The organism is Pseudoalteromonas sp. SWN166 (assembly GCF_015864485.1).
In the GTDB taxonomy this organism is placed as follows: Bacteria; Pseudomonadota; Gammaproteobacteria; order Enterobacterales; family Alteromonadaceae; genus Pseudoalteromonas.
Genome location: NZ_JADYXB010000001.1, coordinates 57,672 through 173,014, shown reverse-complemented (window position 1 = coordinate 173,014; position 115,343 = coordinate 57,672). Strand labels below are relative to the sequence as shown.

At 39.2% G+C, this 115,343-nt stretch carries 98 protein-coding genes and 1 pseudogene (2 of these 99 cut by a window edge); 52 read left to right on the top strand and 47 right to left on the bottom strand.

The annotated features are described in order from the left end of the window. The 5 genes from I6F49_RS00785 to nadC all read right to left on the bottom strand — a co-directional run. Positions 1-390 carry the 5' portion of a prepilin peptidase gene (locus I6F49_RS00785; RefSeq protein ID WP_197178013.1) on the bottom strand. 504 nt of this gene lie to the left of the window's left edge, so the window shows 390 of its 894 coding nt (coding positions 1-390); its start codon is at positions 388-390; its stop codon lies off the left edge, out of view. Between the two features lie 680 nt (positions 391-1,070). Further along, positions 1,071-2,300: a type II secretion system F family protein gene (locus I6F49_RS00780; protein ID WP_197140895.1), complete on the bottom strand. Its 1,230-nt coding sequence runs from the start codon at positions 2,298-2,300 to the stop codon at positions 1,071-1,073. An 87-nt stretch (positions 2,301-2,387) separates the two neighbouring features. Next, entirely contained in the window at positions 2,388-3,731 is a 1,344-nt protein-coding gene (locus I6F49_RS00775; protein WP_197178012.1) for an O-antigen ligase family protein, read from the bottom strand. A 63-nt stretch (positions 3,732-3,794) separates the two neighbouring features. After that, a complete protein-coding gene (locus I6F49_RS00770) occupies positions 3,795-4,235 on the bottom strand; it encodes a pilin (protein ID WP_197178011.1) in 441 nt (146 codons plus the stop codon). 494 nt (positions 4,236-4,729) lie between these two features. Further along, positions 4,730-5,581 carry a carboxylating nicotinate-nucleotide diphosphorylase gene (gene nadC, locus I6F49_RS00765; RefSeq protein ID WP_197178010.1) on the bottom strand — a complete coding sequence of 284 codons (852 nt, stop codon included), beginning with the start codon at positions 5,579-5,581 and terminating at the stop codon, positions 4,730-4,732. 286 nt (positions 5,582-5,867) lie between these two features. On the opposite strand from nadC, the gene ampD reads away from it, so the two are divergent. The 7 genes from ampD to I6F49_RS00730 all read left to right on the top strand — a co-directional run bounded on the left by ampD (position 5,868) and on the right by I6F49_RS00730 (position 16,989). Beyond that, positions 5,868-6,422 carry a 1,6-anhydro-N-acetylmuramyl-L-alanine amidase AmpD gene (gene ampD, locus I6F49_RS00760; RefSeq protein WP_197178009.1) on the top strand — a complete coding sequence of 185 codons (555 nt, stop codon included), beginning with the start codon at positions 5,868-5,870 and terminating at the stop codon, positions 6,420-6,422. 13 nt (positions 6,423-6,435) lie between these two features. Beyond that, positions 6,436-7,287 carry a beta-lactamase regulator AmpE gene (gene ampE, locus I6F49_RS00755; RefSeq protein ID WP_197178008.1) on the top strand — a complete coding sequence of 284 codons (852 nt, stop codon included), beginning with the start codon at positions 6,436-6,438 and terminating at the stop codon, positions 7,285-7,287. 1,103 nt (positions 7,288-8,390) lie between these two features. After that, complete coding sequence (gene pdhR / locus I6F49_RS00750) at positions 8,391-9,140, top strand: pyruvate dehydrogenase complex transcriptional repressor PdhR (RefSeq protein ID WP_007586129.1); 750 nt, start codon at positions 8,391-8,393, stop codon at positions 9,138-9,140. A gap of 88 nt (positions 9,141-9,228) precedes the next feature. Next, positions 9,229-11,895: a pyruvate dehydrogenase (acetyl-transferring), homodimeric type gene (aceE, locus tag I6F49_RS00745; RefSeq protein ID WP_197178007.1), complete on the top strand. Its 2,667-nt coding sequence runs from the start codon at positions 9,229-9,231 to the stop codon at positions 11,893-11,895. A gap of 10 nt (positions 11,896-11,905) precedes the next feature. Continuing rightward, entirely contained in the window at positions 11,906-13,828 is a 1,923-nt protein-coding gene (gene aceF / locus I6F49_RS00740; RefSeq protein ID WP_197178006.1) for a pyruvate dehydrogenase complex dihydrolipoyllysine-residue acetyltransferase, read from the top strand. Positions 13,829-14,012: 184 nt separating this feature from the next. Beyond that, positions 14,013-15,437 (top strand): dihydrolipoyl dehydrogenase, encoded by a 1,425-nt coding sequence (gene lpdA, locus I6F49_RS00735; protein ID WP_166420949.1) that lies wholly within the window; start codon positions 14,013-14,015, stop codon positions 15,435-15,437. 871 nt (positions 15,438-16,308) lie between these two features. After that, positions 16,309-16,989 carry a tRNA-uridine aminocarboxypropyltransferase gene (locus I6F49_RS00730; protein ID WP_197178005.1) on the top strand — a complete coding sequence of 227 codons (681 nt, stop codon included), beginning with the start codon at positions 16,309-16,311 and terminating at the stop codon, positions 16,987-16,989. A 10-nt stretch (positions 16,990-16,999) separates the two neighbouring features. Here the strand turns inward: I6F49_RS00730 and I6F49_RS00725 are convergent, their stop codons facing one another. Continuing rightward, positions 17,000-17,515 (bottom strand): hypothetical protein, encoded by a 516-nt coding sequence (locus I6F49_RS00725; RefSeq protein WP_197178004.1) that lies wholly within the window; start codon positions 17,513-17,515, stop codon positions 17,000-17,002. A gap of 938 nt (positions 17,516-18,453) precedes the next feature. Between I6F49_RS00725 and I6F49_RS00720 the strand changes: the two genes are divergently transcribed. Genes I6F49_RS00720 through I6F49_RS00705 form a run of 4 tightly spaced genes read left to right on the top strand, consistent with a single transcriptional unit; the run spans position 18,454 to position 23,087 of the window. Further along, positions 18,454-19,458, top strand: coding sequence for a Fe(3+) ABC transporter substrate-binding protein (locus tag I6F49_RS00720; protein ID WP_197178003.1), 1,005 nt, complete (start codon positions 18,454-18,456; stop codon positions 19,456-19,458). Next, positions 19,458-21,089: an ABC transporter permease gene (locus I6F49_RS00715; protein WP_197178002.1), complete on the top strand. Its 1,632-nt coding sequence runs from the start codon at positions 19,458-19,460 to the stop codon at positions 21,087-21,089. The genes I6F49_RS00720 and I6F49_RS00715 overlap by 1 nt, the downstream gene beginning before the upstream one ends. Continuing rightward, positions 21,090-22,139, top strand: a complete 1,050-nt coding sequence (locus I6F49_RS00710) for an ABC transporter ATP-binding protein (RefSeq protein WP_197178001.1) — start codon at positions 21,090-21,092, stop codon at positions 22,137-22,139. Positions 22,140-22,187: 48 nt separating this feature from the next. After that, entirely contained in the window at positions 22,188-23,087 is a 900-nt protein-coding gene (locus I6F49_RS00705; protein WP_197178000.1) for a Dyp-type peroxidase, read from the top strand. 16 nt (positions 23,088-23,103) lie between these two features. Here the strand turns inward: I6F49_RS00705 and argR are convergent, their stop codons facing one another. Further along, positions 23,104-23,571 carry a transcriptional regulator ArgR gene (argR, locus tag I6F49_RS00700; RefSeq protein WP_002957753.1) on the bottom strand — a complete coding sequence of 156 codons (468 nt, stop codon included), beginning with the start codon at positions 23,569-23,571 and terminating at the stop codon, positions 23,104-23,106. Positions 23,572-23,796: 225 nt separating this feature from the next. On the opposite strand from argR, the gene mdh reads away from it, so the two are divergent. Beyond that, complete coding sequence (mdh, locus tag I6F49_RS00695; RefSeq protein ID WP_007586102.1) at positions 23,797-24,729, top strand: malate dehydrogenase; 933 nt, start codon at positions 23,797-23,799, stop codon at positions 24,727-24,729. 86 nt (positions 24,730-24,815) lie between these two features. Here the strand turns inward: mdh and ispB are convergent, their stop codons facing one another. Then, positions 24,816-25,787 (bottom strand): octaprenyl diphosphate synthase, encoded by a 972-nt coding sequence (gene ispB, locus I6F49_RS00690; protein WP_197177999.1) that lies wholly within the window; start codon positions 25,785-25,787, stop codon positions 24,816-24,818. 422 nt (positions 25,788-26,209) lie between these two features. Between ispB and rplU the strand changes: the two genes are divergently transcribed. The 7 genes from rplU to I6F49_RS00655 all read left to right on the top strand — a co-directional run bounded on the left by rplU (position 26,210) and on the right by I6F49_RS00655 (position 30,933). After that, entirely contained in the window at positions 26,210-26,521 is a 312-nt protein-coding gene (gene rplU / locus I6F49_RS00685; RefSeq protein WP_002957748.1) for a 50S ribosomal protein L21, read from the top strand. 16 nt (positions 26,522-26,537) lie between these two features. Then, a complete protein-coding gene (gene rpmA / locus I6F49_RS00680; RefSeq protein ID WP_002957747.1) occupies positions 26,538-26,795 on the top strand; it encodes a 50S ribosomal protein L27 in 258 nt (85 codons plus the stop codon). Positions 26,796-26,935: 140 nt separating this feature from the next. Continuing rightward, the gene (cgtA, locus tag I6F49_RS00675) at positions 26,936-28,093 is read left to right on the top strand and encodes an Obg family GTPase CgtA (RefSeq protein WP_007586086.1); all 1,158 of its coding nucleotides are present in this window, start codon (positions 26,936-26,938) and stop codon (positions 28,091-28,093) included. A 73-nt stretch (positions 28,094-28,166) separates the two neighbouring features. Beyond that, complete coding sequence (gene folA / locus I6F49_RS00670) at positions 28,167-28,658, top strand: type 3 dihydrofolate reductase (RefSeq protein ID WP_197177998.1); 492 nt, start codon at positions 28,167-28,169, stop codon at positions 28,656-28,658. Positions 28,659-28,736: 78 nt separating this feature from the next. Continuing rightward, on the top strand, positions 28,737-29,114 hold the full coding sequence (locus I6F49_RS00665; RefSeq protein WP_007586082.1) for a DUF3718 domain-containing protein: 378 nt from the start codon (positions 28,737-28,739) through the stop codon (positions 29,112-29,114). 310 nt (positions 29,115-29,424) lie between these two features. Beyond that, positions 29,425-30,309: a UTP--glucose-1-phosphate uridylyltransferase GalU gene (gene galU / locus I6F49_RS00660; RefSeq protein ID WP_166419663.1), complete on the top strand. Its 885-nt coding sequence runs from the start codon at positions 29,425-29,427 to the stop codon at positions 30,307-30,309. Positions 30,310-30,459: 150 nt separating this feature from the next. After that, complete coding sequence (locus I6F49_RS00655) at positions 30,460-30,933, top strand: peroxiredoxin (protein WP_197177997.1); 474 nt, start codon at positions 30,460-30,462, stop codon at positions 30,931-30,933. A gap of 104 nt (positions 30,934-31,037) precedes the next feature. Here the strand turns inward: I6F49_RS00655 and I6F49_RS00650 are convergent, their stop codons facing one another. After that, positions 31,038-32,816, bottom strand: coding sequence for a S8 family peptidase (locus tag I6F49_RS00650; RefSeq protein WP_197177996.1), 1,779 nt, complete (start codon positions 32,814-32,816; stop codon positions 31,038-31,040). Positions 32,817-33,144: 328 nt separating this feature from the next. On the opposite strand from I6F49_RS00650, the gene I6F49_RS00645 reads away from it, so the two are divergent. Beyond that, a complete protein-coding gene (locus I6F49_RS00645; protein ID WP_197119674.1) occupies positions 33,145-34,329 on the top strand; it encodes an NAD(P)/FAD-dependent oxidoreductase in 1,185 nt (394 codons plus the stop codon). A gap of 197 nt (positions 34,330-34,526) precedes the next feature. On the opposite strand, the gene I6F49_RS00640 is transcribed toward I6F49_RS00645, so the two are convergent. The 5 genes from I6F49_RS00640 to I6F49_RS00620 form a co-directional block, all read right to left on the bottom strand. Then, positions 34,527-35,606 (bottom strand): DUF4238 domain-containing protein, encoded by a 1,080-nt coding sequence (locus I6F49_RS00640; RefSeq protein WP_197177995.1) that lies wholly within the window; start codon positions 35,604-35,606, stop codon positions 34,527-34,529. A 45-nt stretch (positions 35,607-35,651) separates the two neighbouring features. Continuing rightward, a complete protein-coding gene (locus I6F49_RS00635) occupies positions 35,652-35,933 on the bottom strand; it encodes a hypothetical protein (RefSeq protein WP_133120271.1) in 282 nt (93 codons plus the stop codon). Positions 35,934-36,042: 109 nt separating this feature from the next. Further along, positions 36,043-37,242 carry an AGE family epimerase/isomerase gene (locus I6F49_RS00630; protein ID WP_197177994.1) on the bottom strand — a complete coding sequence of 400 codons (1,200 nt, stop codon included), beginning with the start codon at positions 37,240-37,242 and terminating at the stop codon, positions 36,043-36,045. Continuing rightward, positions 37,239-38,216, bottom strand: coding sequence for a carbohydrate kinase family protein (locus I6F49_RS00625; RefSeq protein ID WP_197177993.1), 978 nt, complete (start codon positions 38,214-38,216; stop codon positions 37,239-37,241). The genes I6F49_RS00630 and I6F49_RS00625 overlap by 4 nt, the downstream gene beginning before the upstream one ends. A gap of 16 nt (positions 38,217-38,232) precedes the next feature. Beyond that, entirely contained in the window at positions 38,233-39,534 is a 1,302-nt protein-coding gene (locus tag I6F49_RS00620) for an MGH1-like glycoside hydrolase domain-containing protein (RefSeq protein ID WP_197177992.1), read from the bottom strand. A gap of 196 nt (positions 39,535-39,730) precedes the next feature. On the opposite strand from I6F49_RS00620, the gene I6F49_RS20540 reads away from it, so the two are divergent. From I6F49_RS20540 to I6F49_RS00600, 4 genes are all read left to right on the top strand, one after another. Then, on the top strand, positions 39,731-42,172 hold the full coding sequence (locus I6F49_RS20540) for a TonB-dependent receptor (RefSeq protein ID WP_197177991.1): 2,442 nt from the start codon (positions 39,731-39,733) through the stop codon (positions 42,170-42,172). A 196-nt stretch (positions 42,173-42,368) separates the two neighbouring features. After that, positions 42,369-43,949: a sodium:solute symporter gene (locus tag I6F49_RS00610; protein ID WP_165727166.1), complete on the top strand. Its 1,581-nt coding sequence runs from the start codon at positions 42,369-42,371 to the stop codon at positions 43,947-43,949. A 10-nt stretch (positions 43,950-43,959) separates the two neighbouring features. Beyond that, the gene (locus tag I6F49_RS00605; protein ID WP_166419671.1) at positions 43,960-45,201 is read left to right on the top strand and encodes a glycerate kinase type-2 family protein; all 1,242 of its coding nucleotides are present in this window, start codon (positions 43,960-43,962) and stop codon (positions 45,199-45,201) included. 74 nt (positions 45,202-45,275) lie between these two features. Then, positions 45,276-46,433 carry an ROK family transcriptional regulator gene (locus I6F49_RS00600; protein WP_165727168.1) on the top strand — a complete coding sequence of 386 codons (1,158 nt, stop codon included), beginning with the start codon at positions 45,276-45,278 and terminating at the stop codon, positions 46,431-46,433. A 69-nt stretch (positions 46,434-46,502) separates the two neighbouring features. On the opposite strand, the gene I6F49_RS00595 is transcribed toward I6F49_RS00600, so the two are convergent. From I6F49_RS00595 to coaBC, 3 genes are all read right to left on the bottom strand, one after another. Then, entirely contained in the window at positions 46,503-49,271 is a 2,769-nt protein-coding gene (locus tag I6F49_RS00595) for a S9 family peptidase (RefSeq protein ID WP_197177990.1), read from the bottom strand. A gap of 164 nt (positions 49,272-49,435) precedes the next feature. Further along, on the bottom strand, positions 49,436-50,023 hold the full coding sequence (gene slmA, locus I6F49_RS00590) for a nucleoid occlusion factor SlmA (protein ID WP_007581932.1): 588 nt from the start codon (positions 50,021-50,023) through the stop codon (positions 49,436-49,438). 111 nt (positions 50,024-50,134) lie between these two features. Next, complete coding sequence (gene coaBC / locus I6F49_RS00585; RefSeq protein WP_197177989.1) at positions 50,135-51,328, bottom strand: bifunctional phosphopantothenoylcysteine decarboxylase/phosphopantothenate--cysteine ligase CoaBC; 1,194 nt, start codon at positions 51,326-51,328, stop codon at positions 50,135-50,137. 143 nt (positions 51,329-51,471) lie between these two features. Between coaBC and radC the strand changes: the two genes are divergently transcribed. The 3 genes from radC (at position 51,472) to rpmG (ending at position 52,824) form a co-directional block, all read left to right on the top strand. Next, complete coding sequence (gene radC / locus I6F49_RS00580) at positions 51,472-52,146, top strand: RadC family protein (protein ID WP_024598926.1); 675 nt, start codon at positions 51,472-51,474, stop codon at positions 52,144-52,146. A 274-nt stretch (positions 52,147-52,420) separates the two neighbouring features. Next, positions 52,421-52,657 (top strand): 50S ribosomal protein L28, encoded by a 237-nt coding sequence (gene rpmB / locus I6F49_RS00575; protein WP_004335549.1) that lies wholly within the window; start codon positions 52,421-52,423, stop codon positions 52,655-52,657. Positions 52,658-52,668: 11 nt separating this feature from the next. Next, the gene (gene rpmG, locus I6F49_RS00570; protein WP_004335545.1) at positions 52,669-52,824 is read left to right on the top strand and encodes a 50S ribosomal protein L33; all 156 of its coding nucleotides are present in this window, start codon (positions 52,669-52,671) and stop codon (positions 52,822-52,824) included. A 401-nt stretch (positions 52,825-53,225) separates the two neighbouring features. Here rpmG and I6F49_RS00565 read toward each other — a convergent pair whose 3' ends face one another. After that, positions 53,226-54,152, bottom strand: a complete 927-nt coding sequence (locus I6F49_RS00565) for a manganese-dependent inorganic pyrophosphatase (protein ID WP_024592811.1) — start codon at positions 54,150-54,152, stop codon at positions 53,226-53,228. A gap of 118 nt (positions 54,153-54,270) precedes the next feature. Between I6F49_RS00565 and I6F49_RS00560 the strand changes: the two genes are divergently transcribed. Beyond that, on the top strand, positions 54,271-54,771 hold the full coding sequence (locus tag I6F49_RS00560) for a hypothetical protein (protein ID WP_197177988.1): 501 nt from the start codon (positions 54,271-54,273) through the stop codon (positions 54,769-54,771). A 14-nt stretch (positions 54,772-54,785) separates the two neighbouring features. Then, positions 54,786-55,595 (top strand): bifunctional DNA-formamidopyrimidine glycosylase/DNA-(apurinic or apyrimidinic site) lyase, encoded by an 810-nt coding sequence (mutM, locus tag I6F49_RS00555; protein WP_149593869.1) that lies wholly within the window; start codon positions 54,786-54,788, stop codon positions 55,593-55,595. Between the two features lie 101 nt (positions 55,596-55,696). Here the strand turns inward: mutM and I6F49_RS00550 are convergent, their stop codons facing one another. The 4 genes from I6F49_RS00550 to I6F49_RS00535 are packed head-to-tail and all read right to left on the bottom strand — an operon-like array spanning position 55,697 to position 59,231. Then, positions 55,697-56,197, bottom strand: a complete 501-nt coding sequence (locus I6F49_RS00550; protein WP_165740325.1) for a DUF3299 domain-containing protein — start codon at positions 56,195-56,197, stop codon at positions 55,697-55,699. Between the two features lie 14 nt (positions 56,198-56,211). Continuing rightward, entirely contained in the window at positions 56,212-57,453 is a 1,242-nt protein-coding gene (locus I6F49_RS00545; protein WP_166419676.1) for an ABC transporter permease, read from the bottom strand. Continuing rightward, the gene (locus tag I6F49_RS00540; protein ID WP_197177987.1) at positions 57,450-58,148 is read right to left on the bottom strand and encodes an ABC transporter ATP-binding protein; all 699 of its coding nucleotides are present in this window, start codon (positions 58,146-58,148) and stop codon (positions 57,450-57,452) included. The genes I6F49_RS00545 and I6F49_RS00540 overlap by 4 nt, the downstream gene beginning before the upstream one ends. A 9-nt stretch (positions 58,149-58,157) precedes the next feature. Next, complete coding sequence (locus tag I6F49_RS00535; protein WP_197177986.1) at positions 58,158-59,231, bottom strand: CDP-glycerol glycerophosphotransferase family protein; 1,074 nt, start codon at positions 59,229-59,231, stop codon at positions 58,158-58,160. Between the two features lie 178 nt (positions 59,232-59,409). Here I6F49_RS00535 and I6F49_RS00530 point away from each other — a divergent pair, with 178 nt between their 5' ends. From I6F49_RS00530 to I6F49_RS00495, 8 genes and pseudogenes are all read left to right on the top strand, one after another. Next, positions 59,410-60,513: a phosphoribosylaminoimidazolesuccinocarboxamide synthase gene (locus tag I6F49_RS00530; RefSeq protein ID WP_197177985.1), complete on the top strand. Its 1,104-nt coding sequence runs from the start codon at positions 59,410-59,412 to the stop codon at positions 60,511-60,513. A gap of 122 nt (positions 60,514-60,635) precedes the next feature. After that, positions 60,636-61,298 (top strand): methylamine utilization protein, encoded by a 663-nt coding sequence (locus I6F49_RS00525; protein WP_166419679.1) that lies wholly within the window; start codon positions 60,636-60,638, stop codon positions 61,296-61,298. Beyond that, positions 61,291-63,606, top strand: a complete 2,316-nt coding sequence (locus I6F49_RS00520; RefSeq protein ID WP_197177984.1) for a bifunctional diguanylate cyclase/phosphodiesterase — start codon at positions 61,291-61,293, stop codon at positions 63,604-63,606. Before I6F49_RS00525 ends, I6F49_RS00520 begins: the two co-directional genes overlap by 8 nt. Further along, a complete protein-coding gene (locus tag I6F49_RS00515) occupies positions 63,593-64,426 on the top strand; it encodes a DUF3034 family protein (RefSeq protein WP_197177983.1) in 834 nt (277 codons plus the stop codon). Before I6F49_RS00520 ends, I6F49_RS00515 begins: the two co-directional genes overlap by 14 nt. Next, the gene (locus tag I6F49_RS00510) at positions 64,426-64,845 is read left to right on the top strand and encodes a group I truncated hemoglobin (protein WP_197177982.1); all 420 of its coding nucleotides are present in this window, start codon (positions 64,426-64,428) and stop codon (positions 64,843-64,845) included. Before I6F49_RS00515 ends, I6F49_RS00510 begins: the two co-directional genes overlap by 1 nt. Positions 64,846-64,909: 64 nt before the next feature. Further along, entirely contained in the window at positions 64,910-65,974 is a 1,065-nt protein-coding gene (locus tag I6F49_RS00505; protein WP_197177981.1) for a CDP-glycerol glycerophosphotransferase family protein, read from the top strand. Positions 65,975-66,050: 76 nt separating this feature from the next. Next, the gene (locus tag I6F49_RS00500) at positions 66,051-66,476 is read left to right on the top strand and encodes an adenylyltransferase/cytidyltransferase family protein (protein ID WP_004335499.1); all 426 of its coding nucleotides are present in this window, start codon (positions 66,051-66,053) and stop codon (positions 66,474-66,476) included. A 3-nt stretch (positions 66,477-66,479) separates the two neighbouring features. Next, a pseudogene (locus I6F49_RS00495) lies at positions 66,480-67,313 on the top strand (sulfurtransferase). Positions 67,314-67,599: 286 nt separating this feature from the next. Here I6F49_RS00495 and I6F49_RS00490 read toward each other — a convergent pair. After that, positions 67,600-67,959, bottom strand: coding sequence for a DUF5522 domain-containing protein (locus I6F49_RS00490; protein WP_197177980.1), 360 nt, complete (start codon positions 67,957-67,959; stop codon positions 67,600-67,602). Between the two features lie 43 nt (positions 67,960-68,002). Here I6F49_RS00490 and I6F49_RS00485 point away from each other — a divergent pair, with 43 nt between their 5' ends. Continuing rightward, positions 68,003-68,329 (top strand): hypothetical protein, encoded by a 327-nt coding sequence (locus I6F49_RS00485; protein ID WP_197177979.1) that lies wholly within the window; start codon positions 68,003-68,005, stop codon positions 68,327-68,329. Positions 68,330-68,426: 97 nt separating this feature from the next. Here the strand turns inward: I6F49_RS00485 and I6F49_RS00480 are convergent, their stop codons facing one another. Next, positions 68,427-69,395, bottom strand: coding sequence for a class 1 fructose-bisphosphatase (locus I6F49_RS00480; protein WP_197177978.1), 969 nt, complete (start codon positions 69,393-69,395; stop codon positions 68,427-68,429). Positions 69,396-69,548: 153 nt separating this feature from the next. On the opposite strand from I6F49_RS00480, the gene I6F49_RS00475 reads away from it, so the two are divergent. Beyond that, positions 69,549-71,978, top strand: a complete 2,430-nt coding sequence (locus I6F49_RS00475; RefSeq protein WP_197177977.1) for a zinc-dependent metalloprotease — start codon at positions 69,549-69,551, stop codon at positions 71,976-71,978. 106 nt (positions 71,979-72,084) lie between these two features. Here the strand turns inward: I6F49_RS00475 and I6F49_RS00470 are convergent, their stop codons facing one another. Then, complete coding sequence (locus I6F49_RS00470) at positions 72,085-72,858, bottom strand: YggN family protein (protein ID WP_166419688.1); 774 nt, start codon at positions 72,856-72,858, stop codon at positions 72,085-72,087. A gap of 337 nt (positions 72,859-73,195) precedes the next feature. Further along, positions 73,196-76,090, bottom strand: coding sequence for an RNA polymerase-associated protein RapA (gene rapA / locus I6F49_RS00465; protein WP_197177976.1), 2,895 nt, complete (start codon positions 76,088-76,090; stop codon positions 73,196-73,198). A gap of 305 nt (positions 76,091-76,395) precedes the next feature. Here rapA and I6F49_RS00460 point away from each other — a divergent pair, with 305 nt between their 5' ends. The 3 genes from I6F49_RS00460 to I6F49_RS00450 are packed head-to-tail and all read left to right on the top strand — an operon-like array spanning position 76,396 to position 82,537. After that, positions 76,396-77,793 carry a PhoH family protein gene (locus I6F49_RS00460; protein WP_197177975.1) on the top strand — a complete coding sequence of 466 codons (1,398 nt, stop codon included), beginning with the start codon at positions 76,396-76,398 and terminating at the stop codon, positions 77,791-77,793. 51 nt (positions 77,794-77,844) lie between these two features. Next, entirely contained in the window at positions 77,845-81,654 is a 3,810-nt protein-coding gene (locus I6F49_RS00455) for a PAS domain-containing hybrid sensor histidine kinase/response regulator (protein ID WP_197177974.1), read from the top strand. Continuing rightward, positions 81,638-82,537 carry a diguanylate cyclase gene (locus tag I6F49_RS00450; RefSeq protein ID WP_166419691.1) on the top strand — a complete coding sequence of 300 codons (900 nt, stop codon included), beginning with the start codon at positions 81,638-81,640 and terminating at the stop codon, positions 82,535-82,537. Before I6F49_RS00455 ends, I6F49_RS00450 begins: the two co-directional genes overlap by 17 nt. A gap of 68 nt (positions 82,538-82,605) precedes the next feature. On the opposite strand, the gene I6F49_RS00445 is transcribed toward I6F49_RS00450, so the two are convergent. Both I6F49_RS00445 and I6F49_RS00440 read right to left on the bottom strand, forming a co-directional pair. After that, on the bottom strand, positions 82,606-82,986 hold the full coding sequence (locus I6F49_RS00445) for a DUF3192 domain-containing protein (RefSeq protein ID WP_197177973.1): 381 nt from the start codon (positions 82,984-82,986) through the stop codon (positions 82,606-82,608). 185 nt (positions 82,987-83,171) lie between these two features. Continuing rightward, the gene (locus I6F49_RS00440; protein ID WP_197177972.1) at positions 83,172-84,116 is read right to left on the bottom strand and encodes a D-2-hydroxyacid dehydrogenase; all 945 of its coding nucleotides are present in this window, start codon (positions 84,114-84,116) and stop codon (positions 83,172-83,174) included. A 415-nt stretch (positions 84,117-84,531) separates the two neighbouring features. Here I6F49_RS00440 and I6F49_RS00435 point away from each other — a divergent pair, with 415 nt between their 5' ends. Further along, on the top strand, positions 84,532-85,665 hold the full coding sequence (locus tag I6F49_RS00435) for a 1-acyl-sn-glycerol-3-phosphate acyltransferase (RefSeq protein ID WP_197177971.1): 1,134 nt from the start codon (positions 84,532-84,534) through the stop codon (positions 85,663-85,665). Positions 85,666-85,782: 117 nt separating this feature from the next. Continuing rightward, positions 85,783-86,028, top strand: coding sequence for a DUF1289 domain-containing protein (locus tag I6F49_RS00430; protein ID WP_197177970.1), 246 nt, complete (start codon positions 85,783-85,785; stop codon positions 86,026-86,028). Here I6F49_RS00430 and I6F49_RS00425 read toward each other — a convergent pair. Further along, on the bottom strand, positions 86,025-86,723 hold the full coding sequence (locus tag I6F49_RS00425) for a transporter substrate-binding domain-containing protein (RefSeq protein ID WP_166419695.1): 699 nt from the start codon (positions 86,721-86,723) through the stop codon (positions 86,025-86,027). The genes I6F49_RS00430 and I6F49_RS00425 overlap by 4 nt on opposite strands. Positions 86,724-86,841: 118 nt before the next feature. Between I6F49_RS00425 and I6F49_RS00420 the strand changes: the two genes are divergently transcribed. The 3 genes from I6F49_RS00420 to I6F49_RS00410 are packed head-to-tail and all read left to right on the top strand — an operon-like array spanning position 86,842 to position 91,992. Further along, the gene (locus I6F49_RS00420; protein WP_002962585.1) at positions 86,842-87,045 is read left to right on the top strand and encodes a DUF3283 family protein; all 204 of its coding nucleotides are present in this window, start codon (positions 86,842-86,844) and stop codon (positions 87,043-87,045) included. A 14-nt stretch (positions 87,046-87,059) separates the two neighbouring features. Beyond that, positions 87,060-87,461, top strand: coding sequence for a GNAT family N-acetyltransferase (locus tag I6F49_RS00415; protein ID WP_166419696.1), 402 nt, complete (start codon positions 87,060-87,062; stop codon positions 87,459-87,461). 25 nt (positions 87,462-87,486) lie between these two features. Continuing rightward, positions 87,487-91,992 (top strand): EAL domain-containing protein, encoded by a 4,506-nt coding sequence (locus I6F49_RS00410; protein WP_197177969.1) that lies wholly within the window; start codon positions 87,487-87,489, stop codon positions 91,990-91,992. A gap of 13 nt (positions 91,993-92,005) precedes the next feature. Here the strand turns inward: I6F49_RS00410 and I6F49_RS00405 are convergent, their stop codons facing one another. Continuing rightward, positions 92,006-92,959, bottom strand: a complete 954-nt coding sequence (locus I6F49_RS00405) for an ion transporter (protein ID WP_197177968.1) — start codon at positions 92,957-92,959, stop codon at positions 92,006-92,008. Then, on the bottom strand, positions 92,952-95,627 hold the full coding sequence (locus tag I6F49_RS00400) for a bifunctional acetate--CoA ligase family protein/GNAT family N-acetyltransferase (protein ID WP_197177967.1): 2,676 nt from the start codon (positions 95,625-95,627) through the stop codon (positions 92,952-92,954). Before I6F49_RS00400 ends, I6F49_RS00405 begins: the two co-directional genes overlap by 8 nt. 114 nt (positions 95,628-95,741) lie before the next feature. On the opposite strand from I6F49_RS00400, the gene I6F49_RS00395 reads away from it, so the two are divergent. Both I6F49_RS00395 and I6F49_RS00390 read left to right on the top strand, forming a co-directional pair. Then, entirely contained in the window at positions 95,742-96,458 is a 717-nt protein-coding gene (locus I6F49_RS00395; RefSeq protein ID WP_166419700.1) for an SIMPL domain-containing protein, read from the top strand. A 321-nt stretch (positions 96,459-96,779) separates the two neighbouring features. After that, a complete protein-coding gene (locus tag I6F49_RS00390) occupies positions 96,780-97,223 on the top strand; it encodes a hypothetical protein (RefSeq protein WP_166419701.1) in 444 nt (147 codons plus the stop codon). Here I6F49_RS00390 and I6F49_RS00385 read toward each other — a convergent pair. The 8 genes from I6F49_RS00385 to I6F49_RS00350 all read right to left on the bottom strand — a co-directional run bounded on the left by I6F49_RS00385 (position 97,206) and on the right by I6F49_RS00350 (position 104,240). Beyond that, positions 97,206-97,874, bottom strand: coding sequence for a hypothetical protein (locus I6F49_RS00385; protein ID WP_197177966.1), 669 nt, complete (start codon positions 97,872-97,874; stop codon positions 97,206-97,208). The genes I6F49_RS00390 and I6F49_RS00385 overlap by 18 nt on opposite strands. Before the next feature lie 90 nt (positions 97,875-97,964). Next, a complete protein-coding gene (locus I6F49_RS00380) occupies positions 97,965-99,800 on the bottom strand; it encodes a DUF885 domain-containing protein (RefSeq protein WP_197177965.1) in 1,836 nt (611 codons plus the stop codon). An 81-nt stretch (positions 99,801-99,881) separates the two neighbouring features. Further along, on the bottom strand, positions 99,882-101,018 hold the full coding sequence (gene hemW / locus I6F49_RS00375; RefSeq protein ID WP_197177964.1) for a radical SAM family heme chaperone HemW: 1,137 nt from the start codon (positions 101,016-101,018) through the stop codon (positions 99,882-99,884). Next, positions 101,015-101,614: an RdgB/HAM1 family non-canonical purine NTP pyrophosphatase gene (rdgB, locus tag I6F49_RS00370; RefSeq protein ID WP_197177963.1), complete on the bottom strand. Its 600-nt coding sequence runs from the start codon at positions 101,612-101,614 to the stop codon at positions 101,015-101,017. Before rdgB ends, hemW begins: the two co-directional genes overlap by 4 nt. A gap of 4 nt (positions 101,615-101,618) precedes the next feature. Then, positions 101,619-102,062, bottom strand: a complete 444-nt coding sequence (locus I6F49_RS00365; RefSeq protein ID WP_197177962.1) for a DUF4426 domain-containing protein — start codon at positions 102,060-102,062, stop codon at positions 101,619-101,621. Positions 102,063-102,126: 64 nt separating this feature from the next. Beyond that, on the bottom strand, positions 102,127-102,660 hold the full coding sequence (locus I6F49_RS00360) for a YggT family protein (protein ID WP_197177961.1): 534 nt from the start codon (positions 102,658-102,660) through the stop codon (positions 102,127-102,129). A 27-nt stretch (positions 102,661-102,687) separates the two neighbouring features. Continuing rightward, on the bottom strand, positions 102,688-103,509 hold the full coding sequence (proC, locus tag I6F49_RS00355) for a pyrroline-5-carboxylate reductase (RefSeq protein WP_197177960.1): 822 nt from the start codon (positions 103,507-103,509) through the stop codon (positions 102,688-102,690). Between the two features lie 17 nt (positions 103,510-103,526). Next, positions 103,527-104,240 carry a YggS family pyridoxal phosphate-dependent enzyme gene (locus I6F49_RS00350; protein ID WP_197177959.1) on the bottom strand — a complete coding sequence of 238 codons (714 nt, stop codon included), beginning with the start codon at positions 104,238-104,240 and terminating at the stop codon, positions 103,527-103,529. A gap of 2 nt (positions 104,241-104,242) precedes the next feature. Here I6F49_RS00350 and I6F49_RS00345 point away from each other — a divergent pair, with 2 nt between their 5' ends. After that, positions 104,243-105,283 (top strand): type IV pilus twitching motility protein PilT, encoded by a 1,041-nt coding sequence (locus tag I6F49_RS00345; protein ID WP_197177958.1) that lies wholly within the window; start codon positions 104,243-104,245, stop codon positions 105,281-105,283. A 9-nt stretch (positions 105,284-105,292) separates the two neighbouring features. Further along, entirely contained in the window at positions 105,293-106,429 is a 1,137-nt protein-coding gene (locus tag I6F49_RS00340) for a PilT/PilU family type 4a pilus ATPase (RefSeq protein WP_197177957.1), read from the top strand. Positions 106,430-106,488: 59 nt separating this feature from the next. Here I6F49_RS00340 and ruvX read toward each other — a convergent pair whose 3' ends face one another. The 6 genes from ruvX to I6F49_RS00310 form a co-directional block, all read right to left on the bottom strand. Next, positions 106,489-106,938 (bottom strand): Holliday junction resolvase RuvX, encoded by a 450-nt coding sequence (ruvX, locus tag I6F49_RS00335; RefSeq protein WP_197177956.1) that lies wholly within the window; start codon positions 106,936-106,938, stop codon positions 106,489-106,491. Positions 106,939-106,976: 38 nt separating this feature from the next. Beyond that, a complete protein-coding gene (locus I6F49_RS00330; protein ID WP_197177955.1) occupies positions 106,977-107,534 on the bottom strand; it encodes a YqgE/AlgH family protein in 558 nt (185 codons plus the stop codon). 378 nt (positions 107,535-107,912) lie between these two features. Next, on the bottom strand, positions 107,913-108,863 hold the full coding sequence (gene gshB, locus I6F49_RS00325) for a glutathione synthase (RefSeq protein WP_166419713.1): 951 nt from the start codon (positions 108,861-108,863) through the stop codon (positions 107,913-107,915). A gap of 54 nt (positions 108,864-108,917) precedes the next feature. After that, positions 108,918-109,652 carry a 16S rRNA (uracil(1498)-N(3))-methyltransferase gene (gene rsmE / locus I6F49_RS00320; RefSeq protein ID WP_197177954.1) on the bottom strand — a complete coding sequence of 245 codons (735 nt, stop codon included), beginning with the start codon at positions 109,650-109,652 and terminating at the stop codon, positions 108,918-108,920. Positions 109,653-109,721: 69 nt separating this feature from the next. After that, positions 109,722-110,216 (bottom strand): hypothetical protein, encoded by a 495-nt coding sequence (locus tag I6F49_RS00315; protein ID WP_197177953.1) that lies wholly within the window; start codon positions 110,214-110,216, stop codon positions 109,722-109,724. A gap of 66 nt (positions 110,217-110,282) precedes the next feature. Next, positions 110,283-111,176, bottom strand: coding sequence for a DUF350 domain-containing protein (locus tag I6F49_RS00310; RefSeq protein WP_007585393.1), 894 nt, complete (start codon positions 111,174-111,176; stop codon positions 110,283-110,285). Positions 111,177-111,253: 77 nt separating this feature from the next. On the opposite strand from I6F49_RS00310, the gene glnE reads away from it, so the two are divergent. Further along, a complete protein-coding gene (gene glnE, locus I6F49_RS00305; protein WP_197177952.1) occupies positions 111,254-114,049 on the top strand; it encodes a bifunctional [glutamate--ammonia ligase]-adenylyl-L-tyrosine phosphorylase/[glutamate--ammonia-ligase] adenylyltransferase in 2,796 nt (931 codons plus the stop codon). A gap of 72 nt (positions 114,050-114,121) precedes the next feature. Here glnE and I6F49_RS00300 read toward each other — a convergent pair whose 3' ends face one another. Together I6F49_RS00300 and lpxL are read right to left on the bottom strand one after the other, a co-directional pair. Continuing rightward, entirely contained in the window at positions 114,122-114,694 is a 573-nt protein-coding gene (locus I6F49_RS00300) for a toxin co-regulated pilus biosynthesis Q family protein (protein ID WP_024592837.1), read from the bottom strand. Between the two features lie 41 nt (positions 114,695-114,735). Continuing rightward, positions 114,736-115,343 carry the 3' portion of an LpxL/LpxP family Kdo(2)-lipid IV(A) lauroyl/palmitoleoyl acyltransferase gene (gene lpxL, locus I6F49_RS00295; RefSeq protein ID WP_197177951.1) on the bottom strand. Its footprint extends 322 nt past the window's final position, so the window shows 608 of its 930 coding nt (coding positions 323-930); the start codon falls outside the window, past its right edge — the gene reads right to left on this strand; the stop codon is at positions 114,736-114,738.

The window sequence follows — 115,343 nt, the reverse complement described above, 5'->3', positions numbered from 1 at the left end:
AACAACTAAACTTAATAGGGCAGTAATTAGCTCTACAGCAGGGTAGCGAGCAGAAATAGGGTTACTGCAACTTGCGCATTTACCTTTAAGTATTAACCAACTAATAATAGGAATATTCTGCCAAGGCTTTATGGCTGTTTTACATTTAGGGCAGGTAGAATTGGGTTTTACTAAGTTAAAAGGCTCATTGATATGGGCTTGTTTAGATTTATTGGCTGTAAGTTCATCTTCTAACAGTAGTCTGCATTCGCTTTGCCACTCACGTTGCATCATCAGCGGTAAGCGATAAATAACTACATTTAAAAAGCTACCAACACATAAACTAATTAAGCCAACTGTGGTTAAATAAAACCACAGTTGGCTTTGCATTACTTCTATAATACTTTGCATTTATTTACCCAAAACTAAAATTTTTTAATAATACCAATTAACGGCTCGATGTAAAATCGTAATTAAAAACGCGATATAAAATCGCGACTACGCTGTTTAAGCCACGGCACCGTAGCAGCGGGTTTACCCCGCGACGGTTACCATTATTGCGCGATGTAAAATCGTAATTAAAAACGCGATATAAAATCGCGACTACGTGGTTAATGCCACGGCACCGTAGCAGCGGGTTTACCCCGCGACTGTTACTATTGCTGCGCGATATAAAATCGCGACTACGTGGTTAATGCCACGGCAGCGTAGCAGCGGGTTTATCCCGCGACGGTTACTATTAACTGCGCGATATAAAATCGTAATTAAAAACGCGATATAAAATCGCGCCTCCGCGGTTTATGCCACGGCACCGTAGCAGCGGGTTTATCCCGCGATTGTTACAATTATTGCGCGATGTAAAGCCGTAATTAAAAACGCGATGTAAAATCGCGACTACGTGGTTTACCCCGCGACTGTTACTATTGCTGCGCGATATAAAATCGCGACTACGCGGTTAATGCCACGGTAACGTAGCAGCGGGTTTATCCCGCGACTGTTACTATTACCCCGCGATTGTTACAATTATTGCGCGATGTAAAATCGCGACTACGTGTGTTTTTAAATCGGTGTTTATATTTTTCTCAATGGTATTAAATAACTGAGCCCAATTGGAAAATAGGTAAATACATAGCAACAATCAAGCCACCAACAAGTACACCGAGTACAGCCATAATAAGAGGCTCAAGCAAGCTTGATAGGCCATCTACTGCATCATCAACTTCTTGCTCGTAAATAGTAGCCACTTTTGCGAGCATGCCATCTAGTGAGCCAGACTCTTCACCAATCGCGACCATTTGTATTACCATATCAGGGAATATTTTTGAGTTACGCATTGCCCAGTTCATCTGATTACCAGAGCTAACCTCTGCTTTTATATCTAAAATAGCGTAACGATAAACAGCATTACCTGAAGCGCCGGCAGCAGAATCAAGTGCATCAACAAGCGGCACACCAGCGGCAAAAGTAGTTGAAAGAGTACGTGCATAGCGAGCAACAGCCGCTTTATTTAAAATCATACCAATAACAGGGAGTTTAAGTATAGTTCTGTCGGTAGCATCCCGGAGTTTTAAACTTCGTAGTTTTGCTTCTTTAAATGCGTATCCAAAAGCGAACATTCCAATAAGAATCATCCACCAATACGCTTGCATAAAGTCAGATATACCAATTACAAATAAAGTAAATGCAGGAAGTTCTGCACCAAAACCTGCAAAAATATCTTGGAATTGGGGTACTACAAATATTAATAATATGGAGGTAACAATACCTGCAATAACTAATACCGAAATAGGGTAAAACATTGCTTTTTTAATTTTTGACTTTAATGCTTCAGACTTTTCTTTATAAATAGCGACACGATCAAATATTCTATCAAGCGCACCTGATTGTTCGCCCGATGCTACTAGGTCGCAATATAAATCATCAAAATAGCGAGGGTGTTTTCTAAGCGCTGTAGATAATGGCTGACCCGCTTTTACTTCATCAGCAATAGTCTCCATTAGTTTACCGATGCTCTTATTAGTCGAACCGGTACCAATCATTTCAATTGATTGTATTAGCGGAACGCCCGCCATCAACATAGTTGCTATTTGGCGAGTAACGAGAGCGATATCTTTTGGCGTTATTTTTTGAACACTTTGAATGCCAAATAATGGTTTTGCTTTACGCTTTACTTTTGAAGGTGTTATACCTTGTTTACGAAGTTGAGCTTTTACTAATGCAATACTATTACCTGTAAGCTCGCCTTCAAGTTTTTTTCCTCGTGCACTTACACCGACCCACTGAAAAGTATCGAGGCCTTTATCTTGTTGTTTTTTTGCCATTAAGAGTACCCAGCTGAATTTGGTTTAAAACTTCATTATTACAAGCATAACTTAAACTAATGATTCTTGGTAGAAAAGTTGGGCGCTTTAAAATCGTTGCCCAACGGACCAAAACCTAGGTCCGTAAATATACCCTTTATCAGGATCAATATTATTATAAATACTTATCGCTTTTTGTAAGTAAAGGTACCATGCAAAAATAAATAAGATTGCTATTAAAGCTTTTAAGTATTTATTTATGGTAAGGCTTTGGTTGCTTTTTTTATTAATTCTTCCAAGTAGCAATCCCCACATGATAAATAAGAGTGTTTGCGAAATCGGCATTACATGCACACCAGAAAATAGTGAGTATGTAATTCCTATAGCAAAAGAATAAAAGAGACTTTCGGTAATTATGTCTTTTTTATGTCTTTTTAAATGTGCTACAGCTTTTTTAAATGTTGTAAAAACAACTGTTAAAATACACATAAGGGCGATTAAACCCCACTCATTTAAAATTTCAATTAACGAATTATGAGGATGGCTAAAAGGAGCTGAGCTGCCAAGTGACATTTCAAACACTCCAGGACCATTGCCTATAAATAAATGCTTTAAAGATAGGCTTGAAAGAGTATTAAACCATAAATCAATACGGCCCGAGGTGGATGTGCGTAGTATTTCAGCCCCCCCTTTATTTAATGAGTCCAGAGCATAAAAAGCAATGCAACTTAATATAAAACAGGCTAATCCGATAAAAACTTGTTTTTTTAATGTGGTTCTTAAAGCAAGAGCAAAAATAGAGAAAACTAAAAATGAGAGTAAAGCGCCACGAGCTTGGCCAATGAATATTAATAATAGGTTTAAAAACAAAATAATAAATACAATGCGCTGAATGCTTTTAAACTTTAGGAGTAGTACCAAAAATGGAAGAATAAACACCTGTACTTGGTTAAAAAAGCGAATGTTAATAAAACCGGAGTAGATTATGTAGGGGTTTAAGGGCTGTTGTTCTGATAGCGTAAAAATTATATTAAGTAGGCATATTAAAATGAGGCTTGTATGAGTTATCAGTAATGCATAAATAATAAATAAAATAGATTTTTTATTATTTATAGTACTTACATAACACATAGTTAAAATAAGTAAGCTTATATGAAACGTGTAAAGCAAACTAAAACTTTTCTCCGCACTCATTAATGCAGATAAATAACCACAAAAGATAAAAACTGAAAATAATATTCCACTTTTTTTGTTTAGTACCAGCCTAAACATAGGCTCTTTAATGCCTAAAAAAGAAGTAAGCGCTATAAGGCTCATACTAAGTAACAAAGCTATTTGGGTGATACGTTGGTGGTTATGGTAATCGTAGGAAATTATAGGTATTAAAGGTATTAGCGTACACAGAAAAAACAAGCTGATGAGCGATGGCTTTATTATATTTACTATATTCATGAATGCTGATTCTTACGCATTAAAAAAGCGCCAAATTAGGCGCTTTTAGTAATCAATAAATGATTAAGATTGTGGACAGCTTTTAGGGGCTAAATCTTTGTCAGCGTCAGGAATTCCTGTAGTTGCACATGACCAAACACCAGTTGTCGCGCGCGACCAAGTCACGAATGCTTCGTTTATCTGAGATGGTGCATTTACTATTTCACAAGAAACTTCAGCAGAACCATCTTCTTTTAACTCTGCTGTAATTTTGCAGTTTTTTGTACTTGCGTTTTTTATAGCTTTTAAATCACCAACAACAGTAAAAGTTTCACCATTATTCGCCTTTATTTCTATTTCTGTTTTTGCGCCTGTTATTTCAGCTAAGCCAGCAGTTAATTTAGATGTAGCTTGATAATTTGAGTAAGCAGGTAATGCAATTGCAGCAAGAATACCGATGATTGCTACTACAATCATTAATTCAATTAGGGTGAAACCCTGTTGTTTTTGAGTCATTGTTTTCATGTTTCCTCTCCTAAAGGATAGATTTTTGTAACTTAAATCACTTAAGCGGCAGAAGTGCCTAACTTAATTTAACTGATTTACTTTACAGTTTTACTTAAAATTAATTTTATTACACTTTAGCTTTAGAGTATGAAACACAAAAGCTAGACGTGAATTCATTATGTTTAGTACTAATTATAAAAGTTTACTAAGAGCACTACACATTGCAGCAACAAATAGTATAGGCATAAATTAAGTAGTTTAGTTGCTTTAATTTTTAATTTTATTTTTAAAAATAAAGAACAACTAAAGGCTCTAGTTATTTATGATTAACTTTTAAAAAAAAGCAATGCAACAGTATTAGTCTACCATTTTATTTCAGTAATTAGCACCTACATTTTTTGTAAAAAACCACTTTATTTAACAAAATGTTACAAAGTAAGCCTTTCGGGTTATTTAATGCTTTTTTGCTTAATTTGTCAACTGATTAGAGTTTTTAAAGTTTTAAAGTAGCTTTAAAATTGCTCAAAACGCATCGATAAATCGATTGATTGTAAGTTTTTTGTTAATGCTCCGCTTGATATAAAATCGACACCTGCTTGCGAATAAGTTTTAAGTGTTTCTAGTGTCATATTTCCCGAAACCTCTAATTTTGCACGCTTATTGGTTAAAACTACGGCTTGTTTAATTTGCTCTACGCTAAAGTTGTCGAGCATTATTATGTCGGCACCTGCCTCAATCGCTTGCTTAAGTTCTGGGAGTGATTCTACTTCTACTTCTACAGGTTTGTTTGGATGGTTTTGTTTAGCTTGAGCTACTGCTTTGTTTATTGTGCCGCAAGCCGCTATGTGATTTTCTTTAATTAAAAACGCATCAAACAACCCAATACGATGGTTTGCACCACCACCACATTTTACTGCGTATTTTTGTAATGCGCGCAGACCGGGGATTGTTTTACGTGTATCAAGTAGTTGCGTTGTTGTACCACTTAACTCTTTTACATAATGGGCTGTAGTAGTTGCAGTGCCTGATAAAGTTTGTACAAAGTTAAGTGCAGTACGTTCGGCGGTTAATATTGAACGAGCCGAGCCAGTAGCGGTAAATAATGTGCTGTTTGCTTTAACTGTGTCGCCATCATTTATGAGTACATTAACTTCAACACTTGGGTCTACTTGTTTAAATACTTCAAGGATGATGTCTTTTCCGCAAAAAGTGCAGTCTTCGCGGGTGATTACTTTGGCGCTCGCTTGCTCATTTTTGGGGATCAATTGCGCGGTAATATCGCCTTCTTGCGCAGTTTGATAATTTAGATCTTCGTCAAGTGCAAGAGTAACTAGCTGAGTGATAAGGGTGTGCGAAATAGACATGAAATGCTCATAAGCGTTAATAAATTAAACAAATTTTACTATGTTTATAAAAGAAAGAGAAGCGATTGGCTTTTAAGTAAAAAGTTAAACAAGCGCGAAGTAAATTCGCACCTGCAGGTTAGTTTATATATTGGGGTGGAGTGGGTTTTCATCGGTGTGTGTTTTGAGTTATTTGTAAGTGAGGTTTTATACCTCGCTTCTCACTATCACTCTTACAATCACTATCATTGTTTTAATAAATCCTTTAGCATCAACGTTATGTGTATATTGATATAGTAAACGTATCATGAAAATAGATTTAAACGGTGTTTTAAGTAGGGTAGCGCAGCGGGCTTGCTCGCATTTTGATGAGCGCCCTGATGAGGATGATATTTTTTTATTGGTTATTCATAATATATCGTTGCCAGCAGGGCAGTTTGGTACACCTTTCGTTGATGAGTTATTTATGGGTAGCGTTGATTGTAATGCTCATCCGAGTTTTAGTGACTTAAAGAATTTACGTGTATCGTCTCATTGCTTTATAAAACGCACTGGTGAGGCTATACAATACGTGCCCTTTGAGAAGCGTGCTTGGCATGCTGGGCAATCTGAGTTTGAGGGCGTGCCTGCTTGTAATAACTTTAGTATTGGCATTGAGCTTGAAGGTACCGACACCACACCATATTCTTTAGCGCAGTACAAAACATTAACTACACTTAGTAAATCTATAATGCAGCGCTATCCAAAAATTACCCCTTCGCGTATTGTGGGGCATTGCGATATTGCCCCAGGACGTAAAACTGATCCTGGCAGTAGCTTTAATTGGCCATTGTTTTTTAATATGCTTGAACAACTAAGTTAAGAGAGTTATTCCCATGATTTTAGTTTCTATAATAATTGCATTAATACTAGAGCGCTTAGGGGCTCGGTCTAATTACTGGCAGATAAGTTATTACGCAAATGGTTATTTAAATCGCTCTAATAAATTACTTGGTGATAAGGGCTTATTTAGCTCTGCACCGGGCTTTTTAATTTGGCTACTACTCCCGGTAATAGCTATGGCACTAATTTATTGTTTATCTGATTTTGTTTTGTGGCAGTTGGGCATTAATATCGCAGTGCTTTTAGTGTGCTTTGGTTGTGCTAAGCAGCGTGCTTTATATAAGTCGTATTTAAATGCGTTAACACGAGATGATGGTATTGCGGCATCATTATATGCATTGCAAATAGGACAAAAACGTACTGAAGGCGAAGAAAACGGTGAAACCTTTGGGCAAACATTGGCGTGGGTGAACTTTAGATTTTACTGTGCGGTTATTTTTTGGTTTGTTGTTTTAGGCGCGCCAGGTGCTGTTTTATATGCGTTAGTGCGTACCTTAGCCGATTTAGTACGAGAAGATCATAAAGTAATATTTGCTAAGCGGTTTAAGCTTATACACAAACTTTTATTTTGGCTCGACTGGTTACCTGCACGTATTACCAGCTTTGGTTATTTAGTAATAGGTAACTTTAATAAAGGCACTAGCTGTTGGCTACGTTACGTACTTAACTTTAAATCTCCAAATCGCGAAGTAGTTACGTGTACTGCACTGGCTGCAGAGCAAGTTGAAAAGCGTTATTACGGCTGTACCTACGAAGCCACTTGTATGATTAAGCTGGTTAAGCGTAATGTGCTCTTTTACTTAGTACTTATAGCGCTACTTACATTATTTGGCGGGCTATCGTAGTCGCGATTTTATATCGCGCATTATGTTTGATGTTTAGGTAATTGCTCGGCTAATGGTCGCGGGGTAAACCCGCTGCTACGATATTTGCGTAGTCGCGATTTTACATCGCGCATTGTGGTTTGTGGTTGGGTCATTGGTCGGTTAATATCGCTATAATGTCGCGGGGTAAACCCGCTGCTACGATATTTGCGTAGTCGCGATTTTATATCGCGCATTGTGGTTTGTGGTTGGGAGGTTAGTTGCCAAATGCCGCGGGGTAAATCCGCTGCTACGATATTTGCGTAGTCGCGATTTTACATCGCGCATTGTGTTTTTCGGTTGGGAGATTAGTTGCCAAATATCGCGGGGTAAACCCGCTGCTACGATATTGCGTAGTCGCGATTTTACATCGCGCATTGTGGTTTGTGGTTGGTTGGGTTATTGATCAGTTAATGTTGCCCAATGTCGCTGCTACGATGTCGCAGGGTAAACCCGCTGCTACGATATTTGCGTAGTCGCGATTTTATATCGCGCATGTGTTTGATGCTTGGGAGATTACTCGGTTAATGGTCGCGGGGTAAACCCGCTGCTACGATATTGCGTAGTCGCGATTTTATATCGCGCATGTGTTTTATGTTTAGTTGATTGCTCGGTTAATGGTCGCGGGGTAAACCCGCTGCTACGATATTGTGTAGTCGCGATTTTATATCGCGCATTATGTTTTATATTTAGTTGATTGCTCGCATAAGAGTCGCGGGGTAAACCCGCTGCTACGATATTGCGTAGTCGCGATTTTATATCGCGCATTGTGGTTTACTTTTATCCTGTTGTTAATTTCTTTAATAAATTCAACTAGAGTTAACATTCTATTTTTCTGGTCAGACCATTTGTTTTCATCTCATTAACTTTGTAATTATTTTTGCAAATTGTGCTTTGTTTAATCTTCGTTCAAAATGCGTTACGCTACGTTACCCGTATAAGTAGACTGTAAATTGACAGCTATTAGGGTTTTTGATACCTTATTGAAAATTTTTGGTATGACCAATTTACCTTTTGGGTAAATCATACTGCTTAAAGCCCCGTTTTGTGGGCTCTTGGTATTTATACAACGCGGACGTTGATTCATGTCTTTAAAGATTAAAGCGGCAAAGTTATCTGATGTTATTTTACAGCAACTCGAGAACATGATTCTTGAAGGCTCGTTAGCACCAGGTGAAAAGTTGCCACCAGAGCGTGAACTAGCAAAGCAATTTGAAGTGTCTCGCCCGTCACTGCGTGAGGCAATTCAAAAATTAGAAGCAAAAGGTTTAGTTACGCGTCGCCAAGGTGGCGGCACGTTTGTAAAAAATCAGCTCGAAGAAGGGCTTACTGATCCACTTTTTGATTTGATTAGTAAGCACCCTGAGTCGCAGTTTGATTTACTTGAATTTCGTCATGCATTAGAAGGGATTGCTGCTTACTACGCGGCACTGCGCGGAACCAGCAACGATTTTAGCAAAGTGAAAGAAAGCTTTGATAAAATTGCCCTAGTTAATGATGATTTACAGCAAAAAGCAAAAGCAATTAATGCATTTCACTTTAGCGTGGCAGAAGCTTCGCATAATGTGGTGTTACTGCATTTAGTAAGAGGCATGAAAGCGCTGCTTGAGCAAAATGTATTGCAAAATTTAACTGTTTTATTAAAAAAGTCAGATATTAGCAGTCAGTTAGCCCAGCATAGGCGTTTATTAATGGATGCCGTTATTGACGGTAATCCAGAACAAGCCCGTTTAGCAAGTAATGCGCACTTAGCATTTATAGAAGAAGCACTACTTGAAGCAGGCAAAGAACATTCGCGAATTGAACGTAGTTTAAGACGCACTAAACAAAATTAAGTTAGTACATAACTACTTTGAACACACATTAAGTAGCTGTGATATTAAATTAACAATATTCGTATTTTAAACATAAGGAAACCTCCATATGTCTGAAGTCAATAAAATTGACGTAGACGCGCTAGAAACACAAGAGTGGTTACAAGCTCTTGAATCAGTTGTGCGCGAAGAAGGTGTTGAACGAGCTCAGTTTTTACTTGAGCAAGTATTAGAGCAAGCCCGTTTAGACGGCGTTGATATGCCAACGGGTATTACCACGAACTACGTTAATACTATTCCTGTAGATCAAGAACCTGCTTACCCGGGTGATGTAAATCTTGAGCGTCGTATTCGTTCAATTATACGTTGGAACGCGATTATGATCGTTCTACGTGCATCTAAAAAAGATCTCGACTTAGGCGGCCATATGGCGTCTTACCAATCATCTGCTGCATTTTATGAAGTGTGTTTTAACCACTTTTTTAAAGCACCAAATGATGTAGACGGTGGTGACTTAGTTTATTACCAAGGTCATATTTCTCCTGGTATTTATGCACGTGCATTTGTTGAAGGTCGTTTATCGGCTGCACAACTAGATAACTTCCGCCAAGAAGTTGATGGCGAGGGCTTACCATCGTACCCACACCCTAAGTTAATGCCTGAATTTTGGCAGTTCCCTACGGTATCAATGGGCTTAGGTCCTATTTCGTCTATTTACCAAGCACGCTTTTTAAAATACTTAGATGGTCGTGGCTTAAAAGATACTAAAAACCAACGTGTATACGCGTTTTTAGGTGACGGTGAAATGGATGAGCCAGAATCACGCGGTGCTATTTCTTTTGCTGCACGTGAAAAACTAGATAACCTTTGTTACTTAGTTAACTGTAACTTACAGCGTTTAGACGGCCCAGTTATGGGTAACGGTAAAATTATTCAAGAGCTAGAAGGCTTGTTTAAAGGCGCTGGCTGGAACGTAATTAAACTAGTGTGGGGCAGCGGTTGGGATATTCTTCTAGCTAAAGACACAACGGGTAAATTACTACAGTTAATGAACGAAACTGTTGATGGCGATTACCAAACATATAAAGCTAAAGATGGCGCGTACGTACGCGAAAACTTCTTTGGTCGCTACCCAGAAACAGCAGCACTTGTTGCTGACATGACAGATGACGAAATTTTTGCGCTTAAGCGTGGTGGTCATGAGTCATCAAAATTATTTGCTGCATTTAAAAAAGCAGAAGACACGAAAGGCCGTCCAACTGTAATTCTTGCTAAAACTGTAAAAGGTTACGGCATGGGTGAAGCAGCTGAAGGTAAAAACATTGCGCACCAAGTGAAAAAAATGGACATGTCGCATGTTGCACATTTACGTTCACGCCTTGGTCTTGATGATTTAGTATCTGAAGAGCAGTTAAAAGAATTACCATACTTAGAGCTTGAAGAAGGTTCTCCTGAGTATAAATACCTACATGCTCGTCGTGATGCACTTAAAGGTTATACACCTAAGCGTATTCCACGTTTTAGTGAAAAACTTACGTTGCCAGAAGTAGACGCGTTTAAGCCGCTACTTGAAGAACAAAAACGTGATATTTCTACGACTATGGGTTTTGTTCGTGCACTTAATATCTTATTAAAAGATAAAGGCATTGGTAAAAACATCGTACCAATTATTGCCGATGAAGCGCGTACATTTGGTATGGAAGGTTTATTCCGTCAAATCGGTATTTATAACCCGCATGGCCAAAACTATACGCCACAGGATCGTGATATTGTTTCTTACTATAAAGAAACTGTATCTGGGCAAGTGCTTCAAGAAGGTATTAATGAGTTAGGTGCAATGTCGTCATGGGTTGCTGCTGCAACTTCATACAGCACTAACGATTTACCAATGATCCCATTCTACATTTACTACTCTATGTTTGGTTTCCAACGCGTTGGCGACATGGCATGGATGGCGGGCGATCAACAAGCACGTGGTTTCTTATTAGGTGCTACTGCGGGTCGTACCACGCTAAATGGCGAAGGCTTACAACACGAAGATGGTCACAGTCATATTCTTGCTAATACGGTTCCTAACTGTATTTCATATGACCCAACTTACGCGTTTGAAGTCGCTGTTATTGTACAAGACGGTATTCGTCGTATGTACGGTGATGACCAAGAAAATATTTACTACTACCTAACGCTTATGAACGAAAACTACCATCAGCCAGCTATGCCAGAAGGCGCTGAAGAAGGTATCCGTAAGGGTATTTACAAGCTTGAAAGTTACGAAGGTAAAAAAGCCAACGTACAGCTATTAAGCTCAGGTACTATTATGACTGAAGTGCGTAAAGCCGCTACGATTCTAAGCGAAGAGTATGGCATTGCGTCTGACGTGTTCTCTGTAACGTCTTTCAATGAATTAACGCGTGAAGGTCAAGATGTTGAACGTTTCAATATGCTTAACCCTGAAGGCGAGCAAAAAACAGCATTCATCACAAGCGTATTAAACGACTCTGTGACTGTTGCAGCAACGGATTACATGAAAAACTACGCAGAACAAGCGCGTTCATTCATTCCAAGCAGCAACTACAAAGTGTTAGGTACCGATGGTTACGGTCGTTCTGATAGCCGTGAAAACCTACGTCGTCACTTTGAAGTTAACGCGGGCTACGTTGTTGTTGCTACGTTATCTGAACTTGCTAAACGCGGTGAAGTTGAGAAGTCAGTAGTTGTTGAAGCGCTTAAAAAGTTCAACATCGACACTAACAAACTTAACCCACTGTACGCATAAGAGGTTTGCAATGAGTATTGAAATTAAAGTACCAGACATTGGTGACGATGAAGTAGAAGTAACCGAAATATTAGTAAGCGTTGGCGACAAAGTAGATGTGGACCAATCATTATTAAATGTTGAAGGCGACAAAGCATCAATGGAAATACCGGCTTCGCAAGCGGGTACAGTGAAAGAGATTAAAGTAAACGTTGGCGACACCGTTACAACGGGCTCTTTAGTATTTTTGTTTGAAGGCGAGAGTGAAAGCACTGGTGAAGAAAAAACATCAGCCGCTGCTCCAGCTAAATCTGAAGAGGCAGCACCTGCTGCTTCTACAGGTTCTTCAACTAAAGAAGTAACAGTTCCAGATATTGGCGATGATGAAGTTGAAGTAACAGAAGTTATGGTTGCTGTTGGCGACACCGTTTCAGAAGAGCAATCTATCTTAAACGTTGAAGGCGACAAAGCTGCAATGGAAGTACCTGCGCCATTTTCTGGTACAGTTAAAGAAATTAAAGTAGCCGCTGGCGATACTGTTAAAACTGGCTCATTAGTGTTTGTTTTTGAAGTAGCAGGAAGTGAATCTGCAGCACCGGCTAAAGAGTCGGCTCCTGTAGAAGCGCCAGCAGCTAGTTCAACTGAAAACGCAGCACCAAGTACTAAAGAAGTGAATGTACCTGATATTGGTGGCGATGAAGTTGAAGTAACTGAAATTATGGTTGCAGTTGGCGATACGGTTGAAGAAGATCAATCAATCTTAAACGTTGAAGGCGACAAAGCTGCAATGGAAGTACCAGCTCCATTTGCAGGTACAGTTAAAGAAATTAAAGTAGCCGCTGGCGATAAAGTATCGACAGGCTCATTAATTTTCGTATTTGAAGTTGCAGGCAGCGCGCCAGCAGCGGCATCTGCACCCGCTGAAAAATCAGCACCTGCAGCAGCGGCACCAAAAGCAGAGTCTAAACCGGCTCAAGCAGCACCAGGAAAAGCAAGTAACGAAAGCTTCACAGAAAACAGCGCGTATGCTCATGCATCGCCAGTTGTTCGCCGCTTAGCGCGTGAGTTTGGTATTAACCTAGCTAACGTTAAAGGCACTGGTCGCAAAGCCCGTATAGTTAAAGAAGACGTGCAAAACTATGTTAAAAACTTAGTTAAGCAAGTTGAGTCTGGTCAATTATCAGCAGGTAGTAGCGCTGGTGGCAGCGAGCTTGGTCTTATTCCATGGCCTAAAGTAGATTTTGCTAAGTTTGGTGAAATTGAAGAGCAAAAGCTGTCTCGTATTCAAAAACTGTCGGGTAAAAACTTACACCGTAACTGGGTACAAATTCCACATGTTACACAGTTTGACGAAGCTGATATCACAAGCCTTGAAGTATTCCGTAAAGAGCAAAATGTGCTTAGCGAGAAGAAAAAGCTGGGTGTTAAAATTACGCCACTTGTGTTTGTAATGAAAGCAGCTGCGAAAGCACTTGCTGAATTTCCAAAATTCAACTCGTCGCTTTCTGAAGATGGCGAAAGCTTAATTCTGAAAAAGTACATTAACATTGGTGTTGCAGTTGATACGCCAAACGGTTTAGTTGTACCAGTGTTTAAAGATGTTGATAAAAAAGGCATTATTGAACTATCACGCGAGTTAATGGAAGTGTCTGTTAAAGCACGTGACGGGAAGCTTACATCGTCTGATATGCAAGGTGGTTGTTTTACTATTTCAAGCCTTGGCGGTATTGGCGGTACGGCATTTACGCCGATTGTTAATGCACCAGAAGTGGCTATTTTAGGTGTCTCTAAATCTGAAATGAAACCTAAATGGAATGGCAAAGAATTTGAACCTAAGTTAATGGTTCCGCTGTCTATGTCATACGACCATAGGGTGATTGACGGCGCATTAGCTGCACGCTTTACTGTGACTCTTGCAAGTTACATGAGCGATATTCGCCAATTGGTGATGTAATCGTTAGATAATAAATAGAATCAAATCCCAGCCAGTTGTTTTTAGCTGGGATTTTTACCATTTGCAATGATACAATCTTTGTACGAATTGCATCACTTTGTGCGCTGCTTACTCTTTCTGCCTTGCAGAAACATGGCAGTTAAATTTTAGGGCAGTGTCCCGTTCAAACAATTAAGGTAAAAGCATGAGCAACGAATTAAAAACTCAAGTTGTTATACTAGGCGGTGGTCCTGGTGGTTATTCTGCGGCTTTCCGTGCTGCTGACTTGGGCTTAGAAGTTACATTGGTAGAATCTCGTGAAACATTAGGCGGCGTATGTCTTAATGTTGGTTGTATTCCTTCAAAAGCACTTTTACACGTAGCTAAAGTGATTGATGATGCAGCTGAAATGTCATCTCATGGTGTTACTTTTGGCGCACCAAAGATCGATCTTGACCAAGTTCGTACTTGGAAAGATTCTGTAGTTGGCCAGTTAACTGGTGGACTAGAGGGCATGGCTAAAATGCGTAAAGTGAAAGTTGTATCTGGTTACGGCAAATTCACTGGCAGTAATACTTTAGTAGTTGAAGGCGCAGATGGCGCAACAACTATCACGTTTGATAACGCGATTATTGCAGCAGGTTCTAAACCAGTTAACTTACCTTTTATCCCACAAGATGACCGTGTAATTGATTCAACTGGCGCGCTAGAGCTTAAAGATGTACCAGAAAAACTACTTGTACTTGGTGGTGGTATTATCGGTCTTGAAATGGGTACTGTTTACCGTGCTCTTGGTTCTGCAATTGATGTTGTAGAATTTGCTGACCAATTAGTGCCAGCAGCTGATAAAGACATTATCAAAATTTACCAAAAATACGTAAGCAAAAAATTCAACGTAATGCTTTCAACTAAAGTTGTTGGCGTTGAAGCTAAAAAAGACGGCTTATACGTAACGTTTGAAGGTAAAAACGCACCAGCAGAACCTGTACGTTACGACAAAGTGCTTGTTGCAGTTGGCCGTACTCCAAACGGTAACTTACTTGATGCTGATAAAGCAGGCGTAAACGTTGATGAGCGTGGCTTTATTAATGTTGATAAGCAATTACGTACTAACGTAAGCCATATTTTTGCAATTGGTGACTTAGTTGGCCAACCTATGCTTGCGCATAAAGCGGTTCATGAAGGTCATGTTGCTGCAGAAGTTATTTCTGGTCAGAAGCATTTCTTCGACCCTAAATGTATTCCTTCGATTGCGTACACTGACCCAGAAATCGCTTGGGTAGGTGTTACTGAGAAAGAAGCAAAAGAGCAAGGCTTAAAAATTGAAACTGCGGTATTCCCGTGGGCAGCATCTGGCCGTGCTATTGCATCTGCTCGTACTGAAGGTTCTACAAAACTTATTTTTGATAAAGAAAGTGGTCGTATAATCGGTGGTGCTATGATCGGTATTAACGCGGGCGAAATGCTTGGCGAAATCGGTTTAGGTATTGAAATGGGTGCAGATGGTGAAGACTTAGCGCTTACTATTCATGCTCACCCTACATTGAACGAATCAATCGGCCTTGCAGCTGAAATTTTTGAAGGTTCAATCACTGACTTACCAAACAAAAAAGCAGTTAAAAAGAAGTAATTTAACTTTTTAGCATTTGTTTGAAAACCCAGCTTTGGCTGGGTTTTTTTATGGGTGAAAGAGCAGGTTTTAAATTACAGTGTTTTAATTATGCGTAGGCGCGGCTTTATCCCGCGTTTTTTAAATTCAAAAAACTTGCGCGAGGTATGCTCCGACTACGGGTTGGGAGTTTGCTGTGGTTGGGGTGACGTTTGTTGTAGTCGCGGCTTTATGCCGCGTTTTTAAATTCAAAAAAAATTGCGCGAGGTAAACTCCGCATACGGGTTGGTAGTTTGCTGTGGGTGAGGTTACGTTTGTTGTAGTCGCGGCTTTATGCCGCGCTTGTTAAATTCAAAAACTTGCGCGAGGTAAACTCGCGACTACGGGGGCGCTTGTTAAATTAAAAAACTTGCGCGAGGTAAACTCCGCATACGGGTTGGTAGTTTGTTGTGGTTGAAGTGACGTTTGTTGTAGTCGCGGCTTTATGCCGCGTTTTTTAAATTCAAAAACTTGCGCGAGGTAAACTCGCGACTACGGGGCGCTTGTTAAATTAAACACTTGCGCGAGGTAAACTCCGCATACGGGTTGGTAGTTTGCTGTGGGTGAGGTTAAGTTTGTTGTAGGCGGGGCTTTATGCCGCGCTTTTAAAATTCAAAAAAATTGCGCGAGGTATGCTCCGACTACGGGTTGGGAGTTTGTTGTGGTTGAGGTTACGTTTGTTGTAGGTGGGGCTTTATGCCGCGCTTGTTAAATTCAAAAAATTGCGCGAGGTAAACTCGCGACTACGGTTATACCTAACCTGAGCGCTAGGGTATCCATCTCACAGCCCTTACATATCTATTATCACCAAATATAGCTACAATGCGCGCCTAATTAATTGAAGGTAAATACAGTGAAAAACTCAGTTTTGGCATTACGCGCTCAGCAAATAAGTGAATCTCGCCGTGAATTCAATGCGCGAGGCGGTAAATTAGATCGCTGTGAGCAATGCTTAATAGCCAAACATTACTGTATTTGTAAAGGTGTTGAGCACGCTCAGTGCGATGCTGCTGTATGTTTACTGATGTACCATAATGAAAGTTTTAAGCCTTCTAATACTGGGCGATTAATCGCTGAAATTGTCCCTGATAACTATGCGTTTAGATGGGATAGAACAGACCCAAATCCTGCTTTTTTAGCTTTAATAAACGATCCCCAATATCAACCAATGGTAGTGTTTCCTGCTGAAGACGTAGAAGAGGGCAGAGCAATTACTGAAGTGAATATTGAGGAAGGTAAAAAGTTACTATTTATATTTTTAGATGGTACGTGGCGCGAAGCTAAAAAAATGATTCGTAAAAGCCCTTATCTAGACAATTTACCGGTACTTTCTGTTACTGCTGATAAACTATCTGATTACCGCTTACGTGTTGCGCCTCATGCGCATCAGCTAGGTACTGCTGAAGTAGGTATTATGGTGTTAGCACTTGCGGGTGAAGTGGATGCCTCAACAAAGTTGGAGCAGCACTTTATTAAGTTTCGTGATGCGTATTTATTGGGTAAGCGCAATAAAGGCAGGCCGCTAGAAGATTAGTGTTACGCAGTTAAGCGAAAGCTTGCTGCTCTTTTAAGTGAGTCAGTGCTTTATTTTGAATTGCTCTGAAACCTTCTTCAGATGTTAATTGTAAAACCGTATTATATAATTGGCTTACACTATTGTGAGCCTGAATAAACGAGGTGCAGTCCTCACCAATCATATCCTTAGCCTCTTCGACTCGCTTTAAAAAGTAACAGCTAATATCGGTTTTTCCCTTAAAGTGAGTAGTTGCAATAGCGTTAGATATTCTATTAAGCTGATAACTAAATTCATCAGGTCGAGAACCCTCACCCCATTTACTAATAGAAATATCGCTTTCTAACTGGATAATTACGTTAAGTATGTTTTTAAACTCACTCATTGGCATATTTAAAAAGTTATAACCTTTGGGGCTAAATAAAGCTTTATACGGATTTTTGTTGGGAGTTTGGGCAGTAAAAACACCAATTGGTTTTGCTGTACTTGCGTCTGATACTTTACATAAAAAGGTATTGCTTTGAGATGTTTTAAAATTCATATCCATTGAGTATTTATGATCCTTGCGTTACTTAGTTATCGGCGCAATTAATGAAAAACTTAACGAAATTTAAAATATTAATAAAGTATTTGAAGGTATTAATATTGATTAGCTGGGATGCAGTATTACCCTGAAAAAGTTAGTGGTAGTTGCTTAGAACTTTATTAAACCCAAATTTTAGACAAAGAAAAGCGCGCTCTATCTCTAGGCGCGCTTGCGGAATCTTCTAATTTTCTGCATCCTGCAATTGAACTTAATCAACTCCAATTTTCACTAATCCATGTTTATTACTATATTACTTTTTAGTTCTATGTAATGTAGACCATCCGGGCCTGTATCCTTCAATTCCTAAACATCCTGTAGGGTAAATACTATTACCAAATCCTTAATTACACTTCCTAGTGTATCCCTATTTTAACCAATCCATTGTGTTGCCTTAAAAGGCCTGTCCATTTATTCCTTCAACATCCTGTTGAACAACTTAGCCGTGTTGTTATCCTTTTCGCATCTTCCTGACACTGTCCTTTTTACAACATTGTGTTGTGATACTCATCCTGAGCCTGTCCTAAAATCCGTGTTGTCCTGGTAACCTAATCATTGGTTGGTTGAGTAAGCAGTCCATTTCCTTTTACTCAATAAGCGTCGTTGCTTGGTTGATGCGTAAATTATAGTGTAATAGAGCAACTAAAATAGGGATAAAACTACATTCAATTAGTATTTACGCAATAGTGACGATGGAAAAATTCAATTAATACAGGTGCTTAATTGGTTTTTGTGTGTTTTTTATCTTGATTTTTACTCATTAGCTGTCACATCCGTGAGATATCTCTTACACGGCATTTCCTTTTTGGGCGTTATTTACATATTTACATTTATTTAAAGTGTGCACTTTTTGAATGAGCACGGTAGAATTCGATGATAATAACAATTATTTAGGTGAAATAATGAAGACAGTATTTACACTTGTTTTAGGATTAGCGGTATCGGTACCCGCCTTTGCAAGCGATGTTGTTAACATCTACTCTTTTCGTCAGCCGTTTTTGATTCAGCCAATATTAGAAGATTTTACAAAACAAACGGGAATAAAAACCAATGTTGTTTTTGCTAAAAAAGGGTTAATTGAGCGTGTTAAACGCGAAGGTAAACACAGTAAAGCTGATTTAGTATTAACATCTAACTTTAGTGCGCTTATTCAATTAGAAGATTTAAAATTAACACAAACTATAAAAAGTGACAGTGTAAATAATAACGTGCCTGCAGCTTTTCGCGATGGCGATGGGCAATGGGTTGCGCTTACTAAGCGAGTGCGTAATGTGTATTCATCAAAAGAGCGAGTTGGCGCGTTACCTGAGCTCACTTATGAAGATTTAGCTGACCCTAAATACAAAGGACAAATTTGTACGCGTTCTGGCAAGCATCCCTATAACTTAGGTTTAGTGGCTTCTATGATTGCACATCATGGTGAAGCGCAAACTAAAGAGTGGCTTGAAGGTGTTAAGGTAAATTTAGCACGTAAACCGCAAGGTAACGATCGTGCTCAAGTTAAAGCCGTTAAAGAAGGCTTATGTAACTTAGCATTAGGTAATAGTTACTACCTTGGCAAAATGCTAGAAGATAAAGAACAAAAAAGTTGGGCAGAGGCCGTAAATATTAACTTTCCGAATCAAACAAATCGTGGCTCACACATAAATGTATCGGGTGCGGTTATTACCAAATATGCTAAAAACCCTGAAAATGCATTAAAGCTCATAGAGTATATGACCGACAGCAAAGCACAAAACATGTATGCCTCATTAAATATGGAGTATCCAGTTAAGTCGGGTGTTGAACTATCAAGTTTGGTTGCCTCTTGGGGTAGCTTTAAAGAAGACAGCTTGCCACTTGATGAGATTAGTAAATATCGTCCGTTAGCACTTAAGCTAATTGATGAGGTGAAGTTCGATCTTTAATGACTAATAAATTTAAGCTGTCTAAATGGCAGCTATTTGCGTGGTCGACAGGCTTAATACTATCGGCCCCGTTGTTTTTTCTTCTTTTTGAATCTCTACAAGGTAGCTCTGAGGTGTTTTCTCACCTGTGGGATACCGTGCTTTGGGATTACATAACCAATACCGTGTTGCTTGTTTTAGGTGTTTGTGTGCTTAGCTGCGCCATTGCATTACCTCTTGGCTGGCTAACAGCTTATTGTACTTTCCCCGGTAAAAAACAGTTTGAATGGGCACTTATGCTGCCCCTTGCTATGCCCACCTATATTATTGCCTATGTATACACCGATTTATTAGATTATGCGGGCCCGGTGCAAATAGCGCTGAGGGAATGGTTTAGCTGGGAATCACCTAAAGACTATTGGTTTTTTGATATACGTACATTACCCGGTGCCATCGTTATGATTGCCTTGGTGCTTTATCCGTATTTATTTTTAATCTTTAAAACGGCTCTTCGCGAGCAGTCATTCAAATTAGTACAAGCTAGCCAGTTAATGGGGCTATCTCCTTGGCAAAGCTTTTTTAAAGTAAGCTTAGTGCTCTCTCGTGGGGCAATTGTTGCGGCTCTTGCGCTTATAAGCATGGAAACCATGGCTGACTTTGCAACAGTGAGTTATTTTGCCGTAAGTACATTAACGACTGCCGTATACGATACGTGGTTTGGTTATTACTCACTTACAGCGGCAGCTAAAATATCGGGTGTGATGTTATTACTGTTATTTTTAGCATTAATGGCAGAGCGCTTTAGTCGTCGTAACCAAGCGGTATTTGAGCGCCAATCAAGTGTAAATAGTGAATCTCTCTATGTATTAAAAGGAAAGTCAGCTTGGCTCGCAACGGCATTTTGCAGCTTTATTTTACTCATCGCGTTTGTAATTCCTATTGCAGTACTTATAAATTACGCCATTACCTACTTTGATAAAGCATGGAATGTAGAGTTTTTTAGTTACGCTTGGCAAAGTTTAAAAGTAGCAGGGGTCGTGAGCCTAATAACGATTACGTTGAGTGTTTTTGTGGTTTTTTATCAGCGCGTGGCAAAGCAAACATATCCGCTTATTCCTGGACGTTTAGCAAGCACAGGGTATGCGTTGCCTGGCACAGTACTCGCAATTGCGGTTTTATTACCCCTTACATTATTAGAGAACACCATTAACACAGCGCTCGAGCCGTATAATTTAGATATTGGCTTACTGCTTACAGGTAGCATTCTTACTATTATTGTTGCTTATATAGTTAGGTTTTACGCCATTGCACACGGAGCAATTGAGTCGAGTTTTTTACGTATTAGCCCATCACTTGATATGGCAAGCCAATCAATGGGTAAAAGCCAAGGGCAAACGCTACGTTTAGTGCACCTACCTTTACTGCGAAGAGGATTACTTACTGCTGCGTTATTGGTATTTATTGAGTGTATGAAAGAACTGCCGGCTGCGCTATTGCTCAGACCATTTAATTTTGAAAGCTTAGCTACTCATGTATTTCAGTATGTGAGTGATGAGCAGTTAGAGCTTGCTTCAATATCGGCATTATTTATTGTTATTGTTGGGTTTATTCCTTTGTATTTTATTAATCGTTCTATGGAGCAGCGTAGTTAAATGAGTAGTTTAATTTTACAAGGCGTGAGCTATCACTATAACGGTACACAGGTTATTCACGATTTAGATTTAACAGTGGGTAAAGATGAAATAGTATGCTTACTTGGTGCAAGCGGCTGCGGTAAAACAACCACATTAAAAGCGATTGCAGGTTTAATTGAAGCTAAGCAAGGGTCTATTTTTATAGACGGTAAATTAGTGAGTGATGAGCAATCATTTATCTCACCTGAGCATCGTAACATCGGCATGATGTTTCAAGACTATGCGCTATTTCCGCATTTAACGGTGGCAAATAATATCGCATTTGGGCTTAGTAAAATGAGTAAAGCTCAAAAGCAGCAACGCGTTGATGAAATGCTCAAGCTTGTGCATTTAATTGGCTGTGCCGACAGGTTTCCGCATCAATTATCGGGTGGTCAACAACAGCGCGTAGCTATTGCTCGCGCATTAGCTTATAAGCCTAGTTTATTGTTACTAGATGAACCCTTTTCAAATATCGATACGCAAGTACGCTTTGAATTAATTGCCGATATACGTCGAATTATTAAAGCAACTCAAGTATCTGCTGTGTTTGTTACACATTCAAAAGAAGAGGCGTTTGCATTTTCAGACACGCTCGCCATTATGCATCGCGGTAAAATTGAGCAACAAGGCACGCCTGAGCAGCTTTTTGCAACGCCATGTTCAAAGGAGGTTGCAGAGTTTCTGGGTCAGGGCATATACTTGAGCGCAGAAGTATTAACAGCAACTGAATATAAAACACCATTTGGTTTAGTCGAATCTTATGTTGAGAGTAGTCATAACGTAAGCGTAGGGCTGATATATGTGCGCCCTCATCAAATAGAATTAGTGGCAGATAACCAAAGTGACAAATTTAGTAAGCGAGCTACAATCATAAGTCGTCGCTTTATAGGTTCGGCATATGTTTATTCGGTTGTTATTAATGAGCAAGAAATTGAAGTTGCTGCCCAATATGGCCAGTCATTTGAAAATAATGAACAGGTTATAATAAAAATAAAACCTCACACGGTGAATTTTTTCGAATCGTAATTAATTTGTTATTCGCTGTGTTTTTATCTGTAAAATTAAGGAATAACAATGGCGCAAGCGCAATCAGGGATTTGTGCTGAAGCAAACTTACACGGTTTGCACTTATTTTTTAATGTGTTTGATGGTCAAGATGAATCACTTCGCGCAAAGTTAAAACAAGTAAGCGCCATTGAAGAAGAATTTAGCGATCAATTTTCAGAATCAATGCTCTCTTGTATGGTTGCTATTGGTGCGCAATATTGGCCGCATATTCTCCCAGAGTTCATTCCTAGTGAATTACAGAGCTTTCCTAATATAAACCACAGCGATCACCAAATGAGCGTACAACCGTGCGATTTATTTGTGCAAATTCGCTCTGACCGTGAAGACGTTAACCATTTATTTGCGCTGCAAATTTTAAAACTATTTGCCCCTGATGTTGAGCTGGTGGAGCAAATTCGTAACTTTCGCTTTTTAGATGGTCGTGATTTTAACGGTTTTATTTATGGTGGCGACACCGCGCATGGAAGAAAAAAGCGCGCTACGGCTTTAATTAGTAACCCTGGCAATTTTGAAGATCAGGGGAGTTATATTCATGTTCAGCGTTATAAGCATGACTTAACTATGTGGCAGCATTTATCACTGAGTGAGCAAGAACAAATAATGGGGCGTACCCGCCTTGATAACACACTAATTACCCCCGCGGTCGAAACCAGCCATGCTTCGCGAAGTGAGTTAAAAGACGAAGACGGGCAACCGCTACTATTAAATCAAAGCATGCCTTATGGCGATGTGTATGAGCAGGGAATGTTATTAATTACATGTGCTTGTACGGGTACTGCATTTGAAAAAGTACTTAATAGCCGTTTAGGAGAAGGGGATTGTTACGACCACTGGCTTGATTTTACTCAAGCCGATATGGGTTCTGCTTTTTTTGCACCTTCAGTCGGGTTTTTAAAACAGATTTAGTTTACTAATTTAGTTATTAAACCGTATCAAATAAAATGCGAACACGTTCAAGTGTTACATCTATTTCAGATATTTTAGCTGGGGCGATAAAAATAGTATCGTCGCCTGCAATTGTGCCTAGCACACCATCTGCTTTACCTAATGAATCTAATAAACGCGCAATAAGCTGAGCCGCACCAGGACTGGTACGAATGATGATCATCATTTCGTTGTGCATAATGTCGATTACTAATTGGCGTAACGGGCTTTTAGCCGTAGGTACACCCATTTCAGCAGGTAAGCAGTAAACCATTTCTTGTTTAGCATTACGTGTGCGTACAGCACCAAACTTACTTAACATGCGTGACACTTTACTTTGGCTTATGTTGTCAAAGCCTTGATCTTTTAACGCATCAACTATTTCGCCTTGAGAGCCAAAATTTTCTTCTTTTAAAAGCGATTTAAATGCTTTTACCAGTGCTTCTTGTTTATCTTGTGGTTGCATAGTCTTCATTCGTTTTTGTTATTTATGCCGTAAATTCTACACAATAATGAATAATTATGCAGCAGTTGTTTAGGTAACTTGCCAGTTTGATGCGTTAAATCACAAAAGTTTACGACTATGGTCGAAAATATACTTGAAATAGACAGGATAAATTTGTTTTTAGTCGCTAATTTCATTATCTTAAGAGCCACAAATGTTTCCTACCTCAAATTACGGAGAATTCCAATGAAAGTTGCTGTATTAGGTGCTGCAGGCGGTATCGGCCAAGCGTTGTCTTTATTATTAAAAACAGGCTTACCAGCTGGCTCTGAATTATCACTTTATGATGTTGCACCAGTAGTACCAGGTGTTGCGGTTGACCTTTCTCACATCCCAACAGATGTTAAAGTAGCAGGTTTTGGCGCAGATGAATTAAACAAAGCGCTTGAAGGCTCTGATATCGTTCTTATCCCAGCGGGTATGCCACGTAAACCAGGTATGGATCGTGCTGATTTATTTAATGTAAATGCTGGCATCATCAAAACTTTAGCAGAAGGCATTGTTGCTAGCTGTCCTAAAGCGTTAGTAGGTATTATTACTAACCCAGTAAACGGCACAGTTCCAATTGTTGCTGAAGTATTTAAAAAAGCAGGTACTTACGACGCTAAACGCGTATTCGGTATTACTACGCTTGACGTTATTCGTTCAGAAGCATTTGTTGCTGAGCTTAAAGGCGTAGACGTAGCAACTGTTAAAGTACCAGTAATTGGCGGTCACTCAGGCACAACTATTCTTCCTCTACTTTCTCAAGTTGAAGGTGTTTCTTTCACTGATGAAGAAGTTGCTGCACTTACTCCACGTATCCAAAATGCGGGTACTGAAGTTGTAAATGCTAAAGCCGGTGGCGGTTCAGCTACATTATCAATGGGCGCAGCTGCTGCTCGTTTTTGTATGTCTTTAGTTAAAGGCCTACAGGGTGAAGAAGTTGTAGATTACGCTTACGTTGCTGTTGAAAATGGCGATGCAGAGTACTTTGCACACCCAGTACGTTTAGGTAAAAACGGCGTAGAAGAAATTCTTTCTTACGGCGAACTAAGCGCATTTGAAACAAAAGCAAAAAATGACATGCTTGAAACACTGAAAAAAGACATCAAAGAAGGTGTTGATTTCATGGCGTAATAGCCAAAGTAGAATAACAAAAAAGCCTGCATTTGCAGGCTTTTTTATTGCTCAGAATTAATGTCACACTGTGTAACTAGTTAAAACTAGTGGTCGCGGTCAACCGCAATACGAGCAAGGCTTATGAGTGCTTGCTTGTAGTCAGACTCACCTAAAAAGTCTAAACACGCAATGGCTTTGTCGGCTTCAAGCTCTGCTTTTTGCATTGTAAACTCAAGCGCATTGGTTTGCTTTAGTGCAAATAAAATTTCTTCTAAATGCTCCATACCATTGCTGTGCTCTATTGCGTCACGAATAAGCTGCGTTTGCTGCTCGCTACCATGCTGCATAGCATAAATAAGTGGAAGCGTTGGTTTGCCTTCAGCTAAATCATCACCAATGTTTTTACCCAACTGCTCAGCATCTGCATTGTAATCGAGTACGTCATCCACTAACTGAAACGCAGTCCCTAAATGCATGCCGTACAGGTTTAGTGCATCAAGCGTGGTTTGATCTTGCTCAGTGATAATAGCAGCAAGCCCTGTAGCGGCTTCAAACAACTTAGCCGTTTTAGAGTAAATAACCTGCATATAACTGGCTTCGGTTGTATCTGGGTCGTTGCAGTTCATTAGCTGCAATACTTCGCCTTCAGCAATAATGTTTGTTGCATCGGCAAGTACTTGCATAACCTGCATTTTTCCAAGGCCAACCATAAGCTGAAATGAACGAGTGTAAATAAAGTCACCAACCAATACGCTAGCGGCATTACCAAATTCAGCATTTGCTGTAGGCGTGCCACGTCGTAAGTTTGATTCATCTACAACATCATCATGCAATAGCGTTGCTGTATGAATAAACTCAACAATTGTTGCAAGTGTTATGTGATCTTTACCCTGATAACCGAGCGCTTTGGCTGCTAAAATCGCGAGCATTGGACGAACACGTTTGCCGCCACTGCTAACTATATATAAACCAAGCTGATTAACTAACGCCACATCTGAGCGCATTTGCGCATGTATAAGTTGATTGACGTCATCCATATCGCTTTCGATTAACGCCTGGATAGCTTTTATATCCATTGATCTCCGAGCCAATTTTTATGTGTGAACGGCGCAGATTGTACAACAAAAAATGCACTAGCTCGATATTTTGTGACGATTGATTGAAAAAACACTATTAAAGTACTTAATTTAGCCTGAATTAGCCAAGATAACTGATTAATTGATAATCAATATACAGTTTATGGTGTGCTTAGATATTAAGCTGTGAGGGTCATATTTGAGTGCATTAATTTATTTCGTCCAAGAGTTAAAAAGCGCTTGGCAAAAGGGCTAATTAATATAAAATGGGGTAAATATTGAATTGCTCTCAAAGCAGCTACTTTTTATTCATTTTAATTACAAAATAGGCTTGCTAGTTATTTCGCGTTAGCGTAAACTTCGCGCCCTATCGAAGAATATTTTAGTTGCGCCGATTTGAGGGTGCACAGACGGAGTTAATTATGTACGCGGTTTTCCAAAGTGGTGGTAAACAGCATCGTGTGACTGAAGGTCAAACGATTCGTCTTGAAAAATTAGACGTTGAAACTGGTGCGGCAGTAGAATTTGATTCAGTACTTTTAGTTGCTGATGGTGAGAAAATCGAGATCGGTGTACCGTTCGTAAACGGTGGCAAGATAACAGCTGAGGTTGTTTCACATGGTCGCGGTGAGAAGATTAAGGTTGTTAAATTTAGACGCCGTAAGCATTCTCGTAAGCAAATGGGCCATCGTCAATGGTTCACTGAAGTTAAAATCACTAGCATTAGCGCTTAATTAGAGGTACTTAGAAATGGCACATAAAAAAGCAGCTGGTAGTACTCGTAACGGTCGCGATTCAGAAAGCAAACGCCTAGGTGTTAAGCGTTTTGGTGGCGAATCAGTTCTAGCGGGTAGCATCATTGTTCGTCAGCGTGGAACTCGTTTCCACCCTGGTACTAACGTAGGTATCGGTAAAGACCACACTATCTTCGCAAAAGCAGATGGTAAAGTTCAATTTGAACAGAAAGGTCCTTTAAACCGTAAATACGTAACTATCGTAACTGAGTAATCAGTAAGGTAGTTAAAAACCCCGCCTTTGCGGGGTTTTTTGTTTTGTAGTCAGTCAAAATATATACCCAAGCCTGCATTTGTGTTGGCTTGGGTATATAATAGAGTTATTAAACAAGCCAATCCCTAAAGTGAGTAATCATGAAGTTTGTAGATGAAGTAGAAATTCGCGCAGAAGCTGGAGACGGTGGCAGCGGCATCGTGTCTTTCCGTCGTGAAAAATATGTTCCAGATGGTGGACCAGACGGCGGTGACGGTGGAGACGGTGGTAGTGTTTATCTACAAGCTGATGAAAACTTAAATACCCTAATTGATTATCAGTTTGAGCGCTTTCATAGAGCTGAACGTGGTACTAACGGTCGTAGCCGTAACTGTACAGGCCGAAAAGCCGATGATTTATTTGTTATGGTGCCTGTAGGCACACGCATCATGGATGTTGATACCCAAGAGGGGCTTGGCGACTTAACTCAAGATGGTCAACGAATTTTGGTTGCAAAAGGTGGTTTCCACGGCTTGGGGAATGCACGTTTTAAATCAAGTACTAACCGAGCACCTCGTCAAAAAACATTGGGTACACCCGGTGAAGTACGTAACTTAAAGTTAGAGTTACTATTATTAGCTGATGTAGGCTTACTTGGGTTACCAAACGCAGGTAAATCTACGTTTATCCGCAGTGTATCTGCAGCAAGACCAAAAGTAGCTGATTACCCATTCACGACGCTTATTCCTAATTTAGGGGTAGTTCGTCCTGAAGCAAATAAATCATTTGTTATAGCGGATATCCCAGGTCTAATTGAAGGTGCATCTGATGGTGCGGGCTTAGGCATTCGCTTCTTGAAGCATTTAGAGCGCTGTCGTGTGTTATTACACATCATTGATGTAATGCCGGTAGATGGTTCAAACCCTGTTGATAATGCATTCTCGATTATTAACGAGCTACACCAATACAGCCCTAAATTAGCTGAAAAGCCACGCTGGCTAGTGTTTAATAAAATAGATTTATTACCAGAAGATGAAGCAAAAGCGCTATGTGAAGCGATTGCAGAAGAGCTGGGCGAAACTGAAAATATTTATCACATTTCAGCAATTAATAAACTTAATACTCAACCTTTAATCCACAACATAATGACACTACTTGATAGCATGCCTAAAGAGAAGTTTGTACAAGTTGAAGATGAAGAAGTTGAATTTAAGTGGGATACCTATCATGAAAAAGCCACTAAAGGTAAAGGCAATGATGATGATTGGGACGACTGGGATGAAGATGATTACGACGTAGAAGTTGTCTACGAGCGTTAATTAAATAGAATTTATTAAAAAGGAGCTTATGCTCCTTTTTCTTTGTTTAAGAATAAAGTACTAGGTATTTATTATGATAATTTCAATGATTGCAGCAATGGCAAATAACCGTGTAATTGGCCTAGATAATAAAATGCCATGGCATTTACCTGCGGATCTTCAGCATTTTAAAAAAGTAACTACGGGTAAACCTGTGATCATGGGTCGTAAAACTTTTGAGTCAATAGGCCGTCCTTTACCTGGGCGTCGTAATATTATTATTACTCGAAACAGCGAATATACTGCACAGGGTATTGAAGTGGTAACTACACCAGAGGCCGCACTAGAACTAGTTTGTGCTGCTGAAGAAGTAATGATTATTGGTGGCGGTAATATTTATGAGCAATTTTTACCAAAAGCAGAACGCTTGTATTTAACCTTTATTGATTTAGATATTAAAGGCGATACACAGTTTCCGGATTACAATAAAGTTGCTAATTGGGACGTGAAAGAAGAGCAAGAAAACCTCCCTGATGAAAAAAACAAATCTAGTTATAAATTCGTAACTTTGTATAAAGAACATTAACATTATTGCGTAATTTTTGATAGATTGATATAATATTTGATAGTCTATATAAGAACAAAGTATTATAAAGGGTTTGTCATGTTTAAATTACCAAAGCTAGTTGCACTTACTGCTGTTGTCGCTGTAAGTTCTTTTTCGTATACAGCACCTGCAAATGCTGAAGATCAATTAGCGGTATCTATTTGTGAGTATATTGCTGCAGACGATAAAAACCGATTACGCAGCAAGCTTAAAAGCTCTCGTGTAAAAATTCGTAATATTTATGATGCAGTACAATGTAATGGTAATAACTTATTACGTCATGCTGTTGCTAGCAATGCAGTAGATACAGGTGAGTACATAGTTAAAAACTTATCAAAAAGCGCTCTAACAGATGGTGCTGATATTGCTTGGGCTGAAGGCAACTTTGCCAGCTCACCACTTATTGCAGTAATTAAAGATCGCGCTGGTCTTTAATTATAAAACATTTTATAATTTTACCATCAATATTGTGCGTCCAAAAATTGATAGCCTAGGGTTGTTATAAATAATAATACTAGGCTAACCTATATTTAAGACGGTAAAGAATTCGTCTGTTTCTTAACCTCCCACTTTCATACAAAATCATTAATAAGCTTCATAACTGACCAGCCTGCTTTAAACTGCCGTAAATATTCCTTTCAGAAAACAGCTTCAAATTTGTCTTTTTAAAAGATGTAACCTTATTCAGCTCGTATCTATTTTGAATCTGGTAGTTTATTTACAAACTTAAACACCAAGGATAGATATGAAAGCTGTAATTCCAGTAGCAGGCTTAGGGACGAGAATGCTCCCTATGACAAAAGCTATTCCAAAAGAAATGCTCCCAATAGTCGATAAGCCACTTATTCAATATATTGTCAGCGAATGTGTGTCTGCTGGTATTAAAGATATTGTGCTAGTGACGCATAGCTCTAAAAATGCAATCGAAAACCATTTTGATACAAGTTACGAGCTAGAAGCTACTCTTGAAAAGCGGGTTAAACGTGCTTTATTAGATGAGATTCGCTCTATTTGTCCGCCTGATGTTACCATTATGAGTGTTCGCCAAGGTGAAGCGAAAGGGCTAGGGCATGCTATTTTGTGCGCTAAGCCGATAGTGGGCGACAATGATTTTGTCGTACTCCTGCCAGATGTGATACTTGATGCGTATACAGCGGACCAAAAAACTGAAAACTTAGCTGCGATGATAAAACGCTTTAAAGAAACTCAAGCGAGTCAAATAATGCTTGAGCCGGTAGCTAAAGAAGACGTTAGTAAATATGGTATTGCGGACATAAACGGTGTTGAGTTAATGCCTGGTAAAAGTGCTGCAATTAAAGCGATGGTTGAAAAGCCTGATGCAGATTTAGCTCCTTCAAACCTTGCTGTTGTAGGGCGATATGTACTGAGTAAAAATATTTGGCCTCTACTCGCAAAAACCTCAGTAGGTGCTGGCGGTGAAATACAACTTACAGATTCTATTGACGCGTTAATGGCGCAAGAAACCGTTGAAGCATTTCATATGAGTGGCCGCTCTCACGATTGCGGAGATAAGCTCGGTTATTTAAAAGCAATTGTAGAGTACAGCATGCGGGATAAAAAGTTAGGTAATGACTTTTCTCGCTTTATAAACGATTTAAATTTACCTTAACTGCAGATCAATAAATTTCATGAAAACTATAGAAGCTAAAATAGCTTTCATGAAATGTAGTGAGCTCGGTCTATAAACCTTTACTATACTGCACTGGGTTACGTAGTATGGTTGTTACTTATTCTGTATTAATCTTTTCAAGGAACTACCATGATTGAGCAAGGCCAAGAATTACCAGCAGTTACACTAACGCAATTAACTGACGATGGTATGCAGTCTCTTACAAATAAAGAGTTGTTTGAAGGTAAAAAAGTCGTGTTATTTGCAGTACCAGGTGCATTTACGCCAACGTGTTCAAATGCACATCTACCTGAATTTATTACCCTTGCTGATAAAATTAAAGCAAAGGGCGTTGATGCTATTTACTGTGTATCTGTTAACGATGCATTTGTAATGAAAGCATGGGGCGACTCACAAAACGCACAAGAAATTTCAATGCTTGCTGATGGCGATGGAAGCTTTACTAAATCGTTAGGGCTTGATAAAGATACTGCTGGTTTTGGTGGTGTACGTTCAACGCGTTACGCTATGATTATTGAAAATGCAGTAGTAACTGGTTTATTTGTAGAGCAAGACAAAGAGTTTGTTGTAAGCCGCGCAGAATCAGTACTAGAGAAGCTATAACAGTAATAAAGTGTAGGTTTTAGCTTTAATTAATCAGCTACTTACTATTTAAAAACCGATGTTGGAAACAACATCGGTTTTTTATTTACGGCTCAAATTTTAAATTACGGTTGGTATTGCCCGCTAAGTGTTAAACCAGAGAAAGTGCTATAAGCGTTAACGCTTAAGTGCCATGTTCCTGCTTGTGGGCTTGAGAATGTACATGTTTCAGCGTTACCATTTTTATATGGACGGCAGTCGTAACTTGATGCTGTTGGTTGGCTACCAAATTTAACAAATAAGTCAGCATCGCCAGTCCCACCTGATGTTGTTACGGTAAATGTAGACATACCGGCAGGTACATCTAGGGTGTAATGTTTCCATTGACCAGCATTAGCACTTACATCACTTACGGAGCCACCACCGGCTGCAGGTGGTGTTGTTGTCGTACCGCCACTTGCAGCTGCAACAGCTGCGGCTGCATCAACAATACCCGTACCACAGCTAGTACATGTAGCAGGGAACGAACGGGTTGTTGATTTTAAAATACTTTCTATTTCGTCAGGCGTTGCATCTGGTTTTGCTTGCTTAATAAGTGCCGCAACACCTGCTACGTGAGGCGCAGCCATTGATGTACCTTGCGAATAACCGTAGCTGTCGCTTGAAGGTGTAGACGAACCTGAGTTATAAGTTGATAAAATACCTTCAGAGTCGTTTGCAAAACTTTGTGCGCCACCTGGCGCTGCAACATCAATATTGCTACCGTAGTTTGAGTAATAAGCTCGGCCGCCATTACGGCCAACCGATGCAACGTTTACTACGCCGTTACAGTTGCCAGGGTTATAGTTTGCTGAGTTATCGTTATCGTTACCCGCAGCAATAACAACCACAGTGCCGTTGCCACGTGCAGTGTTAATTGCATTTTGAGTTGTAGAGCTACATGAACCGCTGCCACCTAAACTCATGTTAATTACATCTGCAGGGTTTGAGTTAGCTGGAATGCCTGAAACACTTCCACCAGATGCCCAAATAATACCGTCTGCAATATCAGAGGTTAAACCACCACACTTACCAAGTACGCGAACAGGCACTACTTTTGCGTTATAAGCAACGCCTGCAACGCCTTCGCCGTTATTGGTTACCGCAGCAACTGTACCGGCTACATGCGTACCATGCCAGCTAGAGTTTTGTGCACCGTTAGTGCCACACTCATTTGCTGCAACAGCATCACCAGGATCACGTGCATCGCTATCGCGACCACCGCCGTCATTCGCTACCGAAAGGTTAGAGATCATATCGTAACCCGGTAAAATATTAGCATTTAAATCAGCATGAGGGCGGTAACCTGTATCTAGTACGGCGACAACTACACCGCTACCCGTTGCGGTATCCCATGCGGTCGGTAAGTTTAAACCACCGGCTTGCTCGTAGTAGTGCCATTGGTCATCAAAGCGAGGATCGTTAGGAGTCGAAAAGGGCTTTAACATTTGATCTACTTCAATGTATTCCACATTTCCTGAATCAACCATTTCTTGCATAAATTCTTGCGCTTCTGCTGTACTTAATTTTTTATCAGCACGCATGACGTGGTGGTTATTAAGTGCCATTGCACGAATATATTTTGCTTTTACTTTGCCTTTTTTAGAAGTGAAGCTTTTAACAAAGCTTTGTGCGCGCTTTTTCATGCTAGATGGGCTTGCGTCTGCAGTTGAGAGGCTCGCCATTTCGTTATTATTTTTATATTTAATAATGAACTGAGTTTCGAAACTGCCTTGGCTTTGTAGTTTAGCCGATGTTTCAGCCATTGAACTTGAAACTGATTGAGCCATGCCAGATGTTGCAGCAAAAAGCGTACTAACTGTAATTGCAATTGCGCATCTTTTAAAAGTTTTACTAGTTGTCATAATTATCCCTAGATTTTTATTTATTATTTCGCGATGTAAAATCACGATGCGGGAATGAAAGTAAACGATCTGTTAATCAGGTTAAAATATCAATTTATTATGTACCTCTTTCATTTAGTTATAACCCAGGTTTTTAGCGGTTTACTCGTTGTTTAGTATTTGTCATATAAATTAAAAATAAGTATAAAGGATTGTTTTATTGTGAGGGTAATTATTCCCCACTTATTACTGATGTGTTTTTGTTGTGTTATTACTAATAATTCAAATGCTGCGTTGTTAGCTATTAAACTTTGCTATAATCGAGCAAATTTTTTAATGAGATAAATAAATGACCCAAGTAGATGTAATTGTAATAGGTGCGGGAGCAGCAGGATTAATGTGTGCAGCGCAAGCTGGATACCGTGGCCGAAGCGTTACAGTACTTGATATGGGGAAAAAACCAGGTCGTAAAATTTTAATAAGTGGTGGTGGGCGTTGCAATTTTACAAATGAAAATGCAACCCCGGATAACTACCTATGCACAAACTCTCATTTTGTTAAATCATGCTTAAGTCGTTATACACAGCATGACTTTATTGAGCTGGTGGACAGACATGGCTTGGCGTATCACCATAAAACACTAGGCCAGCTTTTTTGCGATAACAATGCACAAGACATTGTTGATATTTTACTAACCGAATGTGAGTGGGCCGGAGTAAATATAAAGCTACGCAGTGAAGTGATCAGCGTATCAAAAACCGAAACCGGCTATAGCGTTACCACAGAGCAAGAAACCTTAAGCTGTGAGTCGTTAGTTATAGCATCAGGAGGCTTAACCATGCCAAAACTAGGGGCTACACCAATAGGTTATAAAATTGCAGAGCAGTTTGGGTTAAATGTATTACCAACCATGGCAGCACTTGTACCATTTACTTTGCACCAGCACGATAAAGACCGTTTTGAAGGACTTTCGGGAATTAGTATCCCATGTGAAGTTTCAAGCGAAGATGGCTCCGTATTTAAAGAAAATATCCTCTTTACTCACCGAGGGTTATCGGGCCCTGCAATATTACAAATAAGCTCATTTTGGCGAGCAGGGCAGGCTGTTACTATAAACCTATTACCTGAAATAGATTTAAGGCAACAACTTGCTGATTGGCGTGAAACACAAGCTCAAAAGTCGTTAAAAAATAGCCTTGCGACTATTTTACCTAAACGCTTTATAGAAGTACTGCACGAAAGCAAAGCGATACCAGATTGTAATATTAATCAGCTTACACATGCTCAAATAGATGAGTTAGTAAATTATATTCATGCGTGGCAAATTAAACCCAATGGCACAGAAGGTTATAGAACAGCAGAAGTAACATTGGGCGGTGTAGATACCGACGAGTTGAGCTCAAAAACCTTTGAAGCTAAAAAAGCTAAAGGCCTATACTTTATAGGCGAAGTAACCGATGTAACGGGTTGGTTAGGGGGCTACAATTTTCAGTATGCGTGGAGCTGTGGATTTGCTTGTGGGCAGTATGCTTAGGTTGTGTAGAGACAATAAAGTTTGTAACCTTGGGGTGATCGCTTCACCCCTTAACCTTGGTAAAAAATATTATTTAAAATATGATTGAAAGTTAACCACTTGAATTTAATGTATTTTATTCCTTAAAAATAAAGTCATAATTTAAGTCATAAAAGCAATAAAATAGCGATTGAAAAAAAAGCAAATAAGTCATATTTTTATTCTTTTTTTGACCTCATTTCTTTAATGAATTGTTCATGTTTAGCTAATTCTTCAGGTATTCGATCATAACAGGTTATATCCTGACTTTTTTTCTTGTTTTTAACTTTGCAAAATGACAACCATCTATCAAAAATATAAGATTTACGCCAGAGGGTGATTTTATTTTTAGCTTCCCTTCCAATAATTGTGGGAGCTATGGCTTTTACTGTATTACTATAAATGCTATTCGCTGGAAACTTATCGCTCATTTTTTTAACATAGTTTGAGTCATCTGTAGACCTAAAAACAATAAATGAGCCTCGACTCCTAAATTGAAGTTCATTTAGCAGATGTATATCTGGTAAGTTTTCAATTATGGTACAGGAACTATTTTTAGCTCCCATTTTATAGATCTTACTATCATATAAACATAAGGTAATAGTGCTTGATATTGGTAAGAAAACTTGCAATCCACATTTAGACAAACCACTGATATCTATTGAGTGTAAGTTACGAAGATACCAGTTGTAATGAACCACAGGATGATCTGATATCACAAACTCAGTGGCTGTTTCATTAATTAGTATGTGCCACTCTAAATCTAAGAGAAGAGGCACTTTGAGCGCTGCTTCCAGTGTTTGCAGTTGAAGAAAATATTTTGGGTTATCAAAAGAAACTTTTATACCGTCTAGAGCTTCTTTATCAAAACCATTTAATTGACCTAATTGATTTATTAATTCATTAAAATAATTGTCAATATTATCTAGCGAGGAAGAATATGCATTTGGTGTACGGCTTAATTGAACTAAAATAAACCGAAGAAGGTCTACTCGCCCTTCAAAATCCAATTGTCCATCAACTTCCCTTGTAATTATTTTTAAAGCCTGAGCGCCTGGCCCTTCAATATAATCACGCAAAAAATTTTCGATCGTGTTGTCTTTATCATAGAAGTTATTCTCGAATAGTTCAGCTCCAACATTAGATGGCCGTAACTTATTCCTAGTTGAATCGAATATATTAATAGCACCATCGTTATAGCTAAAGTTTTTAAGTAAACACCTGGGTACGAAGTGCTGCTTCCTTGTTATCTTTTTCATTTATATTTTCCCTACAATGTAGCGGCAATTATTAATAACCTCTAGCTATTTAATGCTAACGATCTTAGGTTTTGATTCTCGTAATAATCTAATTCTATCTTCTATATCTAGAAAATTCATCATCGCAGTTAACAGCATTGTTTGCTCTGCATATGCTTCATCTAGCCTTTGATTAGCAACATCTAACTCATGTCGGTATTTATCTTTTAGCCTTTTTTCTTTTGATTTATCTTCTTTAATTCTCTCCAAGTCAGTGCTAACAGAGCGTTTACGAGCCTTACCAGTTTTTTTAGCCTGAGTTTGTTTCTCTGATGAGATTGCATCCAAAACCTCAAGATACAAGTGGTACAGTGATTTTGGCCACCCATTAAGAAAAAAACCGCCAAACTGGCGGTTAAAAGGTCTACACAATACTGTAAAAGTTATAACTACATAGTTACTTTAATAGTTCGAGCACATCAAAGCAGGCACCCATAGTGTGGTAATCAGTTTTACCAATAGGGCTTTTCTCGGTATCCATTTTTTTGTTATCTACGGTTAAAATTCTAAACCAAGCACCGTATTGATGATCAACTAAATGCTGCCATGAATACTGCCAAATTTTGTCGTACCATTGCTGGTATTTTTCATCACCTGTGGTTTCATAAAGGTAGGCTGCACAGCACAGTGTTTCGGCTTGAACCCAAAAGTACTTATCGTCATCGCAAATAGTTTTATCAGGTGCAAAACCGTAGCAAATACCGCCGTGTTTTTTATCCCATGCTACATCTATTGAGTTATCAAATAATGCTTGAGCGCGCTCGATAAGCCATTTTTGTGGTTTATGTTTATTTAAAAACATAAGCAGTTTTGACCACTCTGTTTGATGACCAGGCTGAAAGCCCCACGGACGAAATAAATTTTTAGGATCGTTTTTGTTGTACTCTAAATCGACCTGCCAATTTATATCGTAATGCTCCCAGATTAATCCGCCCATTAAATTAGCTTGGCGGTTAACCATGTTGTCGGCAAGAGTAAGCGCACGGTTTAAAAATATCTCGTCTTTTGTGGCTTCATAGGCGGCAATAAGTGCTTCGCAGGTGTGCATGTTGGCGTTCTGGCCACGGTATGAATCGCACTTTGTGAAGTCGCTGTTGTGCTGATCTTTATATAACCCTGCTTTTGCATCCCAAAAATGTGTTTCCATTGTTTGAAATGTATCGTTGAGGTATTCACGCGCCTCTGTAACGCCCACACGGTATGCCCAGCTGTACGCTAAAATAACAAACGCAAAACCATAACAATGGTTAGTGTTATCAAGCACGGTAGCTTGGCCGTTTTCAACTTTTAATAACCAGTTGTAGCCGCCAGTTTGCTCAACAAGATGATGCTTACGAATAAACTCAATACCCGATTTAACACGGGTAAGGTATTTTTCGTCATTAAAGGTTTGATACGCGCGTGCATAGTTAAATACAAAACGAGTAGAGCTTACTAAATGGCGCGTTTGTTTATCAAACACCTCACCATTATCAGAAAAGTTTTGGTAAAAACCACCGTGTTCGTCGTCAATATTTGGCTCGTAAAACGCTAAGGTGTCGCTAATGTGCTGCGTTAAAAACTCATGGCTTTTAAAGTTATCAGGTGTACTTTTCATAGTTCGCTCCTAAAATCGTGTAGAGACTTTTGGTTAGGTAAGGAGTTAAATGCCCCTTTGTAAGATGCGGCGTGGGCACCGCATAACGAAGCAAATTCAAAAATAGTATTTAGCTTTGAATTATTTTCACAAAGCGTACTAAAGCTCACAGGTGTAAGTGCTTGTAAGCCTAGCTGATATAATAGGCCACCTACAAAGGCATCGCCGGCGGCGGTAGCATCAACCATAGTTACTTTTTTAGGGATAAGCATTTGTTTGCCGTGTTTAGTAAACCAATACATTGGGTTACTTGCATCTGTGACTACAAATAGCTCACAGCCGTTAATCAGTGTTTGGGCAATAAATTCATCACTCGATTGCTCACCCGCAAGGTATTCAAGCTCTTCTTTTGAGGCTTTAATAATTGAGCAGTCTTTTAATAATGGTAAAATATGTTCGCGAGGGTTAGCATCGCTTGGCCATAAATTAAGGCGCAAGTTAATATCAAAGCTCACAATTGAGTTATTTTGTTTTGCAAATTTAACACCGTAAGCGGTGGTGTTTCTGATGTTTTCGTCGGTTAACGTGTTTGAGCAAATATGAAAAATATCGCATTTCTCAAACCATTCGCTACTAAAGTCATTATTACTAAAGTGCAGATCGGCGGTGTTATCACGATAAAACTCAAACGTACGATCGCCGTCGTTATCAAGTGACACAAACGCAAGGGCGGTTTTGGCTTGGTTGGTAAAACGCATAAAGTCGGTTTTTACACCTTGCTCTTTTAATGCGTTATGTAAAAAGTCGCCAAAGCTATCAGTGCTTAGCATTCCTGCAAAGTAGGCATTACCGCCTAGCTTTGCAATAGCTACGCTTACGTTTGCAGGTGCACCGCCTGCAAACTTTGTAAACGCTTCGTGTTCGTTGTTGTTTTGGCTCAATTTATTTGAAAGTAAATCAACCAGTACTTCACCAAAGCATATTGTGTGTTTCATGATGTTGCCTTAGTTGTTAGTCAAGTAGCCAATGTAATGCTATTGCAGCTGTCCACGAGAAATCTTTACCACCACAGCCTGCGCCTGTTTCTGGGTTAAAGTATTCGTAGTAGCCTGACTTAACAACGAGGTTGCGCGTATCATCTTGAATTTTTTCAGCAGTTGTTACAAAACCAGCTTCTTTAAGGCCTGTGGCTATCATCCAGTTAATGTGTAACCAAATAGGGCCGCGCCAGTAGCGTTGTGGCTCGTATTTTTCTTCTTTAGGGTGGGTAGAAGCCACACTAAATTGGCTCGACTCAATAAAATCTTCAGTGGCTGTATTAATTATTTTAGTTTGCTCATCGCTTGTTAAACCTGCATATACAGTTAATAGCGCGGCTGATGTTTTAACTTTCGCTAAGCTGTTAGTTAATACATCACGACAATAAAAATACTGACTTTGCTCACACCATAAAGTGTTTATGGCTTGTTCTGTTTTTTGTAAACGCTGTGCTAAGTAATCAGTGCGGGCATCGTTTAAACCAAGTTGTTCACCCATTTTGAGTAAATCTTTGGTTGCACGGTGCAAAATAGCAATAATACCTAGGTCATTCATTTTGTACGGGCTGGTTTCGTAAATTACTTTACTGTCAAAGTTGTTACGTTTAAAAAAGTCTACAAGGTATAAAAAGCGGTCGTATTCACTTTTATGTGGACGTTGAGAAGAGTCTACATGGCTTGTATCACGGCGCGTATATTCCCAATCCACACATGGCACAGCTTGAAGAGCGTCATCCCATGATGGGCTGTTATCCATGCCCGACTCCCACGGGTGGTATGTCACTACTAAACCAGTACTTTCAGGATCTCGGTCGTTGTACCACCATAAATGATAGTCAACTACTTGTGAAAATAACGCTTTAACTTTTTGTTCTGCAAGTGTTTTGTCTTTCGCACTGGCAAGCATCTCCTTCATTACAGTAGCAACTACTGGCGGCTGTGAAATAGAGGTACTTTTGATTTTTTTATCTGATCCCCATACGTCAGGACCTGGAAAATAAGTATCTGAATCTTTATGAAACAAGATGTGCGGCACCATGCCGTCATCCCATTGGCCTGAAAATAACACATCAATTTCTTGCCATGCGCGGCTTTCGTCAGACTTCATCCAACCTAGCGCTGTAATGGCTGAGTCCCAGTTCCACTGAAACGGGTATAGGCCATGTGTTGGTACTGTATAGCCACCTAAGTCGTTTGCTATAAGTGTTTTAGTAGCAAGGTCTGCAAGCGATGAAGCCGTTGCTGAGTCAATTTTACCGCTGTTTATAGTAGTCATATTGGGTGCTCTTTGTGTGTTATTTTCGATTTTGACAATATTAAAGCACTCATTATGGGTTGTAAATGTTTTTTTTCTGTGCTTAAATCCTGTTCGAAGTAACAAAAAACTAACATGTTCACTTGATTATTTCGGCTTTACTTAGCCACACTCTAAGTAAATACACACAGACAACTAGCACAAATGGAGAATACCCGTGAATAAAACTACGATCGCCTCTATTGTATCTTTATGCCTTGCACAGGGCGCTTATGCAGCAGAAGAAACTGCACCAGATACAGCAAAAAAAGCTAACAACGTTGAGCGTATTATCGTCTCTGGTACCAGTAAAGGGCGTGTTATTTCAGACACTCCACAATCAGTAACATCTATTAGCGAAGACGAGCTGGTAAAGCTTTCTTCAAGTAGCCAAGCAGATGTGCTTCGCTATATTCCGGGTATTAAAGTAGAAGGCGGTGGCGGTGAAGTCGCTACTAACCTTCAAGTAAGAGGCTTACCTTCATCGGGTCAGTTTCAATTTACGCCACTGTCGTATGATGGTTCACCGACACTGAGTGTTTTTGGTTTGAACTCATCGGCGTTTGATGTGTATTACCGTAACGATCTGGGTATTGAACGCGTAGAGTTTGTGCGTGGTGGTGTATCTAATTTATTTGGCCAAGGCTCTGTGGCCGGCATTATTAACTATATTTCTAAAACGGGCAGTGACGATCCGCAAAGTACCGTACAAATGGAGCTTTCTGACCAAGGGCGTACACGCTTCGATTTTGCAACGAGCGGTCCACTTAATGAAGACGGCTTATATTATGCGCTTTCTGGTTTTTACCGCTACGACGAGGGCCCTTTAGATACAGGCCTTGAGACTAAAGGTACTCAGTTACGTGGTAATATTCGTAAAGAATTTGATGATGGCTCTGGCTCATTTACGGTTTACGGACAGTACATTGACGACCAAGCTCAGTTTTATTTACCTATTCCACTTGATGGCGAAAGCCGTGAGCGCTTAATCGGTAACGATGGTCGTGAAGTAGAATCACTGCAAACAGCGCAAGTATCTAACTTAATGTACGATACAGCAAATGGTCGTTATGAATCGCCAATCAGCGATGGTGTAGTCACTAAAGGTGGCTCTGTTTCAGTGGTGTTTGAAAAAGAACTCGCTAACGATTTTGCTATCAACATGCGCAGTAAATACGCTAAATACCAACACGAATTTAATTTATTTTTAGATGGCGACGGTATTATTAATGTACCTGAAAGCCAAGACGACTTTTTAGCTAACCGTGGCTTAGGTGATGCAAGCGGCGCTGAGTTTTCTTATGTTAATTCAGGTATCGCACTTGCAAGCGATGACTTACTATTTGCTAACCGCATTTTAGACCGCGACCGCCCAGCTGAAGATTTTTCTGCAGAATTTAATATCATCAAAAGTATTTATGTAGGTGATTTTAGCCATGATATTACAGTTGGTACATTTTTCTCTCGCAGTGAAGCCGACGACGATAACGTTATTACGACTTACTTAGGTGAATTTAATAATAACCCTCGCTTAATTGACTTAACGTATACCGATGTTAATGGCGACGAGATTCAATACACACAAAATGGCATTAGTGGGCCAGGTATTTCTTATACTAACCAAACCATTAGCGCTACCCGCCGTGCACTTTATATAGCGGATCAAATGGAAAGTGACGATTGGATTTTTGACTTTGGTGTTCGCTACGAAGAAATTGAAGGCAAAATTAGCCGCGAAGGCAGCCAAGTTGTACAAATAAATAATGACCCATCACTCGCATCTAACTTACAAGTAAACACAACCGGTAGTGGTGTAATGACCTACGGTGAAGTAGATACGTCTGAATTTGCTGTATCGGGTGCGGCGTTATATCGCTTAACAGATAACTTAAATGTATATGCCAATGCATCTCGCGGGTTTTTCTTCCCAGAAATTAGAGGTATTCAGTTTAATGACTTAGGCGAGCCTGCCAGCTACGAAGCCGAAATTGTAGAGCAGGGCGAACTAGGTGTTAAGTTTTTTGATAACGACTTTAGCGGCAGTGTTGCGTTATTTAGAACTGACTTAAAAGATAGACGCAGCGTAGACTTTGTAAACGATGGTAACGGTGGCGTATTAGAACTACCAGTTATGCAGTCAACTAAAGCAACCGGTGTTGAGCTTACAGGTCGTTACGATATTACCGATGAGTGGGCTGTTGATGCCAACATGACCTACACCGATCACGAATTTACTGAATTTGATTCAGACCCTTCTATTATTGGTAACGAGTTACGTCGTAAACCAAAAATACTATTCAATACATCTATAAGCTATACCACAGATGACTGGGATGCTTCTATTTATCATAACTTTACAGGTAAAAACTTTGCTAACGATGCAAACTCTGTAGAACTTGATTCATTCCATTTATTTAGATTTGATGCAGGTTATAACTGGCAAGTTGCACCAGAGCAAACAGTCCGCTTAAGCGTTGGGGTATTTAACCTGTTTGATTCTGACGGTGTTACTGAAGGTTCGCCACGTTTAGGCAATAGCCAAACGGCAGATAATCCATACTTTGTAGGTCGCCCGATTCTCCCACGACGCGTTACTTTAAGAGTTAAATACGACTTTTAAATAAATGCTTTATGCCTATTAACTCACTTTTGGGTTAATAGGCTTTTTGCATTGTGATGCATTTTTCAGCTAAGTTAGTTACAGGTTTACCTTTTTGAATACGATTGTTTAGTAAAAAGGTAAAGGCAGGTAGCCGTTTGGTATTTTAATTTTGAAAAGGCGCAGTGTTTTCATATTGTGAATACGCGAATTAATTATGAATATATTAGATTTTTCAATAGTTGCTCTTTATCTTGGTGCCTTATTGGTAATGGGATTTATGCTACGCGAACAAACCAATAAAAATGACTATTTTTTAGGAGGTAAAAGCTTAGGTTGGAAACCTTTGGCTTTGTCGGTAATGGCCACTCAGCTTTCGGCTATTAGTTTTATTTCGGCTCCTGCATTTGTTGGTTTGCGTGAAGGTGGCGGTATGCAGTGGCTCTCGTATGAGCTGGGTGTTCCGCTGGCGATGATTTTAATTTTAGCAACTATTTTACCCAAGCTTTATAAAAGCGGCATTGTTAGTATTTACGATTATTTAGAAATGCGCTTTGGGCGCTCAACCCGTGTACTTATTAGTGTGGTTTTTCAATTTAGTCGTGCGTTTGCCACCGGCATTATGATTTACGCGGTATCACTTATTCTACAAGGCACCATGGGAATAGAAGCATGGCAGGCCATTGTATTAACTGGCGTTATAACTGTTTTATATTCACTGCAAGGTGGGATGAAAGCGGTAGTATATGGTGATGCGATTCAAATGATCATCATTGTACTGGGGACTATTGCTTGTATAGGGTTTGGGCTTTATCACTTAGGTGGCGTTGACTCGTTTATTAGTAATGTTGACTCGAGCCGATTAGAAGCGATTAAGTTTGATTCATTTGGTTTTAGCGGTGATGGCTTTGGCTTTTTACCGATGATTTTTGGTGGTGTGGTACTTTACGCCTCTTACTACGGGTGTGACCAAACGCAAGCGCAACGTGCGCTCAGTGCAAAAGATCCTAAAAACCTACGCTACATGATTTTAGCAAATGGTGTAGTGCGCTTTCCTATTACTATTTTATATTGTGTGTCGGGTTTAATTGTTGGCACACTGGCAATGAGTAACCCTGAATTTTTAGCAAAAATTCCAGCAGATAACCCTGATTGGATGATGCCTATATTTATTCTAGATTACTTACCGCATGGCTTAATTGGTTTATTGGTTGTTGCTATATTGTCGGCAGCGATGTCGTCACTTAGCTCTGCAATTAATTCACTTTCGGCGGTAAGTATTGAAGATTACAGCCGTATTTCTAACAAAGAGCTCGACCAACCATCTTACTTAAAGTTAGCTAAATACTTAGGTTTAGCATGGGGTGCAATTACACTTGTGCTATCACTTTTTGCTGGCGATATTGCACCAACCATTATTGAAGCGATTAACAAGGTAGGTTCGTTATTTTATGGCCCAATACTGGCGGTATTTTTAGTTGCTGTACTAAGTAAACGCAGTGCTGCATTGCATGCCAATATTGGCTTAATTAGCGGTGTATTAATTAACTTGTTGGTGTCGGTATTTGCGCCTGATATTTTCTGGTTTTGGTGGAACTTTATAGGTTTTGTAAGCGCCGCTGTGATTATTTATGTGACGAGTCGTTTAATTCCACGAGAAGTAAACGAAGTAACAAAAGTACAAAATGCCGAGACAGTGTCAAACTCAATTTTAACTGGCAAAGATATCGTTATGCTACTTAGCATGTTTATTGTGATGATATTAATTTGTTTAGCTATTCCTTCAATTTTTTCGTGAGCTGTGACTAATGGATTCTAAAAAATCGTTTTTAATTGATTTATTTACCACTGCGGTAAATGCCTGTAAACCCAGTGCTTGCATGAGTAAGTATTTAGAAAATATAGATGCAAGTAAAGGTTTGTGTGTAGTGGGGGCAGGTAAAGCCGCCGCCGAAATGGCCGCTGAAGTTAATCGCTTTTATGGTGATAAATGTTTTGGCGCAGTGGTAACGCGTTATGGCTACGAAAGTAGCGGCGATACTGGGCGAATTAAAGTGCTTAGTGCAAACCACCCAACACCAGACGATAACAGCTTAGCTGCTGGCAAAGAGTTATTGGAGCTTGTAAGAAATAATCCGGCTGATATTCCTATTTTGTTTATTATTTCGGGGGGCGGTTCGTCGTTGATGTGCCTACCTGTTGATGATGTACCTTTTTCACAAAAGCAAAAGCTTAACCAATTTTTACTGAGAAGTGGTGCAAGCGTTGATGAAATAAATGTAGTCCGTAAGCAGTTGTCACTTGTTAAAGGCGGCAAGTTAGCGCAGGCCGCTAAGTCGGATTACGTTACGTTGATTATTTCAGATGTAGTAGGGGATAAACCAAGTGATATAGCGTCTGGTCCAACTATTAGCGATGGCAGCACAAAAGCCGATGCACTGGCTATTTTACAAAAGTACAATTGGCCGGTAATTACAGAGGTTCAAGCGCATTTATTAAAACCTGAGCAAGAAAGAGCTGCCGATACCATAGGTGAGCACTTTATTGTTGCAAACGCGCAACATGCTATTGATAGCGCTATAAGTGTTGCACAGCATCAAGGTTGGGAAACCCAAGTACTAGGATATGATATTCAAGGCGAGGCTAAAGAAGTTGCAAAGCAACATGCGGCTATCGCACTTGAGCAAAAAGCCCAAGGCAAGCGCGTTATGTTGTTCTCCGGTGGCGAGCTTACCGTCACCGTTGCTGATGTTTATGGCGATGGTGGGCCAAATCAAGAATACTTAATGGCACTGGCTGAGGCACTTAATGGCAAAGCGGGTATTTACGCACTTGCTTGTGATACAGATGGTGTAGATGGTAGTAAAGATGTAGCGGGTGCTTACATAAATAGCACCACGATTACACGCGCTCAAAACGCCGGAGAGAGCCTTCAAGCACAGTTAGAAGGGCATAATAGCCATCAGTTTTTTAAAGCCATTGATGATTTAATTATTACTGGGCCAACTAACACAAATGTGAATGATTTTAGAGTGATAGTGATTGAATAGGCGCAGTTTATCTACTTGTTCTTTATAATGGTTTCACGTAATCTTTTGCTCCAATTTTGTTAGGGTTAATACCTATGTTTTCGTTAAACAACAGTAACTTATTACGCTCTGGTTTTGAGCTTGGAAAAGGCGAAAAGCTATTTCAAGATATTGAGCGCGATATTATAAAAGTGGTGTTTTGGGAAAAGTGCGTAACTCAAAGTCATATTGTGAGCGCAACTCGTATTCCACAACAAACTGTGTCGCGTTTACTTAAGTCGTTAACCCAGCACGGCGTAATAGTGCAAAGCGATACGCTAATTCCAAATAAAAAAGGTAAGCCAGGGTTTGGCATTGCCCTTAACCCCGATTACGGATTTACCTTTGGCTTAGCTATTTTGCTTGATGCTATTTCGATTGCCGTAATGGATTTTACGGGAAAGGTGGTTTACACCCATATGCAGCTAATGTCGGATATGAGCATTAATAATGTGCTTAAATGTGCACAAAAGCTAGTGGAAGATATAAGCGCTGAGCGGGACATCCCAAGTGAAAAAGTGCTGGGAATGGGCGTGGGTATCTCTGGCTTTTTTAGCTCAATGGATGGGAAAATGAATACCCATCATATGCTAGAAGAGTGGTCGCAAGTTGATATTATCGATATTGTGTCGCAGCATTTTCAGCTTCCTACGTGGGTTGTTAACGATGCAACAGGCGCAGCTGCAGGCGAGGGCGTTGCTGGTATTGGTCGTGAGTACAAAAACTTTGTTTATATGTTTGTATCGGCCGCATTTGGTGGCGGTATTGTAAATAATGGCGATGTACTGCGTGGTACTTATGGAAACGCAGGTGAGCTTGGCGACATGCTACCGCCTAAATTGTATGCGCACCCTAATCTTGAATTACTAAAACGTATTTTGAAAAAAAATGGCGTAGCCGTTACTTCTATTTACGATCTGCACGACAACTTTGACCCCGATTGGCCAGGCGTTGAAGAGTGGCTGTTTAAAGTTCAAGACTCATTTGATTTAGTGGCAACTTGTTGCTCTGCATTATTAGATGCTGAAGCGATTATTATTGGTGGTCATATTCCAAAAGAGTTGGCTGAAAAAGTTATTGCACGTACTGAGGTTTATGCACAATTTAGACGTGGCGCTAAGCGGCCAATGCCTAAGTTGGTGGTATCTAATATTGATAATTTTCCGGTATCAATTGGCGCAGCTACTTTGCCATTTAGAGAGCTGTGTTTGTAGTTTAAGAGGAATTTAAAAACAAAAAAGCCGATATTGTTTATGCAATATCGGCTTTTTAGTGTGGGTTATTTACTCTTCAACGAATGCCTCACCTTGTGTCATCCACTTAGCAGCTGGTTTGCCTTTTAAGTAATGATCAAAGTACTGCATCATACGTACTGAAAAATCGACCTGATTAGGAAACTTTTTCAAGTGGTGTGGTTCACCTTCGTATTGTAAAAATGTAGCGTCTTTTCCTGCACGGCGTAGCGCTAAATAATACTGCACGCTTTCATGCCAAGGCACTGCATCATCTTTGTCGCCAGACATGATTAAAATAGGCGTATTAACTTTGTCTGCAAAAAATACCGGTGAGTTTTCTATATAAAGCTCTGGTGCTTCAAATAAGTTTTTACCAATACGGCTTTGCCCTGTTTCGTATTGAAATTGACGTGCAAGACCTGACTTAAGGCGAATGCCACTATACGCGCTGGTCATGTTAGATACTGGCGCACCCGATACAACCGCTTTAAACATATCTGTTTGGGTTATCATAAACGCACTTTGATAACCTGCCCAAGAGTGGCCCTGCAAACCAATTTTATTTTTATCAGCTATGCCTAAATCTATTAATTTTTGGGTGGCGTTTATCATGGTTTGCGTTGACGATTTACCCGGATGGCCTATTTCAAAACGAATATCAGGTAAAAATACCGCATAACCGTTTGAGGTAAACATAGGGAAGTTAGGGCGATGGTTTAATTCCATTTTTGGAAAATCAAACATACGCTGGCTCATGTAACGGTAAAAATACACAACCACAGGCACTTTATCGCCTTTTTTATAGCCCGCTGGTTTTATTAATACGCCTTGTAGGTCTTCGCCATCATACCCTTTATAGCTAATTAGCTCTGGTTTTTCGCCCCATGCAAAACTACTAATTTGTGGATTTAGCGTGGTCACTTGTTTTGGTGCGCTAAAGCTAAAATCTGTTTGGTAGTAATCAGGAAATTGACTATAAGTTTGCTCGGTAAATATGTATTTATCAGCAGTTTTTGCTTTTTTAACTACATCAAAGCGTTTATTACCGCTAAGCACGTTAGTGATTGTGTTAGTGGCTAAGTCGAGCTTTGCAACTTCGCTTTGTTTAGTTTGTAAATTAATAGCAGAGACAAGTAATGTATCGCCTTTTTTAAAGCCCACTTGGGTTTTATCAAGCTTAATAACACGGTACTGCGTATTGCTTTGCTTACCATTCGTTAGGCGTTTAGCTTGCTGCGTTTTTACATCAAACGCCCAAATATCGTATTTACTATAAGCAAGCACTTGGCTGCTATCAGTCATCCAACCAGCAAAACCATAACCAGGTTGGGTAGATGGGTAGTCGTGTTTGTCATCAGCAAAGGTTGCCTGAATAGCTTTTGTAAGCGGTGTTACTTTATTGTTTTTTAAATCTTTTAGCTGTATTTGGCTATCGTTAAAATAAGCCGCAAACTCACCACTTGGTGCAAGGCTTGGTCTAAACGGGTAGTTGCTAATAATGGGTGTTTGCTTACCTGTATTTATATTTACTGTAAAGTAATCAGCAAAAAAACCGCCGTACATTATTTTTTCTAGGTAGGGGATGCTAGATGAGCCAAGTAAAGACACATCTCGCTCCGGGTTTAGTGCAACCTCAGGCATATTAGTGGTACTTAGCTGTACCACTTTTTGCGAGTTAACGTGATACACCGCGCTGTAATGGCGATTTTTATTAACTTCGTTCCATTGTTGTTCTTCACGCGGTTTTATTTGCGCATCGTTGTTGTGCCATACATCTAAACCTTTATGCTCACGTATGGTATCAAAGTCGTACAGTGAGGCTTCGTCGGTATATTCTTTGGCTTTTACTTTAGCTGCTAATTTTGGATGGTTTTCAAAATATAAGCGCTCGCCATTTTCTGACCACTTAAGAGAGGCTGTTTTACCTAAAACCCATGTTTTATCTGGTGATGCTATTGTTGAAAGTTTATCGTTTTTATATAGCTGTAAACTGTAGCTACGGCGACGCGTGTCATCATTTACATAATTACCCAATGTAAACGCTGCAATGTTGTCAGTTGGGTGCCACGCTATTTTATTTGCGATTACGCCCGGTTCGTCAATTAATACGCTGCTATTAAAGTCACCTAGCTCAATTAACGCTATTTGGTTGTTATTACCGTCGCTGTAACTTTGGCTCACTAATAGTTGGCTGTTAGCTGAGTTAATAGCGTAGCTAAATACGTTTTCTATTGTATGGGTGCGTTTATCAGATAAATTTACGATAACAAGCGCATAGCTGTTATCTTTTTTATCGGGCGTGATAGCGTTATCTTCTTCGTTTTTAGTGCTATCGGTTTTATCTTCTACTTTTGCGTCATCGTCTTTTTTATTTAAACGATAAGCAAGCCACATACCGTCATCAGATAACGTGTAATCTTTTATATCAGCAAAGCTTTGTTGTTCACCTGATTGTGTATTTACGAGTACCAAGTTATTTTTAAGGGTGTCTTTTTTTTTGGTTGTTTCTTTTTCAAGTAAGGTAGGTACTTGTGTAAAAGCGACCCAGTTTGCCGCTTTATTAATATGAGGCTTAGTGCCGCGCTCTACTTCTGCAATGAGTGTATTGCTTTGTAGTGAGTAAACTTGGCCTGTTGCATTACCACGATACGGCGTTGCACTAAAAGTGAGTACTTGACCATTGTCAGACAGTTGCGTGCTTTTAGCTGATTTAAAACCAAATACATCTTTAAATTGTAGCGATTCTTTAGCGTGTATGGCGGCGCTAGTTAAGCTAGCAATGAGTGCTGTGCTTAATAGGGTGAGTTTTGTTTTCATTATTGATTCTCATATTATGACATTGTTTCATTGTAACGAGTTTGGTTCATAATTCGAGCGGATCAGTTAAATGGCAGCTACATACGACAAAACGACCCGTAGGTCGTTTTTTAGTATTTAATTTAGTATTTAATTTAGTGTTTAATTTATTAATTTAGCAGTAATTACAGCCAAATTTTTTGTAGCTCAAGCCATTGTTTTTCAAATTGAACACTTGGTTTTGCTTTAAAGTCGCTGCGTACAAACTGATTCATTTTGCCTTCAACGTAGGCAAGTAAAAAGTTTGCAAGAGTAAGCTCATCACTTTGGAAGTTTTTACCTTCACGTAATTTACGCTCACGAAGTACTTGTTTAAACTGAGTTTCTAGTTTTTCAAACAGACTTTGTACACGCTCGCGTAAACGTTCCTGCTCACCTTGTAATGCGTCGCCGGTTAAAATACGGGTAATGCCTGGGTTTTTTTCAGCAAAGGTTAGAAGTAATAATAAAATGTTGTAAATGCGCGTTTGACTTTCTTTTTCGTTTTCAATAATAATATTTATACGCGATAAAAGAGTGTCTTCAATAAACTCAATTAAGCCCTCAAACATACGTGCTTTGCTAGGGAAATGACGGTACAGCGCGGCTTCAGATACGCCTACTTCAGCAGCTAGTTTTGCTGTAGTGATGCGTTGACCTAAATTAGTTTCTAACATTTGTGCGAGTGCTTGCAGTATTTGCTCTTTGCGATTACTTCTTTTTGTCGCAGGCATGAACATTCCTTTTTATTAGTTATTCTTAGTGGCGCAGTTAAGAACCCTAGTCATTTTTTGTTCAAATGAATGGCGTATGTTAATGTTTTATTCAGTTTGTTTCCAGCCTTTTTATAGATGTTTAGCCAGCTGTTCGATCACCTTGAGTGCTATTTCTGTTTTACTTGTTGCTGGTAATTCTAGTTGTTCATTATGCCAGTACAGTGTTAAAGCATTATGATCTGAATTAAACCCTAAGCCACTTTTTGATACGTCATTAGCGCAAATCATATCTAGATTTTTATTTTGTAGTTTACCTTTAGCATAGCTTTCTACATTTTGAGTTTCGGCGGCAAACCCAACCGTATAAGGACGGTTTTGTTTAAGATTGGCAATAGCTGCAATTACGTCAGGGTTTTTAGTTAAAGTAAGGGTGAGTTCGTCGCCTTGTTTTTTCATTTTTTGAGTCGCAATGTTTGCAGCTCGATAATCTGCTACAGCGGCGCAGCCTATAAATGCATCTGATTGTGGTGCATAAATTAATGATTCATTTAGTAACTGCTCAGCGCTTTCTATATTAATAAGGTTTACGCCAGTAGAGGCTTTAATGTTTACTGGACCCGAAATTAAATTAACCGTAGCACCGAGTTGCAAAGCAGCCTCTGCCAGTGCATAACCCATTTTTCCAGAGCTGTGATTTGATATAAAACGTACCGGGTCGAGAGGCTCACGCGTTGGGCCTGCCGTTATTGTGATTGTTTTTCCTGCAAGTAATTGCGGTTGCTCTTTTGCTGTACATAGGGCAACAAGCTCATGTGGTTCTAGCATGCGTCCAGCGCCTACATCGCCACACGCTTGCTCACCTTTCCCTGGGCCCCAAATTAGTACGTTACGTGCTTTTAATGTGGCCAAATTAGCTTGTGTAGCTGCGTGTGCATACATTTGCTGGTTCATTGCTGGTGCAACGGCCACTTTTGCAGGCGTTGCGAGCAGTAACGTTGTTAGTAGGTCGTCAGCAATGCCGGCTGCCATTTTAGCAATAATATTACACGTCGCTGGAGCAACTAAAATTAAGTCAGCCCATTTTGCAAATTCAATATGGCCCATTGAAGCTTCAGCAGAAGGGTCAAGTAACGAGTCAGAGACTGTTTCGCCACTAACGGCTTGCATAGTTAAAGGGGTAATAAAGTGCTTAGCTGATTCAGTCATAACTACTTTTACTTCACAACCAGAGTCTTTTAATCGCCTAACGAGCTCTGCACATTTATAAGCTGCAATGCCGCCGGTAATGCCTAGTACAATTTTTTTGTTTGTTAAGTTAGTCATGGTTGTTCATCAGTCTTATTAAATATTGCGCTTAAAATAACAAATCTTTACCCGTACCGCGAAGTTTTTTAATTCGAAATAACAGGCTAAATTTCAAATTTGCATTACATTTATAAGACACTTTCGCCTCTCAAGGATGAATAATGCAACTTACTTCACTACCAAACTCACTTCGACCTCGTGAAAAATTGATCGCAAAAGGGGCTAAAGCACTCAGTGACGCAGAGCTTCTTGCTATATTTTTACGAACAGGGTTGCCAGGAATGAATGTAATTGAGTTGGCTCAGCATTTATTAAACGAGAATAAAACACTGCATAATTTGTTTAATGCCAGCATTGAGGAGTTTTGCTCTCAAAAGGGGTTAGGGACCGCTAAGTATGTTCAGCTACAAGCTGTGTTAGAGCTAAGCCAACGTTATATGCAGGAGCGTTGCCAGCGAGACGCCGTGTTTAATTCGCCAAACTCAGTTTACGATTACCTAACAATTCAAATGCGAGGCTTGCAACAAGAAGTATTTATGGTGTTATACCTAGATAGCCAAAATAGATTAGTAAAAGATGAAATACTTTTTTATGGCACTATTAATTCTGCCAGTGTGTATCCGCGTGAAGTGGTAAAAGCAGCTCTTAAAAATAACGCAGCCGCTGTTATTTTTGCACATAATCACCCAAGTGGTATTGCAGAACCGAGCCAAGCAGACAAACTTATTACTAATAAATTGCAGCAAGCACTGCAATTGGTCGACATAAGTGTGCTCGATCACATCATTGTGGGCGGAGAAACGTGTGTTTCGTTTGCCGAGCGAGGCCTGATTTAGCTTTGTTAGATACAGAAGTGTGTTAAAAATGAGCTGTTTAACGTGTTTTGGCAAATTAGTTTAATTTAAATGCAGTTTTTACTTTCCCTAAGGGCATTCGATCTTTATAATTAGCCGCTATCAAATTTACATATATGAGCTGATTGGATAGATCAGTGTTTGATCTTTGCCTGTAAAAGCTGTATAAAGAGCGCCCTTCGATTTATCTCTAGGGCGGAAATACACGGCCTTAGATTAAATTAAGCTCGAGCGAAGTTATTGGAGATATATAGACATGTCTAAAGTATGTCAAGTTACAGGTAAGCGTCCTGCGGTTGGTAATCACCGTTCACACGCGAGAAACGCGACTAGACGTCGTTTCCTACCTAACCTACAAACACACCGTTTTTGGGTTGAAAGTGAAAAACGTTTTGTAACATTACGCACTACTACTAAAGGTATGCGTATTATCGATAAAAAAGGCATCGACACGGTTCTTACAGAAATCCGTGCTCGCGGCGTTAAAGTTTAAGGATCTGAATCATGCGCGATAAAATCCGTTTAGTTTCAACTGCCGGTACTGGTTTTTTCTACACTACTGACAAAAACAAACGTAACATGCCTGAGAAGATGGAAATCAAAAAGTTTGATCCAAAGATTCGTAAACATGTTCTTTTTAAAGAAGCTAAAATTAAGTAATTTTAGTTCTTTTAGAATTTAAAAACCCAGCTTAGGCTGGGTTTTTTGTTTTTAAAAATATGATTAGGGCATGTTAATCTTTGTGGATTGAAATTTGTTCAATCTAGGGACGATTTAATCGCGGCGCGAGGTTTGTAACCTAGTGGGCTAAGTAAAAACCGAGCAACAAGGAGTTAATCGTCCCTAGAAAGAACCCAAAGGGCAGCGCATGTTTGGCATTTATGCTGCGTTATCGCCTATTTATGGGGAATAACCACACTACATAGGCTCTGCCTTGCCTTAATACCAAACATGCTGCTGCAAATTCAACCACCAAAGAACAACACGCCCTAACAAATTGATATAAAAAAACCTCGTTGGCATAACCAACAAGGCTTTTAAATCAATAAATGAAAACACAATTAGATTTTTGTGAATGCATCTTGTAGTGGTGGTACTACTTGCTTTTTACGGCTCAGTACACCCTCTAACCATACTTTATCATTTTCTGGTTTTACACCGTAAGCCTGCTCAACTAAGTTTGCATCGTCAGATACAATTAGCATTTCTGAGCCTTCTTTCATTATATCGGTAAGCAGTAAAAATACCGAGTGGCGGTTGCCCTCAACTTTTAGCTTAGCAATATCGGCTGCAAGGTCCGCTTTAATATCGTCAAAAACAGCAAGGTCGATTACTTCTAGTTGGCCAATGCCTACCAGGTTACCGTTCATGTTGAAGTCTTTAAAGTCACGCATTACTAAATCACGTGCTGGTGTGTCTTCTACCGCAGATTTAACGCGGAACATATCCATACCCAATTCTTTAAAGTCCTCGATACCTGCAATTTCAGCTAGCGCTTCAACACATTTAATATCGGCAGTGGTACATGTTGGTGATTTAAATATGACAGTGTCGCTTAAAATTGCACACATCATAATACCCGCGATGTCTTTAGGGATTTCTACGCTGTAGAAGTCGTACATCATTTTAATAATAGTGTTTGAACAACCAACAGGACGAATCCAGCATTCAAGCGGAGTAGATGATGTTAAGTCACCTAATTTGTGGTGATCTACCACGCCAACAACGCGAGCTTGGTCGATATCATCGGGTGCTTGTGTTTTTTCTGTGTGATCTACAATATACACATCTTCACCTGCGTAGCTTAATTTAAGCTCTGGTGCTTCGAAGCCAAATTTATCAAGGATAAATTGAGTTTCAGGTGAAATTTCACCAAGACGAGTTGGAATTGCAGGCTCATCGATTTGGTTTTTTAAATAAGCCAGTGCAATTGCACCACAAATAGAATCTGAATCTGGGATTTTATGGCCCACTACATACATAGACATTGATGGAACTCCTTTAAATTTGCCGATATTCTAACAAAGTCTGCGGCCTTTAACATATAGACAGCGCAATTAAGTTTTAGTTACACTTTAAAATCTTGAATTTACTAGGTGTATTAATATGCGACTGGGCCGTAAAGGTTGGAACAACGTTATAATATTTTCGATGTTGATTATGATCTTCTTCTTAAATGGCTGGCATAAGCAACTTTTGGGAGGGGAGGATAAACCAACATTACAAGCTGTACTCCCCCAGCAAAGTTTTGTACTGACACTGCAATTTGTTGATCAAAAAATTGAGCGAATAGGAACAAGCTGGCGTACAACCCCACTACAAAAAGACATACCGCTTTTGTGGCAAGCATCTGAGCAGCAACTTAGTGATTTAATTAATCAGTGGCAAAGCGCGCAGTTAATGGGCGTTAACGAATCTGTTGTTTTTAATCCTAATGAGCCTTTATATGTTGCTACATTTGAGTTGGCTGGCGAGAGTTTACCTTGGGTTTATTTGCTTTATAAAGGCGATGGGCAATATTACTTACTCGAAAAGAGTAGCCAACGAATACTCGCACTCGATTTAAAAACTGCACAGCAGTTATTTCCTAGTTTTGATTTTTCATAAAGTGAGTCTAATTAATGCCTGAATTACCCGAGGTAGAAGTGAGCCGAATGGGCATCACTCCCCACGTACAAAACCAAGTAGTTACTAAGGTAAATATTTACAATGCCAGTATGCGCTGGCCAGTGCCTGATGACGTGTATCAGCTTGAAGGGCTAGTTGTTACTAGTATTGAGCGACGAGCTAAATACTTACTTTTACACTGTGAGCTTGGAAGCACTATTTTACATTTGGGTATGTCAGGTAATTTACGTGTTGTAGATAAAAGTGAGCCGCTTAAAAAGCATGACCATGTAGAGTTTATTTTTGGCAACGGTAAAGCACTGCGCTTAAACGATCCTCGTCGCTTTGGTTGTTGCTTATGGCAAGAGCCAGGTGAAGTGCATAAGCTACTCTCTAAGCTTGGCCCTGAACCGCTTACTGATGATTTTTTTGCTAAACGCGTGTACGAACAGTCGCGCAATAAAAAAGTACCCGTAAAGCAATTTATTATGGATAACGCAGTGGTGGTTGGTGTTGGTAATATTTACGCGAATGAATCGTTATTTAAAGCGGGTATACATCCAAAGCGAGAAGCGGGAAAAGTATCGCTCAAACGTTATCAAGCACTTATCCCTATTATAAAAGACACGCTTGCTGCGGCTATTATGCAAGGTGGTACAACGCTTAAAGACTTTGCACAAAGTGATGGTAAGCCAGGGTATTTTGCTCAAGAGTTATTAGTATATGGGCGTAAAGGCAAGCCATGTATGACGTGCGAAAACGAATTGGAAGAAATTAGATTGGGGCAGCGCAGTACTATTTTTTGCTCAAATTGCCAAAAGTAGTTATCTAGTTATCTAGTTATTTGAATATTTAGTTATGTAAATTTTTTCGATTCTAAATTTAATGATATTTAAGGGCCAGCTTTAAAAGCTGGCCCTTTATTTTAAAGCTCGAACGGTGCTACACCGACCGCTTTCATTTTATATCCTACCTGCGCTATTTCGCCCGACCATGTTTGTGTACTTATGACTCCAGTTACAACAATTGCGTCGTATAGGCTATCTATTGGTACTCCACCTTTAATTGTTACATGGACTATTTGATTTGGCGGTGGTGGTGGTACGTGTATACAGGCGCCAAAATAAGGGACGAGTAAAAACTCAGTAATGACTTCGCTATCGCCCTCAAGTGGTACAACAAAGCCGGGTAAGCTTACCGATTGCCCATCAAGTGCTTTTACTACTGGTGCATCTAAATCGGGTTGCACCCAGTTTTGATCACTACCTTCGTGATTAGCTTGTGCTTGAGTGTCTATTTGCACGTGGTTTTTAGGGATTAAGTCTTCCCAAAAAATTTCTTTTGGTGGATTGGCACTGCTTATAAAGCTTATAAATAATAAGCTAATACACAAGCTGTAATTAACTGCTGTTTTAAAAAATGTCATAGAGTACCTAAAAATTATGCTTTTATACTCATGCCATCGCTGAGTGAATAAAAATAAGCGCGAGTAGCGGGTATTAAGCCAATAATAAAACCGGCTGCCATAATAACGCCGATTAAGCCCAGTTCATAGTAAGAGAGCATTGTGATATTTACGCTTATACCAGCATGACTTTGTAAGTAACCGCTGGCTGAAAAAATAACTAAATAGTAAAGCGCACTACCTACTAGGCAACCAAGTAAAGTGGTTAGTAGTGACTCAATACTTATAAGTGTAAATAAATGCCAAGGGCGAGCGCCTACCGAACGTAATATAGCAAGTTCGCGACGACGCTGACTTAAATTTGCAAGCAATGTCGTTAGCATGCCAAGTAGGCTTACTAACACGACAACAGCTGAGAATAGTAAAAGTATTTTTTCTACTATGGCGAGCATTTCCCATAACTCTTTAAGTGTTACGGTTGGCATAATGCCAAGCAGGGCTTCTGGCTTATATTGATTTATATTGCGCCTAATTTGTAGTGTGTACAAAGGCGAATTAAATCCCATTAAAAATGCTGTAATTTGTTTTGGATGACCCGTTAAATCATTATGCTTTTCGTGTTCAGCGTGAGCTGGACTTGAACCGCCGTGAATTAAATCGATTGCAGCTAAAGGTATATGCAATGTTTTATCAACAGGCGTGCCTGTTGGATTTAAAATGCCGACGATTTTAAATGGGTTGTCGTCATGATGATGAAAGCTGGTATTACCCATACCGTGCGATATAACAATAGAGTCGTTAAGTTTATAACCTAATTTATTTGCAACTTCACTACCTAGCACCACTTCGTTAATTGCAGCAAAAGGGTGGCCTTTGTTAAAGGTTAAACTTTGTTTTTTTGCAAAGCGATAATGGCTAAAATAATCAAGTGTTGTGCCTAGTACCGCTTGGCCTTTATGGCTGTCGCCTAGGCTTATAGGTATGCTCCATTTTACGCCTCGCTGACTTGTTATGTATTCATAACTTTTCCAGCTTACGCCGTTATTAGTATGGCCGATTCTAAATACCGAAGAAAGCAGCAACTGTATGTCGCCGGTACGTGCACCCACAATTAAATCAGTGCCCGAAATAGTATTACTAAAACTACTTTTAGCATCAATTCGTACACGCTCAATACTTAAAAGTAGCATTACACTAATTGCGATAGTAAATAATGTAAGCAGTACACTAGCGCGGCGGTTTAATAAGCTTTTGTAAGCAAGTTTAGCGAGAATCATACTTGTTCCTGCAAGCTTATAAGGTCAATGGAGCGGTCAAATAAAGGCTTTAGTGTTTCATCGTGGCTCACAAATACCAGCGCACTATTAGATAACTTTGCCTGCTCAAACAGTAGGTTTATAAAGCTTTCACGGTTATTTGTATCGAGTGCGGAGGTGGGCTCATCAGCAATTATTAATTCAGGGCTGCCTATAAATGCACGAGCGGCAGCAACGCGCTGTTGCTGTCCAATACTAAGCTCTGCTACATCCTTATGATGGTACTGCGCAGTAAGGCCTAAAGCATTTAATAATCGTATGGCTTCTTGTTGTAATGCAGAGTTTTTATTTGATGACTGTTTTAATATTTTTTGTTTGCGGCTTTTTGAAAACTCACACCCAAGCGTTATATTTTCAATAGGTGTTAAATAAGGGAGTAAGTTAAAGTTTTGAAAAATGTAGCCAATATGATCTGCTCTAAACGCATCACGGGTAGTATTGCTTAATGTAGTTAGATTTTGGTCTAAAATTGATACCTCACCGCTAGTGGCTGTATTAATGCCAGCAAGAATCGCTAATAATGTCGATTTACCTGAGCCACTAGGACCGTGTAAAAAAATATGCTCACCTTTTTCGATAACTAACTCTTTTATGTTGAGCGTGGGTGAGTTATCGCTTTTATGCCACTTAAAAGTTACATTTTTTAGGTTGATCATTACTTTATTTTACCATTTCCAATAATTGAGGTTTCTGCGCGTTTTAAATTGCCTAATAATATTAAATGGCTTAGGTTTTAGCTTATCTTCACTTAATAAAAACTCATTTGTTGCAGCAACTACGCGTTCACTCGACTGCCCATCAGTATATGGATGAAGCTCTTGGCAATAGTTTTCAATATTTTTCATAAGTGTTTTAGGGTACGTGAAAGCCTGCTCTAAGGCTTCTTCAACCTTATCAGGATCTGTTACATTAAGTAAATGCTCTGCGGGAGCATTATTACAAAAGGTGACCACAGGTTTTCGTTGGACTAAAAACATTAAAAGTACTGATGATGTATCGCATAACATAACATCGGCTGATTTTAATAAAGGGACTACGTCGTCGGTCTCAATAAACGTTAAATTTTGATTGCTTAATGCCTTATATTTGCTCACCAATTCAGTTGGCATTTTTGGATGAAATTGCATTAAAATTCGCCATTTCCCGGTTTCACTAAAATGTTTTATTTGCTCATATAGCTTTGGTGCAAGCGATAGTCGCTTTGAAAATGTAGAGCAGATTAATAAGGTTGGTCGGGTGTCTGATTTATTTGTATAAGGCGTTTCGGTGATGCCATCAAATAATCGGTCAAGAGGAGGCCAGCCAGTTTCTGTTACCTTGAAATAGCCTAGTTTTCTTTGTAAGGCTTTAAATGGGATTGTTGTATTTGGGCCTTGCGTACAATACAGGTCGAAACAACCTCTAGCTTTAAGGTGATCGTTATTCCCTTTTTTATCTAGCTTACCTGCATCAAAGCCATGAAACACACCTACTTTGATACCAGGGAAAAAAGTGGGTATTAAATTAGCCGGTGCAAACGTTGCATCGGGGTTCCATTCGTGAATATCTTCTATTGTATTAAGCCGTTTTTCTTCTTTTTTTAAAAAATTAGGATTGACTGCCAAACCTTGTAAAAACCAGCGCACTTCACCACCATTAGCTAATATTGCAGCCTGAATAGGCCTCAAAATAGCATATGAATAATTTTGAGAAATATACATCAAGTATTTTTTATTTTTAGTGGCAGTTAAGTAGTTCAAGCTATCTCCTCAGGCTGGTTGGCACATTAAGTTTACCCCATTGCGACTCGCTTATAAATATATGCCTTTATTTGTTTTAAGCATCCGATTGAGCTTTGAGGTTGGCTAGATTATTATACAGCCCATATAACCCCATACCATACTTTGCTCAAAGAGCATCCCTAACCCCGGAGATAGCATGACTAGCTATAAAGTTTTAGACGTAAACGATGATTTACCCATTCGTACCAAAGGTGAAGTACACAGCGGTAAAGTTCGTTCGGTTTATTGGTTAACTGATGAAGACAGCGCACGATTAATTAAAGACAAAGGCTACCAAGTACCGACAGGTACTGAGCTTGCGATTATGGTTATTTCAGACCGAATTTCTGCATTTGATTGCATTTGGCAAGGTGAAAATGGTTTAAATGGCGTACCAGGTAAAGGTATAGCGTTAAATTCAGTGGCAGCCCATTGGTTTAAGTTATTTGATAAAGCAGGCCTTGCGGGTAATCATATTGTTGATATTCCGCATCCGTATGTGTGGATTGTACGCAAAGCCAGTACAGTAAAAGTAGAGGCAATTGCTCGCCAATATATTACGGGTAGCATGTGGCGCGATTACGCCAAAGGCATACGTAATTTTTGTGGTATTGATTTACCAGAGGGCTTAAAAGCCAATCAAAAACTTGATAACGTTTTAATTACGCCATCAACAAAAGGTATTATTGAAGGTGTTGCCGATATTCCGGCCGTTGATGATGTAAATATTACCCGCGCTAACATTACTAATAATTTAGATGTATTTAACTTTAAATCGGCAGATGACGTAACCAAATACGAAAAACTGTTAGTTGAAGGTTTTAAATTAATTAGTGATGAGCTTGCTAAGCTTGACCAGATTTTTGTAGATACAAAATTTGAGTTTGGTTATGTAGAGGATTTAAATGGCGCACAGCAACTTATTTATATTGATGAAGTAGGCACGCCAGATTCATCACGTATTTGGGATGAAGCTGCATACAAAAACGGCAAAATTGTTGAGAATTCTAAAGAAGGCTTTCGCCAATTACTTATTAATAATGTGCCAGAGAGCGACGTATTATTAAATAAAGATCGCATGAGTGAGCGTGAGCAATTAGCTAAAGATTATATTTTACCAGAATCAGTAATGCTTGAAGTGTCAAATACCTATGTTGGCATAGCGAGCAAAATTGTGGGTGAAGATATTGTGATCCCTGAAGATCCTCGCCAAGAAGTAATTACTATTTTAGATAACGATTACGGATTAATTGTTAAATAGCAGCACTTAAGTGCTAACAAAGCCAGTAACTAAGTCTTTATTTTTAGTTACTGGGCTATAATTCTTGCAATTAGTGCTCGTCTCTAATTAACTTAACCTAACATTAATATTTAGGTGTTGTTATGTTTGAACGGGCATTGCAAAAATTTGTAAAAAGCAGTTACTTTTTAGCTATAGGTTTGTTTTTTAGTCAGTTTGCTTTAAGTGCTAATATTGATTTAGTAATAGAAGATCAACATGGCCAAAAGTTATCAGGTGCAGTGGTTGAGCTAAATATTGCTGACAAACAAGCCACACCATCCAATTTGCCCATTGCTATAATGGATCAAGTTCATAAGCAGTTTTTACCCGAATTATTAGTTGTACAACAGGGTCAAAAAGTTAACTTTCCTAACAGCGATAATATTCGCCATCATGTATATTCTTTTTCACAAGCTAAGCCTTTTCAACTAAGATTATATTCAGGGCAACCAAAAGAGCCCATTACGTTTGAGCAGCAAGGTGTTGTTGTTTTAGGGTGTAATATTCATGATTCTATGGTGGGCTATATTTATGTAGCGAGTAGTGAATCCGTATATAAAACAGATAAAAAAGGCCATGTAAGTTTGCCTATTAATACACTACCTGCACAAGTGAGTGTGTGGCACCCTTTGCAAACAGCGCCATTGGAGAATAAAAAAATGATAACAATTAATTCTCAAAAACAGTTACAGATAACTGTAAATACATCCTCTCCAGCACCTAGAAACACTTTTGGTAGTAAGTTTAAGGCTGGTAATGACTAATAGTTTACGAAATCGCATAACCATTTTATGTGTTGGCTTAGTGTTATTAACCACTATGGTCAGCTTGTTTAGTTTTTGGTGGTCTACGAGTAAGTTTCAAGAAGAAAAAGTAAATCAAGACATTACCGTAGCGCAAAATGTTTATAAGCAATATTTAAAATCAAAAGAAAGCCTACTGTTAACAGCCGCTAAAGTATTGACATCAGATTTCGGTTTTAAGCAAGCTGTAGCTACGCGAGATGCAGGAACAATAAGCAGTGTGCTATTCAACCATAGCCAGCGTATTGATGCTGAGCTAATGTTGTTACTTGATTTGTCGGGTAAATTAATATCAGCTAATACAAATGAAGATGCTTTTGCACATGACTTAAAACCGCTAATGGAGGAGCTTTTAAGTGCGCCAGAAGAGTCTAGTTTTGTGGTGCTTAATAACGAGCTGTATCAAATTATTTTATTACCTGTAAAAGCGCCACGTACAGTGGCCTATAGTTTAGTCGGCTTTAAAATTGATGACAATGTAGCCCATGAACTAAAAAGCTTAACAGGCATGGATGTAAGTTTTATAGGCAGTGCTGACGATATTGTTATTAGCTCATTAGCTAATCGCCCTGAACAATTTGAGCCTGTTAGCTATTTTAGTACCGTAACCACATCGCGTTTTTTTGGTGAGTACTTGGTGTATCGTAACCGCGATATAGACCTACCATCGTTATTGACCCATCCCATAATTATTTTACTGAGTGCTGATTTAACACAAAGCTATAATGACTTTGATAAGCTCTTATTTACACTTATTATTTTAGCTATTTTAACTATGTTTGTAGGTGTTATTACGAGCAGCATATTTGCAAATAATTTAACTACGCCACTTACTCAACTAGCTGTAATTGCAAGGCAATTTGCACAAGGTAATTATGCCTTTGAGTTTAAAGGCCAAAGGCAAAGTACCGAAATAGACACGCTAGTCGCAGCGTTTGATAGCATGGGTAATGATATTAATCAGCGCGAGCAACAAATTAGCTTTCAAGCCAGGCACGATTCCCTAACAGGCTTTTATAACCGCTCAGCCATGCTTGAGGTGCTTGATGATGAGTTAGATTTATCAGCCGAGTACACGCTCGTTGCAATAGACATAAAAGGTCTTCGCCATATAAACGATAAGCTCGGTCCGCGCATTGGTGATGACTGCCTAAAGGCGGTTGCTTGCAGAATAAGTGAGTTTTCGGATGAGTTAGGGGGCTTTCATGCACGTATTGGTGGCGATGAGTTTTTAACGGTATTTCCGACTGCTGCAGTACGTGAGCAAAAAAGCGGTATTGTGGGTTTAATGGCACAATTACAAGCGTGCTATACAATTCAAACACTTAAAATTAATTTACGCTTCAGTGCGGGTATTGTGCAGTATCCTACGCAAGGTATTGCGAGTGATGACTTAATGCGCCGTGTACTGATCGCAGTAGAAAGTGCAGCCAATAATCAAGAAAGCATACATCACTATCAAAATGGTGAGGACGAAGCGCATTTAGAACGCTTAATAATGCTTGATGAATTAAAGCAGGCAATTAGTGATGACGATGGCCAGTTATTTATGACTTATCAGCCTAAACTACACATGAAAACGCAAAAAATAGATAAAGTTGAGTCACTTATTCGTTGGCAACGAAAAGACGGAAGCTGGGTTAATCCCGAGCTATTTATTGACTTAGCGGAGCAGTCGGGGCTTATCGTTGAGCTAACCGCGTGGGTAGTTAATACGGTTATTGCACAAGTCGCTGATTGGCAATCTAAAAATATAAACTTACAGGCTGCAATAAATGTATCTGCGCAAGATATAGCATTTCCAGGTTTTCATTCCGCATTAGTACGCACACTTAAAAAGTATAAAGTAGATCCTAGATTGATCACTATTGAGCTTACTGAGCGCGATATGATCGAAAACGAAGAGAAAGGTATTAAAGCGCTCGAAAATCTTAAGGCAATTGGCGTTAAAATATCATTAGATGATTATGGTGTAGGGCAAACATCACTTGGTCGATTAAAAATGTTACCTATTGATGAGCTTAAGCTAGATAAGTGCTTTATCCTAAAACTTGATGAATCGCAAAAAGATCAATTTATAGTGCAATCATCAATTACGCTGGGGCACCAGCTAGGTTTCTCGGTTGTAGCTGAGGGGGTTGAAACGCTTGGCTCGTTAAATCTACTTAAAAGTATGCATTGCGACCATGCACAAGGATATTACCTAAGTAGGCCTCTAAAAGCAGAGCTATTAGAGAAATGGCTAGAGGAATACTATGAAAAAAATTAAATGTTTATTAGCTAGCCTGTTATTAATATTTACTTTACCGAGTGTTGCAAGCAATGGAAAACTGCTAGCTACGCCGGGAGTCTCTCAAATAGAAGGCAGCGGTGGCGGCGGGATTGTGCCATGGGCACAGCTTGCTGGATACGCAAGTGATGATGAGTTTTCGGTAAATGGCTTTTGTAGCCGCGCAGATGTAACCGACTACACACTTGATGTATGTGGTGCACAGCTTAATTTATTTAATCGTGTTGAACTGAGCTATGCCCAACAGCGCTTTGATGTACCAGCACTTGATGCTGAAATAGAGCAGTCAATTACAGGTGCTAAAATACGTTTATACGGCGATATTGTTTACAGTGATTGGCCACAACTTAGCTTAGGTATTCAGCATAAATCACTGGATGATGGCAGCATTGCAACACTCGTAGGCGCACAAGATACCAGCGGCACTGACTACTATCTCGCTGCTAGTAAATTACATTTAGGGGCTATTGCTGGCTATAACTGGTTTTGGAACGTAACCACACGATACAGCGAGGCTAATCAGCTTGGTTTACTGGGTTACGGCGGAGTAAATGGTAGCGGCAAAGTATTATTTGAAGGTAGTACAGCTATATTTTTTAGTCGCCAAGTTGCCGTTGGCGTTGAGTATCGTCAAAAATCAAATAACCTAAATTTAGGCGAGCAAGATTGGAAAGACTTATTTGTAGCGTGGATGCCCAATAAGCATGTGAGTGTAACGGCTGCTTACCTTGATTTAGGGAGCATTGCAGGGGCTGACGATCAAACAGGTTGGTACCTATCGGTAACAGGGTATTGGTAATGAAAAGCGTTGGTATTTTTTTAATCTGTGTAGGATTACTTTGCGGGTGCGCGAGCTCAACTCAGTTATCACTTTATCAAAAGCTGGATGGTAAAGCGGGCTTGGCTCGAATAGTCGATAGTTTTATTTATCAGATAGGTAATGATGAGCAAGTTATTCATTACTTTGAACACAGTAATATAGCGTACTTTCGCCAAGGGTTTATTACTCATATGTGTATGTTAGTAGAAGGCCCATGTACATACGATGGCGACTCTATGGTGGCAATTCATACCGGTATGCATATTACAGAGAAAGACTTTAACCGTGTAGTTGATTTACTTATAAATGCAATGAATGAGCAGAACATTAGCCATAGCTTACAAAACGATATTCTTTCTAGAATGGCGCCACTTCGTGGTGAAATTATAAAAATGTAATCACTTTGTTTTTGTTATGCTGCTTTCAAGGTAGAATATAAAGAAAAAATAATAGTGATCCCATATGAATATAATTTTTGATACACAAAGCCTTTACTATCTTCCTCAGTATATCCCTGTTTATAAAGAATTATGTAAAAATGGCATCAAAGGTAAATTTGTATTTTATAAAAATAGCCATGAACATTTAATCCAGCGTGTTATAGATGACTATGACTTAGATCATATCTGGGTTAACGAACAAGAACAATCAATTGCTTATTACGAAAATGAAAAAGCTGATTGGGTGTTTTTTGCTAACTCTTTTTGTTACCTAGACCGCTTACATAAAGTATCTAAAAGCGCTCAGCTTGGACACGGAATAGGCCCTAAATCAAGCTACTATACTAAGTCTAGTCAAGCAATGACGGTTAGATTTGTTGAAGGACAGTACAGACTAAACCGTTTAAAATCAATGTATCCAAGTGATGAATTTGTTGATGTAGGCTTTTGCAAATTAGACCCTATTTTCAATAAAGAAAAAATTGATGGCACGTTAGAATTAACTAACTTTGATAATAAAAAACAAACTATTTTATACGCTCCTACATTTTATCCAAGCAGCTTAGAGTTATTTCCTGAAAATTGGCCGGAACATTTTGGCGATTACAACATCTTAATAAAACCTCATTACTTTTCTATTAGTAAAGAGCGTTATAAAAAACACGTGAAATTGCTAGATCATTGGTCAACGTATCCCAATGTATATTTAGCAAAAGTAGAAGATTATTCGTTAGTGCCTTTTTTAGATAAAGCAGATTTATTGATTAGTGATGCATCATCAGCTTTATTTGAATTTGCTCTGTTAAACAAGCCGGTCATTTGGTGCGATTTTTTGAAGTTGCGGTGGGGATACAAAGGAATATTTTCATATCGTTTTAAAAAGCGAATGGATCAAGATTATGGTGAGTATGCGAATGTTGCTATACACGCCAAAAAATATAAAAACCTTAAAAAGTTAGTTGAACAACAACTGGCTGAACCAGAAAGCTTAGCTAATATTAGATTGTCTTTATCAGAAAAGTTAGCGGGTAAAATGGACGGTAAAGCAAGTAACAGAATTGTTCAATATTTAATAAAAAATAAGTAACTATTACAAAAGTATTTGGATGTAATCGAACTACTAAAAGGATTTATAAACTCTAAATTATAATTGGGCTTTAGAAATGAAAAAAATTGGATATACAACGGGTGTTTTTGACTTATTCCACATAGGTCATTTAAATATTCTGAAAAGAGCCAAATTAGAGTGTGATTACTTAATTGTGGGTATTACTACCGATGAGTTAAGCAAGTCAGCTAAAAATAAAGAGCCAGTGATTCCTTTTCAGGAGCGTATGGAAATAGTTGAAGCAATAAAATTTGTTGATGAAGTTGTTCCCCAGGTTAATTATGACAAAGAAGAAGCCTGGAACAATTTAAAGTTTGATAAAATGTTCGTGGGTGATGATTGGAAGGGCACCGATAAGTGGAACCAAATAGAAGCTGACTTTAAAAAGTTTAATGTTGAAATATGTTATTTCTCTTATACCTCTCATACATCTAGTACAAAATTAAGAAACGTATTAGACAAAATATGTAGTGCTAAATAATTAATGAAAAACCTAATTAGCTGTCAGCAATTGCACGAGCAACTTAATAATCCTGCATTAGTGATATTTGATGCAGGTATGCTGCGCCCTGGTGTTTTGGGTACTTATTCGCCGCAAGCTGTGCTGCCTAACGCTAAACGTTTTGACATAAAAAACGAGTTGGCTGATAGATCAAACCCCTTACCAAGTACGGTATGCAGTGAGCAGCAGTTTACCCACGTGATGCAAAATGCAGGTGTAAATAACGAGTCGTTTATAGTTGTATACGAAGATGGCGGTTTATTTAGTGCAGCAAGAGCATGGTGGATGTTTAAAGCTATGGGGCATCACAATGTTAAAGTACTCAGTGGTGGCCTTAAAAAGTGGTTAGAGAGCGGTTACGCCACACAGCAGGGTTATAGCTAATCGTTAGGTAAAGGTGATTTTACGGCAAACTATAATTCTGATTACTTTATTAATAGCGAGCAAGTGCTTGACGCAGTAGATGAGCCTAACATTGTATTGCTAGATGCACGTGCTTGCACTCGCTTTACTGGCGAAGAAAGTGAACCCCGAAAAGGCATGCGAAGTGGGCATATCCCTAATAGTCGCTCGTTGCCTTTTATGGATTTACTCAATGAAGGTGAAGCAAAACCACTTGCCGAAATTAAAGCGATATTTAATGACGTAGTCGGTGATGCGCAGCAGTTACAATTTAGCTGTGGCTCAGGTATTACGGCGTGTGTTTTAGCGTTATTTGCTACTGAATGTGGGTATAAAAATTTAAGTGTTTACGATGGCTCGTGGAGTGAGTGGGGCGCAAGTGATTCATTGCCCATCGCCACGGGAGAAAAGTAGACGTGTTGTGGGTTTAGAGCCTGCTCACGTTAAAGCCGCAGCGCCTTTAAGCCTTTTTGTGAATAACAGCATTTAAAGTATTACTCACAAGGAGAAGTGAAGAAAATGAGAAGATAAAAATCAGTGCTTACTCGTATTTGAATACTATTTTTACACAATCGCTTACTCTAAAAGCGCAGCGCCTCTAAACCTCTTTGTGAATAACAGTATTTAAAATATTACTCACAAGGAGAAGTGAAAGTGAAGGTAAAAACCAATGTTTGCTCGTATTTGTATTAAATAGTTTTTACTTTCTAAAACCATAAGGGCAATTTTTACAACCATTTTTGCAGCACGAACCACGCTTTAAAAAAAACCACTTACTAAATACCATGTAGCCGTTTTGCATGGTGTAGTCGAGCTCTTCAATTAAATTGTCGTTACCTCTAAATTGTTTTGCAAAGTCTATTTGGATTTTAATAGGTTGTGTATAAACACCCTCTAAAAAAGTATTTATTTTATTAAGTGTGCACTTGCGGCATAAACAACTTGTTGCGGCACTATCAAGCGGTAAAATAGCTGGCAGCTCATTGCACCAACACGCTGATATATCGTCTACATTACACATTAGAGTACTGTGGCATTGAGTGCAGTTAAGTTGAGTCATTATAATTCTTTTTAGTAACAGTGAGCCAAGAATAACAAATATTATGAATACACAAAAAGCATTAGCTGAATTTATTACGTTTGGTGAACAAAGAGATGAAGCTATATCGGTTATCGTTTCAAGCCCTGCTGATAGCAATAAAGCTCATTATACTCTCTCAACCGAGGTTTTAGTTGATGTGCTAAAGCGATGTTTGAGTAGTGAAATAGACTTAGATGATTTAGAACTTTGGGCAAACGTAATTGAATCGCGAGGCGATATTGATTGCACTGAGTACGAAGGTGTTATTTATGCGCTCAGTAATAGTGAGCAAATGGGAGAGCTTAATCATCAAAAGCTTGCTCAAATAGTTGCGTTAGTAAAAATTTGATTTGTTTAAAAAGCGAGGTATAAAACCTCACTTACAAAAAAACCGCATTTAATTTAAATGCGGTTTTTTTACAATTAAGGACAATCGTTTTAAGCGATTATTTATGATATCCCAAGCACGTTTCTACTTCGTTTTTAGAACCTAAAATAACGGCTACGCGCTGGTGGATTGCATCAGGCTGAATATCCATAATACGCTCGGTACCGGTTGAAGCGATACCGCCTGCTTGTTCTACTAGCATAGCCATTGGGTTTGCTTCGTAAAGTAAGCGTAATTTATTTGGCTTTTTAGGATCTTTTGTATCGGTAGGGTAAGTAAATAAACCACCACGGCTAAGTACGCGATGCACATCGCCCACCATTGCTGCAATCCAGCGCATGTTAAAGTTTTTAGCGCGAGGGCCAGTATCGCCTGCTAGCAAATCATCAATGTAGTTTTGCATCGCTGGTTGCCAATGGCGTTGGTTAGACGTATTAATGGCAAATTCGTTTGTATCAGCAGGAATACTTGCAAAATCTTGTGTAAGTAAAAAGCTGCCTTGTGTTTTATCAAGGGTAAACATGCGCGTGCCTTTACCTGTAGTCAGCGCAAGCATTGTTGACGGGCCGTAAAGTACGTAACCTGCTGCAACTTGCTTATGACCTGGCTGCATAAAAATGCTTTCGTCAGCGGCATCAGAGCCTTCAGGCGCTTCCATAATAGAAAATATAGTACCGACAAGCGAGTTAATATCGGTATTTGACGAGCCATCAAGTGGGTCAAATGCCACTATAAATTTAGCATCTGGGTTACCAGCTACTGTGTAGTCTTCTTCTTCAGACGCGATTGCTTTAACCGTGCCTGATTCCAGTAAAATATCTTTTAACAGCTGATTAGATAATACATCGAGCTTTTTTTGAGTTTCGCCTTGAATGTTTTCATCAAGGGTTGAGCCCAATACGCCAGAAAGCGCGCCTTGACCAACGCGAAACGAAATTTCTTTACATGCCGCTAAAATTGTTCGAATTAATGATAAAAGTTCTCTTGAACAACCATCTTCAAGTAATACTGGAGGGAGTCTACGCATTCTATTTTCCTGATAACGTGTTAAAACCAATCATAATGTGAGAGAGATTAGCTTAGAGCGCTGAAATTCGTCTTAAATAACTGTATTGTTTAAATAGCACCCTATAATGGGCCACCTAATCGTACTTAAAACACAAATAACAAAGATAAGATTATGAAAAAAATACCACTACTAAGTTACATATTCTTTACTGTGCTGTGCTCTATCATAACCCAAGCGCACGCAGCAATTAAGTCAATTGATGAATTTACTACGCAAATGAATCATTTCCCGGGCTATTATTCGTTTTTTTACGATACCCAAAACGGAAAAGTATATTTAAAAGTTGATAAGTTTGAACAACAATTTTTACTGCAGCAAAGCTTGCCTTACGGTATTGGCTCTAACGACATAGGCCTTGATAGAGGTCAGCTTGGTAATACTCACCTTGTGCAGTTTGAGCGTTTTGGCGACAAAGTAATGCTGCGGGCTGTAAATACTTACTATCGTGCCAACACAAGTAACAAGGCCGAACAGCAAAGTATTAAAGAGGCGTTTGCATCAAGTATACTTGCTGGTTTTAAAGTGGTCGCAGAAAATAAAGCCACAGCACTTATTGATTACACACCTTATTTATTAAGTGATGTACACGGCGTAAGCCGAACGCTTGCGGCGCGTAAGCAAGGTAACTTTAGCCTTGATGAGTCACGTAGCGCCGTTTATATGAATCGCTCAAAAGCATTTGTAAAAAACACCGAGCTTGAAGCTGTACTTACATTTAAAGGCACAAAACCAGGTGAATTTGTTCGCCAAGTAAGTGCCGACCCTTATGCGCTTACTGTTCATATGCATCATTCACTTATTCAATTACCAGATGATAACTACACGCCGCGCAAGTTTAATCCGCAATCTGGCTTTTGGAGTATTGAGCATAAAGACTACGCAGCCAAACTTGGCGAGTCTATGTATGTGCGTTATATACCGCGCCACCGTTTAACTAAAAAAGATTCAAGCTTACCTATTAGCGAACCTGTTAAACCAATTGTTTATTACCTTGATCCTGGCGTTCCAGAGCCTGTTAAAAGTGCTTTACTTGAAGGTGGAAAATGGTGGAACGACGCATTTACTGCTGCAGGATATAAAAACGCATTTATAGTAAAAGTACTGCCAAGTAGCGCCGACCCGATGGATATTCGTTACAACGTAATTCAATGGGTACACCGTGCAACGCGTGGTTGGTCATACGGTAGCTCGGTAATTGACCCACGCACGGGTGAAATACTTAAGGGGCATGTAACACTTGGCTCATTGCGTGTTCGCCAAGATATATTAATTGCCGAAGCACTTGCTGCACCTTATTTAAAAGGCAATGAAGTTGCTAAAAACTTGCAAGCTATGGCGCTTGATCGTATTCGCCAATTAAGTGCACATGAAATTGGCCACACGTTAGGTATTTCTCATAACTTTGCGGCATCGGTAGGGGATAGAGCCTCAGTAATGGACTACCCACACCCGCTACTTAGTTTTAATGAACAAGGTAAGCTTGATGTAACACGCGGCTATGCAACAGGTATGGGCGTGTGGGATACCCAAGTAATTAAATATGGTTATAGCGATTTTACTAACCAAGATGAAAGCGCAGAACTTACTGCTATTTTAAAAGAGAACAAAGCCAAAGGTCTTGAGTTTATATCTGACAGTGACGCTCGTGCTAAAGGTGGCGCGCATCCAACAGCTCATTTATGGGATAACGGCACTAATCCTTCTAAGGAGCTTTTACGCGTACTCGACGTACGTAAAAAAGCACTTTCGCAGTTTGGTATTAATAATATTAAAACGGGCGATGCATTATCTCAATTAGAGGAAAAACTAGTTCCGCTTTATCTGTTTCACCGTTTTCAGGTTGAGGCTGCAGTTAAGCTTATAGCCGGTGTTGATTACGAATACGAAACACGCGACGGCTCACCCGTAAAAGGCGCACAAGTCGTTAATAAAAAAACACAGCAAGAAGCAGTAAACGCTATTTTTGCAACGCTTAAGCCAAGTAACTTATTATTGCCGGAGTCAGTATTATCGCTAATTCCGCCAAAAGCGTATGGCGAGTCTAAATCGCGCGAGAGCATAGTTGGGCGCACAGGGTTAACGCTCGATGCAATGGCATTACCAGAAGTTGCAGTGCAGCACAGCTTGTCGCTTTTATTAAATGCACAGCGTTTAAACCGCCTAGCGCAGCAGCAAGCACGCAGTAACGACTTTTATAGCTTAGATGAACTACTCGAAGCGTTATATAGCCAAGTGTTTAACGTGTCGTCGCCTAATACAATGACAGGTAAAATAACTCAGCGCGTGCAATTTTTAACTGCAAAAACGTTTGCTGATTTAGTCGCAAGCGATAGCACAAGCCCTGAAGTGCAAGCGCAGCTACGTTACTACTTAGTTAAGTTGAGTGAAGACTTTAATCAAAACTCAATGCTTAGCAATACAAGTACTGGCGAGAGTGCGTTTAAGCAATATTTAGCTGAGCAAGTAAATCAGTTTTTAATTAAAGGGCAATGGCCAAACAACTTTAAAGTGCTGCCAATCCCACCGGGCTCACCAATTTAGAATAAAAAAATAGAAGCGCTTAGCTTTTAATATTAGTGAGTTATAAAGAAAAACCCCGAGTATATTTATACTCGGGGTTATTTTATTTTAAAAGTGGATGAGTACTCTAAGACTTTATTTGCACTAAATCGTAATCGGCCATACCAGGGACTATTGCTTGTAAGCGAGATTCGGTTACATCGAGTGCATTTAAACATTCGCAATATTCAGAAGCTTTAAGCTCTAATTGATGCGCCTTTTTTTGTAGCGACTTATCAATTTCTCTTGAGATAATATCCATACGTTGCCCCATATCGTTAATACGATCTTCTATATTACCTTCACGCGATTTAAACGCATCTCCAAGTGATACTAAAATAGCACCTAACGATCCATGCACGGCAGAGTGAATTTGCTGGCTGATCTCTTTAGTAAAAAAATCATCTATTTGCGAAAGTGATTGAGGGGCTATAAAAAAGAAGTCATCACCGCGCTTAAACTTATCCATTAGCGCGCGCTCTACATACTTTAGTTGTGTTTTTAGTACTTCAGGTTCTTTATCTGACATACCTTCAACCACATGCTCAATAGCGCTTAAACCTAAGTTAACACCATCTGTAGCAAGGTTAACTAGTTCGGGGACTGTGTGGCGAATACCATTACTAAATTGTTCGAGTACTTTGCTTTCGTCATCGCTTAAGTCAACCCAATAACCACGAATAAACAGTTGGTTATCATTATTAATTTGTACGCGAGTTTGGCCTTTATCTAATATGCGAATAGTGTCGTCAGTAATAATTAAACCATGACGTAATTCAACATCGCATTGGGCTTGAGCAAAGACACTGCAGCTTGAGAACGCTATGGACAACGCCAATATCGAACGAGATAAAAACGCCATAAACACCTCAAGAAGACTAAAATGGAAGGCGGGTAGGTTAACAAAAAAACAACTTTATGCAAGTGAAAATAAACAGGCCAGTTATCTTATAAAATAGGTGTATTGATCGCGGCTTTATTTTTTAGGTGCGGCTATGTTGGTAGGAAAAATCAACAGTACAACAAAGTGCTAAGTATAAAGCTAAAGAGGGGGACTGACTCAGATCTAAATAAGAACACGTGGTTTTTAAAATGAAGTTTTAAAAGATACAGCTATTTAGTTAATTAAGCTTTTAATAGCTGACCCCATATTTACTCTGGAGTCAGCTCAAAAGGCTAACGGCTAAAAGTCGAAATCCCTAGTGCGAAACCACAATTAAGCGAATTGCATCAAGTTGTAACTGCGTTTTTTCAATATACGTAGTTAGGTCGCTACGTTGCTTATCGTAAAACGTTATTTCTTCTTGGCGAATATTCGGGTTAATTTGCTTAAGGGCAACAAGTCGCTCTTGCTCTTCACTTAGTGACGTTTGCATTTTAACAAGCGACGCTGCACGAATAACTTCAAGCTTTTCTTGTGCCATATCTTTAGCGGTAGAAATCATAGGGTGAACGGCACTTTGCAATGCACCCGCAAGCTTACTTGCTGTTTGACGACCCACTGAAGATAACTGCTGGTTAAAGCCTTCAAAAGCCACATTCTCACCCAAGTTATTACCTGCTTTATCAAGCAATATACGAATTGGTGTAGGTGGTAAAAAGCGACCAACCTGTAATACTTTTGGTGCCATTGCTTCTGCAACAAAAATAAGCTCAACAAAAAAGGTACCAGGCGGTAACTTTTTGTTTTTAAGCAATGCAACCGATGCGCTACCAAAGTCGTCGTCACAAATCATATCCATGGTGCCTTGCACCATTGGGTGATCCCAACTAACAAAGTGCACGTCTTCTTGCGAAAGTGCCGTATCGCGATCAAAGGTAACGGTCATACCGTCTTCTTTAAGCGATGGAAATGATGGGTTTAACATATGCTCAGTTGGCTTTAAGATAATGGTATTTTCGCCTTTATCTTCTTGGCTTACGCCAAATGTGTCGAACACGTTGATCATGTAACTTGGTAGTTCAAACTGATTATCGAGTTTTTCAATATCAGCTACAAGCGAGTCGGCAGCACCTTGACCCGATGAATGTAGCTCAAGTAAACGATCGCGTCCGCTTTCCATTTTTTTACGCAGTACTGCATTTTGCTGTGCTACTTGCTCAAGTAATGGATCGAGTTCATCTTCATCGCAGTTATGCGCAGCAATATATTCAAGTAGATCATCACGGAACTCTTTATAAAGCATTTGGCCTGTTGACGAGGTAGATTCGAATGCATCTAGACCTTCGTTGTACCAACGTAGCAATACTTCTTGAGCTGTGTTTTCAAAATATGGTACGTGAATGTTCACATCTTGCGTTTGACCTATACGGTCTAATCGACCAATACGCTGCTCTAGTAAGTCTGGGTTTAGAGGTAAATCAAACAACACTAAGTGATGTGAGAACTGGAAATTACGACCTTCTGAGCCAATTTCTGAACACAGTAATATTTGTGCATTATCGTACTCGTCTGCAAAAAATGCAGCAGCGCGGTCACGCTCAATAATAGACATGCCTTCGTGGAATACCGATGCTTTAATTGCTTCGCGTTCACGTAGTATTTGCTCAAGGCTGATAGCTGTTTCAGCTTTAGCACATATAAGTAGTACTTTTTCGCGCTTAAGCGTTTTAAGTGTTTCGATTAACCAATCTACACGTGGGTCAAATAAACCCCAGCTTGCGCTTTCACCTTCAAACTCTTGAAATATTTTTTCAGGGAAAAGTGCACGATGTGCGCTTAGTTCAGCATTTTGAATGCCACCCATGTTGCCTAGTACCGACATAGCGGTTTTATATTGTTTTGGCAGTGCCATTGGGTAGGCGTGTAATTTACGACTTGGGTAACCATCAATGCCGCTGCGGCTATTTCTGAATAATATACGACCTGTGCCGTGGCGATCGAGCAGCATGTTAAGTATTTCTTTACGTGCTGGTAAATCACCTTGCTGTGCTTTTTTAAGAATATCAGTAATATCGGTTTCTTTTAATAGCTCAATTAGCGTGGCTTTGGCTGTATCGTCTAGCCCTTGCTCTTGCAGTAATTGATTTGCAGCTTCGGCTACGTCTTTATAATTTGCTTCTTCTTCTTTAAACACGTCGTAGTCGTAAAAGCGGTCTGGATCGAGTAACTGCAAACGTGCAAAGTGACTGCTATGACCAAGTTGATCAGGCGTTGCGGTAAGTAAAATAAGACCCGGAATATCTTGGCTAAGCTCTGCCATACGTTGATACTCTGAGCTTGGCTTGCCATTATTTATACTTAAATGATGGGCTTCATCGATTACTAGTAAATCCCAATCAGCAAGTGTTGCTTGTTCAAACCAGCGTTTTTTCTTGGTTAAAAACTCAAGGCTTGTAAGTACCAGCTGCTCTGTATCAAACACGTTTGGAGAATCTGCAAACGCTTCGTCGCAGCGTTCTTCATCAAAAATAGAAAAGTGTAGATTAAAGCGGCGTAGCATTTCTACTAACCATTGGTGTTGTAAGTTTTCTGGCACAACAATGAGTACACGACTCGCTCGACCACTAATAATTTGTTGGTGTAAAATCATGCCTGCTTCAATTGTTTTACCAAGGCCTACTTCATCTGATAAAAGTACGCGAGGTGCAAAACGTTTACCCACTTCTTGGGCAATATAAAGCTGGTGCGGAATAAGGTTAGCACGCTGACCAATTAAGCCTTTAATAGGCGATTGCTCACGTTCAAATTTATGTAACCACGTTTGGTAGCGAAGTGTATAGCGATCAAAACGATCGACTTGGCCTGCAAATAAACGATCTTGTGGTTTGTTGAACTTAATAAAATGATCTAAAAAGGTTTCTTTAAGCTTGGCAGTTTCGCCGTTATCAACACGGATGCCGTGATAACACAGTAACTCGCCTTGTACTTCAATAGACTCTACTTCTAATTCCCATTCTTCAACGCTTTTGATCACATCGCCAGGATTAAATGCCACACGGGTAACAGGGGCTTCTGCCGAAGAATAAACGCGGCTCTCACCACTGGCAGGAAATAATATGCTGACCTGACGGCCTTCAATGGCAACAACGGTGCCTAATCCTAAATCTGACTCTGTATCACTGATCCAACGCTGACCTAAGGAAAAATTCATGTATGTCTCGTCTATGAAGAAAAAGGCGGCTATGTTACCTGTTACATAACACCACTGCAAGGCGCTATTTGGCTGACTTTTAATTAATTTTGTAAGTGTTAATTATTACTATTAAAACAACTTATATGTGGCTCTTTTTTAAGTAAATAAAAACTAATTACAGTTTGTAATAAAACGGACTTTTATGACAAATAGACTAAACTTACATTATGCCTTGGCAATTAAGTATTGCAGGTTTAAGTTTTGCCCGTTTTACTTAGTTATTTTGGTATAGCATAAAAATCATAAAACGTAAGGAAAGTGCTATGGAAAAAGCTTCGAACCTTGAAAGTAAAATGTATGTGCTAGATACCAACGTACTACTTCACGAACCCCTCGCTTATTTGTCTTTTCAAGAACATGACGTTGTAATTCCGATGACGGTGCTTGAAGAGCTCGACCACATAAAAGACAGAAAACATGATGTAAGTCGTGACGCGCGGGTCGCCATTCGTGGATTAGATGAAGTACTTAAAAATGCAACGCCCGAGCAAATGCTACAAGGCGTGGCGCTGCCGAGTAACAAAAAGGCAAAAGCGAGCTCTGCAGGTACCCTCATTATTGTAAACGACCATTTATTTGCCGACTCCATTTCTGGTTTGCCGGGTAACGAAAACGACCATCGTATTATTAATTGCGCCGTGTATTTACAAAAGCAGCACAATGATTCAAAAGTTATATTAGTAACAAAAGACATAAACATGCGCTTAAAAGCCAAAGGTGCAGGGCTTAAATATGTTGAGGATTACCGTACCGACCAACTTATTGACGATATCAGCTTACTCACTAGTGGTTATAAAAAAATTGAAGGTGATTTTTGGGATCATGTTGGGGAATGTAATACGCAGCAACACGGACGTGATACGTTTCATCATGTGCCTAAAAACTTAATACCTGATGTATTTTGTAATGAATATTTACTTGATGGAGGGGATCAGTTTGCGGCGCGTGTTAAATCGTACGATGACGGGCACATAACGCTAAAAGATATTGGTGTTGAGCGTTTAATGCATCAACAAGCATGGGGCGTTAAGCCAAAAAATATTTATCAGGGAATGGCGCTTGATGCGCTGCTGGATACAAGTATAGAGCTTGTTATTTTAACAGGACCAGCAGGGTGTGGTAAAACCTTGTTAGCACTTGCAAGCGCCCTTGAAATGGTCATCGAAAAAGGTATTTACGATAAAGTAATAGTTACCCGTAATACGCCAGAAATAGCAGAGTCTATTGGGTTTTTACCAGGCACTGAAGAGGAAAAAATGGCGCCATGGCTTGCTGCCATTACCGATACATTAGAAGTACTGCATAAAGGCGACGAAAACCCAATATCGAGCCGAAACTACATAATGGAAAAAGCGAATGTACAGTTTAAGTCGGTTAACTTTATGCGCGGACGTAGTATTCAAAATGCAGTAGTAATTTTAGATGAGAGCCAAAATTTAACGGCATCTCAACTTAAAACGATTATTACTCGCTGCGGCGAAGGTACTAAATTAATTTGTACGGGTAACTTGGCGCAAATAGATAGTAACTATTTAACACCAGTAACATCGGGCTTAACGTACATAGTAGAGCGCTTTAAAAACTTTGAAGGCAGCGCAACTATAAACCTCAATGGTGTTGTACGTAGTCGCTTAGCGTCATTTGCAGAAGAAAATTTATAACTTGCGCTTAACAAATTGGCTCGATAGTCTATCGATTGATTTTCGAGCCAAATGGCAGGCAGTACATTGAATTTTTTACCTCTGAAGCATTATTATCGTTCATTATTTATTGCGCTTTTAGTGCCATTGTTTGTCGCTTTTTTACTGTGCTTGCACTTATATAATATAAAGCTTGAACGTGCAGTTGAAAAACGCGAAGCAGATTTTACGAATGTTTCAGCGCAGGTTACTCACGGGATGGAATCGGTGAGTAATTTACTTACCACAATGTTTAGCTTGTACGAGCAAACAACTTATCCAAAAATAAACCAAAGCTTGCTCGAAGGTATAAATCAATACGATGGTTACTATTATCGTCACTTTAGTGAGCAAGGTACTGAAATTGTAGGTAAGGGGGAGTTTGCGTTATCTGCTAAGGCACTTGTACAGTGGCAACAGGCGATTGCGTTAGGGCCTTCGTTTAATACAACGCTTGCGTTAATGCAGTCGCTGTCTGGTGTAGCATATGTTGATGATAATGGTTTTGCTTATGTAAGCAGGCGCAATAAAAGCCAAAGTTTAATGCTTACTGAAATTCTAAATGGAAAATTTAAGCCAAAATTTGCACAAAACAAACTTACTTCAAGTCCTATTGTTAAAATCAATGGTAAATCGTATTTTGCTATTGGCCGACAACGAAGTACTGGCTCAGCCGATTACATTATTTTGATTTATGATGTTCAGACAATTTCAGCATGGTTAAAAAAGGTTTCACCGAACAGTGGTGAATACGTTTTTATGAACCAATCGCATCAAATTATCGCCAGCTCTAAACAGTTAATAGAGCAAGCAACAGCATTAAAAAATTATTGGCCTGACTTGGCCGAGCACCACAGTAAAAAAACAGTCTTAACTAGTGATAGTAATTACTTTATGCAGCCTATGGATGAGTTACCCATTCATGCAGCATTTTACGAGCACAAACCTCAATTAATAAGCTCAATTAAGTATGAAATATTATTAGAGTTTACTTTTTTAACGTTATTTTTAAGTATTATGTTTGGCGTGTTTTTTTGGTTAAGTCAGCGCATTTTTATAAAGCCAATGACTCACTTGATGTCCTATCTTGAGGGTAACGGTACACAACCCCAAGAGCAGTTAAACTACAAAGTACCGTTGAGCTGGCAGCCTTGGTTTTCTAAGGTTAAACGCGTATTTATTAAAAACAAAGAATTGGTTGATTCGTTACAAAGTGCGAATAAGGCGCTGGATAACCAAGTTCAGTTGCAATCAGAAAAACTAAGCCGTAGTTACGAAGCAAAAGAGCGCCATCTGGCTTTGCTCAACACGATGCTAAACAGTGTGCCTGATCTTATTTATTTTAAAAATATTGATGGATCATTTTTAGGATGCAATAAAGCATTTGAGGCATACATTGGTAAAGATCAAACTGCATTAGTCGGTAAATATGTAGATGATTTAGGCGACAACGATCAGCAAATAAATACGCTTGAAAAACAAGTATTACAAAATAGAAATAGTGTTGAACAGCGAATAGAAACCGATACGAAATCATATCAACTTACTATTGCGCCTTTTTATAATGAGCATCAACACCTGTTGGGAACTATGGGGATTGGTCGCGATATTACCGAGCAACAGCAAACATTATTGGCTTTAAAAGCGTCAGAGTCTAAATTTAGAAGTGCGATTGAATTTGCAGCTAATTGTGTGGTTTTACTTTCGCTAGAGCACACCATATTACAAGTAAATAAAGCAGCAAGAAAGCAGTTTTCTGAACATCCAGTACTCGTGGGGGAGCAGTTAAAAGCACTATTTGATGATTCTCAATGGCAGCAAATAAAAAGTACTTTAGCGCAATTGCTAGATGATAAAAAACGCGTGTACCACTTAACTTTATCGCAAGGGCGGCTAGCAAGCTGGTTGCAACTGAGTGTATCGCTTGTATGGGATGAAAACCGCGATCCAGCCTATTATGTTATTCACATTCAGGATGTGAGTGCGCTAACTAAATCAAAACTAGATGCTGAGCGGGCAACTCTAGCTAAAAGCCGCTTTATAGCTAATTTAAGTCATGAAATACGCACCCCGCTTAACGCTGTTTTAGGGTTGCTTGATATGCTAATTGAGCAAGGGTTAACGCAAAAGCAATTACAGCAAACTGACCAAGCAAAACATGCTGCACAAAGCTTATTACTAATGCTCAATAGGATGCTTGATTTTGCACGTATAGAAGGTTCGCAAACTGATTTAAAACAAGCATCTTTTAGTATGGTTGAGCTGGTGGATATTTGTGAAAGTTTAACGGCTCCATTGTGCGAAGGAAAAGGTATTGAATTTGTTATTGATATCGACCCTTTAATAGCGCCTGATTTGATATGCGACAGTATTCGTTTACAGCAAATATTAGGTAACTTATTAACTAATGCTGTTAAGTTTACAAAAACAGGTTCCATTACTTTAAAAATGGAACTTATTGAAAGTGATAGTCTAGAGCAACAGCATATTTGCTTTAAAGTAATTGATACCGGTATGGGTATAGATGAAGCCGATCAGAGGCGTTTATTTGACGCCTTTACGCAAGGTGATGAATCCTCAACACGCATACATCAAGGTGTTGGACTCGGTTTAGCGATTGTTAAACATGCCGTGTCGTTAATGGGGGGCGAAATTGCTTTAAAGAGTAAAAAAGGCCAAGGTTGTGAGTTTTATTTCAGCATTAGTTTTTTAGTTGATACGGGTAAAAACACGGTGTTACCGACTAACACTTTAGCTATTTTATCTGAGCAAAGTAAAGAGCTTAAACAAGTAACAAATGCGTATAAAGAATTTGCTAATATTAATTTAGATGAAGTATTAAAATACCCTATTAAACTCTCCAATGTTCAGCAGATAATAATAGATGCTGCTGACCTACCAGCACTGTTAAATATTGAAGCGATTAATGATTCGTTGTCAGCTAAAGAAACATCGGTGATTATTATTAATCATCAGCACACGCTTAATTTACCAACGAGTGAGCATCTAGCAGCGCATCACGTTAAAGCATCGGCGTTAGGGCAAAGGTTATTTAGTTTGAACACGGTGCAAAAGCCAAAAGTCGATACCTATACTCCAATACATAATATAACTGAAATTAAAGCTGATATATCGGGTCTACTTGTATTAGCAATTGATGATAATCAGCTTAATTTAGAAATAATTAGTAGTGTATTACGCCAAGCAAATGTAAGTGTTGTTACGGCTTTAAGCGCATCGATTGGCATGGAGTTACTTCACGTTTTAAAGCCTGACTTAATATTAATGGATGTGCAAATGCCTCAAATAGATGGCTGCCAAGCAACGGCTTTAATTCGTCAACAGTTTGACGCAAAACAACTACCTATTTTTGCATTAACGGCCCATTGTGAACCTGCGGATATTGAGCGTTCTTTAAAGTGCGGTATGAATAAACATTTAACCAAGCCAGTAGTTGCTAAGGTGCTTATTGACGCAATTGCCGATTTAAACTTAGTTAAACCAAGCTTTTTCGAAAAATCATTCGCTTTAACTCAATTTAGTATGGATGAAAAACTGCTCAATACGATGATTGATAAGTTTGCTAGCTTGTGTGAAACACAATTATCTCAAATTGAAGAAACAACCAATAAAGATGATTTGGTACGCTTAGTGCATAGTATTAAAGGTGTTGCAGGTAATTTAGGTTTTAGACGACTATCACACTGTGCTTTATTATGTGAAAGAGAGATTAAAACAACTAACAAGCCTATTGAAATAACACTCAAAGAGCTTATCATACAGCTAGAACAGGTAATTGTTTTTATTAAAGGGTTAGGGGTTAGGGATGTCGAAAAGAGCTAAAGTACTTATTGTAGATGATGATCCAATCAACAGATTAGTACTTGAAAAAACACTTAAAGGAGAGCATGACGTGTTCTTGGTTGAAAGTGGTGAAAAAGCACTTACCTTTGTAAAAACAGCGCAAGTTGATTTAATAATCCTTGATGTGATTATGCCCGGAATTGACGGCTATCAAGTACTTGTAGAACTTAAAGAAAACCCGATAACTCAGTCTATTCCTATCATATTTATATCAGCCAATAGCAGCCATGACGATGAAGCAAAGGGTTTAGAGCTCGGTGCAATGGACTATATAACTAAGCCATTTAGTCCTTCTATCGTTCGCGTTAGGGTACGTAACCAATTACTTATAAAACAAAAAAATGATTTGCTAGAAATGCTAGCTTCAATAGATGGCTTAACCGAAATTCCAAATAGACGCTATCTCGATGAGAATTTATCTCGAGAATGGCGCCGCAGTAAACGCAATGGCACACCGCTATCGGTTTTACTTATGGATATAGACCATTTTAAACGTTACAACGATTGCTACGGACACCGTGCAGGCGATGAATGTTTAAAGGATGTTGCGCAAGCACTCGCAGCACAATGTGAACGAGGTAGTGACTTTATTGCTCGTTATGGCGGCGAAGAATTTGCAGCTGTGCTACCTGGAATGGATAAGCATGAAGCTATGGAGTTTGCTAACAAATTACGTAATGCTGTAAACGCTTTGAACATAGAGCATAAAGCCTCATTAAATGCGGACCACATCACTATAAGTATAGGTATTGCTACAACTCAAATGGGCAGAGTGTATGCTGAACAAGCATTACTAGAAGAGGCTGATTTAGGCTTATATGCCGCTAAAGATGCAGGGCGAGATAGAATAGTCGCACGCTAAAAACTTAATATACAAAAAACGCCAATATTCATATATTGGCGTTTTTGTATCAAACTACTTTTTGTCGGTTATTGCGTGATCATACCTAAAGCGGTGTCACCAATGCCCACTAACTTATCATTTTTAAATACAAGTGGCGTACATTCATCTTTCGTTGTTTTAGAATCTGAATGCTGGCTATGAGTTACATAAAAAAGTACTTGGTATACATCGTCATCTTTTTTTAATAGCTCTGTGAAATTAGGCGTTTTTAATTGCGTTAAAACAGATTGATAGCTGCTATCCATTTTTAGCTCTGATATAGCCTCACGATTATTTTTATGTTGTGCTTGCCAGCTAGATGAGTTTTTCCCTGCCCAATGCGTCTCAGCTTCACCATCAGATACGGCAATAACACAGCCTGTTAAAAATGGAGCGATTAAAGCGGCTGCTAAAAGTGATTTTTTCATTTTTATTTACCTTAATAATATTTTTAATTGGTTATTAGCTGTATTAAAGCAAAGAGTAGACCATATTTATAAGTTGTTATAAATCAGTTTGTTAAGTGAGTTAAGCTGTTTTTATCTAATAAAACATTAAATATATTAGTAAAAACAGCCATTTTTTAGCTTATTTGATTACTGCAATAAAATCACTACACCAAACGGTTACGTGATTCGGCTTTAGTAAATGCCGCAATGTTTAAACTTACTTCATTAATTAAGCGCACAATAGATTCAGTACTTGCCCATGCTATATGCGGAGTAAGTAATAAGTTATTGCCTTTATAATTAGCTAGCGGGTTTGAAAGCTCAGCAGGTTCTTTAGTTAGTACATCAACACCGGCTCCTGCAATTAAGTTTTGCTCAAGCGCTGTTGCTAAGTCGGCTTCGTTAATAATACCACCACGTGCAGTGTTAATTATTATAGCGTTTGGCTTCATCACTTTAAGCTCATTAAGCGCTATTAGATCGCGTGTTTCATCTGTTAGCGGGCAGTGTACACTGATTATATCGGCTGTTTTAATAACGTCTTCAAAAGGCGTACGACCATCGCGACAAGCAACTCCTTTACGCTCTGCAACAATAACATTAGCGCCAAATGCCTCAGCCACTTTAGCAACGCCTTTGCCTAATGTACCGCCACCTATAATGGCAAATGTTTTACCTTGTAAATCATTAAAGCTGTAATCGAGTATGCAAAACATTTCGCTTTTTTGCCACGCGCCCTGCTGGCAATCTGCCTGATAGCGATGTGTATTACCCAGTAAGTTAGTAATTAAAGAAAACGTATGCTGAACAACAGAAGGCGTTGAATAACCAGCTACATTAGTGACTGCAATACCAAATTCTTTAGCGGCTTCTAAATCAACATTATTAGTACCGGTTGCACTTACACAAATTAACTTAAGCTGTGTTAGTTGGCTAATTGTGTCGCGATTTAAAACTGCTTTATTAGTGATTAATACATCTGCGCCTTGGCAGTGTTCAATAACTTGCTCTGGGCTAGTAAGTTCATAAGTCGTTAATTTACCAAGTTGTTCAATACAAGTAAGAGACGTTTTAGCTAACGTAGCGTTATCAAGAATAGTAATGTTCATTATGAGCCCTAAAATAAGTGGATCTAAAAGAGTTAAAATCGTAAAAAGAGGCCTACGATCCAGCAAAAATCTAAAATATGGGCTTAAGGTACTACGAAAGAAAGCCTTTGTTAATGGTATTACTACCAAATGATTAGAGGACATGTAATTAGAGGATTTAGTATTAGTGGTCTGCCCACTAGCTGATTGAGAACATGGTATTTTTATCAACTGATCAGTTTTTTGCACTTTTAAGCAAGCTCATGGTCTTAGATAGAAGGTAATTAAACTCGGCTTTAAATAGATTTATAGCGAGTTGCTAAAAATAAAAATCGTTTTTTGGTTATTTCGCATTTTAGATTGGCTGAGTTATAATCGGATATAGACATAAACGGTGCGCTTTGGCGTGCCGTTTTTTAACATTGTAGATGTAGTAATGAGTGAATTAGAAGATAAATACGCAGATATACGCCCATACAACGACGACGAAGTTGCGGCGTCGCTTACTCGTTTAATTAACGATAATGCGTTTATTGATGTAATAGCAAAGTATAATTTACCGCGCTTCTTATCGGCAGTGCCTTTTATTGCGCGCCCATTAGTAAGAAGTCAGTTACGTAAAAAGTGGGGCAAAGTAAGCACCGTTGAAGACGTACAAAACGAAGTAGCGCAATACTTAGATAAATTAGTAAAACGCACCACGTCAAAAGTAACCTTCTCTGGATTAGATCAGTTAGACGCTGATCAGGCCTATTTATTTATTTCAAATCACAGAGATATAGTGCTTGATCCTGCATTAGTTAACTGGGGTTTATATCAACATAAAATGAAAACAGTGCGTATTGCTATTGGCGATAATTTATTGCAAATACCTTACATTACTGAGCTTATGCGTTTAAACAAAAGCTTTATCGTTAAGCGCTCTGCTAAAGCGCCAAAAGAGATGTTAAAAGCACTTACTCAGTTATCGTCATACATTTACGATTCTGTAATCGGTGGAAATTCTATTTGGATTGCACAAAAAGAAGGGCGTGCAAAAGACGGTTTTGATCAAACTGATCCTGCGCTTTTAAAAATGCTGCAGTTGAACGGACGTAAACAAAAGAAAGAGTTTGGCGATTATATTAAAGAGTTGAAAATAGTGCCTGTTTCTATTTCTTATCAATATGAGCCGTGTGCAATTGCTAAAGCTAAAGAGCTTTACCATAAACAGCATCACGGTGAATATATTAAGTCGGCTGGTGAGGACATTGCGAGTATTGTTGAAGGTTTTAGTACTGCTAAAGGGCATGTGCATTTAGCGTTTGGGCAACCAATTGAATCTAAATGTGATAGTGCGGAAGAGCTTGCTAAAACAATTGATAGGCAAATTGTTGATTCGTTTTATTTACACCCAGGCAATTACATCGCTGGTGGTTGTAAAGATGCGGTAATAGACTCTCCTGATACAGCGACATTTGAACAACGTTTAGCTTGTGTACCTGAAGAGTTGAAACCATTAGTACTGGCTATGTACGCTAAGCCGTTTCATCGTAAAACAGAGATAAACACAAATAGCTGCGAGCATTAATACTCATCGCTTTATAGCCCCTAGCTTAATGAAAGTAAGCAGCAATTAAATTGCTGCTTTTTTTTTGCTCAAGAATGACGCTATACTAAGTACCTCTTATTAAACGGTGCTAATGCTATGCAACAAATTGAAATATTTGATATTCCAAGTCCTTGCAAAAGTATTTGTTTAGTTAATAACAGAGGATATTGTAAGGGGTGTTATCGTAGTCGTGATGAGCGCTTTTCGTGGAATACCTTAACTAACGACCAAAAAAAGAAAGTGCTTATTTTATGCCAGCAGCGCTATAAACGTTACCTACAAAAAAAACAGCAAAGTGCAGTGCCAAGCACACAGGCAGAGCAGCAAGGATTCGACTTTTAAAAGCTCAACCCATACTTGGCTCTTAATGCGTATACGGTACCGTTGTCAGTTAGGTTAATTAATGACATTTTAAGTTTTTCGACTAAGTTTTTATTACGTTTATTTAAATAATGATAAAGCGGATACGTACTCAATACTTCTTTTTCAAAGCAACCTTGGGGTGTAGGGAGATCGTTATTTTGCATTATAAAGTTAATCATTAAAGCCCCTTGTACTTTTTGCTGAGCTAGTAAATTAAGCTGGGCATTCATACTTTTAACTTTAATAATATTTCCTGCAAATTGTGTACTTGCTAAATAATGCTCTTGGACAGGGTAGCCATCAACAATTGCGACACTATCGAGTTGTTCTAAACTGCGAGGTAAACAATTTTTATATAATACTAAGTCAAACTTAAAGAGCTCATAATCGACCCTAATTAAGTTCTCATAGTTTTCTTCAACACTTATATCTCTTCCCAATTGTCCATCAAGTACGCCATTATTTGCCGCAAGCAAAGCATTTTGACGGCTAAAGTCGATAATATGTATTTTAAAACCTATATCTGCGTATGCTAATTTTAAAAGCTCTAAGGCATAATCAGCTTGGGGTGTACTTTGCGGGCGGTTAAAAGTGAGGTTGTATTGATGGCTAAAACAAGGTGCAATAAAAAATAAATTTACCAATAATAACAAGATACTAAAACGTCTGTTCATTATCGGTTCCAATTACTACAGAAATAAATAAAATAAGACGCGTATAATAACAAGGAGATTACCTCTTGCCCAGTTTCGGGGTTAATCAATTAACTTTAAAAGCAAATGAGGAAGTATTGTGAGTTTTAATTTATGCCTATTACCACGCGAAGAAAAATACCAAATTCAGTTAGATTATGAAGCGTCTTTTTGGGCGTATCAGATTAAGCGTAATAAAAAAACGAGAGAGCAAGTTTATAACACAATCCATAGCCGTCCAATGGCTGAGCAAATGGTTTTGAAGCAAAAGTTTGAGCAATATTTAGCGCTAATGCTTAGCTAAGTGTTGATATAAAAATGTATATAGTTGAATTGCTGGATGGGCTAAAAATTCCACTCGTTAATAAATTTTATAAAAAACATAATGTAAGAGGGCGGGCTAATAAACAAGATAAGGTATGGGTTACTTACTATAATAATGAAATAGTTGCGGCGTGTAGGCTACAAGATAAAACAGAATTTTTATTTTTATCTACTGTTTTTGTGGCTCTTGATCATCGCGGTAACGGTGTTGCTACACAATTGCTATCTACACTCTTAAAGTCGCAAAATAAGGTGATTAATACCTTCGCATATAAAAACGTAGTTGATTTATATTGTGCTATTGGTTTTAACCAAATGTTAACATATACTCTTGCTTTACAAGTACTTTTTGATACTTATAAACATCGAAATATAGTCGCTCTAGAGTACCCATAATAATAATTAATAATATGGAATAAGCATGAGTAAATGCGTTAATGGGATCATTAGTTGCTTTGTAGTTTTAATAACTATTCTAAGTTGCCAAGTAGGCGCACAAGTAAAACGTTTATCCCCAAGCGAAGGCTTATCGCAAAGCTACGTCAATACTATGCTTATCGACACTAATGGTTACCTTTGGCTTTCTACTGAGGCAGGGCTTAATCGTTATGATGGCTATCAAGTTATTCCAATAAACGGTCCTAATGGTGAATTAGAAGAAGCGATCATTGATCGTATTTACCAAGACCCCCAAGGACACATTTGGATAGCCTCTTTACTTGCAGGACTATTTAGGTACGACCCCGTAACAGATTCATATCAGCAGTTTTTAGAAAAACCCACCAGTGAAGAAGAAATTATCAATCAGTCTGTTTTTAGTATGGTGGCCGTTGATAAAAAAACACTGTGGATTGGACGCGGGCGCGACTTTGCAAAGCTTGATATAGCAACCGGAAAAATCACAACTATTTTTGAGCTGCCCGCTAAATATAAAAATACCCTGGTAAGAAAGTTATTTGCCTACAATGGTTATATATTTATAGGTACCAGCCATGGTGCGTATGTATTTGATATTACCACAGAGCAAGTTAGACCTCTACAGCACTTAAAAGGTGAGGCTGAGCATATTTACCAAAATAATGTTAAGTCGTTCGCACTCGGTGAAAATAAAAAGTTATTAGTTGGGGCTGTACAAGGTTTATACGAAGTTGATATTAGTAACTTATCAAAAATGTTTGAACGCCCAGATTTACCTTTTAAAAGTAAAGTATTACTCAATGATTTAAATGTGTGGAGCATAGTAAACGAACACGGAAAAATAGATTTAGCCACAGATAAAGGCTTGTTTAAATTTGATTTAAGCACCGGAGAAATGATCAAAAATACCCGAATAGCCCAAAGTAAGTACACACTTGCTGATACCAGTATTATTGATATGGCTAAAGATAAATCGGGTGGTACGTGGGTTGCGACTAAAACTGATGGTGCATTTTACTTATCTCACGACAGCTATCATTTCAATAATGTCGATGGCACTTTGCTCGGAGGCGATGGTTTATCGCATCATTCTATTTGGGGTATTACCGAGTATAAAGACAAGCTTTGGCTTGCAACGCACAATGGTATTACTGAAGTTGATTTAAAAACAAATATTGGCAAAGTTTATTTAAAAGACTACAAAGTCGACTTACTCACCACTGAGTTTACCGTATACGAAATAACGCCTTATAAAGATAATTTATGGCTTTATACAAACCGTGGTTTGTTTATTTTTGACCCTGTAACTCACCAAGTTAGCGAACCTAAAGTGCATGACCCTGCTAATCAAGAGTTGATTACGGGTAGGGTACATGGCGTTACATTAATGCCAAATGGCGATCTATACTTTGTGCACTCAGATCATGGGGTATTTATATACAATATAGATTCTCAAGTAATAACGCGTTTGGGTGGCCAGTTTGATCAATTTGAACCCTTTTTAGCCCACGGCTTTTTACCCGCGCTGAGTAATAAACCAGACTCGCCACTGTTTTTTAATGCGGGTATTTTATATCAAGTAAATCCAAGTGATTTAGCACTAAAAATGATTTACAAAGTGCCAAAGCAGCATGAAAACGTAGCCATTAGCGTGCTTTCTTATTTAATTGATAACAACAATATATTGTGGATATCACTTTCTAATTTTGGCTTGATAGGCCTTGACGCGACTACCTACCAGTTAGTTCATACAATCGATTTAGAAAAAAATAAGCTAGGTACATTACTTTACGATATGGTGCTAGATGACGATGGCATGATTTGGATGAGTAGTCATAAAGGTATTTGGCGATTAAACCCAGAAACACTTCATTTTCAGCAGTTTTCTACATCTGAAGGGTTACTTTCAGCTGAGTTTAATAGTAACGCAATGGCACAGCTTAAAGATGGTCGTATTGCGTACGGTAGCTTAAAAGGCTTTACCTATTTTCATCCAATGGAGAACCAAAATTATCAATCGCTTATTGATCACGTAAATATTACGCGGGTTGATTTAATGTCGCGAGATTTATCGCTTGATTTAAAACAGCCGCTTAATGAAGTGGTGCTAAACCATGATGATATAGGACTTGAGGTGGCATTTTCGGCCATGGCATTTAGCAATCAAGAACGCATTATTTATGAGTATCAACTCGATAACGGGCAAAAAAGTTATACCCGAAATAATAACCGTGTATTGTTCCCTAAATTGAATCCAGGTAATTATCAATTAAAAGTTTGGGCTAAAGATCCGCTAACTGGCGAATATACCTCACCTGCTATTTTAAAAATAAAAGTAAAATATCCGCTTTGGCGCGCACCTTATTTTATGGTGCTTTACGGTATGCTATTTATTGGTTTTATTGCCATGTGGGTTATGCGCCGCAATAAAATTCAACGTATTTTATTAGCGGCAAATAAAGAAAGTAAAGAAAGCGAAGCGCGTTTAAAACTCGCGCTTGAAGGCAGCGAATCGGGTGTTTGGGATTGGGAATCAAGTAACCCAAGTATTTATCAACCTCGTTTAGTAAGTGAGCTAGGCTACGAAAATGAAACAGTAAGCCTTGACGAGTACTTATCTAAAATTCACCCGCAAGACAAACAGCTATTTCGCTTAGAGTGGCTTGAGTTTTTATCTACCGAAAAAGGTTACTTTAACTGTACTTACCGTCTTCGCCATGCGAAAGGTTATTGGCGCTGGTATAAGGACTTTGGAAAAGTAGTTGAGTGGGACGATAAAACACCGCAAAAAGTAGCGGGTACCTACACAAATATGACCCGTGAGATGGTGTTTGAAGAACACGCTTTACTATTTACAGCAGCGTTTGAGCAAACCCGTGACTGGGTGTTTATACTCGATAAAAATTTAAATATTCGGGCTTCTAATAAATCACTACAAACGGCTTTTAATTTTTCTGCTGAGTCGTTATCTAGTCGAGCACTAAATTTAGGTATATCGCGCAGTAATCGTTTTGATTACTTACGCATAATGCAAAAACTGTCTGTTGGGGAGCACTTTTCGTGTGAAGACAGTGTAGTTTTAGCAAATGGTGAGTCACGCCATGTACTTGTGAAAATAAGTGCCGTTGCCGATAACGAACAGCGCCTTAATAGCTATGTTATTATTTTAACCGATATAAACGCTCAAAAATCAGCTGAAAACGAACTGCACTTATTAGCTAACTACGATGCCCTAACTGGCCTGCCAAATCGTACGCTATTTAATGATCGCGTAGAGCACGCCCTTGAGCAAGCAAAATTGCATGAATGCAAAGCGGCCTTATTACATATAAACATAAAGCGTTTTAAATACTTTAATGATTCTTTAGGGCATGAGGCGGCCGATGAGTTAATTAAAGAAGTGGCAGAGCGTTTAAGATGTTCACTGCGTCCATCGGATAGTGTAGCGAGATTTGGTGGCGATGAGTTTGTTGTACTGGTGGAAGATATTCATCAAATAGAGCAAGTACTTATTATATGCACTAAGTTAATGGATTGCGTGAATCAAAATATTGTGATTAATGGCCAAGTCGTTAATGTTAACTTGAGTATTGGCGTGGCTATTTCACCTGATGATGCGCAGCAAGGGCCTGCACTTTTAAAAGCTGCTAGCATCGCGTTATATCATGCAAAAGACTCTTTAGAAGGGCGCTACCAGTTTTATAAGCAAGAGATGAATCAGCATGTTCAAAGAGCACTACATCTTGAATCTCAGCTGACGAGAGCGTATCAAGAAGACGAATTTTGCAATTACTATCAGCCTATTATCAATGCTAAAAGTCAAAAAACAGAAGGCTTTGAAGTTCTGCTACGTTGGCCTGAAAATAAGCTGGTGCAAACTCAAGAGTTTTCCGTGGCAGCAGAAGGTATCGGCTTAATTACAAAAATTATGCTGCAGACTTTTGCGCGCGCTTTACTAGAGCTAAAAGAGTGGCGTAAAGCCTCACCTCATTTGTATCTTTCTATTAATTTATCGGCCCTCGATTTTGAGTTTGAAGATTTAGTGCCTGAGATTAGAAATGCGCTAAATCATGCGCAGGTATCATCAGAAGCCATTGTTTTTGAAATAACAGAGTCTGTACTTATGCGCGACTCTCACCAAGCTCTGCAAAGCATGGAGCAACTTAAAAAGTTAGGTTGCAGGCTTTACATGGATGACTTTGGTACGGGGTACGCATCGCTCACTTATTTAAAGCGCTTTCCGATTGATGTATTAAAAATTGATAGAAGCTTTGTAGAAGATATTGGGATTGATTCTGACGACGAAGCCATTATTCAGTCAACCCTTGCGTTGGCCCACAGCTTAGGAAAAGAGTGCGTTGCGGAGGGTGTAGAAAGCTCGCATCAACTTACCTTTTTAAAGGCTCGAGGATGCAAGCATTTCCAAGGGTATTTATTTAGTAAACCGGTACCAAATAACGAAGTGCTAGCACTTATTAATCGCGATTGGAGCGATATTTTCAATCAATAATAGGAATAGAAAATTAAGGGCGTTTACCACAATGGCGACAATAAATATGACTACTGTGCTGATTGAGTTGGGTCTTAATCGCTTTATTGGCCTCAAGTTTACTTAGCCCTAATTTGTAGCGTAGATCTTCTAAGTGTTCGTGTTGGGCTTGGTTAAGTGTGCCATCTTGAATTTGTTCATGCACAGCATCTTCAAAAAACTGACGGCGTTTACGTATTTGTTCTGAAAAACTAGACGCTAGCAAACCCGTAGGTATCGCAACCATTCCCATGCTGAGCAATGTAATCACACCACCGAAAAACTTACCCAATGGCGTTATAGGTACTACATCGCCATAACCAACGGTTGTTAATGTTGCCATTGCCCACCACATAGCCGCAGGAATAGAGCCAAATTTATCGGGCTGTATGTCGTGCTCAATTAAGTAAATTCCGCATGAAGCTAAAATAAGCACGACGGCCATAATAAAAAAAGCAGCCATTAATGAACTACCTTCATCGTTAAAGGCTTTTAAAAGTAGTTGCATAGCGCGTGAATAACGAGAGAGCTTAAATACTCTTAATAATCGCAGTACGCGTAAAAAACGTAAATCGAGCGGGAACAAAAACATCATTAAGCTAGGTAGAATCGCGATTAAGTCGATTAACGCCATTGGAGATAAGAAGTAATGTAATCTACGTTTAGCGTTAGAGCCTTCAATAGCAGCATACTGTATTTTATCCACGCAGGCCCAAAGTCTTGCTAGGTATTCAACAGCAAAAATAGTGACAGAGACAATTTCTAAAACTAAAAATTCGTCATAATATTCAAGCGCTACACTGGGAATAGACTCAATAACAATGGCTATAACGTTAGCCATAATTAAGCTAATAAGCATAATATCCAAAATATGCCCAGCACGGTGATACTCTCCTGTGCCTTCAAATAGGCAAGCCATTTTTTTTCTTAAAGTTTGCGGATTATTCATTATTAAGTTTAAGCACCATATTAATACTGCCTTCTTCAAAGTCGCGACTAATTTTAAAACCCAACTTTCGGGCAAGCTCAATCATGCCGGTGTTCTCTGGCAGTGTTATACCTTCAACCGACTCCACACCTTGGCGTTTGCAGTGGCTAATTGCTGCGCTCATTAGTATGCGACCAAGCCCTAAGCCTTGGCAGTCTGAACGCACTACAATGGCAAATTCAGCATGTAAGTTATCGGGGTCCATAATAACGCGAGACACACCCAGTGTTCGGGTTTTACCTTCAAAGCGTTGGCAAACAATAAACGCCATTTCGCGGTCATAATCAATTTGCGTCATTTTAGCGAGTTGGTCGTGGTTAAACTGTGGCAGCTCGCCAAAAAAGCGTTTGTACCTGTCTTCTTTATTAAGCGATTCATCAAATGCTTTATGAGCTTGTTCATCTTCTGGCTTTATCGGTCTGAGTGTAGCTTTGGTGTTGTTTTTAAGTGTTACTACTTCAACAAGTTCAATAGGGTAGGGACGAATAGATAAACGCTTACGATTGCTCTGAGTTTGATAGCGGTTAAGTGTCATCGTGGCATCGAGTACTAAAAACTGTCCGTTGCTGGCAAGGATAGGGTTTAGTTCCATAGAGCTTATATCAGGCTGATCAATCACTAGCTGAGAAATACGCGTTAGCAGTGCACACAAGCGATACTTATCAACCTTTTCGGGTAATATGCGCTCTTTTAATACGCCTTTATCGTGCGCTGCTGCAATTAAATACTTTGCTAAGTTCATATTCAGTGGAGGTAGAGCAACGGCGGCTTGCGCATATTCAAGGCCGGTGCCTGCTTCACCTAATAATATAACCGGGCCAAAGTTGGGCTCTGTTTTAATCGCAATTCGCAGCTCATTTGCGCCTGCTCGTGGCGCCATTTTTTGTAATGAGAACCCTTCAATAACAGCATCTGGGTAAGTGTTTTTAATACGTATAAGCATTGCAAAAGCGGTTTGCTCAACCTCGTTAGCATCATTTAGGTTAAGTACTACACCACCTACTTCAGATTTTGAGGCAATACTTGGGCTAATGAGCTTTAACGCTACTGGAAAACCAAGCTCTATGGCTTGCTCTTTGGCTTCTGTTGGGGTGTAAGCGACCTCAGTTTGAATGCATTTAATACCATAATGATTTAATACTTGGCTTGCCTGATGGGTAGGTAAGTAGCTTTGCCCGTCATCTATAAATTCATTAATAAGTGTTTTAGCAGCCACTTTATTTATTTTTGCGTCATCAGTATTCGATTCAGGCGTTTGCGTTAAATGCTTTTGGTTACGGCGATACGTCACCAAGTGCATAAATGCGCCAACGGCTCCCTCGGGTGTTCTATAAGTAGGTATTGCGTTGTTAGAACACACTTTTCTGGCGGCGTAAGATGCATCTTCACCCATAAAGTTAGTTATAACGTAAGGGCGTGCCATTTTGGGTAATTTTTGCAAAGTTTCTACAATAATGTTGGCGTAGTCTTCGCTGGGTGCAAGTGCAGACGGTGTGTGGATAATCAGTAAGTTTTTAACTTCTTTCGCATGAAGTAAAATCTCTAATGCTTGCTTGTAACGCCCAGGTGCTGAGTCGCCAAAAATATCCACAGGGTTTGAGGTGGTTTCTGATTGCGGAATTACTTTATTTAGCGCATTTCGGGTTTCAATGCTTAGTTCTGCTAATTTACCGGAGCTTTGAATTAGCTCATCAACGGCCATAACACCCGGGCCGCCACCATTAGTTAAAATAGTCAGTTGCTCTACTTTTAATAATTTGGGGTGCATGGCGAGTGTTTGTGTCGCTGCAAACAGTTCACGTAAGTCATTTACGCGCAGCATACCCGCTCGTTGAAATAACGCATCGTAAACAGCATCAGAGCTTTGCTTTCCGCCGGTGTGAATTTCGGCCGCGAGTGCGCCGGCACTTGTTTTACCTGTTTTAATCGCAATCACAGGTTTACTAAAAGCCGCAGCTCTAGCTGCTGATATAAATCCACGAATATCTTCAATGTTATCAATGTAGAGTAAAATAGCTTTGGTTTTAGCATCGCGACCTAAAAAGTCGAGTAGTTCATTAAAGTTTATATCAAGGCAATCACCTACTGATACAAAATATGAAAAGCCAATTTCTTTGTTTTTAGCCCAATCTAAAATGGTTGAACATACTGCTGCTGATTGCGATACAAATGCAATTTTACCTGGGCTTGCTACGGTATGTGAAAAGCTCGCATTTAAACCAATATGAGGAATTAGTAAGCCTAAACAATTCGGCCCAAGCAAAGTAACCTGCTTGGCTTGAGCGCAGGCTTTAAGCGCACTTTTTTGCTCCCCAGAAAGCCCATCGGCAATAACAATAGCTGTTTTACAGCCAAGTTCTCCAAGCTGCTCAATAATATCAATTAAGGTGTTTTTGTTAGTACAAATAACAGCAAGATCGGGTACTTTTGGCAAATCAGCAATAGAGGGGTAAGCAAGTACCCCGTGAACGGCTGTATGGCTTGGAGTAACAGGCATTATCGGGCCTTTAAAGCCGCCTTGAAGTAAGTTGCGCATAACCACAAAACCAGCACGCGTTGATATATTCGAGGCACCAATAACGGCCACTGAGCTTGGATTAAAAAACTGGGTAATGCGCTTAAGGCTCATGGTTTTTCCTAGGCTGATTAAATTTTGCGTTATTTATAGTCTCAATGTACCCTGTTTACTGTGTTATTTCGAGCGTCTAGATGCTTATTATTGATATCAATCAAGGAGATTATCGTGAATAAAACATCCGGTTTTTACATTGTTATCGCGGCTATTTGTTTAAGTATAGGCTTAATTAGCTTAGGGTTTATTTTAAAGAGCACAGCTCTTAGCGTGAAAGAGATGGAACGTACTGTGCAAGTTAAGGGATTGGCCGAGCGAGAAGTCATTGCCGATACGGTAATTTGGCCTCTGCAATTTAGTGATGCCGATAATAACCTTGAAAAATTAGTCAGCAGAGTTGAGAAAAAAAATGATGCTGTTACTGCTTTTTTAAAACTGCATGGTTTTGACGACGATGAAATAACAATAGGTAGCCAGTCCGTTATTGATAAGCAAGCACGCGAATACAGTAATGAAAATCAGCAATTTAGATACATAGTGCGCTCAAATATTATAGTTTATTCAGATGCGCCAGATAAAGTACAAAACGCGCTGAGTAAAGTAAGCCAGCTTGCTAAACAAGATATCGCGATAGTGCAGGACAGCTACGAAACAAAAGTTGAATACATTTTTACAGGCCTCAATGATGTAAAGCCTGCGATGGTGCAAGAAGCAACTGAAAAAGCGCGAGAGGTCGCTAATAAATTTGCCAAAGATTCTAATTCAAAATTAGGCAAAATAAAAACCGCTCGCCAAGGGCAATTTAGTATTAGTAATCGAGATTCAAACACACCACAAATAAAAAACATAAGAGTGGTGACCAGCGTTGAATATTATTTAAATGACTAGGGCCTGTTGACCTTTCAGGATTAAAATTTGTTCAATCTAGGGGCGATTTAATCGCGGCGTGAGATTTGTAACCTAGCGGGCTAAGTAAAAACCGAGCAAAGCTTCCGCGTCCTGCTCACGCCCCTTACCTACATCCATGTAGGCAACAAAGAGTAAATTGCCCCTAGGCAGAACCCTTCGGGCAGCGCATGTTTGGCATTTATTCCACGTTATCGCCTATTTATGGGGAATAACCACACTGCATAGGCTCTGCCTTGCCTAAATACCAAACATACTGCTGCAAATTTAACCTCGAAAGATAAACAGGCCCTAGGAAATAATATGTCAGAGTCTAAATATGGTCAGTTTGTACTGGCTCCCCGTTCGTACTTTTTTACTGCTATAGCGAGCGTGGTATTTGCGTTTATAGGCTTCAGTTATAATGCATGGCGAATGGAAGCAAGTGAAGAGAACAACAATACACGTATTGCTAGCTTTCAAATATTACAAGAACTAGCCGAGCTTGAGCTTATAGTATTTGCAGCGCATTACGATAATAACAAAATAGATGGTAGCCCTAGAAAAGGCTGGGTTAAAGTTAACTTAATTCACGACTTAAGCTACTTAGCCGTTGATAAAGTACATTTAAAAACAAAAGACTTACAAAAGGTCTGGCAAACAAATTGGCCAAATATGGTTGAGCACGAAAGTGCTGCGCAATCCATTACACACGCTATAGATAGTGTGCGTATAGAAGTAGTGGGTGAGTTAAAGCGCCTTGATTAGGTGCACAACTTGCGCCGTTGATCGTTGCAAGTAAGCAGCGCTTAGTAAAATCGTGGTTTCGTTAAGTTTTTGTCCTTTTAATACGTTAATAAGCTGCTGTTTTGCATTCGGATTTTGTTTTTGTTCTATTTCCATAAGAGCTAATAACGCTGAGAATTCATGCTTAACTGGTGTGTTAGGTTTATCAGCGTAAGCAATATAGCTGGCAACCGGTGTTAACCCTTGTTGATTTGGCTGCGCAAGCGCTTTAACTAAGTCATCATTTGATTCAAACAACATTAAAGAGCGCACATAGTTAAATGGCAGCTTTGTAGCATCAGCATGTTTAAACACATTGTGCAGTACGTTATTTCCTTGGGTATCTTGTGCTAAAAAGCCTTTATTAAGTTTGAGCGCAGGGGTAAAAAAGCTTAACGCATCAATACTGGTGAGTTGGTTAATAAAAGGAGACGGTGGTGTGTTAGTGGTTAAAATACGCTTGGCAACATTTTGCATAAAATCGTACTTAATGCTTAACCGCTCAGCGCTTTGAAATAAATGGTTAAGTTGCAAAGTTTGCTGGGCAGGACTTAACTGCTTAAAGTCGTTATTGAGCTCATTTAATTGCTGCTTTGAAATACGCGCATTAAGTAGTTGTATGCTTAAATCCATTATTATTTCCAAAATCTTTTTTGCTACTATAAAACAAAAAAGGTCGCAGATGCGACCTTTTCATATTTAAAGCAATTGTTTAAATTGGTTTTAAGCCTTTTTGCTTGCTACCCATTCATTAACAAAGTTTTCTAGCACGTTAAGTGGTACTGGACCATTTTTAAGTACTACGTCGTGGAACTGGCGAATATCAAACTTATCACCAAGCTGCTTTTTAGCATCTTCACGAAGCTCTAGAATCTTAAGCATACCCACTTTATAAGCCGTTGCTTGTGAAGGCATTACAATGTGACGCTCAACCATTTTAACACCGTCAGATGTTGCATTAGGCGTGTTATTTACGTAGTAATCAATACCTTCTTGGCGAGTCCACTTCATTGCGTGAATACCTGTATCAACCACTAAGCGACATGCGCGCCATAATTCCATTGAAAGGCGACCAAAATCTGAATAAGGGTCTGAGTACATGCCCATTTCTTTTGGAATGAACTCTGAGTATAAACCCCAGCCTTCAATATACGCTGTATAGCCACCAAATTTACGGAACTTAGGAATACCTTCTAGTTCTTGTGAAATAGCTATTTGCATATGGTGGCCCGGAATACCTTCGTGGTAAGCCAGTGCTTCCATTTGATACGTTGGCATTGCTTCCATATCGTAAAGATTAGCGTAGTAAACACCTGGGCGAGAGCCGTCTGGAGCAGGCTGTTGGTAAAATGCTTTACCTGCCGCTTTTTCACGGAATGCTTCAACTGCTTTTACTTTTAAACCGGCTTTTGGTTTAACAATAAATAGCTCATCTAAACGCGTTTTCATTGTATCAATAAGGCCCGTTGCTTCATCTAGGTAGCGTTGCTTACCTTGTGCATCATTAGGGTAGTAAAATTGCTTGTCAGTTTTCATAAACTGCATAAACGCTTTTAAGTCGCCTTTAAAGCCCACTTTATCTTTAATTTCACGCATTTCATCATGAATACGTGTCACTTCAGATAGGCCAATTGCATGAATTTCTTTAGCCGTTAAATCGGTTGTTGTAGTGCGCTTAAGTGCATTGTTATAAAACGCTTCACCGTCAGGTAGTTTCCATGCGCCATCACGGTCATCTGCACGTTTTTCAAGCTGTGCTAGGTAATTAATTAGCTTAGAGTAAGACGGTTTAACAGCCGATTTTAATGCATCAGATGCATCGCTGATTAACGAATCTTTTTCGTCTTGGCTAATTTCAAGCGCTGTTACTTTACGTTTAAAGTCGGCAAGTAAAGTAGAGTCCTCACCTTTATCAAATGGTGCGCCGTGAATAATATTTTTGCTTGAATCAATAACATGTGGGAACACAAATTTAGGGGCAATAATGCCTTTTTTTGCTCGTACAGTTAAGTCAATAATAAGCTGATCAATAACACCAGTTACACCATTTAAACGTGAAATGTAGTCTTTAGCTTCTTTTACATTACTAATTGAGTGCTGATTAATTAAAAATGCAGGGATCATAGAATGCGTACCAAACATTTGGTTCACAGGGTAGTTATGGTAACGCCATTTAAAATCAGCAATTGAGCTTTCAAGATCTTGTTTTTTTAAGTCGTAGCTTACTTTTGTTGCATCATCTAATAAATCACGGCTAATTGCTTTTAGTGCAACTAGGTCAGCTTTTGTTTGTGCTAAATCTTTAAGCTGTCTCTCTTCGCTGCCATCGTCCCACTTATCGTAATCTTGCTTAATACCCATGTATGTTTGATATACAGGGCTGCTCATTACGTCGCGGTTAAATGTATCTTCAAAAAAAGCATTCGCTTTGTCTATTTCACTTTGTTGTGATTGAACTGCTTGTGCAATAGGAGCTGAAGTCGCTTGTTGTGTTGTTTGCTGACAACCAGCAAGTAGTGCAACGCTTACTGCCGCTGCAATAAAAGTAAGTTTACGCATTGTTTTCCCTTTTGTTGTTAGAAACCCATTAGGGTATTTTATATTTATTTTTTTGCTTAATAGAACGTGTAGTATCAAGTACTACACGAACAATTCTAGCAGGTCATTTAAAAAGCGATGACCTTTTAAGCTTACTTGCCAATGGCTGTCTGTTTGAGTCAATAAACCTTTATTAATTGCTTGGTTTAATGCGCTTTGCTGACTTTGCAGTGGCAGTGTTGTTAGCTTATTAAAGTCGTTAATCGGGCAAGGCTCAACAAGGCGAAAGCGATTCATAAAAAATTCAAACGCTAAATCGTCTTGCTCTACATGCCAGCTTTTATACATATACGGTTTAATTAAATCCATATAGCCGCGTGGATGTTTAACCTTTTCGGTACGTGTAATAAGCCCTGTATTTGCATCAGTTACCTTACCATGCGCGCCGCAGCCAATACCGAGATAATCGCCAAAACGCCAATAATTTAAGTTATGTTGGCACTGATAGCCTGGTTTTGCATAGCCCGATATTTCGTATTGTATGTAACCTGCTTGAGCTAGTAACTCGACCCCTTGCTCTTGAATGTCCCACAGTATTTCGTCTTGTGGCAAGGTAGGTGGTTTTGAAGCAAACTGAGTATTGGGTTCAATAGTTAGTTGATACCAAGATATATGAGGAGGATCGAGCGCTATTATTTGTTTTAAATCACTCAGTGCATCATCAAGTGTTTGGCCTGGTAAGCCATGCATTAAATCAAGGTTAAAGCTGTTTAAACCGGCTTCTTTAGCTTGCTGAGCGGCATAATTAGCCTCGTCGCTGCCATGAATCCGACCAAGTGCTTTTAACTTGTCGTTTTGCATGCTTTGCACGCCAATAGAAATACGGTTAATACCTGCTTTTACGTAATCTTTAAAGCGACCTGTTTCTACCGTGCCAGGGTTGGCTTCAAGGGTAACTTCACAGTGCTCTTCAAGACCAATTAGGTTGTTGACTTCATTTAGTAAACGAGTATAAGCCGCGCCCGTTAATAAACTAGGAGTACCGCCACCAATAAAAATACTGTGAATTTTACGCCCTTGCACTAAGTGCAAATCTGCTTTTAAATCATCAATTAAATGCTGAACATATTCAGCTTCAGGTATTTCACCTTTTTGTCCGTGGCTATTAAAGTCGCAGTACGGGCATTTTTGCACGCACCAAGGCACGTGTACATATAAGCTCAGTGGTGGAAGGTTCACAGGCCGCCTTTTTGCTGTAGCTCTAGTAATAGTTTTTGTAGCGCTTGGCCGCGATGACTCACTGCATTTTTTTGCTCTTTTGTAAGCTCAGCACTGGTACAATTTTGCTCTGCTACAAAAAATACGGGATCGTAACCAAAGCCACCGTTGCCATTTTGAGTGAGCGTAATTTCGCCTTCCCAGCTTGCGCTGCAAATAAGAGGAGTGGGGTCATCTGCGTGGCGCATTAACACCAGTACACACCAAAAACGTGCACTGCGAATAGGGTTATTACCCAAATCTACAAGTAACTTATCAATGTTATCTTGATCGCTAGCATTAGGGCCTGCAAAGCGGGCTGAATACACACCGGGCGCACCATTTAAGCCATCAACTTCTAAACCAGAGTCATCGGCAATTGCAGGCATGCCAGTAATTTTAGCGGCATGGCGTGCTTTAATAATGGCATTTTCAACAAAGGTAGTGCCGGTTTCGGCAACTTCACCTACGTTAAAATCGCTTTGTGGAACTACATTAATATTTAAAGGGCTTAGCATGTTAGCTAGCTCATTTACTTTGCCAGGGTTACCTGTAGCAAGTACTAAAGTTTTGGTCATGTTATTAATCTACGTAAAATTTTTGCTGAAACTGTAATTTTTGAAATTGATTGTTTTGCTGTATTTCAATCTCAAAGCGTAAAATCTCTTCATTGGTATAATCAACTTGGGCAAGGTAGTAAATTGAATCACCTTCTTTTACTTCTTTAAAAGTAAGCGTTTGTTTGTTGCCAAGTAGGTTTTTTGCTGTGCCTGTAAGTTTTGCTGTTTGGGCTGTGTTTTCGGCATCATTTTTTAATATAGAAATATTTACAATACCTTTGTATCCACTTCGCTCAAGACCATACGCTGTTGCTATTTTTGGCTGAATAAAAGTAGAAGGAAAGGCGATGTAATGCACTTGCCAAGGCCCAAGCTCTTTATACTGTGCGCCTTGCATTTCTTCACTTTGCGCGTTAAACGTAAATGCTAAACAAGCAATAAAACAAAACTTAATTAAACGGTTCATTATGTATTCCTCAAAACATATAAAAAAGAGGCCTTTGGGCCTCTTTTACTCAAAAATCAAGTGCTTAGACTAAAAAGTCCATAAGCAGCATTTGCAAAAACTGAATACCAATAATAAGCACTAAAACTGATAAATCTAAGCCACCCATTGATGGCAATATTTTACGAATTGGTTTTAGCATTGGTTCAGTTAGCTGGTGAAAAACCGCTTCAATAGGGTTATAGCCTTGGCTAACCCAACTTAAAATAGCGCGAATAATAAGTACCCAAAATACTAAATTAAGACCTTCTTTTAGTACAGTTATTAGTGCTTGAATAAGTACTGGCTGTATTGCCCACGCGTTATATATAACCAGCATTAAAGTACTGATTTTGGCTACAGCCACTATAAATGCTAGCAACATAGATGCTAAATCAAGCCCACCAAATCCAGGAATGATTTTACGCAGAGGCTTTACTGCAAACGAAGTGGCTTTAACCACAAACTGGCTCATTGGATTATAAAAGTCGGCTTTTGCCCACTGCAGCCAAAAGCGCAGTAATACCACCATTAAAAACAAATCAAACAGGGTACTGATTAAAAATTGCATGGCATTCATAGTGTAACCTTCAATAAAAAAGTGGTTTTAAAGTTCTTTTTCCATTTGCTCTGCACGTGCAATACACGCATCCATAGCATCGCCAACGGTTTTAGTTAAGCCTTCATCTTTTAAGTGCTCAACAGCTGCGTGAGTAGTACCGCCTTTAGATGTTACGTTTGAACGCAGTTGCGAAATACTAATATCAGGCTGGCTAAGTGCCATTTCGGCAGCACCAAGTGCTGTTTGTTGTACCAGGCGACGAGCATCTTCATCGTTAAAGCCCAGTACTTTAGCTTTTTCTTCTATTGCTTCCATAAATAAGAAAAAGTAAGCAGGAGATGAGCCCGTAACCGCAATAATATCGTTAATTTGCGATTCTTTTTCAACCCATACAACAATGCCAGTGCATTCAAAAACTTGCTGTACAAATTCGTGCTCGCTTTGTGTTTCACCAGCGCCATATAAACCTGATACACCACGCCCTAATAAAGACGGTGTGTTTGGCATACAGCGCACCATTTTAACGTCTTGACCAAGCATTTCGCGAAGGCGTTTTACAGTTAGGCCAGCAGCAACAGAAATAAACAGTTTGTCGCTAAAGTCGATGCCCGAATCTTGAAACGATTTACATAAATCGCCCATCATTTGTGGTTTAACAGACAAAACAATTACATCAGCATCGCGCAGGGCTTCGTTATTGTCACTGGTGGTTTGCACCTTGAAATCGGCTGCTACCTTTGCAAGCTTTTCTTGGTTGCGGTTAGTCGCAATAATATTACTTGCGTTAAAACCGTTTTTTACCATGCCACCAATAATGGCGTAGCTCATATTACCTGTGCCTATAAATGCGATTTTTTTATCTGACATAAATCTGTTATCACCTTTTAAGTTCGTGTTCCAAAAATGTCTGTGCCGACTCTTACCATGGTTGAGCCTGCACTAATGGCAGCTTCAACATCACCGCTCATACCCATCGACAAAGTATCTACTTGAGGATATTGGGTCTTTAGTTTATCAAAGCAAGTTTGTAATTGCTCAAAAGATTGAGTTTGAGCTAACGGATCGTCGCTTTTTGCGGGAATAGCCATTAAACCGCGAAGTGTTAAGTGCTCACATTGGTTAATAAACTCAGCAAGTTCAGAAATTTGCTCAACACTACAACCCGATTTGACGTCTTCTTCGCTTATATTTACTTGAATAAGTATATTAAGAGGCGGTTTATCGTCTGGGCGCTGTGAATCTAATCGCTTCGCTATTTTTATGCGATCAATACTTTGTACCCAGTCAAAGTTGGCAGCCACTAAGGCACTTTTATTTGATTGAATAGGGCCAATGAAATGCCAAATGATGTCGCTATATGACTGCAGTTGAGTTATTTTATCTATAGCCTCTTGAACATAAGATTCACCAAATTCGCGCTGGCCATGCTCATAAGCTGCTATAACATCTTCGCTTGGTTTAGTTTTAGACACTGCCAGTAGAGTGACTTCGTTAGTGTTTCGCTGTGCGTTTTTTGCCGCGTCTGCAATTCTAGCGTAGGCGGATGTGAGTCGTTCTGCTATTGTAACCATATATTTATCAGTTAGTTGTGGAGTCATAAATGGATATTACCGAATTATTAGCGTTTAGTGTGCAACACAAAGCATCCGATTTACATTTATCGTCGGGTGTTTCACCTATGATACGCGTAGACGGTGATGTTCGCCGCATTAATATACCAGCACTAGAAGACAAAGACGTAAACAGTCTGGTTTACGATATTATGAACGATAATCAACGCAAGGACTATGAACAAAATCTCGAAGTGGATTTTTCGTTTGAAGTACCTAATTTAGCACGTTTTCGTGTGAATGCGTTCAACTCTAATCGCGGGCCAGCTGCTGTATTTCGTACCATACCAAGTGAAGTGTTAACACTTGATGATTTAGGTGCGCCAGATATTTTTAAAACAATCTCTGATACCCCACGTGGACTCGTATTAGTGACAGGGCCTACAGGCTCAGGTAAATCAACAACACTTGCCGCTATGGTTGATTACATAAATCAAAATAAACATCACCATATTCTCACCATCGAAGATCCAATCGAGTTTGTTCACGATAATAAATTAAGCCTTATTAACCAACGAGAAGTACATCGCGATACTCATAGCTTCTCAAATGCGCTTCGTAGTGCACTGCGTGAAGATCCAGATGTAATACTCGTAGGTGAGTTACGTGATTTAGAAACAATTCGTCTTGCAATGACCGCAGCCGAAACCGGTCATTTAGTATTTGGTACGCTGCATACTACTTCTGCACCAAAAACCATTGACCGTATTATTGATGTATTCCCAGGTGAAGAAAAATCAATGGTGCGTTCAATGTTATCTGAATCTTTACGTGCTGTTATTTCGCAAACTTTACTTAAGAAAGTAGGAGGCGGGCGAGTTGCCGCACACGAAATTATGATTGCAGTACCCGCTATTCGTAACTTAATACGTGAAGATAAGATTGCACAAATGTATTCATCTATTCAAACCGGCGCGTCTGTAGGCATGCAAACAATGGATCAGTGCTTAACTAATTTAGTTAATCGCGGGATCATCACTACTGCCGCAGCGAAAGAAAAAGCACAAGACAAAACACAATTTGGTGGGTAAGAAATTATTATGGCTTTATCTTTAAACGACTTTTTACTCATCATGATTGAGAAAAAAGGATCTGACTTATTTGTATCGAGTCAGCTACCTGTAAGTGCAAAAATAAACGGCGAGCTAACAGCCCTCAGTGACGATAGGCTTACAGATGAGCAATCGCTTGAGTTAGTAGAATCTGCAATGAGCGAAAAGCAAAAAGCAGAATTTCATGCAACAAAAGAATGTAACTTTGCGATTGCCACTGACGAAGGGCGTTTTCGTATTTCTGCCTTTTGGCAGCGCGATAGAGCAGGCATGGTTATACGCCGCATTGTGACGCAAATACCTGATGTGAGTGAACTCGGGCTCCCCTCTATTCTTACCGACGTAATTATGTCTAAGCGTGGTCTTGTATTGTTTGTTGGTGGTACTGGTACTGGTAAATCAACTTCACTAGCTGCGCTTATTGGCTACAGAAACCGACATCAACGTGGTCATATACTGACGATTGAAGATCCGATTGAATTTGTTCATGAGCATCGTAAAAGTATAATTACTCAGCGCGAAGTAGGGCTTGATACCGAAAGCTTTGAGTCAGCACTTAAAAGCTCATTGCGCCAAGCTCCCGATGTAATTTTGATTGGTGAAATTCGCTCTCAAGAAACTATGGAATATGCACTAAGCTTTGCCGAAACAGGCCATTTGTGTGTTGCTACACTGCATGCAAATAATGCCAACCAAGCAATAGACCGTATCATGCACCTAGTACCAAAAGAAAAACACGATAAGCTTAAGTACGATTTAGCACTTAACTTACGTGCCATTGTTGCTCAGCAATTAGTACCGACTGCTGATGGCGAAAGCCGAGTTGCAGCTATTGAAATATTGCTTAACTCACCAATGGTTGCTGAACTGATTAAAAACGGTGATATTGGTGGTATTAAAGAGGCAATGGCTAAATCGAAAGAAATGGGCATGCAAACCTTTGACCAAGCGTTATTTGAGTTGTATAGGCAACAACGAATCAATTACGCTGATGCACTGCACCATGCTGATTCGCCAAATGATTTACGCTTAATGATTAAACTGCGTAATAACGAACAACAAGGCGCAGGCTTTTTACAAGGTGTAACGATAGATGGTTTAGATGGAAAAGACAGTAACTACTAAATGCTAAATGAAAAATATAAAAGCGCCAAGTTGGCGCTTTTATATTTTATACGGCCTTATTATTCACCGTAACTAGACTCAAAAAAACTTTCTAAAATAATAACCGCAGACATATTATCTACGTTACCTTTGCCTAAGTTTTTATAGCCACCACTTTCAAAAAGTCGCGCTTTAGCATCCGCGGTCGTTAAACGCTCGTCTTGTGTTTGCACTGGAATGCCATAATGATTATGTAATCTGTTGGCAAACTTTTTAGCTTTAAAGGTAACCTCTTGTGAGGTTCCATCCATATTTAGTGGTAAGCCAACAACCATTAAGTCAGGTTGCCACTCGGCGACTTGTACAGCAATATGCTCCCAATTAGGAATACCATCTTGTGCTTTTACAGCCTTGAGGCTAGATGCACTGCCAGTTAGTTCTTGCCCAATAGCAATACCAATACTTTTGGTGCCAAAGTCAAAGCCCATTACAGTGCGTTCGCCTTGCGGCTTAAGCGATTTTTTTGTCATGTGTATCTTGTTTAAGTTTGCTAAGAGTTAAGTGAGTATTATGCGTGACCCGCTTCAAGGCTGAGTTGGCTAATATCGAAGCCCAACATTGAAACTGCTTTTTCCCATCGCTTTTCAACGGGGGTATCAAAAATGATCTTCGGATCGGCTTCTATGATCAACCAGCTGTTATCAAGTAACTCTTGTTCGAGTTGGCCTTGCTCCCACCCTGAATAACCCAGTGTAATAATAAATTGATCAGGTGCTTGTGCAGTGGTTAAGTTTGCTAAAACGTCTTTTGAGGTAGTGATCATAATGTCACTACTAAGTTTTTGACTTGCTGAATAACCCGATTGAGGAGAGTGCAGTACAAAGCCACGGTCCGTTTTAACGGGCCCGCCAGCAAACACACTTACTTTTGCTGCGTTTTGAGTTTTGTCGTTATCGATTTCTATTTTATCTAAAAGTTCGCCAACAGTAACATCAATAGGTTGGTTTATTACCAAACCCATAGCCCCATCTTCGTTGTGCTCACAAATATAGGTAACAGCACGTTTAAAAAAAGGGTCTTGCATCGACGGCATCGCGATTAAAAAATGATTTTCTAATGATTGCATAGATTTCACCCTTTTTAGTTAATGAACTTTGAGTATGGCATAGTTATTTAAATAGACATAAAAAGCCCATTAAGTGTATGAAATACTTAGGCCTGTTGACCTTTCAGGATTAAAATTTGTTCTATCTAGGGGCGATTTAATTGCGGCGCGAGGTTTGTAACTTAGTGGGCTAAGTAAAAACCGAGCAACAAAGAGTAAATCCCCCCTAGGACGAACCCAAGGGCAGCGCGTGTTTGGCATTTATACTGCGTTATCGCCTATTTATGGGGAAAACCACACTACATAGACTCTGCCTAGTCTAAAAACCAAACACACTGCTGCAAGTTTAACCTCGAAAGATAAACAGGCCTCAGATTAATGGGCGTATTACTGTGGTAATTACTTACCTAATTTACGCTCAATGGCATCAAACAAAATACCTGTAATAGAAATATCATAAGCAGCTTCAATTTCGCGCACGCACGTTGGTGCAGTTACGTTAATTTCAGTTAATTTATCGCCAATAATATCTAAACCTACAAATATTAAGCCTTTTTCTTTAAGCGTTGGTGCAACCGCTTGCGCTATTTTTAAATCTGATTCGCTAAGCGGACGTGCTTCGCCTTTACCGCCAACAGCTAAATTACCGCGTGTTTCACCATTTTGTGGAATTCGCGCTAAACAATACGGTATCACTTCGCCATCAATAACCAATACGCGCTTGTCGCCTTGTTTGATCTCTGGGATGTAATTTTGCACCATAGCAAAGCGGCTGCCGTGCTCGGTTAGCGTTTCACAAATTACACCAATGTTGGCATCGTCTTCTCTAAGGCGAAAAATAGATGCGCCACCCATGCCATCAAGGGGTTTTAAAATAATGTCTTTATGCTCGGCTAAAAACTCACGAATTTGTTTTTGGCTGCGTGTAACCAAAGTATCAGGCGTATGCTCGCTAAACCATGCTGTAAATAGCTTTTCGTTAGCATCGCGAAGGCTTTGTGGCTTGTTAATTATTAACGTACCTTCTTGTTCTGCACGCTCTAAAATATACGTTGCGTAAATGTATTCAGTATCAAAAGGAGGATCTTTACGCATTAAAATTACATCAAGGTCGGCAAGGGCTATAGTGGCTTTTTCTTCAAGCTCGTACCATTTTTCTGCATTATTAAACACTTGCGCTTTAGACGCTGTAGCGTACGACTTACCTTTACGAAGAGATAAATCATCCATCTCCATATAATAAATTTCGTAGCCGCGTTCTTGCGCTTGCATCATCATTGCAAAACCGGTGTCTTTTTTGATGTTAAATCCACTAATAGGATCTGAAATAATACCTAACTTAATTGCCATGCGCTGTGCCTTACTATAAATGTTACTGTTTATATGAGGGTGCTTTTAGTTATTTCAATTAGCTAAATCGCCAAATTGAAGTTGTAATGCACTTAAGACCGTTAAAGCAGCCGTTTCTGTTCGTAAAACGCGCGGACCTAAGCGAATATCTACAAATTCTAGTTGTTTAGTTAGTACCATTTCATCGTCGGTAAAGCCGCCTTCAGGCCCGACTAAAAAGCGTACGCCATCTTTAGGTACGGTAATGGTTTTAATACTGTGCTCAGCACGAGGGTGAAGCGTGAGCTTAATTTCATTGGTTTGTTGTGCAAGCCACTGCTTTAAATCTACAGGAGGATGAATAATTGGCACAAAATTACGCCCAGATTGCTCTGCCGCTGCAATTGCTATTTTTTGCCATTGTTGGTGTTTTTTCTCAAGGCGATCGCCCATTAGTTTTACACCACAGCGCTGACTAAAAAGTGGGGTGATTTCGGTAATACCCAGTTCAACCGACTTTTGAATTGTAAAATCCATTTTGTCGCCACGCGAAACACACTGACCCAAATGAATTTTAAGCGGGGATTCTACATCGTGAGGATTAAGCTCCAATGGCATTACGACGACTGTTTTTTTTGTTACCTCAATTATTTCACTAAGGTATTCGCCGCCTTCGCCATTAAAAATAGATACATGCTCGCCTACTTTCATGCGCAGCACTCTGCCAATATGGCCAGCAGCATCGTCATCTAAAGCTACAGGGGTGTTTAGGGCAATACTCGATGTTTGATAAATATGAGGAACTCGCATAGGGCGTCACTTACTACTTAGCGTAAAAATATATACTGCTATGGTAAGTAAGCTGGCAGCTGTGCGCAATTATTTATTTTTATTAAGTTGCTCGGCGAGATCTATTAAATCTTGTGGTGTGTGCGCTATATCGTGGTGATTTTGCGAAGGTTCGGTTAATGTTTCGTCAGTAACCCGGCTTAGTGTATAGCCTGTATCATCAAGGTTTATTAAAAAGCGATCTTCATGTAACGAGTTATAAATAAAGCGCTGCTTATCACTTGCGAGTAAGTAATCGGCATTATTAAAAAGTACACCATGTAAATTATGATGCTCTTTTAAATAGTTAATGAGTTCAGATACGCTAATTTCGTTTTCAAGGTCGCAATAACTATAGTCTTTAATAAGCTCATCAAACATCATTTTTACTAACTGACGGGTATTACTGCCTGCTGCAATAAGCGTACTCGCTTTTGTTTTGCCATTATTATTTATATAGTATTCGGCAAATGCTCGGCTAAATTCGTTATCTATGTCGATTAGCAAATAGTTCGTGGCTTCAAGTGGCATAGGGCCTCGTTGCATCTAAGCAAAGTAATTACCTTAATACTTAAATGCAAACGATTTAATCGTTGCACTTTTAGTAAAGGCCTAAAGAGAAAACATACTAATAAGTAAATAGCCTATAGCACAAAAAACAGCAAACTCTATACATGCTACCCCAATATTATCTTGATGGTCTATTTCAAGAGCCGTATCAATATTTGGTAAAGAGATAACTTTTATCACATACGTTAAGCTGTAAAGCAGTATCCACATTACACCGCAATGCATAACGAGTGTAAATATGTTTTCTACCATTTTACCGTTTTGAAATGCTGCGCTAGATAAACCAGCATACACAGCCAATGCTAAACCGATTGATTTGCCAGCATACCTTATACCAATAGATGTATTCTCTAGGTTAAAGTTACTTTGTAGCGAAGCTCCTTGATTTGCTTTTGCAAAACGGTGTTCTCGTATTTTACTATCCAGTGCAAACATTCCCTGAAGCGTAAAAAAGCTAACACAAGCAATAAGTAAGTTGCTGAATCCTTGGGTGTGCGTCCACGTGTACAAGCCAAGTGCGATAATACAGTTAGCGATTAACATGCCTGAATCTACCAATGCAGCACATACATTTTGTTTTAGTATGGCAGCTTCTTCGTTAAACCTGTGAAGTATCCATTTTCTGTGAATTAAATGACCCACTTTTATAAAAGTGAATAAAAGAATAATAATAATTAACACTTTTAACGGGTTTGACTGTGCGGTACTTATGCTTATTTCGTCAAATAAGAAAGCCATAGTGGCTATAACAACTGATATTTCAGATGCAAAACTAATACCCATGGCAAAGTTGTCGTGTTGTGCTAGCTCATCTTTAAGCGCTTGTTTTGCTTTGATTTGAGTGACAACTCGTAAACAAAAAATAGTTATGCAAATAACCGCAAAACTAATGGCAATCGCAATAAAACTAGTGTTAGATAAAGACAAATATGACATGGTGATCCTAATTAAGTTAACCTTTCTAGGTTTTAATCATTCTAGTACGGTTATTGATGATATAAAAGAGAGGATTGATGAGTAACGTAAAGCAACTTCCTATTCAATTACAAAAACTTGGCTTGATGCGCTTTGAACAGTTATACCTGCAGCAAAGTAAACAAAGTGAAGTTGTAAGGTTATTAGCATTAAGCGACTTTGCTTGGCGCAGTTTAGAATCACAACCTGATTTAAATACTTGGCTATTATGCAAAGACGAAATACAAAATAGAGTAATAGATTCTCCTTTTAAAAACCTTAACTTAGCTGACATTGATGAAGTACAGTGCCATAAAGTACTTCGCCAATATCGTGAAAAGTACTGGCTCAAAGTCGCCTTTTTAGATTTATGCTGTAACAATCCCATTGCCGATAGTATTAATTACATAAGCCAACTGGCTGACATGCTAATAAATAGTGCTAACCAATGGGCGCATGCACAGGTGGCAAAAGTAAATGGTGAGCCGCTTGATGAGCAAAACCAAGCAATGCCATTAATGGTTTTAGGGATGGGGAAACTTGGCGGACAAGAGCTAAATTACTCCTCTGATATTGATCTTATTTTTGCATATCCGCGCAGTATAAAAACTCAAGGTGGCCGCAGAAGCCTTGAGGCCCAAGTATTTTATACCAAAGTTGCACAAAAGCTCATTGCATCACTTAACCAAGCCACCGGTGACGGACAAGTATTTAGAGTTGATATGCGCTTGCGCCCGTTTGGCGAAAGTGGTCCTTTGGTTATGAGCTTTAACGCTATTGAAGATTACTACCAAGAGCAAGGTCGCGATTGGGAGCGCTACGCAATGTTAAAAGGGCGCTTAATTGGCACGCCTAATAAATATTGGGATGAATTTATTAAGCTTTTAAAGCCGTTTGTTTATCGCCGGTATATTGATTTTTCGGTAATAGAATCCTTGCGTAAAATGAAGCTAATGATTGCACAAGAAGTGCGCCGAAAGCGCTTAACTAATAATATAAAACTCGGTGCAGGTGGCATACGTGAAGTTGAGTTTATAGTGCAAGCCCTGCAAATGGTACGAGGTGGGCGAGAGGCTAATTTACAAACTCAATCACTACTTAAAGCATTAAATGAGTTGGCACTCAACCAAGTTATTGATGAGCAAGAAGCAAGCGAACTTAAGCGCAATTATCTTTATTTACGAAAAGTAGAGCAGTACTTACAAATATTTGACGATCAGCAAACGCAAACACTTCCCGATGATGAATTAAATCAACAGCGTTTAAATTTATTATTAGAACAAGCCGATTTTGATGCCACTTTAAGCACTATTGAAAAGGTGATGAAGCAAGTTAACGGTGAGTTTGCACTCGTTATTGGCGAGGAAACTGCGCCACTTGATACCTGTGAAGGCGCATTTATTAGTGCTTGGGATCATGGCGATGTGAGCTTTTTAAAAGAAGCTAGAGATGAATGGCAAACACCCCTTAACGATTTTAAATTAAGGCTTTCTAAGGTAAATATAGGTAACCGAGGGCGTGAAACTCTTGATAAATTAATGCCTGTTTTATTAAGTCAGTTAAATGACTTTAATGCCAGCGCAGCTGCTTTTACAATGGTTTGCCAAATTTTTAATAAGATAATTTCACGTACTGCTTATTTAGAATTGCTATACGAAAACCAAGGTGCATTAAAGCAACTCGTTTTACTGTGTTGTCATAGCAAATGGATAGGCGAGCACATTTCTCGCTACCCTATATTGCTTGATGAGCTAATAGATCCGGCGGTTCTTTATAAACCGACACCATTAACTGCTTATAAAGATGAAATAAGACAGTATTTTTTACGAATAGAGCATGACGATTTAGAACTGCAAATGGAGTCGCTTAGGCAATTTAAGCAAACGCATCAATTACGAATTGCAGCTGCAGATGCAACTGGGGTTCTTGATGTAATGAAAGTAAGCGATCACTTAACAGTACTCGCTGAGGCGATAGTTGACCAAGCTGTTAATATTGCATGGCATAACACTGTTAAGCGTTTTGGCATGCCCCCTGGCACTGATGACGAAAACAAAGGCTTTGCTGTTATTGCATATGGTAAAACAGGTGGCTTAGAAGTAGGGTACGACTCAGATTTAGACTTAGTATTTGTACACAATCATGATGGCCCAAGCCAAACAAATGGTGAAAAACCGATAGATTCTCGGCAGTTTTATTTAAAGCTCGCTCAGCGCTTAATGCATTTGTTTAATACTCGTACTGCTTCAGGTATTTTGTATGAGCTCGATACGCGATTACGCCCTGAAGGTGCATCAGGTTTACTTGCTATCAATTTAGAGAGCTTTAATCACTATCAGCAAACTCAAGCATGGACGTGGGAACATCAAGCACTTGTGCGGGCTCGGTTAATTTTGGGCCAAGACGATCTGATAGATCGTTTTTCACAAATCCGTAAAAATATTCTTTGCCAAAAACGCGACGATGCCGTATTAAAAGCTGATGTGATAAAAATGCGCGAAAAAATGCGCGACCATCTAGCGAAAGGAAATACTGAGCAATTTGATTTAAAACAAGATGTTGGTGGTATGGCTGATATTGAGTTTATTACGCAATACTTAGTGCTTAAACACGCTAATGAATTTGAGCAACTTACCGTTTATTCAGATAACGTAAGAATATTAACGGATGCAGCAAATATAGGCTGTATTACTAAAGAGCAAAAACAGCAATTGATCAAAGCGTATATTGGTTATCGCTCGTGTTATCACGTGTTGAGCTTGGATCAAAAGGGCAAATTGATCTCGCGAGAAACGTTTTTACAAGATATTACTAACGTAACAAATATCTGGCATAGTATTTTTGAATTGAATTGAATTGAATTGAATTGAATTGAATTGAATTGTAAAACCCAAGCGCTTGCTTGGGTTTTTTGTACGTGTAAACCCTTAAATCTTTAGCTTTAAACAGTTTGTTCGCACAAATTCTGATGGTAACTCTGTAATAACCGCTGCTCTTTGTTTGTGGCAAAAGTAAGTGTAAACCTCATGCTCAAAGTCGTCATTTATAGCACGACCAATTTGATAAAGTGCTGAAGTAAAGTTGCTGTCTACTCTAAAATGATCTTTAACTACGTAGTCTTTACTTAAATACCAGTAAAGCTCAATACCTTCATTTTTAGCATATTGATAAAGTACGTCTTTAAGTGTTGTGCCATTTTCAAAGCGTCTAGGTTCAACTTCTCCAGTCCAAGTGGTCGGCATTGGATCAACTGTTCGCGCACGTTCCGCTAATACTCTATCTAAGGTCTGTTCTGGTGTTTTAAGTTTTAAAACAAATTGATCTCGTTCTTTATTACTTTTTACTTGGTTACGAATAGAGGAGTAAAAACGTGATAATCCTTCGGCAGCTGCATTTTTAGATTTTTTAATATCAAATAAAGAACCATCACTCAACAAAAAGTATACGGCGAGTGCTATTAGTACAGCTGCAAATGATAAATGCCTAATCCAAAACCACATGATTATTACCCACCTTATTTGTTCCTATTATTGTTATACCATTACTTTTTATAAAAAGAAGGGGTATTTTTATCAGGTCGAGTTTTAAAACGACGGTGTAGCCACATATATTGTTCGGGTGCGGCATTAACAGATTGTTCCATGCGTTGATTTACACGTGTTACATCAGCCTTATTATCACCACTGGGGAAGTTTTCAAGCTCTGGCAGTATTTCTAAGTGATATTTACCATTTTCATCACGGCGAGTTATTAAACTCATTGTTTCGCAGTTTTTACTGCCTGCAAACATAAGAGTACCCGTTGTAGTTGCAGCGTCAGGTACTGCGTAAAATGGGACAAATTCACAGCGGTTACGACCGTAATCTTGATCGGGTAAGTAATAACATACCTTTTTATTTTTTAATGCTTTCAGTAAACCTTTTACATCTTTTCGACCGATTAAATATTCGTTAGAGCGAAGGCGCCCATTAGTCGTAAAGTATTCCATTAGTGGGTTGTTATGAGGGCGATAAAAGCCAACACCCTGACACTCTAAGCCCATAATACGGCTAGCCATTTCAAGATGCAGAATATGAGGGACAAGCAATAAAATACCTTTACCAGACGCTTGTACGCGTTCAAAGTGCTCAAGCCCTTTAAAAGACCCTA

Excerpts from the sequence above, each read along its gene's own strand:
- cgtA (WP_007586086.1), top strand. The coding sequence starts at position 26,936 with ATGAAGTTTGTAGATGAAGTAGAAATTCGCGCAGAAGCTGGAGACGGT.
- I6F49_RS00560 (WP_197177988.1), top strand. The coding sequence starts at position 54,271 with ATGCGACTGGGCCGTAAAGGTTGGAACAACGTTATAATATTTTCGATG.
- I6F49_RS00715 (WP_197178002.1), top strand. The coding sequence starts at position 19,458 with ATGACTAATAAATTTAAGCTGTCTAAATGGCAGCTATTTGCGTGGTCG.
- I6F49_RS00640 (WP_197177995.1), bottom strand. The coding sequence starts at position 35,606 with ATGAAAAAGATAACAAGGAAGCAGCACTTCGTACCCAGGTGTTTACTT.
- I6F49_RS00475 (WP_197177977.1), top strand. The coding sequence starts at position 69,549 with ATGAAAAAAATACCACTACTAAGTTACATATTCTTTACTGTGCTGTGC.
- I6F49_RS00510 (WP_197177982.1), top strand. The coding sequence starts at position 64,426 with ATGAAAAGCGTTGGTATTTTTTTAATCTGTGTAGGATTACTTTGCGGG.
- I6F49_RS00450 (WP_166419691.1), top strand. The coding sequence starts at position 81,638 with ATGTCGAAAAGAGCTAAAGTACTTATTGTAGATGATGATCCAATCAAC.
- I6F49_RS00485 (WP_197177979.1), top strand. The coding sequence starts at position 68,003 with ATGAATACACAAAAAGCATTAGCTGAATTTATTACGTTTGGTGAACAA.
- I6F49_RS00605 (WP_166419671.1), top strand. The coding sequence starts at position 43,960 with ATGGATTCTAAAAAATCGTTTTTAATTGATTTATTTACCACTGCGGTA.
- I6F49_RS00380 (WP_197177965.1), bottom strand. The coding sequence starts at position 99,800 with ATGCGTAAACTTACTTTTATTGCAGCGGCAGTAAGCGTTGCACTACTT.
- I6F49_RS00425 (WP_166419695.1), bottom strand. The coding sequence starts at position 86,723 with ATGAACAGACGTTTTAGTATCTTGTTATTATTGGTAAATTTATTTTTT.
- rpmB (WP_004335549.1), top strand. The coding sequence starts at position 52,421 with ATGTCTAAAGTATGTCAAGTTACAGGTAAGCGTCCTGCGGTTGGTAAT.
- rsmE (WP_197177954.1), bottom strand. The coding sequence starts at position 109,652 with ATGCGAGTTCCTCATATTTATCAAACATCGAGTATTGCCCTAAACACC.
- I6F49_RS00520 (WP_197177984.1), top strand. The coding sequence starts at position 61,291 with ATGACTAATAGTTTACGAAATCGCATAACCATTTTATGTGTTGGCTTA.
- I6F49_RS00340 (WP_197177957.1), top strand. The coding sequence starts at position 105,293 with ATGGCTTTATCTTTAAACGACTTTTTACTCATCATGATTGAGAAAAAA.
- I6F49_RS00345 (WP_197177958.1), top strand. The coding sequence starts at position 104,243 with ATGGATATTACCGAATTATTAGCGTTTAGTGTGCAACACAAAGCATCC.
- I6F49_RS00565 (WP_024592811.1), bottom strand. The coding sequence starts at position 54,152 with ATGTCTATGTATGTAGTGGGCCATAAAATCCCAGATTCAGATTCTATT.
- I6F49_RS00620 (WP_197177992.1), bottom strand. The coding sequence starts at position 39,534 with ATGACTACTATAAACAGCGGTAAAATTGACTCAGCAACGGCTTCATCG.
- glnE (WP_197177952.1), top strand. The coding sequence starts at position 111,254 with ATGAGTAACGTAAAGCAACTTCCTATTCAATTACAAAAACTTGGCTTG.
- I6F49_RS00470 (WP_166419688.1), bottom strand. The coding sequence starts at position 72,858 with ATGGCGTTTTTATCTCGTTCGATATTGGCGTTGTCCATAGCGTTCTCA.
- I6F49_RS00385 (WP_197177966.1), bottom strand. The coding sequence starts at position 97,874 with ATGGATTTAAGCATACAACTACTTAATGCGCGTATTTCAAAGCAGCAA.
- I6F49_RS00710 (WP_197178001.1), top strand. The coding sequence starts at position 21,090 with ATGAGTAGTTTAATTTTACAAGGCGTGAGCTATCACTATAACGGTACA.
- I6F49_RS00725 (WP_197178004.1), bottom strand. The coding sequence starts at position 17,515 with ATGGATATGAATTTTAAAACATCTCAAAGCAATACCTTTTTATGTAAA.
- I6F49_RS00530 (WP_197177985.1), top strand. The coding sequence starts at position 59,410 with ATGACTAGCTATAAAGTTTTAGACGTAAACGATGATTTACCCATTCGT.
- mutM (WP_149593869.1), top strand. The coding sequence starts at position 54,786 with ATGCCTGAATTACCCGAGGTAGAAGTGAGCCGAATGGGCATCACTCCC.
- I6F49_RS00330 (WP_197177955.1), bottom strand. The coding sequence starts at position 107,534 with ATGCAATCATTAGAAAATCATTTTTTAATCGCGATGCCGTCGATGCAA.
- I6F49_RS00770 (WP_197178011.1), bottom strand. The coding sequence starts at position 4,235 with ATGAAAACAATGACTCAAAAACAACAGGGTTTCACCCTAATTGAATTA.
- I6F49_RS00540 (WP_197177987.1), bottom strand. The coding sequence starts at position 58,148 with ATGATCAACCTAAAAAATGTAACTTTTAAGTGGCATAAAAGCGATAAC.
- I6F49_RS00655 (WP_197177997.1), top strand. The coding sequence starts at position 30,460 with ATGATTGAGCAAGGCCAAGAATTACCAGCAGTTACACTAACGCAATTA.
- I6F49_RS00365 (WP_197177962.1), bottom strand. The coding sequence starts at position 102,062 with ATGAACCGTTTAATTAAGTTTTGTTTTATTGCTTGTTTAGCATTTACG.
- I6F49_RS00645 (WP_197119674.1), top strand. The coding sequence starts at position 33,145 with ATGACCCAAGTAGATGTAATTGTAATAGGTGCGGGAGCAGCAGGATTA.
- coaBC (WP_197177989.1), bottom strand. The coding sequence starts at position 51,328 with ATGACTAACTTAACAAACAAAAAAATTGTACTAGGCATTACCGGCGGC.
- I6F49_RS00350 (WP_197177959.1), bottom strand. The coding sequence starts at position 104,240 with ATGACTCCACAACTAACTGATAAATATATGGTTACAATAGCAGAACGA.
- folA (WP_197177998.1), top strand. The coding sequence starts at position 28,167 with ATGATAATTTCAATGATTGCAGCAATGGCAAATAACCGTGTAATTGGC.
- I6F49_RS00390 (WP_166419701.1), top strand. The coding sequence starts at position 96,780 with ATGTCAGAGTCTAAATATGGTCAGTTTGTACTGGCTCCCCGTTCGTAC.
- rplU (WP_002957748.1), top strand. The coding sequence starts at position 26,210 with ATGTACGCGGTTTTCCAAAGTGGTGGTAAACAGCATCGTGTGACTGAA.
- I6F49_RS00440 (WP_197177972.1), bottom strand. The coding sequence starts at position 84,116 with ATGAACATTACTATTCTTGATAACGCTACGTTAGCTAAAACGTCTCTT.
- I6F49_RS00775 (WP_197178012.1), bottom strand. The coding sequence starts at position 3,731 with ATGAATATAGTAAATATAATAAAGCCATCGCTCATCAGCTTGTTTTTT.
- I6F49_RS00415 (WP_166419696.1), top strand. The coding sequence starts at position 87,060 with ATGTATATAGTTGAATTGCTGGATGGGCTAAAAATTCCACTCGTTAAT.
- I6F49_RS00435 (WP_197177971.1), top strand. The coding sequence starts at position 84,532 with ATGAGTGAATTAGAAGATAAATACGCAGATATACGCCCATACAACGAC.
- I6F49_RS00650 (WP_197177996.1), bottom strand. The coding sequence starts at position 32,816 with ATGACAACTAGTAAAACTTTTAAAAGATGCGCAATTGCAATTACAGTT.
- I6F49_RS00600 (WP_165727168.1), top strand. The coding sequence starts at position 45,276 with ATGTTTTCGTTAAACAACAGTAACTTATTACGCTCTGGTTTTGAGCTT.
- I6F49_RS00780 (WP_197140895.1), bottom strand. The coding sequence starts at position 2,300 with ATGGCAAAAAAACAACAAGATAAAGGCCTCGATACTTTTCAGTGGGTC.
- I6F49_RS00545 (WP_166419676.1), bottom strand. The coding sequence starts at position 57,453 with ATGATTCTCGCTAAACTTGCTTACAAAAGCTTATTAAACCGCCGCGCT.
- I6F49_RS00455 (WP_197177974.1), top strand. The coding sequence starts at position 77,845 with ATGGCAGGCAGTACATTGAATTTTTTACCTCTGAAGCATTATTATCGT.
- I6F49_RS00460 (WP_197177975.1), top strand. The coding sequence starts at position 76,396 with ATGGAAAAAGCTTCGAACCTTGAAAGTAAAATGTATGTGCTAGATACC.
- I6F49_RS00300 (WP_024592837.1), bottom strand. The coding sequence starts at position 114,694 with ATGTGGTTTTGGATTAGGCATTTATCATTTGCAGCTGTACTAATAGCA.
- rdgB (WP_197177963.1), bottom strand. The coding sequence starts at position 101,614 with ATGACCAAAACTTTAGTACTTGCTACAGGTAACCCTGGCAAAGTAAAT.
- slmA (WP_007581932.1), bottom strand. The coding sequence starts at position 50,023 with ATGCCTGCGACAAAAAGAAGTAATCGCAAAGAGCAAATACTGCAAGCA.
- I6F49_RS00625 (WP_197177993.1), bottom strand. The coding sequence starts at position 38,216 with ATGAAACACACAATATGCTTTGGTGAAGTACTGGTTGATTTACTTTCA.
- ampE (WP_197178008.1), top strand. The coding sequence starts at position 6,436 with ATGATTTTAGTTTCTATAATAATTGCATTAATACTAGAGCGCTTAGGG.
- ruvX (WP_197177956.1), bottom strand. The coding sequence starts at position 106,938 with ATGACAAAAAAATCGCTTAAGCCGCAAGGCGAACGCACTGTAATGGGC.
- I6F49_RS00405 (WP_197177968.1), bottom strand. The coding sequence starts at position 92,959 with ATGAATAATCCGCAAACTTTAAGAAAAAAAATGGCTTGCCTATTTGAA.
- nadC (WP_197178010.1), bottom strand. The coding sequence starts at position 5,581 with ATGTCTATTTCGCACACCCTTATCACTCAGCTAGTTACTCTTGCACTT.
- I6F49_RS00610 (WP_165727166.1), top strand. The coding sequence starts at position 42,369 with ATGAATATATTAGATTTTTCAATAGTTGCTCTTTATCTTGGTGCCTTA.
- I6F49_RS00630 (WP_197177994.1), bottom strand. The coding sequence starts at position 37,242 with ATGAAAAGTACACCTGATAACTTTAAAAGCCATGAGTTTTTAACGCAG.
- rpmA (WP_002957747.1), top strand. The coding sequence starts at position 26,538 with ATGGCACATAAAAAAGCAGCTGGTAGTACTCGTAACGGTCGCGATTCA.
- I6F49_RS00445 (WP_197177973.1), bottom strand. The coding sequence starts at position 82,986 with ATGAAAAAATCACTTTTAGCAGCCGCTTTAATCGCTCCATTTTTAACA.
- argR (WP_002957753.1), bottom strand. The coding sequence starts at position 23,571 with ATGCAACCACAAGATAAACAAGAAGCACTGGTAAAAGCATTTAAATCG.
- I6F49_RS00515 (WP_197177983.1), top strand. The coding sequence starts at position 63,593 with ATGAAAAAAATTAAATGTTTATTAGCTAGCCTGTTATTAATATTTACT.
- I6F49_RS00720 (WP_197178003.1), top strand. The coding sequence starts at position 18,454 with ATGAAGACAGTATTTACACTTGTTTTAGGATTAGCGGTATCGGTACCC.
- I6F49_RS00665 (WP_007586082.1), top strand. The coding sequence starts at position 28,737 with ATGTTTAAATTACCAAAGCTAGTTGCACTTACTGCTGTTGTCGCTGTA.
- ispB (WP_197177999.1), bottom strand. The coding sequence starts at position 25,787 with ATGGATATAAAAGCTATCCAGGCGTTAATCGAAAGCGATATGGATGAC.
- proC (WP_197177960.1), bottom strand. The coding sequence starts at position 103,509 with ATGTCAGATAAAAAAATCGCATTTATAGGCACAGGTAATATGAGCTAC.
- galU (WP_166419663.1), top strand. The coding sequence starts at position 29,425 with ATGAAAGCTGTAATTCCAGTAGCAGGCTTAGGGACGAGAATGCTCCCT.
- ampD (WP_197178009.1), top strand. The coding sequence starts at position 5,868 with ATGAAAATAGATTTAAACGGTGTTTTAAGTAGGGTAGCGCAGCGGGCT.
- pdhR (WP_007586129.1), top strand. The coding sequence starts at position 8,391 with ATGTCTTTAAAGATTAAAGCGGCAAAGTTATCTGATGTTATTTTACAG.
- aceE (WP_197178007.1), top strand. The coding sequence starts at position 9,229 with ATGTCTGAAGTCAATAAAATTGACGTAGACGCGCTAGAAACACAAGAG.
- rapA (WP_197177976.1), bottom strand. The coding sequence starts at position 76,090 with ATGAATTTTTCCTTAGGTCAGCGTTGGATCAGTGATACAGAGTCAGAT.
- radC (WP_024598926.1), top strand. The coding sequence starts at position 51,472 with ATGCAACTTACTTCACTACCAAACTCACTTCGACCTCGTGAAAAATTG.
- rpmG (WP_004335545.1), top strand. The coding sequence starts at position 52,669 with ATGCGCGATAAAATCCGTTTAGTTTCAACTGCCGGTACTGGTTTTTTC.
- I6F49_RS00550 (WP_165740325.1), bottom strand. The coding sequence starts at position 56,197 with ATGACATTTTTTAAAACAGCAGTTAATTACAGCTTGTGTATTAGCTTA.
- I6F49_RS00505 (WP_197177981.1), top strand. The coding sequence starts at position 64,910 with ATGAATATAATTTTTGATACACAAAGCCTTTACTATCTTCCTCAGTAT.
- aceF (WP_197178006.1), top strand. The coding sequence starts at position 11,906 with ATGAGTATTGAAATTAAAGTACCAGACATTGGTGACGATGAAGTAGAA.
- lpdA (WP_166420949.1), top strand. The coding sequence starts at position 14,013 with ATGAGCAACGAATTAAAAACTCAAGTTGTTATACTAGGCGGTGGTCCT.
- I6F49_RS00500 (WP_004335499.1), top strand. The coding sequence starts at position 66,051 with ATGAAAAAAATTGGATATACAACGGGTGTTTTTGACTTATTCCACATA.
- I6F49_RS00525 (WP_166419679.1), top strand. The coding sequence starts at position 60,636 with ATGTTTGAACGGGCATTGCAAAAATTTGTAAAAAGCAGTTACTTTTTA.
- gshB (WP_166419713.1), bottom strand. The coding sequence starts at position 108,863 with ATGGCAATTAAGTTAGGTATTATTTCAGATCCTATTAGTGGATTTAAC.
- I6F49_RS00480 (WP_197177978.1), bottom strand. The coding sequence starts at position 69,395 with ATGCGTAGACTCCCTCCAGTATTACTTGAAGATGGTTGTTCAAGAGAA.
- I6F49_RS00410 (WP_197177969.1), top strand. The coding sequence starts at position 87,487 with ATGAGTAAATGCGTTAATGGGATCATTAGTTGCTTTGTAGTTTTAATA.
- I6F49_RS00490 (WP_197177980.1), bottom strand. The coding sequence starts at position 67,959 with ATGACTCAACTTAACTGCACTCAATGCCACAGTACTCTAATGTGTAAT.
- I6F49_RS00400 (WP_197177967.1), bottom strand. The coding sequence starts at position 95,627 with ATGAGCCTTAAGCGCATTACCCAGTTTTTTAATCCAAGCTCAGTGGCC.
- mdh (WP_007586102.1), top strand. The coding sequence starts at position 23,797 with ATGAAAGTTGCTGTATTAGGTGCTGCAGGCGGTATCGGCCAAGCGTTG.
- I6F49_RS00310 (WP_007585393.1), bottom strand. The coding sequence starts at position 111,176 with ATGTCATATTTGTCTTTATCTAACACTAGTTTTATTGCGATTGCCATT.
- I6F49_RS00430 (WP_197177970.1), top strand. The coding sequence starts at position 85,783 with ATGCAACAAATTGAAATATTTGATATTCCAAGTCCTTGCAAAAGTATT.
- I6F49_RS00360 (WP_197177961.1), bottom strand. The coding sequence starts at position 102,660 with ATGAATGCCATGCAATTTTTAATCAGTACCCTGTTTGATTTGTTTTTA.
- I6F49_RS00595 (WP_197177990.1), bottom strand. The coding sequence starts at position 49,271 with ATGAAAACAAAACTCACCCTATTAAGCACAGCACTCATTGCTAGCTTA.
- I6F49_RS00705 (WP_197178000.1), top strand. The coding sequence starts at position 22,188 with ATGGCGCAAGCGCAATCAGGGATTTGTGCTGAAGCAAACTTACACGGT.
- I6F49_RS00315 (WP_197177953.1), bottom strand. The coding sequence starts at position 110,216 with ATGCAACGAGGCCCTATGCCACTTGAAGCCACGAACTATTTGCTAATC.